Consider the following 99,977-nt stretch of genomic DNA (forward strand, 5'->3'; position numbering starts at 1 on the left):
GGTGCGTGAGATCGCCCAATACCTCGATGTCGACGCGGATCTCGTGCTCGAAGCGCTGGAGACCGCGAGCGCCTACATCACCGTGCCGCTGCAGACCACGGCCGACGACTCCGACCGCATGGGCAAGGCCTTCGACGACGCCGGGATCGAGCTGGTGGAGCAGCGCGAGACCTTGCGACCGTTGCTGGCCCGCCTGCCGGTGCGGGAACGCCGCATCCTGGAGCTGCGGTTCGGCAAGGGGCTGTCCCAGTCGCAGATCGCGGCCGAGGTGGGCGTCTCGCAGATGCACGTCTCCCGGCTGCTGACCAAGAGCCTCAACATCCTGCGCAGCGGGCTCACCCAGGAGTTGTGAGGCGCACCAGCCCGGCCCGGGACCGGACGTGACGCTGCGGCACGATGCGCGGCGTGTCGGCCCGGTGGCGCGGTACCCGGAGCGGACGGTGGCCCAGCGCGAGACGTCCCAGCACGACACCGGATCCGGTGACGGCCACGACCCCGTAGACCACTGACGCGTAGACGTCACCGGCCACGCCGTAGCCGAGGAAGAGCCCGCCCTCCAGTGCCTGGACCCACCAGGACCCGGCGGCAATCCCGGAGACATCCCTACTGGTCCAGGCTTTCACAATGGCCGGGATCACGAACCAGCCGATCGAGGCTCCCACGACCAGTTCGGCCACGTGCCGTTCCGTGGTCAGGTCGACCACAGCGGTGCCGAGCAGCACCGCGGACCACACGGTCGGCAGCCACATCCGTTCCCGCGCGGCCCCGGCCTTCCAGGCGGCGTACACGGTGATCGCCGCGAACGGCAGGCCGACGGCGGAGGAGGCGATCAGCCAGCCGTCCGGGATGCACAGCGCGTAGACGGTCCAGGCGAAGAAGCTGATCGCCGAGTTGAGCACCGCCGGCAGGCTGACGCCGGCCGCCGTGCCACCGCGGCGCAGATGCAGGTACTGCGGAACGCTGACGGCTACCGCCAGCACCACGGTGCCGACACCGAACGTGTGCACGGCCAGCGACGAGACAACCCATTCGAGCACCGAAACTCCCCCGGAACGGCCGCGCTCCCCACGCGAACGACCAGAGACTAAGGGCGACCGTCCGGCGCAGAACGTGCCCGGGACGGCGTGGCGGCTTCGGACCTTCCGGTAGTGCCTGAGCCAGAAAGGTTCTCGCCCCACAAACGAGGGACGCCGCCGGTCGGTCACCAGCGGCGTCCTTAGTTGTGAAGGCTTTACTCCGGCAGCAGGGAGTGGCGCACCACGGTCTGCTCACGGCTCGGCCCGACCCCGACAGCCGAGATGCGCTGGCCCGAGATCGCTTCCAGGGCATTGACATACACCTGGGCGGCCTTGGGCAGGTCGTCGAAGGTGCGCGCGGCGGAGATGTCTTCGGTCCAGCCGTCGAAGTATTCGTAGATCGGCTTCGCGTGGTGGAAACCGGTCTCCGTCATGGGCATTTCCTCGTGACGCTCACCGTCGACCTCGTAGGCCACGCAGACGGGGATGCGCTCGATGCCGGTGAGCACGTCGAGCTTGGTCAGCACGAAGTCGGTGACGCCGTTGATCCGGGCCGCGTAGCGCGAGATCGGGGCGTCGTACCAGCCACAGCGGCGCGGACGGCCGGTGGTGGTGCCGAACTCGCCGCCGACGTTACGCAGGCGGTCGCCCCACTCGTCGTGCAGCTCGGTCGGGAACGGGCCCTCACCGACGCGGGTGGCATAGGCCTTGGCCACGGCGATGACCCGGTCGATGCGGGTGGGCGGGACGCCGGAGCCGGTGCAGGCACCGCCGGAGGTGGCGTTGGACGACGTGACGAACGGGTAGTTGCCGTGGTCGACGTCGAGCAGGGTGGCCTGGCCGCCCTCGAAGAGCACCATCTCGCCACGGTCCAGCGCGTCGACCAGGGTCTTCCCGGTGTCGGTGACCATCGGACGCAGCCGGTCGGCGTACGCGATCAGTTCCTCGAACACCTCATCCACCGTGATGGCGCGGCGGTTGAACACCTTGACCAGCAGGTGGTTCTTGGCGTCGAGCGCACCCTCGATCTTCTGGCGCAGGATGTTCTCGTCGAAGAGGTCCTGCACCCGGATGCCGACGCGGCTCATCTTGTCGGCGTAGGTCGGGCCGATGCCGCGGCCCGTGGTGCCGATCTTGCGCTTGCCCAGGAACCGCTCGACCGTCTTGTCGAGCGTGCGGTTGTACGAGGGGATCAGGTGCGCGTTGGCCGAGATCAGCAGCTTGGAACAGTCGATGCCGCGGGCGGTGAGCCCGTCGATCTCCTCGAACAGCACGGCGAGGTCGATGACCACACCGTTGCCGATGACCGGCGTGCAACCAGGGGTGAGGATGCCCGAGGGCAACAGGTGAAGGGCGTACTTCTCGCCGTCGACGACCACGGTGTGCCCGGCATTGTTGCCGCCGTTGAACTTGACGACGTAGTCCGCCTCGGCACCGAGGGCATCGGTGGCCTTGCCCTTACCCTCGTCGCCCCACTGGGCGCCGACCAGAACGATCGCGGGCATTGAACCGGGCTCCTTACTCCACCCCTGGGTGTGGGGTCCGGTGATTGATGCTAGCGCGACAGCGGCTGTTCGCCTTGACGACCCCCACCGTCTGCGCCCGTCGGTGTCACCCCAGCTGCTTCAGCAGCTGCTCGGCCAGTCCGTTCCCCGACATCCAGGCCTGCTCGACCCGTGAACGGGGCCCCCAGGCATCGCCACAGACCCCGATCAGGGCCGGTTCCCCCGGTCCGAGCAGGCGGAACGGATCCAGATGGGTGCGCACCGGCGCCGCGAACGACCAGCGGTGGACGCGGGCCCACTCGGCCTGCGGGGTGGTGCCGGAACCGAGCAGACGGCCGAGTTCGGCGAGCATCGGCTCGATCCCCGAACTGTGGTCGCGCAGCCGGGTCCGGGCGAACGCGTCGGTGCTGTGGGCGACAAGCACCGGTACCCCGTCGGCGTGGCTGCGACCGCTGTCGGTGATCCAGGTGATCGTGTCGGAATTGTTGACGAACACCCCGTCGAACTCCGGCCACCAGCGCGCACTCCAGGCGGCCCAGAGCGTCAGCACGGGGTGCTGCCCGGAACCGGCCACGCCGAGTTCGGCCGCCGTTCCGGGCGGCAGCAGCCGCTCGGCCTGCGGGTCGGGCATGGCCAGCACGACGGCAGCGGCCGGCTCGCCGTCCACCAGCGGCCGTCCGTTCTCCACCGTCACCGATTCGACCAGGTGCGCCGTCTCGACTCTCAGCCCCTGCGCCAGGTTCTCGACCAGCCCTCGCAGGCCGCCGGTACCGGGCACGGTCGACCAGCGCTGCAGCCCGGGATTGCCCGGGCGCAGCCCTTCCTCGTCGAGCACGCTGAAGTGGTCGGTCCACGGCTGAGCCAGGCCGGCCTCCCGCCAGGCGCCCACCACGTGCGCGAAAAGCGCTTCGCGCACGGTGAAGTAGGGCGCCCCGATGTCAACGGAGTGTCCGACCGACAGCGACGAGACCGGGCCGACGTATTCAGTTTTCACGGCCATCCGGCCACCGATGCGACGGCCGCGCTCGTAGAGCCGTACCCGCACCCCGGCGTCGTGCAGGCGCCGCGCGCAGGCCACCCCGGCGATCCCGGCGCCCACGACGACCACCGGGGCAGTGCCGCGGTTCTGGTTCAGCGCTCGACCGCCCAGCTCAGCACGTTGAGCGCAGCGGCGGCCTCCGGGTCACAGTCGGCAACGAACGCGGCGATCCGGTCGCGCTCCTCGTCCTCACCGATGGCGGCGGCGGCACGGCCGAGAGCCGCGAGAGCGCGCAGGAAACCCTGGTTCGGGACGTGCGACCACGGCACCGGGCCGTGGCCCTTCCAGCCGCCGCGACGCAGAGCGTCGAGACCCCGGTGGTAGCCGGTGCGGGCGTAGGCGTACGCCTCGACGTCGTTACCGGCCTCGAGCGCGCGCTCGGCCAGGGCGGCCCAGGGGAGGCAGTGCGACGGGGTCGCCGCGGCCACGTTCTCCAGCGGGGCGCCGGCGGCGATCGCATCGCGGGACACCGCGTCGTCCGGGAGGAGGGTGGGCGGCGGTGAGTTGAGCAGGTTCTGATGCGTGGTCACGAGGTGATTCTGCCCCAGCGTGGCGATGAGACGCTCGTCCAGGCCCGTTCGTGCGGTTCTTCCCCTTCGCGGGTCAGAACCGCACGGACCCGGGCCCGGCTGCTTCAGGAAATCTTCGTACCGGCGCTGCGCAGTGCCTGGCAGGCCTCGACCACGCGGGCGGCAAGGCCACCCTCGGCGGCCTTGCCCCACACCCGGGGGTCGTACATCTTCTTGTTGCCGACCTCACCGTCGATCTTGAGCACGCCGTCGTAGTTACGGAACATGTGCTCGACCACGGGCCGGGTGAAGGCGTACTGCGTGTCGGTGTCGACGTTCATCTTGACCACGCCGTAGTCGACGGCGGCCGAGATCTCTTCGGGCAGCGAGCCCGAACCGCCGTGGAACACCAGGTCGAACGGCTTCTGGCGGTCGAAGCGGGCGCCGACCGCGTCCTGGATCTCCTTGAGGATCTCCGGGCGCAGCTTGACGTTGCCCGGCTTGTACACGCCGTGCACGTTGCCGAACGTGAGAGCCGTCAGGTAGCGGCCCTTCTCACCCAGACCGAGCGCGTCGACGGTGGCCAGCGCGTCGTCCACCGTGGTGTAGAGCTTGTCGTTGATCTCGTTGGCGATGCCGTCCTCCTCACCACCGACGACACCGATCTCGACCTCGAGGACGATCCGGGCGGCGGCCGTGAGATCGATCAGCTCGGAGGCGATCTTCAGGTTCTCGTCGAGCGGCACCGCGGAGCCGTCCCACATGTGCGACTGGAACAGCGGGTTCTCACCGCGGGCGACGCGCTCGGTGCTGATGGCCAGCAGCGGGCGGACGTAGCCGTCGAGCTTGTCCTTCGGGCAGTGGTCGGTGTGCAGCGCGATGTTGATGTCGTAGTTCTTCGCCACCTCGTGCGCGAACTGCGCCAGCGCCACCGCACCGGTGACCATGTTCTTCACCGTGGAACCCGAGGCGTATTCGGCCCCACCGGTGGAGATCTGCACGATGCCGTCGCTTCCCGCCTCGGCGAAGCCGCGCAGCGCGGCATTCAGCGTCTGGGACGAGGTGACATTGATGGCGGGATAGGCGAAGGACCCGGCCTTGGCGCGGTCGAGCATCTCCGCGTAGACCTCAGGGGTTGCAATCGGCATCAGAAAAGCTCCTGTGCGGTTCGTCGTGCGTTATCAGCGTGGTGGTCCCATCAGGGGGCCACCCACACCGGCGCACGGTCAGGAGAGGAGCCCTGCGGACCTTCATGTCGCTCTCGCTACGCCGATCCTTGCACGTGAATGGCCTCCGGGCGCGCGCTTACGTGAGGCCTTGAGCGTGCTTTCGAAGGCGCCAATCCGACTTGCACTGGCCCGTGTCAACGTTTGGCGCGTCCCGGAAAAAATTCTTCGCGGCGTGTGTCCAGCTTGTCCGGACAAGTACCGTGACCCACGAGATATTCGGGACTAAAGTGACACAAGTGGCCGCTTTGCGTGACGTGAGCCAGGCAACGAGTGATCCAGGCTACTCACCAGCTCTGCGGGGCCTGATCCCCCGGCGACACCACACCGGTCTCGTAAGCCACGACGACCGCCTGCACCCGGTTGCGGAGACCGAGTTTCGCCAGCACCGAACTCACGTGCGACTTCACCGTGGTCTCGCTGACCACCAGGTGACCGGCCAGGTCGGTGTTCGACAGCCCCCGGGCCATGCCCACCAGGATCTGCCGTTCGCGCTCACTCAGGGCGGCCAGTTTCGGGGCCCACAGCGTGCGGGCCGCCGCGGTGCCGGGAGTCGGGGGGGTCGGGGGTACGGACGTCGTGGGTACCGCCGGGGGCAGCGAGCGTTCCAGTTCGAGGCAGTGGGCGATGAGCGTGTTGGTCACCACCGGATCAACCAGGGAGTTGCCGCCGAACACCGTGCGCACCGCGGACACCAGAACGTCGGGACCCGCGTCCTTCAGCAGGAAACCGCTGGCCCCGGCCCGGATCGCGCCGAGCACGTACTCCTCGTCGTCGAACGTGGTGAGCACCAGCACGGCGGGCACGGGACCGTCGCCCGCGACGATGCGGCGGGTGGCCTCGATACCGTCCAGCACCGGCATCCGGATGTCCATCAGCACCACGTCGGGCCGCACGGCAGCGACCATCTCCAGCGCCCGGGCCCCGTCGCCGGCCTCACCGACCACGGTCAGGTCGGCCTCGTGGTCGAGGATCATCGTGAGACCGGCGCGGATCACGCCCTGGTCGTCCACGACGCCGACCCGGATGGGTCGGCTGGGCGCCGAGATGTGCGCAGTGGTCATGAGATCGCGGGTTCCCTGCTCGAACGGCATCGGTCCGGCGCACTCTCGCACGATGTCCGGGTCCGGTGCGAGACGGCCTTCGGCACGAGCTTCGGGACGGCCTTCGGGACGGCTCAGACCGCCGGTCGCAACGCAGCGTGCGGTTCCCCGCCGGTGTCGTTCTCCATCGAGATGCCCAGCCGGGCCCGCACCAGCCAGCCGCCCAGCGACGAGTGACCGGTCTCCAGCGTGCCTCCGCACGAGGCGGCCCGCTCGCGCATGCCGACCAGACCATGGCCGGAACCGAAGGTGGACGTGCGGCGAGTCTCCTGCGGGCCGTCCGCCACCGCGATCCCCCGGGGCGTGGTCACCGGCCGCCGCGACCAGCGGGCGACCGCGGACGCGTCGTCGGGTTTGGCGGCGGCCGGACCGCCGTCGTCGTGCACCTCGATGAGCAGGCTGTCGCCGGTCATTTGCAGCACCACCAGGGCCCGGCCGGCCCGGGCGTGCACCAGGGCGTTCGTCAGGGACTCCTGGATGATCCGCACCGCGGCGAGTTCGACCGCCGCGGGCAGGATCGGCTGCACCGGGGGCAGGCGCAGCTCCACCGGCATGCCCACGGCCTCCATCCGGCCGGCGATCTCCGGGATCTCGGCCAGGGTGGTCTGCGGGGCCAGCGGACCGGCCGAGTCGGTGGACCGCAGCACCTTCACCACCTGGCGCATGGCGGCCAGGGTCTGCTGACCGTCCAGGGCGATCCAGCGCACGGCCTCGCGCAGCTGCTCGGGACGGGCGTCGGCGACCCGGTCGGCGGCCTGCGCCCGCAGCACGACCGCGCTGATGTGATGGGCCACCACGTCGTGCAGCTCCCGCGCGATCCGGGTGCGCTCGGCGGCGACCAGCTGATCGGCCTGGATCTCGCGCAGCCGCTCGAGCTCTTCCTGGCGGTGGCGGAGCTCCTCGTTCGCCCGCCTCTGACGGTACGACGCCCGGCCGAGCAGAACGGTGGCGATCACGGCCGCAGAAAGAATGAAAATGCGCGGGACATTAATGAATCCGACGTTCGCCGGGTCGTCGAAGAGGGCCCGGACCGCCCACTCCTGCGGGTCCGGACCGTAGAACAGCGAGTCGCGCAGCACCCCGATCTCACAGACCAGCACCGTCCACACGGTGGCCAGGGCGCCCTGGGCCGCGACCGAGTAACCGGCCAGGACGAAGGGCAGCACGTGCAGGTCGGTGTCCAGCCAGCCGCCGTAGACCTGCGGGTAGAGCAGCACCAGCGCGAACAGGGTGGCCCGGGGGAACCGGTCCCGGGTGAGCAGCACGGCCGTCATGACCGCGGACAGCCAGAGGTAACTACCGGGATTCGCCGGGTCCCAGCCGTTGTGGATCAGCCAGGGCACCCCCGCGAAGGTCGCCACGAAGAGCACGGCGGCGATGATCGCGGCAGGCAGCGGGGGCAGAACCCGGTCGTGCAGGAAGCCCCGGACCGCACTCACCCTGGCACGTTGCGTGACGTCGGTGGGTGGCTGAATGGTCACCCTACGACGATAAAGGCAGGACGCGGCCGGGTTCCTCCTTCTGGAGGATGAACGAAAGGGTGACCCGCGGTCGTACTTCAGGAGGAGACAATCCCCCGAAAGCACCACGGGACCATACCGTGGCCTGATGTGGTGACCCGGCCACAGGAAGCACCCTCATACACATGCCTGGAACAGATGTCCGCTCCACCCGCTCCGGCACCGCGCTGTGGCCCGCGAAGCAGCCCGGGCTCACGGTGCGGCGGATCCCGGCCGCCGAGCACACCCGCTTCGCGCAGACCCACGCGGCGAGCATTCTGCAGACCCCGGCCTGGGGCGGCGTGAAGAAGGCGTGGCACAACGAGAGCATCGGCTGGATCGAGGACGGCGAGGTGGTCGGCGCCGCCCTCGTGCTGTACCGGCCGGTACCCGGTACCAACCGCAGCCTGGCTTACGTGCCCGAGGGCCCGACGCTCCCCTGGGACCGCGTGGTGGAGGCGCCGCGGCAGTGGCTGGACCCGTTCCAGGAGTACCTGAAGTCGCAGCACGCGTTCGCCCTGCGGATCGGCCCGACCCAGACCGTGCGCTCCTGGGGCACGGCGACCGCCAAGAACGGTCTGGCCGCCGAGGGTGTCACCCGTTTCTCCGGGCTGGAGCCCGACGAGGCCGACCCCACCGGCCTGTCGCTGATGCGGATCCTGCAGGCCACCGGCTGGGTCTCGCTGGAGAACGACTCCGGCGAGTTCACCTCCGGTCAGCCGCGCCTGGGCGTTCGGGTCGACATGCGCGACCGCACCCCCGAGCAGCTCCTGAAGAGCATGAACCAGCAGTGGCGCCGCAGCATCAAGAAGTCGGCCGCGGCCGGGGTCACGGTACGCCAGGGCGATGTGGTCGACCTGCCGATCTTCCACGAGCTGTACGTCGAGACGGGTGAGCGTGACGGTTTCACGCCGCGCCCGGCCGACTACTTCACCACCATGTGGAAGGCGCTGAACTCCGGCCCGGAGCCGATGCTGCGCCTGTGGATCAGCGAGTACCAGGGCGAGGCCCTGTCCGCGGCGCTGACCGTGGATGTGGATCGCACCTGCTGGTACACCTACGGCGCCTCGACCTCGCGGCACCGTGAGGTGCAGGCCCCGACCGCCATGCAGTGGACCTCCATGCAGGCCGCGCTGGCCCGCGGGAACTGGGTCTACGACTTCCGGGGCATCGCCGACACCCTGGACGAGAACGACCGTCTCGCCGGTCTGCTGCGGTTCAAGCTGGGCGCCGGCGGTCACGTGGTGGAGACCGCGGGCGAGTGGGAGTTCTCCCTCTCCCCGCTCTGGCACAAGGCTTTCCAGACCTACCAGAAAGTTCAGAGGGCGCGGGCATGACTTTCACGCTGACGATCGACGAACCCCGCTGGGAGGCCAGCGTCCGGGGGGCGGCCGAGCAGTTCCCGGCGGTGGTGCCCGTGATCAAGGGCAACGGCTACGGTTTCGGGCGCGAACGGCTGGCGGAGCTGTCCACGCGGCTCGGCGTGGACACGGTGGCGGTGGGCACGGAGGCCGAGATCGCCTCGGTCCGCAAGGCTTTTCACGGCAGCATCGCGGTGCTCGGCCCAATGACCATGGCCGAGGCACTGAAGTCCTCCCGGCCGGTGGGTTCGGTGATCCGCACGGTGGCCCACGCCGACGTGCTGCGCCACCTGGCCGATCAGGGCGACCCCGGCATCCAGGTGATCCTGGAGCTGGACTCACCGGTTCACCGGCACGGCGTGCAGCTGGCCGAACTGGCCGGGCTCACCGAACCACTGAGCCGGGTGCACCTGGCCGGTATCGCCATGCACCTGCCCAGCGGTGGTGACCGGCAGGAAGTCGTGCAGTCGGTGCACCGGGCCATCTACGAGCTGCGCACGGCCCGTGTCCCGGTCGACACGTTCTGGGTGTCGCACCTGACCGCGACCGAACTGGCCGCTCTCCGGGCCGCCGAGCCCGGCATCACCGTGCGCCCGCGCGTCGGCACCGGCCTGTGGCTGGCCGACCGCAGCACCTTCAAGGTCACCGGCACGGTGCTCGACGCCCGCACGGTACCGAACCGTGAGGCCGTGGGCTACCGGCAGCGCCGGATGCACGGCGGCACGCTGCTGGTGGTCTCGGGCGGCACCGCGCACGGCATCGGCCTGCAGGCCAGCTCCGGCCGGAGCGGCCTGAAGAACATCATGAAGAGCGTGGTGCAGGGCGCCGCGCACGGCGCCGGCTGGAGCCCCTCACCGTTCCGCTGGGCCGGGAAGAAGCTGCACTACGCCGACGTCGCGCACATGCAGGTCTCCATGCTCATCGTGCCGCCCGGGGTGAAGCCGCCCGCCGTCGGCGACCGCCTGGCCTGCGACGTCCGGATGACCGTCAGCACCTTCGACGAGGTCGAGATGAACCCGGCCCGGACCGGTGAGGCCGTCGGGCGGGGTGCCACGTTTCCCGCTGCCTCCTGAGGGAACCTAGGGCTCCCATGGGGAGCTGATTCTTCAGCCGTCCCGCGGGTGTGCCGAGTGACATTCACACGTCCCGTCGGGAGGGGCAGTGAAGAGGCACACCCGTAACGCCTGGATGGCCCTGGCCTCGGCCGGGGCCGTCATCGCGGTCGTCGTCCTGGTGTCGGCCGGGCATCAGCGTGGCCTGGCCGCCGCGCCGTCCGCCGACGCCTGCCCCACCGCGGCGTTCCCGGGTGAGACGGCCACCGTCGCACCCACCCCCTCGCCCGTCAGCAGCGACCAGATGACCCCGGCCCTGCCCCGCACCGTGGAGCCCGGCTGGAGCGGCGCCTGGAGCACGGCGGTCCAGGACATCGACGGCCCCGACCTGACCGGCCGCACCCTGCGCCAGGTGGTGCACCCCACCCTCGGCGGCAGCCGCTTCCAGCTCCGTCTGGCCAACACCTTCGGCCACGAACCGGTACGTCTGTCGGAGGTCACCGCCGGGCTCGCCCTGGACAACGGCCCGTCCGTGCAGGGTGACTCGGTACGCCAGGTGACGTTCGGCGGCGCCCGGGACGTCGAGATCCCGCCCGGAGGGCGGGTGATCAGTGATCCGGTCGAGCTCTCCCGGCCCTTCGGCCGGTCCCTGGCGATCGACATGGTGCCCCGGGGCCCGACGGTGGCCGGCACCGGGCACGCCCGGCCGGTCGCGACCTCCTACCTGGCCGAGGGCGATCACGCGGGCGCCGGCGCCGGTGACGTGTTCACCCACTCGGTGTCGTCCTGGTACTGGCTGGAGGGCATCGACGTGCCCGACCCGGCCGGCGACGGCACGATCAGCATGTTCGGCGACTCGATCACCGAGGGCGCCGGCTCCACCCCGGACGAGAACCGGCGCTGGCCCGACCTTCTCTCGGCCCGGATGCGCCGGCACACCGCCACGGCCGCCCTGGGCGTGATCAACGAGGGCATCGGCGGCAACCGGGTGGTGTCCGAGAACCAGTCCTGCGCCTCACCCAGTGCCTCCGGGCTGCGCCGGTTCGGGCACGACGTCCTGGAACGGCCGGACGTGCGGGTCGTGGTGATCGCGCTGGGCATCAACGACATCGGGTCGGGCACCCCGGCCACCACGGTGATCGACGGCCTGACTCAGCTGGCCGACCGTGCCCAGGAGCACGGCCTGCGGGTCGTCGGCGCCACGCTCACCCCTTTCACCTGCGCGACCGGCTGCCTGACACCGGAGAAGGAACGGCAGAGGACGCTGGTGAACGACTGGGTGCGCACGGCACCGGAGTTCGACGCGGTGGTCGACTTCGACGCGGCCGTGCGCGATCCGGCGGATCCGGAGCGGATGCTCCCGGTGAACGACTCGGGCGACCACCTGCACCCGAGCGACGCCGGGATGGCGGCACTGGCAGCCGCTTTCAACCTCGACGCACTGGTGGGCGAGTAGCCCGGGGAACATTTGCACGGATCACGACCAAGGTTTGCCGGTGATCAGGCGATCCCCCGGCCTCCGGCCGGGAGGTGCCCCCCAGTTCCCCAGCAGGTCGTCGCCGATCAGCCGCAGTACGGTTCGAGCCGGGGGCATACGACTCGAACAGGTAGGAGAAGCATGAACACGCGGGAGATCCGCTGCTGGCTGACCGATATGGACGGCGTCCTGGTCCACGAGGGCCTGGCACTGCCGGGTGCCGCCGAGTTCCTGCAGCGTCTGCAGGAGAAGGAACGCCCCTTCCTGGTGCTGACGAACAACTCGATCTACACCGCGCGTGACCTGCGGGCCCGCCTGCTCTCCTCCGGCCTCGACGTGCCGGAGTCCTCGATCTGGACGTCCGCCCTGGCCACGGCCCAGTTCCTGGCCGACCAGCTGCCCGGTGGCAAGGCCTACGTGATCGGCGAGGCCGGGCTGACCACGGCCCTGCACGAGGCCGGGTACGTGCTCACCGACACCGACCCGGACTTCGTCGTGCTGGGCGAGACGCGCACCTACTCGTTCGAGGCGATCACCAAGGCGATCCGGCTGATCGAGGGCGGCGCCCGGTTCATCGCGACCAACCCCGACCCGACCGGCCCCTCGGCCGAGGGGCCGCTGCCGGCCTGCGGTGCGGTGGCGGCGCTGATCAGCCGGGCGACCGGCCGGGACCCGTACATCGTCGGCAAGCCCAACCCGATGATGTTCCGCAGCGCCCTGAACAAGATCGACGCCCACTCCGAGTACACCGCGATGATCGGCGACCGGATGGACACCGACGTGGTGGCCGGGATGGAGGCGGGCCTGGAGACCTTCCTGGTCCTGACCGGCTCCACCACCCGGGAGGGTGTGCAGCGCTACCCGTTCCGCCCGTCCCACATCGTGCCCTCGATCGAGACCCTGATCGACCTGGTGTGAGACGTGGTCCGGGCGGCCCGGGGTCCTGCGCCCCGGGCCGCCCGGACGTCTCTACTGCCCGGGCCGGCGCACCACGGTGAGCCGGGAACGGGTGGTGGCGAAGGCGATCAGCATCGCCAGCAGCGGGATGCCGAGGCCGACGCCGAGCAGGTACCGCCAGGGCAGGACCAGCCGCCACAGCTCCTCGTCCGAGGCGAGGGAGCTCCAGTCGTGCTGCATCCGGATCAGTACCCAGCCGGCCAGGATCCCGCTCACCACCCCGAGCACCCCGCCCAGTCCGGAGATCACCCCGGCCTGGGCCGCGGCCAGCCGGCGGCGCACGCCCGGCCCGGCACCGACAGCAGCCAGCGTGGAGAGGTCGGCCCTCGACTCGGCCGCGGCCAGGCCGACCGCGGTGAAGGTGCCGACCAGGCTGACCACCGCAGCGGCCACCAGCAGCGCGAGCAGCCCCAGCGTGTACGAGCTGACGTAGCCGCGCTCCACCTCCATCTGCACACCGGCCTCGGTGTGCAGCAGGTCGTTGACCCGTTCCTCCTGGCCCTTGGACACCGATCGGGTGGTGTCGGCCAGGAAGCCACTCGTCTCCAGCTCGAGCCCGAGTTTCCCGGCGGCCACCGACGGGTACACCAGACCGGTGAGCTTCTGGTCCCCGGAGGGCCACGGCACGGCGTCCAGCGCGACGGTGGTCCGGGTGTCGTCCTGGCCGTCGTCCGACCAGCGCTCGACCGACAGGTGCACCTTGCCGTCCGGCCAGATCACCTCGGGGTCGGTGGTGACGACCCGGCCCGCCTTGAGCGCGGCCGCGGCCGCCGGGGCCGCCCCGTCGGTCAGGACCTGGAGCGCGGTGCCGTCGTCGAAGAGGTTGCCGTGCTCGAAATCGATGGTCCCGGGCTCGCTTCGGCCTGGGCAGGGGCCCAGGTCATCATCCGGGACGGAACTCGGGGAAACGCTGATCGAGACACCCCCCTGGAGGGTAGCCAGGGGTGGACACTCGAAGCCGGGCGGCAGCAAGGGGTTCAGGACGACGTCCACCCCGTCGTCCGCCGACTTCGGCGTCCGGAACGGCTGCAGCGTGCCGATCGGCAGCTCCTTCCGCAGCAACGCCTCGGCCCGGGGCAACGACGGCTCCGCGTCGTCGAACGAGTAGGTGATGGCGTCGACCGCGATCACCCCGGAGGCCGCGGCCGGCCGGTAGTTGCGGTGGTCGTAGTCCTCCTGGGCGGCCATGAAGACCAGCGCCGCACTGCCACCGGCGATCGCCGCGAGCACCGCGGCCACGGCCGGAGCGGTGCGGCTGCGCTGACGGGCAGCGTCCCGCAGGGCGAACCGGGCGCTGAAGGGCAGGTGCACGGCCAGCCGGGCCGCCAGCGCCACGATCGCCCCGGAGGCCGCGACCAGGCCGACCTCGGCCAGGCCGAGACCGAGCACGGTCACGAAGGGCAGGTCGGCTTTCGAAGTGAAGACCGCCAGTCCGGTACCGACGGCCACGAGCACCAGGCCGAGCACCGGCACCCGCAGCGCGGGCGGGGAGTAACCACGACGGCCGGTCAGGGCCGCGACGACGTCGAGCTTCGCGGCCTGCCGGGCCGGGATCAGTGACGCCCCGAGAGAGGTGAGCACGCCGACACCGACGAGCACGAGGAGGTCGACCGAGTGCACGTCGATCCGGACGATCGAGACGTCGTGGGCCCGCAGCACGGCAATGATCACCATGCCCAGCAGGGTTCCCAGCCCGGCCGCGACGGTGCAGCTGACCAGGCCGATCACCCCGTTCGTGGCGAGCACGACGGTGCGCAGATGACGCCGGTGCGCACCGGTCGCGGCCAGCAGGGCGAGGGTGTGCTGATTGCGGCGCGCACCGACGGCGATGGCGGGCCCGGCCAGCAGGGCGATCTGCAGCAGCACCATGCCGATGACCACGACCATGACACCCACTACCTCACTGGGCGTGTCCACCAGGTAGCGGTCGTTGTTGTAGGACACCTGCGAGGCGGGCGGTGGGTCGGCGACCACCTGCCGGCTCAGCACCACCGCGCCCCGCTCGTTGAGGTCGAGCACGTCGGACCAGGTGACCGGGTCCGGACCGACCACGATCAACCGGGATCGGGTGTATCCACCGTCGTAGGTACCGTCACCGGGCCTCAGCGCCTCCCGAACCGCAGCGGAGACGAAAGTGCCGGGCCTCCCGATGATCTCTTTGCCGTTCTCCAGAGTCAGGCCGTCCACGACGCCCACCACGGTCAGGCTCCGCTCCGGGTCGCCCGTCGGCCGATAGGTGAGCCGTTCGCCCACCTTCACCCCGGCGTCCGCGAGCCGGCGGCTAACCACCACCTCGCCGGCCTGTTCCGGGGCCCGGCCGGCCACCTGCTCGAGGAGACCACCGAGACCGCCGGCGGTGTAGTCGATCTCGCGCAGGGTCGCGCCGAGCAGACGATCTCCCCGGCGGAGGTTGCGGTTCGAGTCCACCGACCACTCGGACACCACCTGGTCGCGGGCGGGGATCAGCGGGGTGACCGCCTCCTCGAACTGGGCCATGGTCGCCGGGCCGGACTCCTCGTCGACGGGCGGGTCGTCGCGCGTGGTGTAGCCCCGGCCGTCTGTCGTCTGCACGAGCGCGACGCCGTAGGCGTAGGTGATCTCGGCCTGCGCCTGCACGCCCAGCCGCACCCGCACGTCGTCCTGGGGGTCACGTTCGTCCGAGTGCCACAGCACCGACACCGCCGCCAGGGCGAGCACCGGCAGGGCCACCATCAGGGCGACCAGGGCGCTGCGGCCCTTGTTGCGCCAGACGTCCCGGCGGGCCAGGCGCAGCGCGGCACGCCACACCACGATTCTCTCGAATATCACGAGATGCGGCTTCCGGCAGCGGATTCCACCATCTTGCCGTCGCGCAGGAACACCACGCGGTCGGCCCAGGCCGCGTGCTGGGCGTCGTGCGTGACCAGCAGTCCGGCCGCACCCTCGTCCACCCGGGCCCGCAGCACCTTCATGATGGCCTCGCCGGTCAGGGAGTCGAGGGCGCCGGTGGGCTCGTCGGCCAGCACCAGGCGACGCGGCCCGACGAGCGCGCGGGCGATCGCGACCCGCTGCTGCTGGCCCCCGGACATCTCTTCGGGAAACCGGTCGAACAGATCTTCCACGCCGACCTCGCGCAGGGCCTCGCGGGCCTCCAGCCGCGCCTGCCGGGTGCCGACACCGTCGAGTTCCCTCGGGAGCATGACGTTCTCGGCGGCGGTCAGGGCCGGTACCAGGTTCAGGTCCTGGAACACGTAGCCGACGCTGCGACGCCGCAGGGCCGCCCGGGCCTTCACCGAGAGCCCGGCGATGCTCACCCCGTCGACCACCACGTCACCCGAGGTGGGGGTGTCGAGCCCCCCGGCCAGGTGCAGCAGGGTGGACTTGCCCGAGCCGGAAGGGCCCATCACGGCGACCAGTTCACCGACGCGGACCTCCAGACTCACGCCGTTCAGGGCGCGCACCGGCACCGCGGTTCCCTCACCGTGCACCCGGGCCGCGTCGTTCAGGCTGAGCAGGACGGGGCGGCGGTCCGGCAGAGCCGCCGGTTCGGTGGACCGTGCTTCGACACTCATGGCATTGCCCCTCTCAGCGGGCACGCAGCCGCTGCTCGACCAGGTCGAGCCAGCGCGCCTCGGCCTCGGCCACAAAGATCAGATGATCGAGCACGAGCTGCCGGGCCAGGGCGTCACCCTGCACCGGATCCGGCAGCGAGCGCTTCTCCTTGGTGTACCCCTGCAGTACGCGCAGGGTTTCGGCCTTCTGGCGGTGAATCACCGCGAACGCGTCGACACCCGGCGCCGTGGCCGCGAGGGCCACCTTGATGGCCACCTCGTCGCGGTTCGGCGCCTGACGGTCGACGGGGGTGCCCCACCACCGCTCGACCTCCTCGCGGCCGGAGTAGGTGAGCCGGTAGTTCACCGAACCGTCCTCGCCCCGCTCCGCCTCCTCCACCAGCCCGTCCCGGACCAGGCGGTTCAGGGTCGTGTAGACCTGCCCGATGTTGATCGGCCAGGTCCGGCCGGTGCGCACCTCGAACTCGTGCCGGAGCTGGTACCCGTACTGCGACCCCTCCGAGAGGATCGCGAGCAGGCTCTGACGGACCGACATCCCCGGCACTCCCCTCCAGGATCAGCACTGCATACCCAGTATGGCGAGAAGAAAGCTATACCGGGTATGCATCGCCGGGCAAGGGGATTCTGGCCGTTATCAACCCGTGACCGAAGTCGTGTCGTTGTTCGGAGGGCTCCGGAACGTCTTAGTGATGTCTTCGCAAGCAGCGCCACGGCAATCGAGCTCCCGATGGGGGCCGCCGGGTGGGGGGGCGAACAACGCACCGAAACACCGCACCACGCAGCAAAAGACAGCGAGGGCAGTGGTTGCCGCCACTGCCCTCGCCCAGCACGCCATTCCCGCTCAGGACCAGCGCCAACCGATCACCGAAGGAAAATCATGTCTGTCAAGGGTATCTCACTCGCCGTCGCCGCCGCCGCACTCGCCGCAGGCACTCTCACCGCTTTCGGCCTGCCGGCCCACGCCGCGTCGCAGAACAACCAGCCGGGCAGCGGCCCGATCACGGCGGCCCAGGCCACCTACCCGGCCATCCCGGCCAAGGCCACCGACAAGCTCGGTTTCGCCCAGGACGGCCTGGAGTTCGGCTACATCACCAAGGCCCGCCTGAAGAACGGCAAGCTGAAGATCACCGTGCGCCAGGCCGAGTACTACGACGGCAAGGCCTCCAAGCTGCTCAACGGCGGCATCACCCCGCCCGACGACTACACGATCGCGGTGGACAAGACCCTCGACCCGTTCACCTACACGGTCTCGGGCAAGGCCAGCCTGATCGGCGTCAACGAGCTGCGCGGCTACCCCGACCCGGTCGGCCGCAAGAGCATCACCGCCGCACAGCTGGTGAGGAACTTCAACCGGCTCGACACGAAGAAGGTGGCGGTCTGGCTGCGGCACACCGACACCGAGACCAACAGCGGCGCCGTCACCGCGCTGGCCGAGCAGTTCATCCCGTGACGATCGGGTGACAGGACGTCGATGCCGGTAGCCCTGGGCCTGCGTCATCGCCCGGCCACACTGCCCCGAAGGGCGCAGTGTGGCCGGGCGGTTGCCGAATCACGCCCAGAAGCATCGGCACCCACTAGAGTTCCTGCCGTCTTTGCGGAGTTCGGCGGGAAACGGCGGTGCAGTGGCAGCGGACGTGGGAAGCGCGGCTCCCACCGGAAGAGGCGACTACGAGTCGCTCTTCCCGGAGCTGTGGCGCAAGGCGTACGTGGTGGCCTACCAGGTGCTCGGATCACAGGCCCAGGCCGAGGACGCCGCCCAGGAGGCGATGGCCAAGGCCTATTCGTGGTGGGGACGCATCAACAAGTCGCCTCACGGGTGGGTGGCGAAAACCGCCTACACACAAGCGATCGACATTGCCCGCCGGCAGGTTCGCCACCAGGAGGTACTGGGCGCGGACGACGAGGACCGGCCCGCCCGGGGCGATGCGCGCCTGGAAGACCGGATGGATCTCACCGCGGCGATCGAGCGGCTGCCGCGGCGCCAGCGCGAGGTGATCGTGCTGCGCTATCTGGCCGACCAGTCCGAGGCCGACACGGCCGCGACCCTGGGCATGCGGGTCACGACGGTGCGCAAGCACGCGCAGCGGGGGCTGGCCACGCTCGGTGGTCACCTGGCGTCCGAAGTGCGGGAGGTCTGACATGTTCGACGACCTGAGGCCGGACGAGATCCCGGCTCCTCCCCCGAACGCCCTGAACGCCGCCGTGCACCGGGGCACCAGCATCCGGCGGCGCCGCACGGCCTGGGTGGCCGGGGTCGCGACCGCCGTGGTGGTGGGAATCGCGGTGGTGCTGAGCAATCCGTTCAGCACCACCGGCTCCGCCCACGTGGTGCCGGCCACCGCCGCGCCGACCACGCCGCCGGACTACTCGGCCATCCCCGAGCACCCGATCGCGGAGAAGGACGGCGTGACCTTCGGCTACCTGCAGAAGATCACGACGAATGCGGACGGCACCCTGAGCCTGCTGATCCAGCCCGGCTGGTTCCTCTACGGCGAGGACGCCAAGAAGGCCAACGGTGGGGAGTGGCCCCTCGACGATCACCTGGACGGCAAGACGAAGGGCACGGAACCGACGGAGTTCCGGCTCGACCCCAAGGCCCGGATCGAGGGCGCCAGCGCCCTGCTCGACCAGACGGACGGCGCCACCGTGACCGAGGGGCAGCAGATCTCGATCGCGCAGATGAAACGTAACTGGGACGCCTACCAGGAGGCCAGCGGACCGGTCCAGATCGGGATCTGGATGCGGCTCACCGACGACAACACGATCACGTCGCTGTTCGAGCAGTTCACTTCCTGAGGGGCGTGCCCGCCCGACACGCCAGCAGCGAACCGGCAGCCAAGGCCCTCCCTCAGCACCGGTCGGCAACCACCCGGCACCGGCCACGCAGGAGGGGCTCACAGGTACCGGCCGCCCGTTGTTGACTCAGGCCCAGGCCCGGGCCCGGGGCGCAGGCGCCATCGCCGGTACGCCCGACACGCACCTCGCCCCTGCGGCTGACATGCCGCGTCATGGCTCGCGACCTGCACCGATCGCGAGAAATGACCTCGCACCGCCCAGTAGCGTGAGCGAACGCCAGCAGACCCACAGAGGAGACGGCGGTGACATGACGCCCACCGGTACACAGACCACGCAGACCACCCAGAACACGCAGCCCTTGAACCCGGTGGGCCGTCCGGCCGACTTCGCCACCCTCTTTCCCGAGCTCTACCGCTCGGCGTTCACGGCCGCGCACGCCGAGCTGGGCACCCGGGCCGGCGCGCAGGAGGTCACCCTGGCCACGCTGGCCCGGGCCTACGCGCGCTGGTCGGGCACCCCCGACTTCACCACCTCGGCCGTGGCCTGGGTCTCGATGGCCGCGCGCACCCAGGCCCTCGGCCTGCTCCAGCGTCAGCAGCCCGGCCGTGAGGTACTGCTCGACGACGAGACCGAACTGCGGGCCGGCGAGATCCCGGGCCCCGGCCCGGACGACCTCGCCACCGTCGTGCGGCGGGGCGCGTGGCTGCGCCGGCGCCGTCTGGCCGGGTGGGTGGTGGCCGGGATCAGCCTGGTCGCCGCGGCCCTGCTGGCGGTGTGGCTGGGGCACTCGATACCGCCGGCCCCGCGCGAGCCGACCACCGTGCCGGGCAACGTACGCACGCAGGCGACCGCGACGTCCTCAAGCACCCTGCTCTTCGGCCGGATCAGCGCCGGGCGCAGCGAGCAGGGATCGGTGCGGGTCACCTTCGAGCCGACACAGGGGGACGAGGTGACCGGCCCGGCGACCCAGCTGGTCATCGAGCCGGGGGCCACCCTGCTGATCGACGGCCGCAAGACCCCGGAGGAGCTGGTGCAGACGCTCAACCGCTCCCTGCCCGGCGGGGAGGCCTACGTGCGGGTGACGCTGGCCCCGAACGGACGGATCACGGCGCTGCGCCAGGAATGACCGCGTGCTGCCGCACCCAGGCATGCATGGCGACCGCGGCCGCGGCCCCGGCGTTGATCGAGCGGGTCGAGCCGAACTGGGTGATCGACAGCACCTGGGAGCAGGCGTCGAGCGTGGCCTGCGAGAGTCCGGGACCTTCCTGGCCGAACACCAGCACGCAGTCACGCGGCAGGGTGGCCGTCTCGATCGGCACCGAGCCCGGCACGTTGTCGATGCCGATCACGGTGAGCCCCTCGGCCTCGGCCCACCGGGTGAGGGCATTCGCGTCCTCGTGATGGTGAACATGCAGGTAGCGGTCGGTCACCATGGCCCCGCGCCGGTTCCAGCGACGACGCCCGACGATGTGCACCCCGGCCGCGTTGAAGGCGTTCGCGGTACGCACGACCGAACCGATGTTCAGGTCGTGGGCCCAGTTCTCGATGGCCACGTGGAACGCGTGCCGCCGGGTGTCGAGCTCGGCCACGATCGCCTCGACGGTCCAGTACCGGAACTCGTCGAGCACGTTACGCCGGTCGCCCTGCCCGAGCAGTTCCGGGTCGTACCGGGAGTCCTCCGGCCAGGGGCCGGGCCACGGTCCCACCCCTACCGGAACGGAACGGAACTCTTCGTCGTCCACCATTGACTGCTCGCTTGACTGCTCGCTCACCCGGGCGATCCTGCCCTAGAGGCGGGAACCAGGTGTGGGGTGGCCCACGTTGTACGCCCTCGTGGACCAAGCCCTCATGAGACGGACAGAAAGCGTTCAGCCTGACGCCGTAGGCTGGGCGCCGTGCTGACAAGCGTGCCCATGGCCCTCGGGCCGGAGTGGCTGAATCCTGACACCCTGCTCACCGACCTGGGTGGGGTCGCCCTCTGGGTCGGCGCGCTCATCATCTTCGCCGAATGCGGGCTGCTGCTGGGGTTCTTCCTGCCCGGCGACTCCCTGCTGTTCACCATCGGCCTGTTCATCGGCCGCGGCGACATCGACTTCCCGCTCTGGCTGGCCTGCCTGGTGCTCACCCTGGCCGCCTTCCTGGGCAACGTGGTCGGCTACGAGATAGGCCGGGCCGCGGGGCCCGCCATCTTCAAGAAGGAAAACTCGAAGCTGTTCAAGCGCGAGTACGTCGACAAGACGATGGAATTCTTCGACCACTACGGCCCGGTCGCGATCGTGCTGGCCCGGTTCACCCCGCTGGTGCGCACCTTCATCACCGTGACCGCGGGCGTCGGCAAGATGGACCGCCGCAAGTACCTCACCTACAGCGCCATCGGCGCCGTGCTCTGGGCCTCGGGCATCACGATCCTCGGCAAGCTGCTGGGCAACATCCCGCTGTTCCGTGACCACATCGAGGCCGGCCTGCTGCTGCTCGTCGTGGTCTCGGTGATCCCGATGGGCTTCGAGGCGTGGCGTCACCGGAGCAAGCCGGCCACCGTCTCGCCGGAGGCCACGGCCGCCGCCGCCCAGCACTCCGGCGAGGAGCCGTTCCTGCCGCCGGCCGAGAGCGACCCGTTCGCCAACAGCCACGACCAGTTCGGCCAGCCCTACGCGGCCGACGACGCGACGATCCCCAGCGGCATCCCGCAGCAGCACTACGACCCCAACCGCCCCGACCAGGGGTACGACGGCCGACGCTGATCCCGCGACCGGCGACGACCGATGGCGCACTGGTGGACGAGTCTCTCCGACGTCTCGTCGATGACCACGACGACGGTCTACCTCGTCGTGTTCGCCCTGGTCTTCGTCGAGTCCGGTCTGCTCGTCGGGTTCTTCCTGCCCGGTGACAGCGTGCTGTTCGCGGCCGGTCTGCTGGCCGCCGAGCCGGCCTCCGACCTGAACCTCGGCCTGCTGGCCGGGGGGACGGCAGTGGCCGCGGTGGCCGGCGACGCCGTGGGTTACTGGACCGGGCGGCGCTTCGGCCGGCCCTGGTTGTTACGCCGGGCGGGGAGGAACGCCGACCGGGTCCACCGGGCCGAGGCGTTCTACGAACGGTGGGGCCCGCTGGCGATCATCATCGCCCGGTTCATCCCCTGGGTGCGCACCTTCACGCCGATCATCGCCGGGATCGGCCGGATGCCGTACCCGAAGTTCCTGCTCGCGAACGTGCTCGGCGCCCTGATCTGGGGCAGCGGGATGATCCTGCTCGGCTACGCCGCCCACAACGTGCCGTGGGTGAAGTGGGCCGCCTACGTCGTCGCCGCGGTCGCGATCACAGCCACCGTGGTGACGCTGGTGGTGGACCGGCGCCGGTCCACCACCGTCAACGCCGGTCCGGAGTCCCGAAGCTGACGGTCCAGCGCGATGAGCACGGTCCAGCGGGTCAGGAAAGCCCGAGATCGGACAGGTCGTAGGCGTATCGGTACGGCAGACCGGCGGCCTCCACCTTCTCCCGGGCGCCGGTGCCCCGGTCGACGATCACGGCGACCCCGATCACCTCGGCACCGGCCTCGCGCAGCGCCTCGACCGCGGTCAGCACGGAACCACCGGTGGTGGAGGTGTCTTCGACGGCGAGCACGCGACGGCCCGGCACGTCGGCCCCCTCGATGCGGCGCTGCAGACCGTGGGCCTTGCCCTGCTTGCGCACGACGAAGGTGTCGAGCCGCTCACCGGCCGCCGCGGCGGCGTGCAGCATCGACGTGGCCACCGGGTCGGCACCCAGGGTCAGGCCGCCCGCGGCGTCGAACTCCCAGTCTTTCACCAGGTCCCGCATGACCCTCCCGACCAGTGGCGCGGCCTGGCCGTCGAGTGTGATGCGGCGCAGGTCGACGTAGTAGTCGGCCTCCTTGCCGCTGGACAGCGTGACCTTGCCGTGCACCACGGCGAGCTTGCGGATCAGCTCGCGCAGTTCGTCTTTCACGGCGCCGAGGGAGGGGCTGTCTGTGGGCTGCATTCGTCCAGGGTATCCAGGGTCCCGACCACCCGCGGGGCCGGTGGAAGGGTGACCGTTCCGGGCGGTCGGTGCCCGGCCGCCCAGGCCAGATCCCCCACGGCCACCGGCGCGTTGAAGTAGTAACCCTGGCCGAAACCGCAGCCCATCCGCTTCAGCTCGATCCGGGTGTGGGCGTCCGTGACCCCCTCGGCCACGACCTCCAGGCCCAGGTTGCGCCCGAGGTCGATGATCGACTGGACGACGGCCCGGCCGGTCCCGCCGGCCCGCAGCTCCTGCACCAGCGACTGGTGGATCTTGACCTGGCTCACCGGCAGCCGGCTCAGGAAGGTGAGCGAGGAGTATCCGGTGCCGAAGTCGTCCACCGACAGCCGCACCCCCAGGGCGCGCAGCCGGGTCAACGAGGCCAGCACTCCCTGATGGGTGTCCGGCTCGTCGATCACATCGGCCTCGGTCACCTCCAGGTAGAGCAGGTCGGGCGGGAGGTCGTGCACGGCGAGCGCGGTGGTGATCTGCTCGGGCAGGGTCGGGTCGGCCAGCCAGCCGGGGGCCAGGTTGACCGCGACCCGCACCTGCTGACCTTTCTCCAGCCAGTCGCGGGCCGCGGCCAGCGCCTGGTCGAGCACCCGGCGGGACAGCTCGGTGACCAGGCCGCTGCGCTCGGCGGCGGCGAAGAAGTCCTCCGGCGGCACCTCGCCCAGCTCCGGATGGTTCCACCGGGCCAGGGCCTCCAGCGCGTGGGCCCGGCCGGTGACCAGGTCGACCACGGGCAGCACGGCGATGCCGATGCTGTCCTGGAGCAGCGCCTCCTCCAGCGCGGTGGCCAGGGTCTGCAACTGCGAGGCGGGCAGGTCCATGGACCGGGTGAACATCCGGTACCCGCCGCCGGCCGACTTGGCCACGTACATCGCCACGTCGGCGCGGCGCAGCAGCTCGGCCCCGGTGGTGCCCTGGTCCGGGCCGACGGCCACGCCCAGGGAACCGCCGACGCGCAGTTCCTGACCCTCCAGCGTGACCGGCTCGTCGAAGGCCGTGAGCAGGCGCCGGGCCAGCGCCCGGGCGGCACCGTCGCCCAGGCCCGGGGCCAGCACCGCGAACTCGTCGCCGCCGAGCCGGGCGATCGTCGTGCCCCGGCCCGCGACCCGGCCGAGGCGGCCGGCGAGCTCCCGCAGCAACTGGTCGCCGGCCTGATGGCCGAGGGTGTCGTTGATGGCCTTGAAACCGTTGAGGTCGAGCAGCATCACCGCGCACGACCGGTCTCCCGACACCAGCTCGGGCACCCACGCGTCCAGCTGGGCCCGGAAGTCCAGGCGGTTGGGCAGGCCGGTGAGCTCGTCGTGCCGGGCCTCGAAGCGCAGCCGTTCCACCAGGTGCCCATTGCTCAGGGCGACGGCGGCCCGGGCCGCCACGGTCTGCAGCGTGGCCAGATCGGACGCGGCGAAACCGTGCTCCCCACCGCTGCGCTCACCGACCAGCAGGTGCCCGGCCACGGTGTCGTCGATGCGCAGCGGCACCAGCACGGCCTGGCCGAGACCACGGGCCCGCAGGAAATCACGCTCGGCCCGGTCACGGCCGCGCACCAGCTGCCCGGACTCGGGCGGCCACGGCAGCGGGAAGAGGTCGTCCGCGGGGGTGCGGGGGCCGATCACGTGTCCCGAGCGGTGGCTCCAGAGGCGCCGGCCGGAGGTGGAACGGCCCAGGTCGTCGTTGAGCACCAGCTCGGAGTAGCGGGCGCGCAGCAGATCGGCGGACTGTTCGAGCACCAGCGGGATGGCGCGGGCCGGGGCCGGCACGTGGGCCAGGGCCTCGGAGAGCTCGTACAGGCGGCTCAGGCGGGTGTGCCGTTCGGAGAGCGTCGCGAACGCGTGGAGGCCGAGCACCAGGCCGGGGCCGATCGCGGCCACGGTCAGCAGGGGCTCGCCGCGGCTGACCGAGATCACCGGGATCAGGCCGATCGCGGCACCCGTCACCCCGGCCACGACCGCGCGCATCAGCAGCCGCCGGACCTCGGCCCGCCACCCGCCGGCGTCGAGGTGCACGCGCAGCAACAGGGTGATCTCGACGAGCGCCGCAAGCACCACCACGACCAGCGTCATCAGGCGGCCGGAGTGGCTGAGCACGCCGTACGGCAGCACCAGGGTGCGGAACAGCAGCTCGGCCACCCCGGTGCCGGCGATCACCGCGAAGGCCCCGGTGATCAGGGTGACGAGGTTGTGACGGCGGTACCAGGCGGCGACGGCCACGGTGCCGAGCAGGCGGGCGAGCAGGAGCGGGCCCGGGTCGGACAGGTAGAGACCGGTGGTCAGCGGGATGACGCTGAGCGAGATCGGGTAGCAACGCCCCCGGACGTTCACGTTCAGGCCGCACACCTCGGTGACGGCGAACGCGATCGCGAACGCCCACCAGGGCAGGGTGCTGATACCCAGGAGCGGGAGGGGCCGGCCGAGCAGCACCGGGACCAGGCCGATCACGAGCACGCCGATCACCCCGGCGCCCGTGGCGAACCGGGCGGCGGGACTCTTCGTGGTCACCCAGAGATGTCCCATCGCTCCATCCAGTTGAAGTCCGCTTGAAGGACAGTGCATCGCAGTGTGTAGTCGGATGTCATTGGCTGGTGACTCTTTGCACTCAGACGGCCCGCAGCCGTCCGGGTGAGGTGTAACCGTCGCCCCTTCGGCAGATACCCTCGCGAGGTGCGGATCGCTACCTGGAACGTGAATTCGATGCGGGCGCGGGTCGACCGGGCCGTGGCCTGGCTGGAACGCAGCGATGTGGACGTGGTCGCCGTCCAGGAGACCAAGTGCAAGGACGAGCAGTTCCCCACCGCGCGGTTCGAGGAGATCGGCTACCAGGTCACCCACCTCGGCCACTCGCAGTGGAACGGCGTCGCGATCATCTCGCGGGTCGGGATCGACGACGTCGAACGTGGGTTCCCGGGCATGCCGAGCTGGGGCGACCCGCCGGCCGCCGAGGCCCGGGCCATCGGCGCCACCTGCAACGGCGTCCGTATCTGGAGCCTCTACGTACCCAACGGCCGCACGCTCGAAGATCCCCACCTGGTCTACAAGCTGGAGTGGCTGACCGCGCTGAAGACCGCCGGCCAGGACTGGCTCGCCGCCGACCCGCAGGCCCAGATCGCCCTGGTCGGTGACTGGAACGTAGCTCCGCTCGACGAAGACGTGTGGGACATGGCGGCCTTCGAGGGCAGCACCCATGTGTCGCAGCCCGAGCGCGACGCCTTCAACGGCGTGGTGGAGGCCGGTTTCGCCGAGGTCGTGCGCGCCCACACCCCCGGCGCGTACACCTACTGGGACTACACCCAGCTGCGCTTTCCCAAGCGCCAGGGCATGCGCATCGACTTCGCCCTGACCTCCCCGGCCCTGGCCGAGCGGGTCAAGACCGCGTCGATCGACCGCGAGGAGCGCAAGGGCAAGGGCGCTTCCGATCACGCTCCGGTGATCGTCGAGCTCGCTTAATTGAGGACGACGTGACTGGCGGCCGCTGACAGCACCGGATCGTGGGTGGCCACCAGAACGGCGGTGCCGTTGCGCGCCGTCTGCCCGAGCACCCCGGTGACCAGCTGGCGCTGCATTCCCGACCGGCAGCCGCGAGAGCGCGCGGCCGAGCACGGCATCAGCCGTGACCTGGGTGGACGCACCGATCAGGACCGGAATGAGCACGGCCCCGGCGAGCGCGATCAGCACCGCGGCCCGTCACCCCCGCACTGCTGCCAGCCGACCGGGCAACAACGACCCGGCCACCGGCCCCACACCCGGTAAAACTGGCGAACGCCCGAGTCCGCAGGGGACTCCGGTGACGTGACCGGGAACCGACACCGCACTTGTCTCAAAAGGAGGGAAAACGGGGTTCCCGACGCGGGACACGCCCAGGTGGTTCAGAAACCTCGATTTAAATCTCGGTCAAGCACGAAATAGGAGGTCCGGAAGGACTAGTCAATCGCTCACCGAAACGTATGAGGCTGATTACGGAATGCATGATTTCGGCCCCGGCGCCCGGTCACGGGTCCGTCATCCTGTCGGTGCGCCCCCGTAGAGTGCTGCGCGTGACGGATCCCCGCGCCCCCCACCGGGCCCTACCCCGCCGGAAAGCGTTGATCAGGACCGCGCTCGGGCTGTCCGCCGCGACGCTGGCTGTGGTCACGCTGACGCCGGTCGCCGACGCTCTGCCCGCCGCCCTGGGCGGCACCGATCCGGCTCCGCTGGTGGGTGCCGACAGCAAGAGCGCCATCGACGGCGAGTACCTGGTGATGCTGAAAGACCAGGCGGGCCTGAGCGCCGCCGGTGTCGACAGCGCCGGTGCGTCGGCCGGTTCGGTGGTGGCCGCGGCCGTGGAGCGCGGTGAAGACGCGGGTGCCCAGGTGCACGCCCGGTTCACCGAGGCGCTGCAGGGCTACTCGGCCACGCTGTCCGACGGCGAGCTCGCCGACATCCGCAAAGACCCGGCCGTCGACTACGTCGCGGTCAACCAGCGGTACACCTCCACCGCCACCTCGGGCACGCAGAAAGATGCCGAGTGGGGGCTCGACCGCATCGATCAGCACGCGAGCACGCTGAACGGCTCGTACTACTACTCGAACACCGGCAAGGGCGTCACCGCCTACGTGGTGGACACCGGGGTCCGCAGCACCCACCGCGACTTCACCACCACGCTGGCCGGTAAGCAGGGCACCAGCCGGGTCTCCGGCGGTAAGTCCACGCTGTCCGGCGACACCAGCACCGAAGACTGCGAGGGTCACGGCACCCACGTCGCCGGCACCATCGGCGGCACCAACTACGGCGTGGCCAAAGAGGTCTCGCTGGTGCCGGTCCGGGTGCTCGACTGCAAGGGCGGCAGCACCAGCTCGATCGTGGCGCAGGGGCTCGACTGGGTGGTCTCGCACCACAAGAGCGGTGTGCCGGCCGTCGCGAACCTCAGCCTGACCAACGAGGGCGGCGAAGACCCGGTGGTCGAGGCCGCGGTCAAGCGGGTCATCGCCGACGGGGTCACCGTGGTGATCGCCGCCGGTAACGGCGACGCGGCCGGTGAGGGCATCCCGGCCTGCGACGTCTCCCCGAGCGACGTGAAGGCCGCGATCGTGGTCGGCGCCTCCACCAAGACCGACAAGAAGGCGACGTTCTCCAACTACGGCGACTGCGTCGACCTGTACGCGCCGGGCCTGAACATCACTTCCGACTGGGCCACCGGCGACACCCGTATCGCCAAGCTCTCCGGCACGTCGATGGCCACGCCGCACGTCACCGGCGCGGTGGCGCTGTACCTGCAGAAGCACCCCAAGGCCACGCCGAAGCAGGTGCAGGCAGCCATCCTCGGCGCCTCCACCGAGAACGTCGTCACCAAGGTGAGCACGAAGTGGCCGCGGCGCCTGCTGTTCTCCCCGCAGAAGGTGGCGCTCCCGGTGGCCACCACCTCCAAGACGTCGCTCACCAGCGGTACCTCCCTGCACAACGGCTCGTCGATCTCCAGCCCGAACGGCCTGTACGTGCTGTCCCAGACCGGTAAAGACCTGACGCTGAGCAAGCCCGGCGACCGGGTGCTCTGGCACTCCGGCAAGGGCGCTGCCTACACGCGCATGACCACCACCGGGAACCTGGTGTCGTACAACGCCTACGGGCAGCGGGTCTGGTCGTCCGGCACCAGCGGCGGGGCCTCCACACTGAAGGTCACCAACGAGGGCCGGCTGACCATCGTCAACAGTTCCACCCAGAAGACGGCCTGGGCCAGCAACAAGATCCAGAAGGTGGCCCCCACCCAGAACGTCGCCGGCCGCGCCACCCTGAACACGGGTTCGGCGCTCTACCGCGGCGGCCGCACGCTGGTGTCGAAGAACGGGAAGTACCGCCTGGCCTTCCGCACCGACGGCAACCTCACGGTGACGGAGAAGGGCGCGGGCGTCATCTGGAACACCGGCAAGAAGAACGCTGACTGGCTCACCGTGACGAGCACCGGCAACCTGTCGCTGGTCAACTCCAACGGCACCACCGCCTGGACCTCCAAGACCGCGGGTCAGGGCGCCAACCGGCTGCGCCTGCTGAGCAGCGGCAAGCTCCAGCTGGTGAAGACGAGTGGCACCAAGGTGGTCTGGACCGCCCGCTGACCCCGACGTCCTCAAAGCACTGAAGCCCTCGCCGATCCCGGCGAGGGCTTCAGTGCTTTGTCAGAGCATCAGATCGTCGGACCCGACTCCAGCTCGATCAGGCCGCTGTCCGGATTCGCGTGGGACCGGACCACCGAGTCGACCTGCTCGCCGGGCTCGAGCCGGCGCACGATCAGACCGTCGGCAGCGGGCGCGGCGTCGACGAGAACTCCGTCGCCGTCGTGGATCTCACCCGCCAGCAGGGCCCGGGCGAGCTTGTCGCCGATCTCGCGCTGCACCAGGCGGCGTAGCGGCCGGGCCCCGTAGGCCGGGTCGTAGCCGGTGAGAGCCAGCCAGTCGCGAGCGGCCGCGGTGACCTGGAGCTCGAGCCGCCGATCGGCCAGACGCCGGGCCAGCAGCCCGATCTGGAGCTCCACGATGTGAGACAGCTCGTTCATGCCGAGCGGGTCGAACACCACCACGTCGTCCAGCCGGTTGAGGAACTCCGGCTTGAACGAAGAGCGCACCGAGCTGAGCACGGCATCCTTCTTGGCCTCGTCCGACAGCGTCGGGTCGACCAGGAACTGCGAGCCCAGGTTGGAGGTCAGCACCAGGATGGTCGAGCGGAAGTCGACCGTGCGGCCCTGACCGTCGGTGAGCCGGCCGTCGTCGAGCACCTGCAACAGCACGTCGAACACGTCCGGGTGGGCCTTCTCCACCTCGTCGAACAGAACGACGGAGTAAGGACGACGACGCACCGCCTCGGTCAGCTGGCCACCGGACTCGTACCCGACGTAGCCGGGCGGGGCACCGATCAGCCGGGCCTCGCTGTGCTTCTCGGCGTACTCGCTCATGTCGATACGGACCATGGCCCGCTCGTCGTCGAACAGGAAGTCGGCCAGGGCCTTGGCCAGCTCGGTCTTACCGACGCCGGTGGGGCCGAGGAACAGGAACGACCCGGTCGGACGGTCGGGATCGCTGATACCGGCCCGGGCCCGGCGCACCGCGTCGGACACCGCCCGCACGGCGTTCTTCTGCCCGATCAGCCGCCCGCCGATGACCTCTTCCATCTGCAGCAACTTGGCGCTCTCGCCCTCCAGCAGCCGCCCGGCGGGAATCCCGGTCCAGGCCGCCACCACGTCGGCGATGTCGTCGGGACCGACCTCGTCCTTCACCATCGGCTCGGCCCGGTCTTCCAGGACCTCCTCGGCGGCCTGGGCCTCGGCGATCTCCTTCTCGATGGTCGGGATCTCGCCGTACAGAAGCCGCGAGGCCGCGCCCAGATCGCCCGCGCGCTGCAGCTTCTCGGCCTGACTGCGGAGCTCGTCGACCCGCTTCATCAGGTCACCGACGCGGTTGAGACCGGCCTTCTCCTGCTCCCAGCGGGCCGTGAGACCGGCCAGTTGCTCAGAACGGTCGGCCAGGTCGGCCCGCAGCTTCTCCAGACGCATCTGGCTGCCCGGGTCGGCCTCGTTGGCCAGGGCCATCTCTTCCATCTTCATCCGGTCGACCTGCCGGCGCAGGGCGTCGATCTCTTCCGGCGAGGAGTCGATCTCCATGCGCAGCCGGCTGGCGGCCTCGTCGATCAGGTCGATCGCCTTGTCGGGCAGCTGACGGCCGGGGATGTAGCGGTGCGACAGACCGGCCGCGGCGACCAGGGCGGCATCGGTGATCGCGACCTTGTGGTGCGCCTCGTAGCGCTCCTTCAGGCCCCGCAGGATGGCCACCGTGTCTTCCACACTCGGCTCACCCACGTAGACCTGCTGGAAACGGCGCTCCAGCGCGGCGTCCTTCTCGATGTTCTCGCGGTACTCGTCCAGCGTGGTGGCACCGACCAGACGCAGCTCACCCCGGGCCAGCATCGGCTTGAGCATGTTGCCGGCGTCCATCGACCCGTCGCTGCTGCCGCCCGCACCGACCACGGTGTGCAGCTCGTCGATGAAGGTGACGACCTGGCCCTCGGAGGACTTGATCTCTTCGAGCACGGCCTTCAGCCGTTCCTCGAATTCACCGCGATACTTCGCACCCGCCACCATCGCGGCCAGGTCGAGGCTGATCAGCCGCTTGCCGCGCAGGGATTCGGGCACGTCACCGGCAACGATGCGCTGGGCCAGGCCCTCGACGACCGCGGTCTTGCCCACGCCCGGCTCACCGATCAGCACCGGGTTGTTCTTCGTGCGGCGGCTCAGAACCTGCACCACGCGGCGGATCTCAGCGTCGCGCCCGATCACCGGGTCGAGCCGGCCGTCGCGCGCGGCGGCGGTCAGGTCGACGCCGTACTTCTCCAGGGACTTGTAGGTGCCCTCCGGATCGGGGCTGGTGACCCGGACGTTGCCCCGCACCTGGGGCAGCGCGGCCAGCAGCTTGTCGCGGGTGATGCCCGCGTTCTTCAGGACACCGCTGTCGCCCGCGGCCAGACCGATCAGCAGGTGCTCGGTGGAGACGTACTCGTCACCGAGCTCCCGGGCGACGTCGCCGGCCGCCGACATCGACTGGTAGGAGGCGCGGCCCAGGCTGGGCGAGCTGACCGAACTGCCGCTGGCCCGGGGCAGACCCTCGACCAGGGCGGTGTTGGAACGGCGCAGGGCCTGCGGGTCAGCCCCGACCGCCTGCAGAAGGGCGGGCGCAACCCCGTCGGGCTGCTCGAGCAGGGCGCCCAGCAGGTGCGCCGGCTCTACCTGCGGCGCACCGTCAGTGGCGGCGCGCCGGACGGCGGAGGCCATGGCCTCCTGGCTGCGGGTGGTGAGCTTCAGGTCCATGGTGCTCAGTTACCTCCGAGTGCTGTTTGAACTACTGCCCATCGCAACGCTCACAGAGTTGAGTCTGTTCCACTCAAGTTAGCGCATGCCCGCGTTGTCGGCTTTCCAAGAATGAGAAAAGGCCGGGACCCCGAGTGGGGATCCCGGCCCTTATGGCCTCGGTGCGACGTCAGCCCAGCTGGACCTCGGTGGTCGTGGCGCGAACAGTCACGCCCTCCTTGCCCACCGTCACATCCTGGGCAGTGAACCCGAACGGCAGCTCGGGCAGGTGGTACGAACGGTTCAGCAGCGACTTCACCTGCGGGCGCAGCAGCGGGTCGATGTCGGCGAGGGAATCCTGCGTCAGCTGGAGCAGCAGGTCGCCGTCCTTGATCGTGACGCTGGCCTCGCCCTGCAGCTGGGTGCTGCCCAGCGGGCTCTCGTAAGTGCCGGTGATGGAGAGATTGCCGCTGTTGCCCTCGGTGAATTCCACCTTGAGGTTGTCGTCGGGCATGTTGTCCGCGACCACCCGGTCGATGGACGCGTACCCGACCGTCGCGTCGGCCACGGCGGAGTCGACCGGCACATCCCCCAGCCGGTGCTTCACCAGGTCGCCGAGGCTGGCGTGAATGCCGCGCATCTCCACGTCGAGCTCGTCGACGGTGACGCCGTCCTGCACGCTGAGATCGTCGACCTTGGCGTTGACCTGATCGTACTTACCCCCGAGAGCCTGCGTGAGCAGCGGGAAACCGTGCACCTCGACGTCTGGCCGCTCGGCCAGGCCGGCCTCGCTCTGGACTCTCTCGGCAACCACGCGGCGGGCTGCCCACCAGGTCACGCGGTCGACAACGACCAGCAGCACAAGCACCACGAGTACGACCCCGACGAGCCGACGGATGATCACGACCAAACCCTTCATGACGATCTGGGAGCAGGCTGAGCACTGACGGGTAACCGTGACATACCCGAACGGTCGAGCAACAATCGGGGCCGTTGGGGAATGAGATCGCGATTGGCGCATTCCGGCCACCCGGGAACCGCGGGTTGGGGGCGAGACCTGGGCAGCGCGCTCGGTGTCGCACCACCCAGGCCCCGCAGCCTGGGGGACTCATGCGGGCCAATGCCTCACGCAGAGTTTCCTAGTTGCAGTTCTGAGTATGTGGTGAGGTTCGTACGGGTTGTCACCAAGACTGGATCGACGCCGCCGAACCTTGCTGGAAAAACTTCTCAGATAGCGCAATCCGACGTCAAGGAGTAGCCGGGTCATATCGACGAAATCGCGGTTGATCGCTACTTTCCGTGATGTCATTCAAAGAACCGGACATGGAGCGCTGCCCTACGCAACAATGACCCGCACATATCGGACGCCTGTACAGAGAGAAGCGTGAACTGATGGTCTCCGACCTGAGGAGCATCGAGCGTTTCGCGGTGACCCAGAAAATCACCCTGCTGGTCAACCGTTACGAGATCCGGGAGCTGCGGCCCGACGGCAGCACCGGTGACCTGCTGGCCTTCGCCCAGCAGAAGCGCCTGGCGTTCAAGGAGGAGGTCACCTTCTACGCTGACGAGAACCGCACGGAGCCGGTGTTCAGCTTCAAGGCTCGTCAGCGCCTCGACCTCGGTGCCACCTACGACGTGCAGGACGCCGCCGGCCAGACCATCGGCTGGTTCCGCAAGGACTTCGGCAAATCACTCCTGCGCAGCTCGTGGCACATGGGCTTCGCCAACAGCCCGGTCGAGCTGTTCGGCACCGAGCGCAACAAGAACGTGGCCATCGCGCGCCGGCTGTGGGAGTTTCTGCCCATCGTCAGCGACCTGCCGTCCCCGTTCGTCTTCCACTTCGACTTCACCGACCCGGACGGCACGGTGCTCCTGAGCTCGCAGCGCAAGCGCTCCCTGCGCGACCGCTACGAGGTCGAGGTACCGGGCGCCCGTCTGGACGGCCGTCTGGCCGCCGCGATGGCCGTGGCGCTGGACGCCCTGCAGTCCCGGTAGCCCATCCCGGCCTCCCGTGTCCGGGTGATCGCATCGCCCGGACACGGGAACCGTGAGCGGCACGAAAACCGGCACGGTGAGCTGAACCTCGGTCACCGACCCGGGCAGGACCGGAAACCGCAGGCTGACGGCGATCCCGGCGGGCCCCACGCTCTTCGGCTCCCGGCCGCAGGTGCAGTCGGACCGGCCACCGTCGGCCCCCGTCCACTCGGCGCCCGGCAGCGCCGGCCGGGCGCCCGGGCAGTGGCTGAATCAGCGCAGCGCTGAACGGGATTGGCATCTCCGTGCTGAACGGTCGGCCGATCGGGAGATCTCGAGGACCGCGAGCGTCCGGTCGCGCGCTATCAGGCGCGGATCCCGGGCCCGGTGCGCCGCCCGGGCCGAGACCTCCTCGCGGGACCTCGTCCCACTGAGCGGGTCTGGCCACCAGCCGCGCACCACCTCGACGCAGGGCGGGATCTCCCCGAGTGCAGCGCCATCCGCTTCTCCCCTCCGAAGACGCGGACTCAGCTGTCCCCTGAACACTCGGGCATCTCCCTTCTTCCCTCCGGACGCCGTGAGCCGATCACACGGTGTACTCACGACGACGTGGACCATTTTAGGGGCGATTGAAGCCGAGACACACTCTCAGTGAATGAGATCACGTTATATGCGCAATATCTATAACACCGAGCTATCAAGTCCTGAGCAGAAATCAGAATTAGAACGAGTGACCGAAAGTAGTTAACTACGGAATGTCACTGAACCAGGCGGAGATGGCGCCCCGGTTCGATGCCCCATTCCTGCGCCCGGCCCGTCTCGGTCTCCAGGATCCAGCCGGAGCGCGGCCGTGGGAGCCCGACCCGCTGCGGCACCATCGGCACCACGGCCAGCACGGTTCCGTCGCGCCGCACGTAGACCACGTCGATCGCGAAGCGCATACCGATCGTGTGCACGCTCGACCCCGGCCTGAGCACCAGCCCGGTGGCGACCCCGTCCCGGCCGAGCAGCCCCCGCGACCGCTGCGCATAGCTCGTCGCCATCTCCACCTCGGCGACCTCGACACCGTCCACGAGCAACCCGGCCACACAATCCTCCCGAACGTCACCCTCACACCGATTCGCACCATGTAACCGTGTGGTGTGGCGCAGTGACCAGCACATGAGCCGGGTGGCCGGCTCTTCCGGCCGCGGGCGCGGTGGGCCGGCTCTTCCGGCCCGCGGGCGCGGTGGCCGGCTCTTCCGGCCGCAGGCGCGGTGAGCGGCCCCCGCCGGGCAGATGGTGAAGAGCTCCCTCGACACGGGATCGGCTCGGAAAATCGGCGCCCCGGCCCAGGGTGAGCGGCACGATCATCGACGGTGAGGTGACGGGTGCGTCGCGCGGGGGACAACACGCCCCAGGCCTTCCGGCTCGGCCCCGGCATGACCGTCGCCAACGTCAGCTACGACCGGCCAGGCCGGCCGGGGCAGCTCGCGGCCGAGACGGCGGGCGGGGCCGCGAGAGCGCGGCTTTCGTCGCCGTCTCCGGTCCCGGTCCGACAGCAGAGCTTGTGGACGTCGATGAGACTCCGGAGCCCGAGCCCTCCACCGGGTGCCTCTGCGTGCGCAGCGACCTGTGTACCCCCCCGGAACGCGGGTGGTCACCCGGTACGGCGCTCCTGACGGCGATCCCCGCAATCGCCGTCAGCGCCCGTAGTGAGGTCAGTTCTTACCGAGGTCGTCCAGGTACTGCTCCAGCCCGGCCACGACCATCCGGTGGTCTTCCACCTCGGGCAGACCGGAGACGGTGACCGTGCCGACCACTCCCACCCCGTGCACGTGCACCGGGAACGACCCGCCGTGCGCCGCGTACTCGTCGGGGTCGAGGCGGAAGCGCTCTTCGAAGGTGACACCGTCGGCGAACGCCTGACGGCCCACGAGGAGCGAGGACAGGCCGAAACGATCGACCACAGCGGCCTTCCGGCGGATCCAGGCATCGTTGTCGGCGCTGGTGCCGGGCAGGGCGTAGTGGAAGAGCTGCTGGCCGTTGCGGCGCAGGTCGACGGTCACCGGAGCACGGCGGGAGGCCGCGAGCTCGACCAGGATGATGCCGATCTGCCAGGCGTCGTCATTGTCGAAGCCAGGCAGCCGTAGACGGCGCTCCTGGTCTTCGATCTCCTCGATGAGGGAGGCAAGCTCGGAATCCATGGTCACCAGTCTTACCGGCCGGGCCGCCAGACGACCAGCGCCGTGGAGGTGACGGGCCGCCGCGGACGGCGACCGGGAGGCACCGCGACGATGTCGCCGCCGGGTTCGGCCGCGAAGACCCGCCCGGCGCTGCGCAGCTTGGCCTGCACCAGGCGCAGCTCGTCCATCAGCTGCTCGACCTGACCGCGCAGGGCCCGGTTCTCGTACTCCAGTTCGAGAATCCGCTTGATCCCGGCCAGGTTGACGCCCTCCTCCTGGGAAAGGCGCTGCACCTCGCGAAGGGACGCGACATCCCGGGCCGAGTAACGACGGCCGCGGCCGGCCGACCGGCCCGGGGTCACCAGGCCGAGTCGGTCGTACTGCCGCAACGTCTGCGGGTGCATCCCGGCGAGTTGTGCCGCTACCGAGATGACGAAGATGGGTGCGTCCGGATCGACGCTGAACTCGACGTTGATCTCGTCAGCCATGACATGCCTCAGGTCGGGCGGTTGTCGTCGAGACGGGAGAACAGGTCGGCGCGGGGGTTCTCCCCGGCCGTGTTCTCGGCGAACGTCTTCAGCGCCTCACGGGCCTTGCCGTCCACCCTCTGTGGAACGGCCACCTGGAGGGTGACCAGCAGATCGCCGGTGCGCTTGGCCGTCTTCACCCCACGGCCGCGGGCACGCAGCGTGCGCCCGGAGGGTGTGCCGGCCGGAACCTTCATCTTCACCCGCGCGCCGTCGGGTGTCGGTACCTCGACCTCAGTGCCGAAGACGGCCTCGGGAAAGGTGACCGGCACCGTGATGCGCACGTCGGCACCGTCGAGCGTGAAGATCGGGTGCGGCTCGACCGAGACGGTGACCCAGAGGTCGCCCGGCTCGCCGCCGACGTCCGACATCTTGCCCTTGCCCCGCAGCCGCACCTTCTGGCCGTCCCGGACCCCGGCCGGGATCCGGGCTGTGATGGTGCGCAGTCCGGCCTGCGGGTCGTCGACCCGCAGATTGAGCTGTGCACCCTCCATCGCCTGCCGGAAAGTGAGAGTGGCCGCGGCATTCAGGTCACCGCCGCGCATCGGGCCGCGCGGTGACCGATGGCCACCGGCACTCCCCGGCGGGAAGAGACCGTTGAGCATGTCCTCGAAGATGGGCGACTCGGCGCCACCCCGGCCGCCGGCACCGGTACCCGCACCGGCGCCTCCGCCCGTGGTGTAGCGCACCCGCTGCTGACCGGCGCCGGGCATACCGCCACCGCCCGGCATACCGCCGCCGAACAGGTTGCCCAGCAGGTCTTCGAAGCCCGCACCGTTACCCGCGGAAGGACCACCGCCACCGCCGGCCGTGAAACGCGCACCGCCCCGGGACATCGCCCGGATCGCGTCGTACTGCTGCCGCTGCTCGGAGTCGGAGAGCACCGCGTAGGCCTCGCCGACCTCCTTGAACCGCTTGTCGGCACCCTTGTCACCTGGGTTGGCATCCGGGTGGTGCAGGCGCGCGAGCTTGCGGTACGCCTTCTTGATGTCCGCAGCGCTGGCGTTCTGCGGCACCCCGAGTACCGAGTAGAAGTCCTTTTCGAACCAGTCCTGGCCCGCCATGTGTCTCTCCTTGAGCCGCCGGGAGGCCCGGAGCGGGAAACGGCTGCTGTCAGCCGTTTCCCGCTCCGGTCACGGGCGAGGTGTCAGTTTGGGTCGGCGACGGCGACCCGGGCTGCCCGCAGCACCCGGTCACCACTGCGATAGCCGGGCTGGAGCACCTGGACGACCGTGGTCGTCGTGGTGCCCTCGGCCAGTTCCGCCTCGGTGCGCATCAGCGCCTCGTGGACGGACGGGTCGAATTCCTCCCCGGCCTCGCCGTACCGGACCAGACCGAACCGTTCCAGCACCGCCTCGAGCTTCTCCGCGATCGCCGCGAACGGCCCGGACTCCAGGTCGCCGTGCTGCCGCGCGAGGTGCACGTCGTCGAGCACCGGAAGCAGGGCTTCCAGCACACCGGCGATCGCGGTGTCTTTCGACACATCACGGTCACGGTCCACCCGGCGCCGGTAGTTCACGAACTCCGCCTGCAATCTCTGCAGGTCCTGGAGCCGCTCGGCGGCCGAGGAACGTGCGGCGTCGAGATCGGCCAGTACACCGTTCAGGTCGCCACCCTCCTCTGCTTCTGCCTTGTCCTCAGCCTTGGTCTCGGCCTCGTCCGGGGCTTCCGCCGACTCGTCGCCGGAAGCCTCGGAAACCTCTGCCTCGTCGACCTTCTCCGGCTCGGCGTCGACCGGTGCGTCGGAGGCGTGAGCGGCCTTCTTGGCCGCCTTGCCACCGCTCTGACCGTCTTGCTGACCGTCCTGGCCGCTCGGGCCGTCCTGGCCTTCGGTCTCGGCCGAGTCCGCGGACTCGCGCACCTTCCCGGTCTCCGGGTCGAGCCGACGTCGGTCGCGGACGGTCGGACCCGAGCTCGCGCCGGACCCTTCCGACGGATCGGCCGTCTGCTCACCCATCACTTGTCCTCGTCGACGATCTCGGCGTCGACGACGTCGTCGTCCTTGGCCGAGTTGCTCGCACCGGCGCTGGCACCCGCAGTGCCCGCACCGGGAGCACCCGCCTCGGGGCCGGCCTCGGACTGCTGCGCGTAGAGCGCCGCGCCGAGTTCCTGGCTGGCCGTGGAGAGGGCCTCCTGCTTGGCCTTGATCGCATCGATGTCGGTGCCCTCGAGCGCCGTCTTCAGCTCGGCGATCGCGGTGTTGACCGTGGCCTTGCCCTCTTCGGGGAGCTTGTCCTCGCTGTCGCGCAGGAACTTCTCCGTCGAGTAGACGAGCTGCTCAGCGCCGTTGCGGACCTCGGCCTCCTCGCGACGCTTGCGGTCGTCGTCGGCGTGAGCCTCGGCCTCCTTGACCATCCGCTCGATCTCGTCCTTGCTCAGGGCGCTACCGCCGGTGATCCGCATCGCCTGCTCCTTGCCCGTGCCGCGGTCCTTGGCGGACACGTTCACGATGCCGTCGGCGTCGATGTCGAAGGTGACCTCGATCTGCGGCACGCCACGGGGGGCGGGAGCAATACCGGTGAGCTCGAAGTTGCCCAGCGGCTTGTTGTCGCGAGCCAGCTCACGCTCACCCTGGAAGACCTGGATGAGCACCTGCGGCTGGTTGTCGTCGGCCGTGGTGAAGACCTCGGACGCCTTGGTCGGGATCGCGGTGTTGCGGTGGATGAGCTTGGTCATCACGCCGCCCTTGGTCTCGATGCCCAGGCTCAGCGGGGTGACGTCGAGCAGCAGCACGTCTTTACGGTCGCCCAGGATGACACCGGCCTGCAGGGCGGCGCCGATGGCGACGACCTCGTCCGGGTTGACGCCCTTGTTGGGCTCCTTGCCACCGGTCAGTTCGCGCACCAGCTCGCTGACGGCCGGCATACGCGTGGAGCCACCGACGAGAACGATGTGGTCGATCTCGGAGACGGAGATACCGGCTTCCTTGATCACCGACAGGAACGGCGCCTTGGTGCGCTCGAGCAGGTCGGCCGTCATCTGCTGGAACTGAGCCCGGGTGAGCTTCTCGTCCAGGTGGACCGGACCGTTCTCGGTCATCGAGAGGTACTGCAGCGAGATCGTCGTGGACGTCGCGCTGGACAGCTCCTTCTTCGCCTGCTCGGCCGCCTCACGCAGACGCTGCATGGCGATCTTGTCCTTGGAGAGGTCGACACCGGTCGAGCTCTTCACGGTGTTGACCAGGTGGTCCATGACGCGCTGGTCCCAGTCGTCACCACCGAGGTGGTTGTCACCGGCGGTCGAGACGACCTGGATGGCGGTGCTGCCGCCCTCCTCCACGTCGACCTCGAGCAGGGAGACGTCGAACGTGCCGCCACCGAGGTCGAAGACCAGGATGCGCTCGTCGGCCTTGCCCTTCTCCAGACCGTAGGCCAGGGCCGCGGCGGTGGGCTCGTTGATGATGCGGCGCACGTTCAGGCCCGCGATCTCGCCGGCCTCCTTGGTGGCCTGACGCTGCGAGTCGTTGAAGTAGGCCGGGACCGTGATCACCGCGTCGGTGACGGTCTCGCCCAGGTACTCCTCGGCGTCGCGCTTGAGCTTCTGCAGCACCCGGGCCGAGATCTCCTGCGACGTGTACTTCTTGTCGTCGATCTCGATGTTCCAGTCCGTGCCCACGTGCCGCTTGACGGAGCGAATGGTCCGCTCGACGTTCGTGACGGCCTGGCGCTTGGCAACCTCACCGACCAACGGCTCACCCGACTTCGCGAACGCGACGACGGACGGCGTGGTGCGGCCACCCTCGGCGTTGGCGATGACGGTGGGCTCGCCGCCCTCGAGCACGGCCACGACCGAGTTGGTGGTTCCGAGGTCGATTCCGACCGCTCTTGCCATGATGTTTGGTTCCCTTCGGGTAAGAGCTGAGTGGCCCCCACTCAGGTTGGTGCAGTCTTCCGGCCTAGTCAATTCGGGACTGACCTAACTTGAGCCTGTCCCACTCAACTACCGGCACGCGGCCGGTGTTCCCGGATCCCCGGAAAACCCGATCGGCTTATCTGCCGACAGGGGCGGACCCCTCGCTGTCGGCCCCGTCCGCATCCCCCGGATCGCCGGACGGGGCCGTCCCACAACCGGATTCCCCCTCCGGCACGGTCGCTGCACCCGAGGCGGGTGCGCACGCCGCATCATCCGCGGGAAGCGCCGGGGTGACCGGGGCCGAGGACGTCCGCGAGCGCCCGGTCGACGGCGTGGTCGTGGCGCTACCGGGCGGCGGTGCGCCCGGCGCACCGGTTCCCCCGGCCGACGAAGCCGACGAGGTGGGCGAGGTCACCGGCGGGCTCGACGACGCGGTCGCGCCCCCGCCGGGAGGCGGTGCCGTCGCCGTGCGCGAGGACGTCGGCGGCCGGGCGGGTGAGGACGTGGCGGAAGGGGCCACCGGTTCAGCCGGAAGGTTCGGGGGCGACGAGATCTCCGTCACACCCGGATGGGGGTGCCGGGATTCGCTCCGGGCGGGGTTCTCCGGCGCCCGGACCGGAGCCTGCGGGTCGATCGAGGACTGCCGGAAGGTCGGCTCGCCGTCCTCACACACGGCCGTGACCAGTGCGGCCCGACGGGACTCGCGGGAGAAGACGATCTCGAGCCGGGCCGGCTCGGCGGAGCGGATCTGGGCCCGCCAGCCCCGGTCGGGCCGCGCGTAGCCACCGGCCAGACTCACGTCCGGCCCCGCACAACGAGCCTGGATCTGACCGCCCCGTGTGTTCACGACCCGGCTGACGGGCCGCCTCGCACCGGCCTGCGGAACCGGCGCCGGGCCGGTCGCCGGGACGCCGAAGAACGAGCCACTGTCAGTGACGAGCGTTGTATCGGCAGGGGCCGGAACTGCGATGGGTGATGAGTCGGAGACCGGCGCGGACGTCACCTGACGCCCCGCCGCGGTGATCGCGAAAGAGGCGATCGCGGCCACCACCGCGACGGCCACCAGCCAAGCGAACAGGGTGCCGACGAACCGGCGTTTCACCCAAATCACCTCCGTCGGCACCATAGCGTTGAGCCGGGTGGGTGTAGATCCGGACATTCAGAATGTCCGGAACCACTCATCAGCCGGTAGCGTCGCGCACGTGGCGGTCATTCTGATCATTGAGGACGACGCGGGGATCCGCGCGGCCCTCTCCAGAGCTCTGACCGATCGCGGTCACGCAGTGCAATGGCAACCGGGCGGTCTCCCCGGCCTGCAGTCGGTGATCGACGATCGGCCGGACGTGGTCCTGCTCGACCTCGGTCTACCCGACGTCGACGGCATCCAGGTGCTGACGATGCTGCGAGCCGTCAGCGAGGTCCCGGTGATCGTCGTGACGGCCCGGGACGAGGACACGGACGCCGTCAAGGCGCTGGACGCGGGCGCCGACGACTTCGTCACCAAGCCGTTCGGCGCCGATCACCTCGACGCCCGGATCCGCGCGGTGCTGCGCCGCGGTGGCCCGCAGAAGACCGAGGGCCCGCTCACGGTCGGTGGTCTGGCGCTGGACGCCCGCACCCGGGTGGCCACCCTGGACGGTGAGCCGCTGGAGCTGTCGCGCAAGGAGTTCGACCTGCTCCTGGCCCTGGCCCAGCGCGCCGGCGAGGTCGTCAGCAAGCGCGAGCTGCTGGCCGAGGTCTGGCAGCAACCGTACGGCGGCGGTGACCGCACCATCGACGTGCACCTGTCCTGGCTGCGCCGCAAGCTCGGGGAGTCGGCGGCCGAGCCGCGCTACCTGCACAGCACGCGCGGCGTGGGCATCCGTCTGGTCGCACCGGGCGCCGACTAGAACATGCGCTGGCGTCTGACCCTGCTGGTTGCCGCGACCACCTCGGCGGTGGTGCTGGCATTCCTGATCCCGCTCACGCTGCTGCTGCGGTCGCTGGCCGAGGAACGCACGCTGTCCACGGCCACGTCCGACGCGACGAACCTCGCCCAGATCGCCGCCGCGAACGGTGCGGGCGCGGCCGAGGAAGCGCTGAAGACCGCGGCGAAGGCCCCGAAGGGTCCGCTCGGCATCACCACGGTGTTCCTGCCGGACGGCGACACGCTGGGCGCCAAGGTCGGCGACGACTCGAAGAACGTCGACCGGGCCCGCAACGGGCTGGCGTTCACCAACCGCGCCGACGGTGAGGCCGTGGTCTACGCGCCGGTGCTGAGCACCGAGGGCGCCTACGTGGTGCGCACCGAGGTCAGCGGGGCCGAACTGCACGACGGTGTGGGTCAGGCCAGCTGGATCCTCGGCGCTCTGGGCGCGCTACTGCTCGCCCTGTCCGTCGGGGCCGCCGACACCCTGGCGCGAAGACTCAGCGACCCGATCAAAGACCTGGCCGCCGCGGCGGACTCGATCCGCGACGGGCGCCTCGACATCCGCAGTCCCGAGCACGGGCCACCCGAGGTGGTGGCCATGGCCGGGGCACTTAACCGGCTCTCGGCCCGCATCGAGCAGCTGCTGATCTCCGAACGGGAGTCGGTCGCCGACCTTTCGCACCGCCTGCGCACGCCGGTCACCGCGCTGCGCCTGGACGTCGAGGCCATCGCCGACCCGGAGATCGCCCAGCGCATCGAGGAGCACGTGGCCACGCTGGAGCGCACGGTCAACGCCGTGGTGCAGGACGCCCGGCGCCCGGTCCGGCCGAACGTGGCCTCGCGCTGCGACGTGGCCGCGCTGGTCGGCGAACGGGTCGCGTTCTGGTCGGCGCTGGCCGACGAGCAGGGACGATCCCTGCGCACCTGGCTACCGAGCCGCCCCACCTGGGCGCGGATCGACCCGGTGGAGCTCACCGACGTGGTGGACGTGCTGATCGACAACGTGTTCGCCCACACCGAGGAGGGCGTACCGCTCGAGGTCACGGTGAACACCAACGCCGCGCACGAGATCGTGCTGGCCGTGCAGGACGGCGGCAACGGGCTGCCGGGCGCCGACGTGGTGGCCCGGGGGCACAGCAACGCCGGCTCCTCCGGTCTGGGCCTGGACATCGTGCGCCGGGCGGCGATCGCCTCCGGCGGACGGCTGGAGCTGGGCCGTTCCCGTCTGGGCGGGGCCAAGGTGCAGGTGGTGCTGAGCCCCGCCGAGACCCGCACCCGCGAGCGCATGCGGCAGCGGCGCGGTTCGGCCGGTGGCGGCCTGGGCCAGAAGCTCCGCAAGCTCGTCGGGCAGTCCTGAGAAGAGCTGGCACGCAGGTGGAACCGAACGGTTCATCCCGTTAGCCGTCCGTGATCACCTGCGTACACCGACCTGCGGAGACTCCATTCGGTTGAGGTTTATTTGAGAATTGGATGACCGGCTCTTCACTGAGGTGACCCCACAGTGGGCGGGTGCGTTCTGTGAGCCCTGACGACCGAGACCGTGGCCTGAGGGTCGCGGGCACCCTGACCGGTGCGGTCACCGCGATCACCCTCGTCGCCGTCGGCGGTACCACCGCGCTGGCCGCCTCGCAGACCCGCGATCAGGACGAGGTGAAGAAGGCCGCCGCCCAGCAGGCCCAGCAGGTCCAGACCTCAGACCCGGCCGCGGCCGCGCAGCCGGCCGACGTCACCCCCACCGCCGAAGCCACGGGTGCTCCCCGCCGGAAGAAGCACACCACCACGAGCCAGCCGGGTTCCACCTCCGCGGCCGCCACCACGAAAACCCGGGCCACGCAGGGCGCCGGCACCGACGTCCCCAGTTCGGCCGCCACCACGAAGGCGACCACCAAGACCTCGACGGCCACCTCGAAACCCACCACGCCGGTGGAGAGCACGACCACCACCGCGGCCGAGGAAGAGCCCACGACGACCACCACCACGACCACCACCACGTCGCCGCCGGCGGTCCCCTCGAGCGGCTCCTGATGCCCTCCGCCCCCGAAAGCTCCGGCACCACAGCGACCATCAGCTACGGCACGGCCCGCTGGAACGCGCTCGGCAGCTACGCCGCGCTGGTCGTGGCCGATGTCGCGAAGCTGGACGCGGCGCGGGCCGCCTGCGAGCGCATCCTGGCCGACGTGGACCGGGCGGCCAGCCGGTTCCGCACCGACTCCGACCTGGCCCGGGTCAACCGGGCCGCCGGTGACTGGGTGGGCGTGACGCCGCTGCTGTGCCGGGCCGTGTCGGCCGCGGTGTGGGCGGCCGACCTGACCGACGGCCTGGTCGACCCGACCCTGGGGCGACAGCTACTCGCACTGGGTTACGACCGGGACATCGACGAACTGCGCCGGTCGATGGCGGCCGGGCAGGCCCTGGACTCCACGGTCACGCCGGGCCTGGTCTCCGGCGATCCGGCCCAGGCGTCCCACCCCGCCCGCACGAGCGCCTGGCGGGAGATCGAGATCGACCCGCAGGGTGCAGTGCGCGTTCCCCACGATGTGTCGCTCGACCTCGGGGCGACCGGTAAAGCCTTCGCCGCCGACCTGATCGCCGAGACCGTGCCCGCCGAAGTGGGCACCGACCTGGTGATCAGCCTGGGCGGTGACGTCGCGATCGGCCTGCTGCCGACCACCCCGCCGGGTACGCACCCGTGGCGGGTCTCGGTCACCGAGCTCCCCGAAGACGTGGCCAAGCCGGGCGCCGAGATCGTGGTGATCACCGAGGGCGGCCTGGCCACCTCGTCCGTCCTGGCCCGGCGCTGGTGGAACGACGGCGAGCTGCACCACCTGCTCGACCCGCGCACCGGCCGCCCGGTGGAGGCGGCCTTCCGCACGGTCACGGCCTGCGGGGTCTCGTGCGTGGAGGCGAACGCCATCAGCACCTCGTCGATCGTGCGCGGTCGCGACGCCGTGGACTGGCTGGAGCACGAGGACGTGGCCGCCCGGCTGGTCGACGCGGACGGCACGGTCCACCGGGTCGCGGGCTGGCCCGTGAGCGCATGAGTCTCGACTTCTTCACCGAGGCGTTCAAGGACGACCGGCTGACCTGGTTCCTGAACCGCGGTACGGGCGTGATCCTGCTCGTCCTGATGACGCTCTCCGTGGCGCTCGGCGTGCTCTCCACCGTGCGGGCGTCGTCGCGGCTCTGGCCGCGGTTCGTCACCCAGCACCTGCACCGCAACATCTCGCTGCTGGCAGTGGCCCTGCTGATCGCGCACGCGGCGCTGGCGGTGATCGACGAGTTCGTGAACATCCGCTGGTGGGACGTCTTCGTCCCGTTCCGGGGCGAGTACGAGCCGCTGTGGCTGGGTCTCGGCACGCTGGCCACCGACTTCATCATCGTCACCGTGCTCACCGGGCTCTCCCGCACCCGGTTCCGGTCGCGCACCTGGCGGGCCATCCACCTGACCTCGTACCTGGGCTGGGGCGCCGGGCTGGCGCACGGCTTCGGGATCGGGACCGACAGCCGCGAGACCTGGTCGGTCGCGGTCAGCGTGCTCTGCGTCGGCGTGGTGGTCTGGTCGGTGGTGGTGCGCCTGGGCACGTTCGGCACCGAGCGCCGCCTGGAACGTCATTCGCCGGCCGGTAGCCGCCGGCAGGCCCGGGACCGGGAGCGGGCCCGATGACGCACACCGAGGTCGAGGCCGGTTTTCACGGCGTGGTCTCCCTGCTGGACGGCCCTCTGCTGCTGCGCGGCGTGGGCCCGGACGGCGATGCGAGCCTGCGTCAGCATCGGCGGCTGTGGAACGAGCCGTCCCGCAAAACGGTGCCGCAGCTGATCGAGATGAGCTGGAAGATCGGCCTGACCGGGCGCGGCGGGGCGGAGTTCCCGTTCGCCCGCAAGCTCCAGGCCGCGGTGGAGTCGGGCAAGAAGCGCGAGCTGGTGGTCAACTGCTCCGAGGGCGAGCCGGCCAGCGCGAAAGACAGCAGCCTGATGCTGTCGGCGCCGCACCTGGTGCTCGACGGCGCCCAGCTCCTGGCCGATGCGCTCGACCTCCACCACGTGCACGTCGCGGTTCCGGGTGAACGGCCGAGCGTGGTCGCGGCGATCCGCGCCGCGATCGGCGAGCGGGACCGGGGACGCAAGGCCGTCGAGTACGAGATGCACACCACCAGCGGTGGATTCGTCGGCGGGCAGTCGGCGGCCGTGCTGGAGATGATCTCCGGTCGCGACAATCTGCCGGTCACCTCGCGCACCCCGTCGGCCTACTCCGGGCTGCGCGGGCGCCCCACTCTGCTCTCGAACGCCGAGACGCTGGCCCACCTGGCGGCCGTGAGCGACCTCGGTCCCGAGCGGTACGCCCGCTGGGGCACCTCGGCCGACCCCGGCACCCGGCTGCTGTCGATCTCGGCCGACGGCCCGGGCGGTCTGGTGCTGGAGGCCCCGCACGGGGTTCCGCTGGCCGAGATGCTCGAGTTCTGTGGCTACGACCCGGCCCGGCCGCTGCTGGTCGGTGGCTACCACGGCACCTGGCTGTCGGCCCAGCAGGTCACGAGTTGCACGCTCAGCCCCGCCGACCTGGCCCGTTTCGGCGCCCGGCTGGGGGCCGGCGTGCTGCTGCCGATGCTGCCCGGTGACTGTCCCCTCAGCTACACCGCGTCAATCGTCGACTATCTCGCCGGGCAGCGGGCCAAGCGGTGCGGCCCGTGCACCAACGGGCTGCCGGCGCTGGCCGACGCCTGCACGCGCCTGCCACGCGTGCGCTCGCACCGCGAGGCGGCGAGCCTGGCCGAGCGGATCGAGCAGCTCACCGGCCTGGTCACCGGCCGGGGGGCGTGCGCGCACCCGGACGGCACGGCCCGGCTGGTGAACTCCATGCTCGAGACCTTCAGCCCGGAGATCGGGAACCACGTGGACGGGTTCTGCACCTACGAGTAACCCCTAGGTGAGCACCAGATTCCAGGTGCCCGCCCAGATTCCCGCGGCCGTTGACACCACGGCCACCAGCACACCACCCAGCACCACCACCCCGTCGAACCAGGTGAACCGGCTGGGCCGCGCCCAGGTGCGGGGTGCGTCCACCCCGAATCCCCGGGCCTCCATCGTGGTCGCCAGCACCGTGCCCCGCCGGATCGCGATGACCAGCAGCGCGAACACCTGACCCAGCGTCTGCTTCAGCCCGTGGCCGAAACCCCGGGCCCGGCGCGCCATCGACAGTGTCTGCCACTCCTGGGCCAGCAGTCCGACCAGGCGCAGTGCGGCCAGCGCGGAGAGCACGAACCGGTGCGGCAGGTGCAGGTTCTGGGCCAGCGCGTCGGCCAGGTCGGTGGGGTCGGTGGTGGCCAGCAGCACCACCCCGGGCAGCCCGATCGCGAGGATCCGCAGGGTGATCGCGATTGCCGAGCTGAGCGAGCCCTCGGTGATCGTCACCGGGCCGAGCCCGATCAGGATGGCCCCGTCGTCCACCCCGAACACCAGCGTGAGCAGTCCGGCCGGGATCGCCCCGAGCAGGATGATCCAGCTGCTGCGGAACATTTTCCGGGGGCTCAGACCGCAGAAGGGCAGGGCCAGCAGCTCCAGGGCCAGGGCCACCCCCGCCGTGACCGGATCGACCGTGAGGATCAGGCCGATCGAGATCACCGAGGCCACGGCCAGTTTCGCGGCCGGATTGGCCCGGGCCAGGGGCGCCCGGGATGCCTCACGGATGTCCAGACCGTCCAGCAGGGCAGTCACAGTGCCACCACCTCTCCGTGCTCGGCCAGCGCCGTCACCAGGTCGAGATCGTGGGTGGCCGCGACCACCGCCCGGCCCTCGCCCAGCAGCTCCAGCAACAGGGCGGTGAGCTCGGTCCAGGTGCGCGCGTCCTGCCCGAAGGTCGGTTCGTCGAGCACCAGCACGCCGGGCGCGGTGGCCAGCACCGTCGCCACCGAGAGCCGCCGCTGCTCACCGCCGCTCAGGGTGTAGGGGTTGGCCCGCGCCAGGTGGTCCAGACGCAGGCGTTGCAGAATCTCTTCCGACCCGATGGAGGACGCGCGAACGCCAGGTTTGCGTTGCCACCAGCTTCTTCCCTGTGCCGCAACCCGTTCCGGCCCGACCGCGAGCTCCCCGGCCACGGTCGGCGCGACGAACTGGTGCTGCGGGTCCTGGAACACCGTGCCGATCCGGCTCACCAGCTGTCCCGCCTTCCAGGCGTGCGGGTGCGGACCGAGACCCTTCGCCAGCTCTTCCGAGGCTGTGAGATCACCGGCGGCCGGAGCGGTCAGACCCGCGAGAGCCAGCGCCAGGGTGGACTTCCCGGCCCCGTTCGGCCCGGTCACGGCGAGCGCCCGCCCGGACCGGACCGTCAGGTCGACGTCCCGCACCCCAGGCTCGGCCTGACCGGGCCGGCGAGCGGCGAGCTTCTCGGCGGTGAGCAGGGGCGTAGCCGCCACCCCCTCGCCGGTGCGGACGCGCGTCCCCCATTCCGGACGCCTGCCCGGCACCCACACACCCGCCGCAACCAGCGACGAAGCCTGTTCGGCGAAGACCTGCCCGGGCGGCCCGTCGGCGTACACCCCGCCACCGGGCTCGAGTACCACCACCCGATCGATGAGCGGCAGCCACGGCTGCACCCGGTGCTCGACCAGGATGCAGCCGGCGCCGGTCAGTTCCAGCACCGTGGCGATCGTGCTGCGCACCAGGTCGGCGCCCTCCGGATCGAGCATCGCGGTGGGCTCGTCGAGCAACAGCAACCCCGGCCCCAGGGCGAGCACCCCGGCCAGGGCCAGCCGCTGCCGTTCCCCACCCGAGAGCCGCCCGGTCGGATGTTCCAGGCCGTAGGGAAAACCCACACCTTCCATGGCCTTGCGCACCCGCGGCCAGATGTCCGGCACGGCGTGGTTCTCCAGCCCGAAGGCCACGTCGTCACCGCACCGGGCCAGCACTGTCTGGGCCTGCGGGTCCTGCAGCAACAGCCCGGTGAGGGCCTGCCCCTCCTGAACGGCCTCCTGCCGGGCCCCGCGGGCCTGCACCCCGTCGAGCAGCAGCACGCCCTCCTCGTCCCCGCCGGACTCCTCCGGGTCGAGCAGCCCGGCCAGGCCCGCGAGCAGCGTCGACTTTCCCGCACCGCTGGCCCCGAGCAGCAGAACCCGCTCGCCGGGCTCGATCCGCAGGTCGAGACCCCGCACCGCCCAGGCCTTCCGGGTGGAGTGCCGCCATCCCCAGCCCCGCGCCTCGATCAGCGGGGGGCGGGCCTCAGACACGTTCGGCGCTGCGTCCCGAGGCCAGCGGGGCCAGCGTTCCGGTGGCCGCCAGGGCCCGGGTGAGCAGCCACGACCCGAGCCCGGCGATCACCACGCCCGATCCCATCGCGATCAGCACGTAAGCCAGTTTTCCGGCGGCGCCCAGTGTTTCCGGGTAGTAGATGAGGCTGTCGAGCAGACCGACCGCGACACCCGCCCCGGCCCCGGCGAACAGCGCGGTGGGCAGCCCGTACCGCCGGTAGAGCACGAGGGCGAACACCACTTCGGCGCCCATCCCCTCGACCAGGCCGTACCAGACCGTGGAGAAGCCCCACTCGTTACCCACCAGGGCGGAGAGCGCCGCCGCGACCAGTTCGGTGTAGACCGCGGCACCCGGCTTGCGCACCACCAGGGCCCCGAGCACGGCCGGGAACAGCCACACCCCGACGATGATCGCCGAGGTGGGAGGCACCATCGCGTCCCGCAGCGGGGTGGAGGCCGCGTTCCAGACCGCGAACACCAGACCCCCCGCGACACCGAGCACGCTGGCGGTGACGATGTCCACGACCCGCCAGCGCCCGGCCCGCGCCGTGGCGGCGGTGATCGCGACCCCGGCCGTGCCCACGAACAACGCGATCGGCAGCGTCAGGTCGGCCAGCGTGGTGTCGAAGACCGAGATGCCCTCGGGTAGGCCGACCAGGTAGATCACCACCGCCAGCGCCACCGCGGCCACTGCCCCGTACAGCCGGGGCCCGATCCAAGGGGTGTTTCTCATGATATTGCTCCTCCGTCGTCGGAGGGGTGCCGTGGCCCGTCACCGCATGCCGAAGGCACGCGGCTCGGCCATGACCGAGAAACTCGACTCCCTTCGCCGGCATGACCCGGATCAGGTTCGAGGGTCTGCAGTTGCCTGCACTCTCAGCGCCCTGTTGGCGCTCCCCTGTCGCAGTTGTGACGGTACACCTACTGAGTGGTTTCTGTGAGGCCTAGGACTTCCCGCAGGACCCGTGCCACCCTGTGACGGTGATCCTCAGGATGCTGCGCAGCTCCACCACGTCGGGCAGTGGGCCGAGCCCGCTGGCCCGGCTGCTGGCACTGCTGGTCCTGCTGGGCATGCTCGGCATCAGCGCCCCGGTGCTCATCCCGGTGGTGCGCTGGGTGATCGACCTGCTCTGACGCGCCCCCTGGCAATGCCCGGGAGCGATCCCTAGGTCAGGATTGACCCGAGTACGGACATCTGGCGGTGCGATGAGGAGAACAGCATGAATTCGGTGATGTGGAAGATCCTGTCGGCCGCGTCGGCGATTGCGGCGGCGCAGGCCGCCAACCATTCGCTCAACATCATCTGGAAGGGCGCGACCGGTGGCCAGCCGCCGACCGTGCCCGAAGACCCGGAAACCACCTGGAAAGAGGCCATCGCCTGGGCCGCGCTGTCCGGCGCGATCATGGGTGTCGCCCGGATGTTCGCCACGCGGCAGGCTGCGGCCTACTACGTGAGGTCCACGGGCAAGATGCCCAAGGCCCTGGTGCGGGACTGATCTGTGATCGACCTGATGGACAGGCCCCTCGTCCTGGACGGGGGGCTGTCCACCGAGCTCGAGAGCCGGGGCCACGACATCTCCGGCTCGCTCTGGTCGGCCCAGCTCCTGCTGGACGCCCCCGACGCCGTCGTCGACGCGCACCGGGCCTTCCTCGACGCCGGTGCCGACATCGTCACCACCGCCAGCTATCAGGCCTCGGCCGAGGGTTTCTCCCGCGCCGGCATCTCTTTCGCCACGGGTCAGGAACTGATCCGGCGATCGGTCGAACTGGCCCGCCGGGCGATCGGGGAGTCCGGCCGCGACGCCCGGGTGGCCGGTTCGGTGGGGCCCTACGGCGCGATGCTCGCCAACGGCGCCGAATACACCGGTGACTACGGATCGGTGGGGGTCGCCGCACTCCGGGACTTCCACCGTCCCCGGCTCGAGCTCCTGGCCGAGACCGGTGTCGACGTCCTGGCCGTCGAGACCATTCCCTCGCTGGCCGAGGTGGAGGCCCTGCTCGCCGAGCTGGACCGTCTGGGACACCCGGCGTGGCTCAGCCTCACCACCGACGGCCTGCTCACCCGCCGCGGCGAACCGGCCGGGGAGGCATTCTCGATGGCCACGTCGGTGCCCTCGGTGATCGCCGTGGGCGTCAACTGCACCGACCCGTCGGGCGTAGGGCTCGCGGTCGACCTGGCCGTCGAGTTCGGCGGCAAACCCGGTGTGGTCTACCCCAACAGCGGTGAGGGCTGGGACGCGGTCCGCCGGGCCTGGTTGCCTGCGTCGCAGGGCCTTCTGCTCGGCGACGTGGACGGCTGGCTGCGCTCCGGCGCCCGCATCGTCGGGGGCTGCTGCCGGGTGACCCCCGACCAGATCCGCTCGATCGCCGAAGTGGTGCGCTCCTAGGCCATTTTCCGGCGGATCAGGAAGAGCGCCGGGGCGCACCGCCCCGGAGCACGATCAGGTGCCACGTCTGCGTCATCATCAGCGTGAGCCCCGATCCCACGGCCACCAGCGCCAGGGCGGCCGAAACCACTGACCGCAGAACGAACTTCTCCACGGGCGCGGCCGCGAACGGCGCAGCCGGCCCGAAGAGCACCAGGTTGACGCTGACCGCGTTGGAGATCCAGGTCCGGCTCCCGCCGAGCTCGATCTCGGCGGGTTCGATGAGCACCCCGGTCGAGCTGCGGAGAGCCGCCGCGGCGATCAGTGCCAGAACGTGACGGCCGCGACGGTCCCGGCCGGATGCCCATGAGTGCTTTTGGACGGGGTGGTCGCCGTGGTCACGCAGTCACCTGCGCGCCGAGCACGGAACGGGCGACATCCAGCCCGCCGGTGATCTCCAGGCTCGCGTCGTCGGGCCGGATGCGATGCCAGAGAGCCAGATAGAGTGCCTCGGCCGGCCCGGTGACCGTGGCGTCGACCGGCTCGTCCTTCGTGCCGTCACCGGAGAACACGAAGGTCCGCCCGGTCTCGGCCACCACCACGGCCAGCGAATGGGTCAGGGGCGGAATCCGTTCCAGCCGCACCTGCCGGGGGAAGAAGACGTACCGGGCCTCGTCCACCCCGTCGGCCGCGAGCGCGGGGTCGATGCTCTCCGGACGGCCGAGCGCCTGGTGGGCGTCCCACAGATGCATCGTGATCTCGTGCGCCTGCCGCCGCTGCCACCAGCCGGCCACCTGCGGCCCGGGGCCGAAGTGCCAGGCCGGGGCGTCAGCCGGCCTTTCCCGCAGGGCCCGCAGCAGACCGGCGGCCGACTCCCGATACCAGGTGACCAGCCCGTCGCGATCGCGCGGTGCGAGGGTGGGCCGCCCGTCCGCGTTCCCCTCGACGATCGCGTGGGTGGCCCACCGGTGCACCCCACCGACGTGATCGGCGAGATCGAGAACGGTCCAGCCCGGGCAGGACGGCACCGGCGTCCCCAGGTCGGCGGACTCCAGCACCTCGGCGAACTGCTCGGTGCCGTTCGCGACGATCCGCAGGAAGTCGATCGGGATGACCATGGGGAGCTCCAGTCTCACTGTCGTGGAAGGGCATCCTCACCCATGCGACGGTTCCGGGCCCAGAGCTTTTCCCAAAGCCGGAAACCCGGCCCCCTGTGAGGGGGACCGGGTTTCCGGTGGTGGTTCAGGTGGTGCTGCGCCTCCTACCCGATCAGAAAGCGGCGACCGTGTAGGTCGAGCTCTTCGAGATGGTGCTGTAGTCGGAGTCGTACTTGCTGGCGACCGCGTTCAGAAGCTGCACCGAGTAGGCGCCGGTGGTCAGGATCGGGGCCTGGCAGCTCAGGGAGGTGTCGGACTCCACCATGACGCTGGTGCAGGTCTTCAGCGAGGCGATCGTGGTCGTACCCGAGGTCAGCGTGGTGCCGGCCGGGAGGAAGACAACCGTGACACCCGCCGTGGTGTCGAACGTCCGGCCACTGAAGCCGCTGCCGGTAACGCTGACCACATTACCGGCGACACCACTGCCGCTGGTCGGCGCGACGGTGACGACCGGCACGAAGCTGACCGTGTCCGTGGTCGAGGCAGCGCCGTAGCCGTTGTCCACCTTGATCTTGTAGCCGGTGCCCGCGGCGTGCGCCGGGAGCTTGACCGAGAGCTTGGTGGCGCTGACGTAGGTGGCCGCAGCCTTGACCCCGTCGACGGTCGCGGTGGTCGTCTTGGAGAACTGGGTGCCGGTCACGGTGACCGTGGTGCCGCCGAGGGCGGACGCCTTGGCCACGTTGCTGGCGGCACCGGAGATCGTGGTGGCGGTCGCCGGAGCCGCGGTGACGAACTTGCCACCGCCCAGCAGAGTCTGGGTGTTGGTGGTGCCGTCGAAGATACAGAGCATGTAGCTACCGGCCGCCAGCGCCGGTGAGGTGACCCCGATCTTGGTCTTCGAGATCACGTTGAAGGATGTGGCGGCCGTGGCGGCAGTCGCGTCCACGCCACACGAAGTACCGGAGATGAACCTGACCGCCGCGGCGACCGACGCGCCGGTGGCGTCCTGGAAACCGGCACCCGTGACGGTGAGCTGGTTTCCACCCAACGTCGAACCGGTGGCCGCGGGGCCGATCTTGATGGTCGTGCTCGCGGCCTGGGCCATGTTGGCCACGGCAACCGTGCCCGCGATGGCCAGGGCGCCGGCGACAGTCATACTGACGGCCCGCTTGACCGTGATCTTGGGGGTACGCATGCGTGTCTCCTCCGTGAGAGAGCTTCGGGATCCTTCGTGAACCCCACCGGGATGCCTATCGACGCGGACCCGGGGGTTTTAACGACGGAGTCCACCGGTCACCCGAACAGCGCACCGGATCGGCATTTCGTCACTCAGATGCCAGCGATGAGCACTCAGAGTGACGGCATTACGCGCGAATCCGGTCAAGTCGAAGCGGTCCGCGAGAGCGATGCCGAGAACCTGCGTGCGGGGACTCAAGCCGCACGGTCACCGGGCCCGCCCGGACGGACCTCCGCTCCCGGACAAAATGCGGGCAGGCCGCCCGGAGGACGGCCTGCCCGGTGGTGCTGAGGGTGTCAGTACAGGGCGCTGATCGGCCCGGTGGCGTCGATGGCCACGCGGCGACGGTCAGGCCCCTGGATCAGGTTGGTCAGCTGGGCGACGGCACCGGCGGCCATGGCCGCACCGGAGCTGGCCCCGACCGGCAGCACCTCTTCGAGAGCCGGGCGGATGGCGGCCGGGTCGCCGGTGCTCAGGGCGCCGACGAAACGGATCAGCTGGGGTACCACGGCACCGGCGACGGCCGAGCGCAGCAGGGCGGCGGAGATGGCCGTCGTGCGGCCGTCGGCCCCCGCCACACCGTCGGCCAGCAGGCGGTGGGCCGTGGAACGCGGGGCCCAGGCGGCCAGCGCGGCCAGCGCGCCGACCAGAGCGTCGTCACCGGCGGGCGTGAGGCCCGGACCGGTACCGAGCAGCGCCTCGAAGGCCTTCTCGGTGTCACCGGAGCGCAGTAGGTCGAGGCCTTCGGCCAGCGGCTCCGCGGCGCCTTCCAGCAACTGGTCGAGCAGCGCCGTGGGCAGCAGCTCGGGAGCCGGCGGGGGCATGACCTGCTTGGGCACGGTCGGGTTCCACCAGCTCAGCACGGGCAGCCGGGTACCGGCCATCGAGACGGCGCCGTGGCCGAAGACGATCGGGCCGGGCGCCACCGGGTCGCCCTCGACGGAGACCGGCACCAGGTCGGCGACACCGGGCGGCAGCGTCAGACCGATCGGCAGCTGTACGGCTGCCGGGTCGAGCAGGGCCACCACGGCACCGGGGCGGTAACCCTCGGTCTCGTCCGTCACCGGATCGATCTCCAGATAGACGGCACCGGAGACGATCGCGCTCACCCGCGCCGGTCTCGCAGGACCGGCGAGCAGAGGGAACAGGGTCAGGCTCGCGGCCGTCATTTCTTAACCTCCGAACGTCCGCGAAGTGACCCCACGGACAACAGCACGTCTGAGGAACGGTGCTGAAACTACCGGACGTCGGCGACACATCAGACATCGAAACGTCCCGACGCGCTCGGCCGGCCCCTGGGGAGCACATCGCGCCACAGGGGGCGACCGGGCGACTACGCACGCGTACCGAGGGCGCGCCGCTGGTCGCCTCGTTTGTGAGGTTCGCGTAAACACCAGCCACCGATCAGTGACGAGGAGTCACCTCTCCTCTTACGCTTCGCCGCAGGCAACGACAGGGAGGGGCAACATGGCCATCGGATGGAAGTTGCACGGAGACGGCAAGACGCTGGCACCGGGCGAGGTGGTGGCACCGGACGAGAGGCTGAGCTGGGACCGCACGATCGGTCTCGGGGCCCAGCACGTGGTGGCCATGTTCGGCGCCACGTTCGTCTTCCCGGTGCTGATGGGGCTCAACCCGCAGCTCGCGATCATGATGAGCGGCATCGCGACGATCGTGTTCCTGCTGATCGTGCAGAACAAGGTTCCGTCGTACCTCGGCACCAGCGCCTCGTTCGTCGGCGGGGTGGCGGCGATCCGGGCCCAGGGCGGTGACTCCTCCGACGTCACCGGCGCGATCCTGGTCGCCGGTCTGGCGCTGGTCGCGGTCGGCCTGGTGATCCATTTCGCGGGCGCCCACATCGTCAACGAGATCCTGCCGCCGGCCGTCACGGGTGCGGTGGTGATGCTGATCGGCTTCAACCTGGCCCCGGTGGTCGCGGACACCTACTGGCCGCAGGACCAGTGGGTGGCCCTGCTGGTGATGATCTTCGTGATCGTGCTCAGCGTGGCCGTGGGCGGCTTCATCGGCCGGATCGCGATCTTCCTCGGCCTGGTGTTCGGCTATCTGGTCTCCTGGCTCTTCGACCAGGTGTTCGGGCAGATCACCGCCTTCAACGCGGGCACCGGCGAGGTGGACACGCACTGGCGGGTGGTCTGGGACAGCGTCGAGAGCGCCTCCTGGATCGGGTTCCCGGACAAGACCATGGTCGGCCCGGACGGCCTGGAGGTCGCCGGCTGGCACGCCCCGACCTTCTCGGCCGCGTTCATCCTGCTGGTGCTGCCCTCCGTGATCGCCCTGGTCGCGGAGAACGCCGGGCACGTGAAGGCGGTCAGCGAGATGACCGGGGCCGACCTGGACCCGGTGCTCGGCCGGGCGATCGCGGGCGACGGGGTGGGCACCGTGCTCGCCAGCGCCGTGGGTGGCTCCCCGACCACCACCTACGCCGAGAACATCGGCGTGATGGCCGCGACCCGCGTCTACTCCACGGCCGCGTACTTCGTGGCCGCGATCGTCGCGATCCTGTTCGGGCTCTGCCCCAAGTTCGGCGCTCTGGTGTCGTCCGTGCCCGGTGGTGTGCTCGGCGGCATCACCGTGGTGCTCTACGGCATGGTCGGCCTGCTCGGCGCCAAGATCTGGATCGAGAGCAAGGTCGACTTCGGTAACCCGATCAACCTGGTGCCCCTGGCCGCCGGGCTGATCGTGGCGATCGGCAACGTGAGCCTGAAGGTCACCGACGACTTCTCGCTCTCCGGTATCGCGCTGGGCACGATCATCGCGGTGGCGGGCTGGCACCTGGCCCGGGCGGTGGCTCCGGCACACCTCAAGGAGCAGTTGAAGGCCAGCCGAGTCTGATCGGGTTCGGGTGGTGGCCGGCAGCCCTGCCACCACCCGAGATCAGCACCCGAGCGCGGCGAGCCATCCAGCCGGGGCAAGGTGGCCGGGCGTCGGTGACGGTCCGGGCCCCAGCAGCACCCGGTAGACACCCAGGTTCCGCAGCACCTCCGGATCCCGCGGGGTGGGGTCGAGCAGCGTGGCGATCCGCACGACGATCAGCGGGATGCTCGCGGACCGAACACCCGGAACCGCAGCCCGGTACCGGGGGCGGCCTGCGCCGCCCGGTCGAGACTCCGGCGGGTCACCACGCCGATCACCGGATAGCCGCCGGTGACCGGGTGATCGTTGAGAAACAGCACGGGCAGTCCGTTCCCGGGCACCTGGAGGCTGCCCGTGGCCATGCCCTCGGACGGCAGTTCGCCCGGTCGGGCACGTTCCAGCGGGGAGCCTTCCAGTCGCAGTCCCACCCGGTTGCTGGTCGGGGAGACCTTCCAGAGCGTACGGACGAGGGTCACCAGGGCCGCTTCGGTGAACCAGTCCGCCCGGGGCCCGGCCGTCACGTCGAGCACCGGATCACGGAGAATGCCCGGCGGGGCGACGAAATCGACCGGCGGCACCTCACCCGGGGAACCGACCGGCAGCCCGGAACCCTCGGTCAGGACCGGGGGACCCAACCCGCTGAGAACGTCGGTGGAACGACTGCCGAGAACGACGTCCACCCTCAGCCCACCCGAAAAGGCGATGTACGAGCGCAACCCGGCCGTGACCGCACCGATCTCGAGCGTCTGCCCGGGGCCTACCCGGACCGCCGCGTCGAAGGCGGCGGGCCGGCCGTCGACCAGCACCGGCGCCGGGGCCCCGGTGACCGCGACCGTGACCGGAGCCGTCCCCTCCCATCGCAGCCGCGGGCCACGCATGGTGGTCTCCAGGACCGCCGCCCCGACCGGATTGCCGACCAGCCGGTTGGCCAGGCGGAACGAGAACCGGTCGAGCGCACCCGACGACGGCACGCCCAGGTGCGCGTGACCGGGGCGGCCGTCGTCCTGGATCGTGGTGAACAGACCCGGGTGAAGCACGTGGAACATCAGGCGACCGGCCGGAATCGAACGGTCGTGCCGGGACGGATCACGGCCGGTGGATCGGCCTTCTCGTCCCACAGACGGGCCGTGGTGCTCCCGATCAGCCGCCACCCGCCCGGGCTCTTGCGCGGATAGACGGCAGTGAATTGGTCGGCGAGCGCCACGGACCCTCCCCGTACGGCCGACCGGGGCTCGGGGCGCCGGGGCACCCGCAGCTGCTCGGGCACACCGGTGAGATAGACGAAGCCGGGTGCGAAACCACTGAGTGCGGCGTGGAAATCGGTTCCGGTGTGGATCTCGACGATCTGCCGCACACTGAGCCCGGTCAGCGAAGCCACCTCTTTCAGGTCGGGTCCGTCGTAGCGCACGTCGAGGGTGATGGTGCCGGTGTCGGCCGCGGCCTCGACCGGTTCCTGCTCGATCTCGGCCAGCAGCACCCGGAAGAGCTTGTCGGGCATGGGTTCCCCCAGCACGACGAGCACTGTGGACAATCCCGGCACGACGTCGATCAGCTGGATGCGCCGCCGCCCGGCAATGTTCCGCAGGCCCTGGGCGACCAGGGCGGGGTCGGCCTCGGGCACGTCGATGAGATAGCCGGACTCCCCCGCCGGCCAGGCGATCAGTGACGTGCCCACGAGCAGGTCTCCGGACGTTCGGCCAGAAGGTCCCACCCGGCGATCAGCCGATTCCGGGAGACTCCGGCTTCACCGGACGGGACGGTGCTGGGCGCAGCTGACATCGCAGGTTCCCCGATCTGAAGACGTGGCGCGACAGGAACTGATCACGGCGTCGGTGGAGGTGGTCAAGAATCGATGAAGGAACCTGGGTCTTAGCTGTGTGAACAGCAGATCAATTTTGTGCCCGTAACCCGATATTGCCCTTTAGTTCCTGGATCCTCACACAGCCAGTGGATAGCTTGCCCACATGAAGCCCCTCATCAAGCGGAGAGGCGGGCTCACCGCAGCAGTCGCCGCGAGCACCGTCGCAGCAGCCCTGTTCGCGCTGCCGTCCTCACCTGCCCAGGCCAGCGACGCGGCTGCGGCGAAGTCCAAGCCGAAGGCCGACAAGACCGTCGACCTGCAGATCCTCAGTTTCAACGATTATCACGGCAACCTCGAGCCGCCCACCGGCACTGACGGCACCGTGACCACCAAGGCAGGCTCGGTCCTGGCCGGTGGAGCTGAGTACCTGACCAACGAGCTCCGCACCCTGCGCAAGGGCCAGAAGAACACGCTGACCGTCGCCGCCGGTGACCTCATCGGTGCCTCACCCTCCATGTCCGGCCTGTTCAAGGACGAGCCGAGCATCGAGACCCTGAACAACATGGGCGTCGACGTGTCCAGCGTCGGCAACCACGAGTTCGACGAGGGCGTGACCGAGCTGCTGCGCATGCAGTACGGCGGTTGCCACCCGACCGAGGGCTGTTTCGACGACGACGGCTACAGCGGCGCCGACTTCCAGTACCTGGCGGCCAACGTCGAGTACAAGGACGGCGTCAAGGTCACCAAGCCGAAGAAGGCCAAGAACTACGGCAAGTGGTTCAAGGCCCGGACCGGCCGCACCGTGCTGCCCCCGACCTCGATCAAGAAGGTCGACGGCATCAAGGTCGGCTTCATCGGCATGACCCTCGAGGGCACGACCGAACTGGTCGCCCCGGCCGGCGTCAAGGACGTCCAGTTCAACGACGAGGTCGTCTCCGCCAACCTGGCCGCCAAGGACCTTCGCAAGAAGGGCGTCGAGGCGATCGTGGTGCTGCTGCACGAGGGCGGCATCCCGCCCACCGGCGCCACCTACGACTACGACTGCAACTCCGGTAGCGCTGCCGGTATCTCGGGCCCGATCGTGAACATCGCGAAGACCCTTGACTCGAGCATCGACCTGGTTGTCACCGGGCACACGCACAACTCGTACAACTGCAACATCCCGGACCCGAAGGGCAACCCGCGTCTGGTCACCAGCGACCTGTCCTACGGCCGCACGGTCACCGAGACCGACCTGAAGCTCAGCAAGAAGACGAAGGACGTCATCCGTACCCAGGTGACGTCGAAGAACGTCCTCGTCGACCGCGACCAGACGAAGGCCGCGGACCAGACCAAGGTCATCGCCAAGTGGAAGGCCCTGGCGGCCCCCATCTCCAACAAGGTGATCGGCGAGATCACCGCCGACATCAAGCGCAGCGTCAGCCGCGACGGTGAGTCCAGCCTCGGCGACCTGATCGCCGACGCCCAGCTCTCCGCCACCAAGGCCGCCGGCGACGGTGGCTCGCAGGTCGCGTTCATGAACCCCGGTGGCGTGCGCACCGACCTGACCTACGCCAACGGCCCCGCCAACGAGGGCGACGGCAAGGTCACCTACGGCGAGTCGTTCACCGTGCAGCCGTTCGGCAACCTGCTGGTCTCGATGGACGTGACCGGTGCGCAGATCGACACCATGCTCGAGCAGCAGTGGACGACGCAGACCGACGGCAGCATCAAGTTCCTGCACATGGGCGTCTCGGACGGCTTCACCTACAGCTACTCCAAGTCCGCCGCGGTCGGCAGCAAGGTGAACGCGTCGAGCATCAAGCTGAACGGCACGGTCATCAACCCGACCAGCACCTACCGGATCACGGTCAACTCGTTCCTGGCCGACGGTGGTGACGGCTTCCTCGTCCTCAAGGACGGCACCAACCGGATCGGTGGCGGCGTCGACCTGGACGCCTTCAACGCCTACCTCACCGCCAACTCCCCGGTGACCGGCCCGACCCCGAACCGCGTCACCGCGCTCGACTGATCCACCACTGAAAGCACAGCGCCCCCGGTGACCTGGATCACCGGGGGCGCTGTTTTCATGGAGGACGCGGGTCAGCTCGGCTCGGCGGGGCGTCCGGGAGACGCGCCCTCCCCCAGAGCACGCTGCATCCAGGCGACCGAGAGCCACTGGCCCTTCTTGAAACCGACGTCCTCGTAGAGACCGACCCGCCGGAAACCGAGGGCCTCGTGCAGCCCGACGCTCGGCTCGTTCGGCATCGAGATCACGGCCAGGGCCTGCCGGTACCCGCGCTTCTCGAGGCGGTTCAGCAGCTCCTCGTACAGCGCCCGGCCGCCGCCGCGGCGGTGCCGGTCCCGCGCCATGTAGATGCTGACCTCGCACGCCCATCGGTAGGCGGGGCGCACCCCGAGCTTGCTGGCGTAGGCGTAACCGGCCACCTCGCCGTCCACCTCCAGCACCAGCCAGGCGTGACGAGCCCTGGCGTCGGCGATTCTCCCGGCCATCTCGTCCGCGGTCGGCGGCATGGACTCGAAGCTGAGCGTCGTCTCGCGGACGTACGGCTCGTAGATCCCCGCGCAGGCGGATGCGTCCGCAAGTCGTGCGTCACGGATCACGTGGTCTGTGGTCACATAGGGGAAGATATTGCTCATGAGCATCTGGTGTCTCTGCTCGGTGACCAACCCGTCACCTGGCACCGCTCGGTAATCCCTTCCGTACCTGACCGGCTTGGGGGAAATATCCAGTGATGACCGATACGCACCAGCGGGCGCGGCTCCTCGTCCCCGCCACCGTTCTCGCTCTGGCCGCCATGAGCGGCTGTGCGAGCCCGACCAGTACCGCCGGTTCGGCGGTCGCCCCGAAAGTGGCGACGGCGGAGCCGGCGGCGCAGATCGCCGCGGCCACGCCGCTCACCGTGGCCGCGGCCATCTCGCAGCAGACCGGCAGCAGCCAGACCGTCCGGGGCTACGTGGTGGGTGAGCCCACCGCCACCAGCACGGTCAAGCGCAGTGGCTTCACCGGCGACACCGCCATCGCCCTGGCCGACTCGGCGAGTGAGACCGACACCGCCGACATGCTTTACGTGCAGGTGACGAGCGCTTACCGGAGCGCGTACGGGCTGAAGACCAACCCGGGTCTGCTCGGCACCCGGCTCGACGTCACCGGCTCGCTGAGCGCCTACTTCTCCCATGCCGGACTGAAGTCGCCCACGGCGATCAGCGCGTCCGGGGTCACCCCGACGACCACTCCCCCGACCGCCACCCCGACCACGACGTCCCCTCCCTCGTCCGGCATCGGCGACTACTACGACGACGCCGTCGGCAAGACCGGGAACAGCCTGCACACGGCCCTGCACCAGATCATCTCCACCGACGTGCAGAAGCTGTCGTACGACCAGGTCTGGGACGCACTGAAAGTCACCGACCAGGACCCGAAGAACTCCGGCAACGTGATCCTGCTGTACAGCGGCACGAGCCGGTCCAAGAGCCTGAACGGCGGCGACGCCGACGACTGGAACCGCGAGCACGTCTGGGCCAAGTCGCACGGAGACTTCGGCACCGCCACCGGCCCGGGCACCGACCTGCACCACCTGCGCCCGGAAGACGTCACGGTGAACTCCGACCGCAGCAACAAAGACTTCGACGACGGCGGCTCCGAATCCGCCGAGGCGCCGGGCAACTTCACCGACTCCGACTCGTGGGAACCGCGCGACGCGGTGAAGGGCGACGTGGCCCGGATGATCTTCTACATGGCTGTGCGGTACGACGGCGGGGACGGTTTCGCCGACCTGACGCTCGACGAGAAAACCTCCGGCGGAACGGCTCCCCGCTTCGGCAAGCTCTCGACCCTGCTGGAGTGGAACGCGCAAGACCCGCCGGACAGCTTCGAGCAGAACCGCAACAACGTCATCTACGAGCGGTACCAGCACAACCGCAACCCGTTCATCGACCACCCGGAATGGGTCGACGCGGTTTTCGGCTGACGGAAAAATCCTCGCCCCGGATTCCGGACCGACCCTAAGCTCGTCCCATGGCAACGGTTTTCACCACTTCCGGCGGCATCGACATCAGCTACACCAGTACCGGCTCCGGGCCGGTACTGGTGTTGCTGCACGGCATGGGCGAGGGCGGGGTGAGCTGGGAACCCCTGCTCCCGGCCTTCGAGGCGGCCCATCGCGTGATCAACGTGACGCTACGCGGCCACTCCCCGAGCGCCTGGCCCACCGAGTACAGCTACCGCACGATGTTCGACGACGTCGCCGAGTTGCTGGACTCGCTCGGCCTCCGGGGCAGCACCGTGCTCGGCCACTCGCTGGGCGGCATGGTCGCGTTCCGGCTCGCGGTCGAGCGGCCCGACCTGGTCGGCCGGCTGGTGGTGGAAGACGTGGCCCCGGGCCCGCCCTTCGCGCCGCGCCAGATCCCGGACCGGCCCGAAGGCGACCTGCCGTTCGACTGGGAGATGCTTCTGCAGATGCGCTCACAGATCACCGCCGGCGACCTCGAGCTCCGCGAGCGGCTGTCCTCGGTCAAGGCACCCACACTGATCATCGGCGGCGGCGAGACCAGCCACGTGTCCCAGGCACTGCTCACCGAGGCGGCGGCCCGCATCCCCGAGGCCGAGCTGATCACCCTCGGCGGTGGCCACGGCGTGCACGACAACCTTCCCGCGGAGTTCACCGAGACGGTGCTGACCTGGCTGGGTGACCACTGAAGAGCTTCTTTTGACAGGGTCAAAAGAAGGCGTACAGTGATGGTCATGACGGATCCGACAGTGCTCCTGCGGGGCGCAGGCCTTCGCAGCACCGCACCTCGCCGGGCCGTTCTGGAGGCGCTGCTCACCCGCCCGCACGCCACGGTCACCGACCTGTCGCAGGCGATGGACGGGCAGCTCTCCAACCAGACCATCTACAACGCCCTGGATGATCTGGCGACCTCCGGCCTGGTCCGTCGGATCGAACCGGCCGGATCGCCCACCCGCTACGAGACGCGCGTGGGCGACAACCATCACCACCTGGTCTGCCGCTCGTGCGGCACGGTCGTCGATGTCGACTGCCACACCGGTGAGGCGCCCTGCCTCAGGCCGGCCTCGCACCCGGGCTTCGCGCACGTCGACGAGGCCGAGTTGATCTGGTGGGGAATGTGCACCGCATGCGAAGAAAAGAGGTCCGTACCATGACCGAGACGCTGAACACCCGGAGCAACGGTTTCCACGCCTCCCACTTCCTGGCCGACAACCTCCAGCGGGTCCTGGTCGACCTGGTGGCCCTGCACCTCTACGGCAAGCAGGCCCACTGGAACATCGTGGGCAAGAACTTCCGCGACCTGCACCTGCAACTCGACGAGCTGGTCGACGTGGCGCGCGAGCACAGCGACACGATCGCCGAGCGCATGCGCGCCCTCGGCGTGCTGCCCGACGCCGGCCCGAAAACCGTTGCTTCGCAGTCCACACTGACCGACTTCGGCACCGGCGAGGTGGACACGGCCGACGCCGTCGACCGCATCACCGGGCTGATCGGCGAGGCCGCCACCACGGTGCGCGCCGTACACGACGACGTGGACAAGGAAGACCCGACCACGGCCGACCTGCTCCATGCGGTCCTGCACGACCTGGAGAAGCAGGCCTGGCTGATCAGGTCCGAGAACCGCTGATCCCGGCCGCCACACCCAGCTGACGGAAGGCCTCGGCCAGTTCCGGCAGCTGGGTGTGTGCGTTCAGCCCACTCGGGTTGGGCGCCACCCAGACCTCGGCGTCGTGCAGGTTCTCCGGCTGCCGACCGGTTTTCGCCTTCGGCGCCGCGAAAGCCGTTCGGTAGGCCGTGATCCCGAGGAACGCGACCACCTGGGGCCGGGCCCGCGCAATCAGATCGTCCAGCCGCCGGGCCCCCTCGAGAAGTTCCTCCGGCCGCAGCTCGTCGGCCCGCGCCGTGGTGCGGTGGGCCATGTTCGAGATGCCGAGGCCGCGATCGATCAGGTGCTGCCGGTCTTCCTCCGCATACCCCGCCGAGGCGTCGATCAGCCGGTCGGTGAGGCCGGAACGGTACAGCGCCGGGTAGAACCGGTTGCCGCGCCGGGCGAAGTGGGCCTGCACGGCGGCGGTCCACAGCCCCGGATTGATGCCGACGAACAGCAGCTTCAGACCCGGGCCGAGCAGATCGGGAACCGTGGTGTCGCGGTACGACTCCAACTGCTCACGCGAAAATGACACTTTGCCCGGATCTGCCGCCACACCTGCACTCTAGAAGCTGTTCGGGCCGAACCGCAGGATGGCCACGAACAGGGCCAGGAGACCGAGCACCAGTGCCGGCACCGACCCGGAGGTCTCGCCGCGACGCAGGTGCACGACCACGGCACCGGCCATGGTCAGGGCCAGTCCGGCGGCCGCGAGCGGCGTGAGCACCGGGGCGATGTCCAGGGCGGCGGGCAGGATCAGCCCGATCGCACCCAGCACCTCGACCGCGCCGATCAGCTTCACCTGGGTGCCGGTGAAGTCCTCGGCCCAGCCCATACCGCTCTCGATGAGCTTGGACTTCGGCTGAGCCACCTTCATCGCGCCGGCTGCGGCGAAGGCTGCCGCGAGCACTCCCGCGATCACCCACAGAACAACGTTCATCACTGCACTCCCCTGGTCGCCCAACTTGATTCTTCAAGTGACGCTAGTGGGCTGTGACTTGAAGGGTCAAGTAACAAAACTGTCCTAGGCTGGACTCATGAGCGACCCCGGCCCCGAGCCCCGCTGGCTCGACGACGAAGAGCGGGCCGCCTGGCGCGCCATGGCCGGCATCGTCTTCGGGCTCCCGGCCGCCCTGGACGCCCAGCTCCAGCGCGACGCCGGCGTCACCCATTTCGAGTACACGGTGATGGCGGCCCTGTCCGAGACGCCGGGGCGCACCCTGCGCATGAGTTACCTGGCGATCCTGGCCAACGGCTCGCTGTCCCGGCTGTCGCACGTGGTGAAGCGGCTGGAGCGGCAGGGCTGGGTCGAGCGGGCCCCCGACCCGAGCGACGGGCGGTACACCACGGCCACGCTGACCGAGGCGGGCTGGGAGAAGGTCGTCGCCACCGCGCCCGGGCACGTCGAGGCCGTGCGGCAGCTGGTGCTCGACCCGCTGTCGAAGACCCACGTGCGGCAGATGCGCGAGATCGGCACGCGGATCTCCCACGGCCTGAGCCCGGAAGGATCCTGCGCCGCCTGGCCCTCACCCACCAGCGACGAATGATCGCCTAGTCTGACCGCGATCGAACCGTCGGCATCGGATGAAAGGCCAGCATCCTTGGCGAAACGCACGCCCCGGGTGCTCGCCGCGATGGTGCTGCCCGCGCTGGTCGCCTGCCTGCTGGCCGCGCTGCGGCATCCCCGCGTCGTCTACACCTCGGACTCCACGGCGCAGCAGTCGATCGTGCGCACCTGGCTGGACGTGGGCCACGGCGTCACGCACCTGCCGGCCGACACCTGGCTGTTCAAGTTCCCGCTCTACCTGGTGATCGAGCAGTTCGACCTCGCCCCGACCACCAAACTGCTGATCGCGGTGCTGGTGCTGACCGCCGCGACGTTCGCGGTGCTCGGTGCCGGGGCAATGCTGCTCGCGCCGCGGGCCCGCTGGTACGAGCTGGCCGCGCCACTGCTCTTCCTGGCCGCGATGAACGGTGGCATCGGCTCCAACCGCAACCTCTCCAACTACCGCAACATCGAGCTCGGCCTGTGCTTCCTGCTGCTGGCCCTGGCGGCGCGGTACCTGGACGGCCACGGGTCCCTGCGGTGGTGGGTGCTGCCGATCACCGTCGGGCTGACCCTGTTCTGGTTCGACGACCCGTACTTCCAGGTGCTCATGGCCGCGCCGCTGACGGTGCTGGCCCTGGCCTGGTTCGTGCTGCGCACCCGCGACCGCCGCCTGCTCGTCCTGGCCGGCTGCCTGCTCGTCTCGTTCCTGCTGCTGCCGTTGCTGCAGTGGGGCATCGGGGTGTTCGGCCTGGAGATCGACCACACCCAGCAGCTCTCCCCCACCCTCGAGTCGGTCTCGTCCGGCCTCGGCCGGTTCGCTCACGACACGGCCACCCAGCTCGGGGTCGAGCGCTGGCGCGACGCCTCGGCCCTGCTGATCACCGCCGACGTGCTGACGGTGCTGGTCCTCGCCCTGCTGCTGGCCGGATCGGCGATCGGCGCGGTGTGGTTCTGGCGTTCCCGCGAGCTGATCCCGTTCGCCGTCGCGGTGAACTGGCCGCTGGCCTTCCTCGGCACTCTCGTGCAGGAAGGTCACCCCAGCCGCTACCTCATCCTGGCGCCCTACGGTCTCGTCGTCACCGCGGTGATCCTGCTGCCCCGCCTGCGTGAGCGGGCGCCCACCCGGGTGGGCCGCCCCCGGACGCTGGTGATCGTCCTCAGTTGTGCCGCCCTGGTGAGCACCGCCTGGGGCGCCACCTCCGCGCTCGAGGTGAGCCGGCGTCCCTCCGACGCCCTGGTCGCACAGAGCCAATTGATGGACGAGGTGACCGCCACCGGTGTTCTCAAGGGTTTCGCTCCCTACTGGTACGGCAACGTCACCAGCTACCTGACCGGGGGCAGACGCACCGTCTACGAGCTGGAGTGCACGCACGGCGAGATGAAGACCCGCTCGTGGGTGAGCGACACGGCGCGGCTGACCCGGCCCGCGCAGCGCACGTTCCTGATCTGGGTGCCGGGCTACTACGAACCGCACGGCTGCACGGAGGCGGCCTGGAACCAGGTGCTGGGCGAACCCGCCCAGGTGACCACCCTGGACGACGGCGTGCAGGTCCGGGTGTACGACTACGACATCGGCCGGCTCTGGGAGTCGGTACCGGACGGGCTCAGGCGCTCTTGAGCATCCCGGGGGCGGCGCTCTTGACCTCCGCCACCTTCTGCTCGGCCGCCTCGATGGCCCCTTCACCCAGCTCCTGGGCCGACCCGACGAACTCGCCGTCCACCGTGGGGGCGGCGTCCTCGTCCACCACGTCACCGATCACGCAGGTGACGTTGTCCGGGGCGCCGGCCTTGAGCGCGAGCGCGATCAGCCGGTCGATGGCCTTGCCCGCGTGCCTGGTGCTCGCCAGCGTCTTCTGGATGGCCTCACCGGCCACGTAGTCGCTGAGCCCGTCGCTGCACAGCAGGTAGCGGTCGCCGGGCACGGCCTCGTGCAGGGAGACCTCGGCCGTGCCGCCGTCGTCACCGCCGCGCAGCACCCGCAGCAGCACGCTGCGCTGGGGGTGCTGGGGGATCAGCTTGGGGTCGAGCCAGCCCTTGTCGGCGAGCATCTGCACGTAGGTGTCGTCGTGCGTCAGCTGGGTCATCTCCCGGTTGCGCATGACGTAGGCCCGGGAGTCGCCGATGTTGGTCAGGGCGATGGTGTCGTGGTGGATGAGCATCGCGGTGAGCGTGGTGCCCATCCCACCCAGGGCCGCGTTGTTCTCGATGGCCCGGGCGAGGCGCTGGTCGGCGAACTCGACCGCACCGACGATGTCACGCTCCGGCCCGAACAACGAGAGGTGGTCGTCGAGGTAGGCGACGGTACGGGCCACGATGGCGCTGGCGACCTCGCCGAAGTCATGGCCACCCATGCCGTCGGCAACGAGGAACAGTCGTCGGCCAATGAAGCCGGAGTCCTCGTTGTTCGTACGCCGCAACCCGGGATGCGTCTTGACGCACGCACGAATCCGCAGCGCCATGGCGCCTCCGCTCACTCTGCGATCTTGCCGGTGAAGATTACTGTTCAACTGCAGCTGGGGCTAGGGCCCAGATACAACCCAAACGGTAGGTACCGTTACAAGCCGAGGTGCTGTCCTTGGCGCATTCCCTCACGATCCTCCGCAGATGACACGTAATTCTGCACATGTCTTAGCAGAGGGCGACCCTCGCGGCACGTCGTGCCATGTCGTACCGGTCCCCCTGAGATTCTGTGAACCTCGGAAGACGGACCGGTCGTTCTGGCCCGAGGAATACCTCGGCGTCACCCGAGTTACCATCGATGTGTCGCCAGAAGCGACCGTCCTCCAGCACCGGGCGCTGACGCACGTGGCCGACCGGGCCTCACCGTGCGTCCATCGACATCTGGTCGCTGCTACGGCCCTGCCCCGGGACCGCGCGACCGTAGACGCATGAGAGAAGACTTTCCACAATGACACAGCTCCGGTCGGCCACCTCGACCAGCGGTCGCAACATGGCGGGAGCGCGGGCGCTCTGGCGCGCGACCGGCATGACCGACAACGACTTCGGCAAGCCGATCGTGGCCATAGCCAACTCGTTCACCGAGTTCGTGCCCGGCCACGTGCACCTTCGTAATGTGGGCCAGATCGTCGCGGAGTCGATCCAGGAGGCCGGGGCGGTCTCCAAGGAGTTCAACACCATCGCCGTGGACGACGGCATCGCGATGGGCCACGGCGGCATGCTCTACTCGCTGCCCAGCCGTGAGCTGATCGCCGACGCGGTCGAGTACATGGTGAACGCGCACTGCGCCGACGCCCTGGTCTGCATCTCCAACTGCGACAAGATCACCCCGGGCATGCTGCTCGCGGCGCTGCGGCTCAACATCCCCACCGTGTTCGTCTCCGGTGGCCCGATGGAGGCCGGCAAGACCACGGCCATCGAGGGCATCGTGCACTCCAAGCTCGACCTGGTCGACGCCATGGTCGCGGCCGCCGACCCGCGCATCAGCGACGACCAGCTCGACGTGATCGAGCGCTCGGCCTGCCCCACCTGCGGTTCCTGCTCGGGCATGTTCACCGCCAACTCGATGAACTGCCTGACCGAGGCGATGGGCCTGTCACTGCCCGGCAACGGTTCCACGCTGGCCACCCACGAGGCCCGGCGCCAGCTGTTCAAGGACGCCGGCACCGTGGTCGTCGACCTGGCCAGCCGTTACTACGGCAAGGACGACGAGTCGGTGCTGCCGCGCAATGTGGCCAGCCGCTCGTCCTTCGAGAACGCCGTGGCCCTGGACGTGGCGATGGGCGGCTCGACCAACACGGTGCTGCACCTGCTGGCCGCCGCCCGCGAGGCCGAGATGGACTTCACCGTCTCCGACATCGACGCGATCTCCCGCAAGGTGCCCTGCCTTTCCAAGGTGGCGCCGAACTCGCCGAAGTTCCACATGGAAGACGTGCACCGGGCCGGCGGCATCCCCGCCATCCTCGGTGAGCTGAACCGGGGCGGGCTGCTGCACACCGACGTGAGGCCGGTGCACAGCGCGGACATGAAGACCTGGCTCGACGAGTGGGACATCCGCGGCGGCTCGCCCTCGCAGCGGGCGCTGGAGCTGTTCAAGGCCGCGCCCGGTGGCGTGCGCACGGTCGAGCCGTTCTCCACCCAGAACGAGTGGGGCTCGCTCGACACCGACGCGGCCGAGGGCTGCATCCGCGACATCGAGCACGCCTACACGGTCGACGGCGGCCTGGCCATCCTCTTCGGCAACCTCGCCCCCGACGGCTGCGTGGTCAAGACCGCCGGTGTGCCCGAGGCGGTCTGGAAGTTCACCGGCAAGGCCATCGTCTTCGAGAGCCAGGAAGCCGCGGTCGACGGCATCCTCGGCAAGAAGGTCGTCGAGGGCGACGTGGTCGTCATCCGCTACGAGGGCCCCAAGGGCGGTCCGGGTATGCAAGAGATGCTTTACCCCACCTCGTTCCTGAAAGGCCGCGGCCTGGGCCAGAAATGCGCCCTGATCACCGACGGCCGGTTCTCCGGCGGCACGAGTGGCCTCTCCATCGGCCACGTCTCGCCCGAGGCGGCCGGTGGCGGCCTGATCGCCCTGGTCGAAGACGGTGACCAGATCTCCATCGACATCCCGAACCGCCAGATCTCGCTGGACGTCGACGAACTCGTGCTCGACCAGCGCCGCACGGCCCAGGAGAAGCGCGACAAGCCCTACTCGCCGACCGACCGCCAGCGTCCGGTCTCGGCGGCCCTGCGCGCCTACGCGTCCATGGCCACCGCGGCCTCGGACGGCGCGTACCGGCGGGTGCCGGAGTAGAGGCAACTGACAGGGTCGGGCCTTCCGGGTGTCCCCGGGAGGCCCGATGCCGTTTTGACACAGCCCAAGGGAGTAACCTGACAACGAACTTGCACTTAGCGATCCTAAGTGCAAACCTGTTGGGGCGGAGATACTCGTCGTAGTTGCCGGAGGTGGATCCGTGAGTTCTCAGGTCATCACCCAGATCGATGCCATCACCCCCAGCACGGCCACCCGCCAGGCAGCGGCAGAGGTGGTGCGGGCACTCGAGGCCCCCCAAACCCAGCCACCCACGATGCGTCTCGCTCTCGCAGGGGGGCGCTCCCTCTCGATTCCCGAGGAGTTGGTCGGTCTCATGCTCAGCGCGCTGCGTATCGCCGCCCAAGGCAACCCAGTCACGGTCGGCACGATGGACGAGGAGATGACCACCTCGGAAGCCGCAAATCTCATCGGCGTCTCCCGCCCGACCATGATCAAACTTCTGGACGAAGAGGGCATCGGCTTTCGAATGGTGGGCACTCATCGCCGCATCTCCCGCCGGGACGTCGAGTCCTACTGGCATCATCAGGTAGAGATCAGGCGTGAGCAGGCACTTCTTTTCATGGCAGAGACCGATGCGCTCGAACTAGACTCCTGATAATTCTGGGATTTCCCAAATCAACGAGATCAGCCTAGGCTCCAACAATGAGCCCGGCGGCCCTTTCGGTCTTCATCGATGCCAACATCCTCTGGTCGAAGTGCCTGGCTGACTGGGTAAATCTTTGTGCCATCCAGAAAAATCCGGTTTTCCACGTCACATGGTCAGAAGACGTGTTGGCTGAAGTGCGTTACGGATGGCGTCAGCGCAATCCAGGAGCCAGCGAACGGGCTCTCAGTATTCTCCTGGAACGCTTTCGCGCCTTTCATCCGAAGGGGCGGGTCACTGGGTACAACCCACGCGATTACCCCCGCCCAACAGCCGATGAACATGACTGGCACGTTCTGGCGGCGGCCGCACATGCCGGGGCAGACATCCTTCTGACCGACGACACCAGCGCCTTCACCCCCGAATGCGTGGAAGACCGGTTCATCGTTCACACCGCGGACAAGTTCTTGCTCATGCTTCTTTCCGAGAGCCCTTCCAGCGTGGGCCAAGCATTCGAATTTCAGCGACAGTACTTCGAACGCACCTACGGCTATCCACCCGAATACTTGCTGCAGCGACTCGAAAAGGCCGGGGCACTCAGTTTCGCCGAAAAGATCCCTCAGGTCTTCCCCCACTTCTTCGAGGCGGAGAACTGATGGGCGCCAAGCCCGAGTTCTTACTTGTCCCAGCGGTCGGGCTTCAGACAGAGGAACCGCTCGTCATTGGTCTTCAGCACGCCGAAATCTTCGGGGCACTGGTCTTTCGCCTCGACCAGGGAGCTGCCCACGAAGTCGTGGTTGAAGGCGCAGTCGGCCTCCACGACGGCCCCCGAGAGCAGGTATTGGCTGGCGTCCATGTTCCAGCACTGGCCGATGGCGGTGGCCGGATCGACGCCGGGGGTGGCGGACGGGTCCGGCCCGGCCGGGTTCAGGGCGGCGTCGACCACCGGGGTGACCAGCATCATGTAGAACCAGAAGCCCACGAGGAAGGCGAGGAACAGGCCGCACATCCCGGCGGCCCAGACCCCGTTGCTGACCGGCCTCCCGCCGGCGGTGAAGAATGCGTGGATGCTGCGGATCATCCACAGCGTGCCGAAGATGATCCCGCCGATCCAGACGATGCCACCGTCTTTACTGGTCAGCGCCACGACAAGGGTCACGGCACCGATCAGGGCCGCGGCGAAGGCCAGGCCGAAAGCGATAAGGGCCGCGCGGCGGCCGCTCCGGATCTCCTCCCGCATTCCCATGGCCCGGAACTCTTCCGACTCCGCCCGGGCCGGCCGAGGGGGCTCACCGTCCGACAGCGATTCCAGCCACGACGCCTCCGGGTTGTCCGGGAGCCACAACTGCCAGTCCTCCGGGGGCGGGGGCCAGGTCGGGTCGGGCCGCCAGCCGGCCGGGGGTGTCCAGTCGGTCGGCGGGGCCGGCCAGTTCGGGGGTGGGTTGTAGCGCACAGGGAATTCTCAGATTCTGCCTGCCACCCTGTCCACAGATCACCTCAATCGTGATGTAAACGATCAATACGACCCGGTGGTGCTCTCCCGGGCCACCAAGCGGTACCCCGCCTTCAGATCGACGCCAGGCACCGGTTCCTTGCTACCGATCCTCATCACCAGCCGTTCCACCGCCAGCCGGGCAATTTCGCGCTTGTCCGGGGAGATGGTGCTGATCGTGGGCCGGTTGTAGCGCCCGTCTTCGATGTCGTCGTACCCGATCACCGCGATGTCTTCCGGCACCCGCAACCCACGCGCCAGAGCGGTGTGGATCGCCCCCGACGCCACCAGGTCGCTGTAGCAGAACACCGAGTCCGGCGGGCTATCAAGCTCCAGAAGGGCTTTCATCGCCTCGGCGCCGTCCACCCGGTTGAAGCGCGGGGTACTGACGATCAGCGACTCGTCGACCTCCAGACCGGCCTCGGCGTGAGCGGCGCGAAAGCCCGCCGTGCGCCGCTGCGCCGCCTCGCCCGTCGGGTAGGGCTGGTCACCGATCGCGGCGATACGACGCCGGCCCAGTGAGACCAGGTGCCGCACCGCCTCGGTGGAGGCCGCCACGTCGTCAATACCGACGTGGTCAAAATTGGCCGCAGACGTGCGTTCTCCGATCACGACCAGGGGCAGCGCTGGATCGCGATTTGAAAGGTCTTGCTGGGAAAGACCTAACGGGCTGTAGATCATGCCGTCGAACAGGCTGCGGTGCGAATGCGGCCCGATCAGCTGGCCTTCGTGCTCACGGTCGCCGTCGGACTGGTCGATGAGAACGTTGTAGCCGGCCTGCCGGGCTACCGGGATGATGGCCTGCAACAGCTCGGCGAAGTACGGGGTGTCGATGTAGGGCACCACCACGACGATCTGCCCCGAGCGGCCGGTGGCCAGATGCCGGGCCAGCACGTTGGGCCGGTAGCCGAGCTGGGCGATGGCCTGCTCGACCTTCAGCCGGGTCGACTCGGTGACGCGGGCGTATCCGTTGACCACGTTCGACACCGTGCGCGGGGACACCCCGGCCACATCGGCTACATCACGCAGTGTTGCCTCTTTCATGGGCACCCTCTCACCTAGGCGGGGCCCACGCACCCGCACCGCCCATCGTATTTCCGCCAGATCAACCCTTGTCACCCCGATATGGCGCGGGCATACTCCTTTGCAGCGCTGCAATGGGACTTGGACCACATAGACACACGCAGCCCGGAAGCCTTCACCGGCCCGGGTCAGCTGCCCCATGCGTGACTTTACGTAGTCCCAGGCGGCACCACCCCATGTCATGACCAAAGGAGGCATCGACATGCGCTTCAGCAAACCCTCAGTCATCGTCACCGGCCTGATCGCCACCATCGGCCTGAGCGCGTGCGGCGGTGGAAGTGACGGCGGTTCGTCCGCCTCGGCCACCAAGTGCACGAACAAGATCGTTCACGCCGACGCCAAACAGGTCTCGGTCTGGGCCTGGTACCCGAACATGGCCAAGGTCGTGGACAACTTCAACAACCAGCACACCGATGTGCAGGTGTGCTGGTCGAACGCGGGCCAGGGCCAGGCCGAGTACGACAAGTTCCAGACCTCGATCTCGGCCAAGAAGGGCGCGCCCGACGTGGTGATGCTCGAGGCCGAGCAGCTCACCGGCTTCGAGATCCAGGACGCGCTGGTCGATCTGGCCCCGCTGGGTGCCGACAAGGTGAAGGGCGACTTCAGCGAGGGGGCCTGGAAAGACGTGTCGCAGGGCTCCGCGGTGTACGCGATCCCGGTCGACGGCGGCCCGATGGCCATGATCTACCGCAAGGACATCTTCAAGAAGTACGACATCGATCCGCCGAAGACTTGGGACGAGTACGCCGCCGCGGCCCAGAAGCTGAAGGCCGCGGGCGGGCCCGCCTTCGGGGACATGGGCAGCAACGTGCCGGCCCTGGTCACCTCGCTGATGATCCAGAAGGGTGCGCAGCCCTTCCAGTACGACCTCTCCGACAAGCTGAACATCGGTATCAAGCTCGACGACCAGGCGACCAAGGACGTCCTCAATTACTGGGGTGACCTGGCCAAGAAGGGCCTGATCGGCAAGGAGGACCAGTTCACCACCGACTACATCTCCGGTGTGGTCAGCGGTAAGTACGCCACCTACGTCTCGGCCGCCTGGGCCCCCGGTTACCTGACGGGCCAGGGTGTGGGCGAGGGCGACGACGCCGGCCAGTTCGGCGTGGCCGAACTGCCGCAGTGGGACGCGAGCAGCCCGGTCTCGGTGAACTGGGGCGGCTCCACCTTCGCCGTGACCACGCAGGCCAAGGACAAGGCCGCGGCGGCCGAGGTGGCGATGGGCCTGTACGCCGACGACGCGTCGCTGGAAGACGGCTGGAAGACCCAGACCATCTTCCCGCTGAACCAGACCGTGCTGAAGTCGGACGAGTTCGTGAATGCCAAGGTGAAGTTCTTCGACGGCCAGACGGCCAACAAGGACATCTACGTACCGGCCGAGAATGCCTATTCCGGGGCCACGTACAGCCCTTTCACGGTGTACTACTACGCTCAGCTACAGGCCCAGATGGTGAAGCTCCTCGCCGGGCAGACGACGGGCGACCAGGCCGCGGCCGATCTGCAGAAGCAGCTCGTGGAGTACGCCAAGGGTCAAGGCTTCACCGTGCGATGACCGTCATCACCGCAAAAGGCACCCCGGAGACCCGGGTGCCCACTTCGTCCCGTCGTAGACACTTTCGCCGCGACCAGATCGGCTGGCTGTTCGTCCTGCCCTTCCTGGTGGTCTTCCTGACCTTCCTGGTGGCACCTCTGCTCTACGCCGGCTACCTGAGCCTTTACACCAAGGGCCTGGCCACCGGGACCACCTTCGCCGGATTCGACAACTACACCAGGGCCTTCCACGACCCGGCGTTCCGCCACGGCCTCTGGCTGGTGGTCCGGTTCAGCCTGGTGGTGATCCCGCTGCAGATCGGGGTGGCGCTGGTCGCGGCCCTGCTGCTGGACGAGATCACCGGCCGGCTGGCCAGTTTCAGCCGATTGATGATCTTCCTGCCGTACGCCGTACCGGCCGTCATCGGGGCTCTGATGTGGGGCTTCCTCTACAGCCCGAGCTTCGGCCCGATGGAGCAGATCGCCTCGTTGTTCAACGTGCAGGCACCGTTCCTGCTCAGTCAGGGCAACATCTTCTACGGTCTGCTGAACATCGTCACCTGGCAGTGGTCCGGTTACTACATGATCATCATCTACGCGGCCCTGAAGAGCATCGACTCCTCGCTCTACGAGGCGGCGCGGCTCGACGGTGCCAACGCCCGGCAGATCGCGCTGCGGATCAAGGTTCCGCTGGTCACGTCGGCACTCGTGCTGATCCTGATCTTCTCGCTGATCGGCACCCTGCAGTTCTTCACCGAACCGCAGATCGTCAGCCCGATCGCGAACGGCTCGGTGACACCGGAGTTCACGCCGAACATCTACGCGTTCAACCTGGCCTTCCGGTACGCACAGTTCAACTACGCCTCGGCCATCTCGTTCTCGCTCGGGTTCGTGGTGTTCCTGGCAGTGGCGATCTTCACCTTTGCCACCCGTAAGCGAGGAGGGCTGTTCACATGAGCAAGCCTCGTCATGTCGGCGCGAAACTTATTCTGCTGGCGTTGGTCTGCTACTTCCTGCTGCCGGTCTGGTGGCTGCTGGTAGCCAGCACGAAGAATTCGCACGGCCTATTCTCCGGGTCCGGCGCGCTCTGGTTCGACGGGTTCCACCTGTTCGGCAACCTGGGCGACCTGTTCACCTACAACAACGGCGAGTACCTGCGCTGGCTGTGGAACTCGGTGCTCTACGCCGGGGTGGGCGGGATCGGGTGCACGATCGTCTCGGTGCTCGCCGGCTACGGCTTCGCGATGTACCGGTTCACCGGCCGCAACCTGGTTTTCGCGGCCGTGCTCGGGTCGGTCATGGTTCCCCTCACCGCCCTGGTGATCCCGACGTTCGTGATGATGTCGAACGCCGGGCTCACCGACACCATCTGGGCGGTGATCCTGCCGTCGCTGCTCAGCCCGTTCGCGGTGTACCTGATGCGGGTCTACACGGCCGGGTCGATCCCCGACGAGCTGGTCGACGCCGCGCGCATCGACGGGGCCGGTGAGTTGCGGATCTTCCTGCAGGTCGCGCTGCCCCTGATGCGCCCGGGGGTGGTCACCGTGATGCTGCTGAGTGTCGTCGCCACCTGGAACAACTACTTCCTGCCCCTGACCATGCTCTCCAGCTCCAAGCTGTACCCGCTGACCGTGGGCATCGGCCTGTGGGAGCAACTGGCCGCCTCCAACAACGGTGGTGGGCAGTCGCTCTGGAACCTCATCATCGTCGGCTCACTGGTCTCGGTCCTCCCGCTCGTCCTCGCCTTCCTGACCCTGCAGCGTTACTGGCAGGGCGGTCTGACCGTAGGAAGTCTCAAGTGACATCAACCTCTGGGGGAAAACCTTTGCTCTCCGCCTCCTTCCGGCTCGATCCAGCCTTCACTGTCGCGCCCGTCTCCCGCCGCACGTTCGGCTCGTTCGTCGAGCACATGGGCCGCTGCGTCTACACCGGTATCTACGAGCCGGGCCATCCGACGGCGGACGGTGACGGGTTCCGGGAAGACGTGCTGGCCCTCACGCGTGAACTCGGTGTCTCCCTGGTGCGCTACCCCGGAGGCAATTTCGTCTCCGGGTACCGCTGGGAAGACGGCATCGGCCCGGTCTCGGAGCGCCCGGTCCGAAGGGATCTCGCCTGGCACAGCCTGGAGACGAACGAGGTCGGCATCGACGAGTTCGTGAAGTGGGCGGACAAGGCCGGGGTGGAGGTGATGTACGCGCTGAACCTGGGCACCCGGGGGGTGCAGGAGGCTCTCGACGCCCATGAGTACATCAATCAGCCCGACCGCACCCACCTCGCCGAGCTGCGGCGGGCCAACGGTAGCGAGAAGCCGTACGGGATCCGGATGTTCTGCCTGGGCAACGAACTCGACGGCCCCTGGCAGACCGGGCACAAGACCGCGGCGGAGTACGGCCGGCTCGCGGCCGAGACCGCCCGGGCCCTGCGCTCGGCCGACGCGGACCTCGAGCTGGTCGCCGTGGGTAGTTCCAGCTCGTCCATGCCGACGTTCGCGGCCTGGGAGGCCGAGGTGCTGGAGCACACCTACGACGCCGTCGACTACATCTCGGCCCACGCGTACTACGAGCCGCTGAACGGGGACGTCGCGAGTTTCCTGGCCTCGGCCGTCGACATGGACCACTTCGTCGACAGCGTGGTCGCCACCGCGGACAGCGTGGGCGCCAGGCTGAAGAGCAAGAAGCGGATCATGGTGTCGTTCGACGAGTGGAACGTCTGGCGCCAAAGTGATTTCGAGGCAAGTCTGGGCAATCTGTCGTCGGAGTGGCGAATCGCCCCGCGGGTGATCGAAGACCGGTACGACGTGACCGACGCGGTGGTGGTGGGCAACCTGCTCATCTCCCTGCTGCGGCACAGCGACCGGGTCACGGCGGCCTGCCAGGCGCAGCTGGTCAACGTGATCGCACCGATCCGCAGTGAACCGGGCGGTCCGGCCTGGCGGCAGACGATCTTCCACCCGTTCGCGATCACCTCCCGGCTGGCCCGGGGCAAGGTGCTGCGGGTCGAGCCGCACGGGCCGGTGTACGAGACGGCCCGGTTCGGTGAGGTGCCGGTGGTGGACGCCGTGGCCACCCATGACGAGGAGGCCGGTGAGATCAGCGTGTTCGTGGTGAACCGGTCACAGGACGAGGCGGTCACCTTGTCGGTGCCGCTGGGGAGTTTCGAGAGCAGGACGTTCACGGTCGCCGAGGCGTGGACGCTCACCGATGACGATCTGTCGGCCTCCAACACGGCGGACGATCCGGATCGGGTGGTACCGGTGACGACCGAGGGCGTGGTGATCGAGGACGGCGAGCTCCGGCTCACCCTCCCCGCGGTGTCCTGGAGCGCGATCCGGATCACGCTGCAATAGTTCCTCCGGGCAATCATCTTTCGGTTCGCGGTGTGACCTGGGACGCCCCTGCGTGCTCCCCCGGAACCACCTGTGTACGGACAGCGTTGGGCCTTGCAATTGCCGCATCCTTTCCTGACCACACCGCGAACCGGAAGGCCCCTCGTCTCTATGGACGTCTCTACCTCGACCTGGCTCATCACCTCGGTGGTCCTCGTCGCCGTACTCGCCCTGGACGTGTTCGTCATCGGGCGGAACGTGCACGAGCCGTCCATGAAAGAGGCCGGGGCCTTCGTGGCCACGTTCGTCGCCCTGGCGATCGTCTTCGGTCTGGGCGTCTGGGCCACCGCCGGCTCGCGCTACGCCGGGGAGTTCTACGCCGGCTGGCTGACCGAGTACAGCCTGTCGATCGACAACCTGTTCATCTTCCTGATCATCATGGGCAAGCTCGCGGTGCCGCGGCACCTCCAGCAGTACGCCCTGACGATCGGCATCATCCTGGCCCTGATCTTCCGGGCGATCTTCATCGCCGTGGGCGCGGCCGCGATCAGCCGCTTCTCCTGGGTCTTCTTCATCTTCGGGGCATTCCTCATCTACACCGCGATCAACCTGGTGAAGGAGTACCGCAAGCACGACGAGGACGAGGAACCGGTCGACAACGCGCTCATGCGCCTGGTCAAGCGGCGTCTTCCGTCGGTGGACGAATACCAGGGCCGTTCGCTGACCGTCGTTCAGGGTGGCCGCCGACTGATCACCCCGATGTTCTTCGTGATCGTCGCGCTGGGCAGCACCGACCTGCTCTTCGCCCTCGACTCGATCCCCGCCATCTACGGCCTCACCGAAGAGCCCTACCTGGTCTTCACCGCCAACGTGTTCGCGCTGATGGGCCTGCGCCAGCTCTACTTCCTCATCGGCGGCCTGCTGCAGAAGCTCATCTACCTGTCGCTGGGCCTCTCGGTGATCCTGGCCTTCATCGGCGTGAAGCTCGTGCTGCACGCCATGCACACCTACCACTGGGCCGACTGGGCTCCCTTCGACGGTGAGATCCCGATCTGGCTCTCCCTCACCGTCATCATCGGCACCCTGGTCATCACCACCGTGGCCAGCCTGATCGTGTCGAGCCGCCGGGCCGACCCCGATCAGGACGCCGTCTCCGGGGCGGACCGCCGGGCCGTGTAAGACGTTCAGCAAACCGAGAAGCGCTCTCCCAGCCGCGGGCGGACGGCTGGGAGAGCGCTTCTTGTTGTGGCCGGACGATCAGGAGATCGGCATGACCCGGGCGATCTTGATGTAGTTCGTGGTGGCACCGGCAGCCGCGTAGGCCGCGCTGCCGTCCTTGAACTCCTTGAAGGACATGTAGTTGTGGTCCTTCACGTTGATCGTCAGCGTCGAGCCGATGGTGGCACCGGTCGAGCGGCTGAGAACCTTGGCCTTGGTCTTGGCGCCGGAGCCCCAGGTCAGCAGCATCTTGCTCTTGCTGTACCGCACCAGGTGCGGGTGCTGGGTCGCGACGCCGGGTTTCACGGTCTTGTTGGCCGCACCGGTGGTGAAGCGGGAGATCTTGACCGCGTTGCCCTGGCTCCAGGCCGTCCAGTACCCCGTGCCGGCCAGCACCAGGTCGCCGCCGAACAGCGTGCCGTCACACTTGCTCGCCGCGACTGTTCGATACGGATTCGGCTGGGCTATGCGGCAGTCGTTGTCCGTGGCACAGACCATCACGAACTTCTTCTTCGTCGGGTCGTAGATGATCCGTGAGGTCCACGCATGGCTGCAACCGACGTCCACACTCTTGCTCTTGACAATGTTGCCGGCGCTGTTGACCACCTGCATGCGGTCGCCCTCGTGGATGTCGACGCAGCTGCCGTTCTTCACGGTGATCGCGGTGCCGAAGTAGGCGGCGTAGTTCGTGCCGTCGTAGGCCAGGCGGCCGTGGTGCTGGTACCACCAGGCGAAGCGGGCGCCGCTGGTGTAACCCTTGCGCGCGCTGGTCAGGTTCGTGACCTGCTGGTCCCAGACCTGCTTGCCGCTGGTGTTGAACCGGATCATGTGGATGGTGTTACAGGGGCTGGACTCGCCGCCGCAGAGCGGGCCGGTGCCGCAGCTGCCCTTCTTGGTGATCAGCAGCACGCCACCCTTGGCGTCGGCCGAGACATCCTGCAGGTCGATGCCCGCGAAGCTGGTGGCCTTGCCGATGAGCTTGTCGGCGCAACTCAGCTGCTGCAGGTAGACCCGGTCGTTCGTGCTGACCCAGGCCAGCCAGGAGCGGCCGTTGGGCGCCGAGGCGATGGCCATCGGCAGCACCTCGGTGTCACCCTCGCCGCCGTAACCCTTCACCTTGTTCGGCAGCTTGATGTTGCTGATCCGGGTCTTCGCGGTTGCCGACGCCGTGCGCGTGCACGTGGTCGCCGCGGTGGTCACCGTGGTCTCAGCAGAGGACGACGTGGTCGCCTTGGCCGCGGTGGTGGTCGCGGCGGCGGTGGTCGCCTTGGTTGCGGTCGTCTTCTCGGCCGCCGCCTCAGCGGTGGCGGACGAGCTCGTCGTGCTCTTTGCGGTCGTTTCGGTCGTTGTGGCCGCAGCGGTGGGCTGCTCGGCATTGGCCGACTGGAGCGCAACGGTGGTGCCGGCAATGGCCAGAACCACAGCGCTGAGGCTCAGGACCGCGAGGCGCCAGGAGGGAATCCTCCGGCCACCGCCCGGGGTGGAGGTTTTCTGCATGGCGACATGCTCTTGGACCGTGCCTTAAGCCCAACTGGGGCCCCGCCTAAATTCGGGCATACGCCCGAATCTAGGCGAGGACTGCCAGTAGTGGGCCGATGACTCAGAGGATCTCGTAGGTCGGATCGCCCTTGTACACGGTCCACCGCAGCGGCGGGTCGAGGTCCAGGTTGCCCTCGTTCAGGAACTTGCGCTGCATGGTGTCGACGCGGCCGGTCTCGGAGTGCGCCTCCTCCGTCAGCATCGCGGCTTTGCGGGCATCGAGAAACGCATTGAGATAAGCGGTCTCGTCACCGCCCGCGGCCGGGGTCTTGGCCTTCTTCAGCGCGGTGGCCCGGATGCCGCCGAAGCTCACCGAGTCGTCACCCGGGCCGTGCATGACCATGGCGTCGTAGTAGGCGAACTGGCCGAGCGCCCGCAGGCCGTCCTTCTTGGCCTGCGCCACGGCCGGGTCGAAGTAGACCCGGTCGCGCTCACTGTTCTGGGCCTCCTGGAAGGCCACGACCTTGGCCTCCGCCTTCCAGGCCGCGACGAAGGCATTACCGAGACCGGTGTGCGAGTCGGTACCGTCCACCGAGCGCAGCGCCGGCAGGTACTTCGCCAGGCCGTTGCCCGGGTGGTCGGCGGTGTACTGCTCGACCAGCTCGAGCATGTCGTGCGTGCCCGAGGTGAACCCGATGATCCCGCCGGTGTAGCCGCGGCCGTCGTCGATGTCCTCGATGTACCCGTACTGCGCCTTCCAGTCCAGCGAGGAGTTCTCGGCGCTGGAGACCAGCTGCATCGCGATCTCCTTCTTCGCCGCCGAGTCCAGGTCCTGGGCCGCGGTGGTGGTCGCAGTGGTGGCCACTGCCGTGGCGCTGGCCACCGGCCGGGGCCGGTGCTTGCCCGCGGGTGTGGCCTGGGCGGGTGACACCACAGCGGTCGTGATGCCCGCGGCGAGCGCCGTGGCGGCGACACCACTGACCACCAGGACTCCGGCCTTTGCTCTCAGGGTGAGCATGCTTGGCCCTTCTCTTCGGATGGGGTCTGACGGGCAAGCACGCTAGGGGCGGCCGTCTTAAGCGCAACTGGAATTCGGGTCAAGCCCGGCCCATCCACCCGTTCCGGCCTCGGAATGAGTACGTGCGAGAAAGATATTCGGTTCACGCCGGTCTGGAACTGATCGTTCGGCGGAGAGTTTCGCCGTTCGCCCCGGGTGGGGGCGCGCCGGCCGATGGTTAAGCTCCTCAGGATGACGCGAAGATCGCTCGGTCTGCTCGCCATCGGGGGTGGAGTGGTGTTCCTGCTGCTGGGCGCCGTGGCCCAAGGGGCTGGGGCCGCCGGGCGCGTTCCGGCGGTGGCCGGGCTCTTTCTCGTCATTCTCGGCATCTTCGTGGCCTTCTGACCCGCCCCATTCTTCGTTCGTGATCATGCAATCCTTCCCCGGGAAGTGGGGGCACCTCCCGGCCGAAGGTTGGGGGACTGCATGATCACGAACGAGAAGACGGCGCCTTAAGGAACGAGGGTCACGCGGCCGAAGGAAGCCCGGCTCTCGATGTAGCGGTGGGCCTCAGCTGCCTCGGACAGCGCGAACGAGCGATCCAGAACGACTTTCAGCTCACCCGCGGCGATCCGGGTGATCAGGCGCTCGATCACGCCACGCACCCGCTCGGGCTCGAACGGCCTGGCCCCGCCCAGGAAAACACCGTTGAGCGTGGCGTTCTTGGCCATCAGGCCGTCCAGCCGGGGGCGTTCGGGGTCGCGGGCGACGTTGCCGATCCAGCTGATCCGACCGCGGAAGGCCAGGGAGGCGACGCTGGTCTCGAGGGTGCGGCCGCCGACCGGGTCCAGCACCAGGTCGACACCGCGACCGTCGGTGAGGCTCCTGATCTTCGCGACCACGTCGTCCGTACGGTAGTTGATGCCGTGATCGAGGCCGTACTCCTTCAGGCGCGCCAGCTTGTCGTCGCTGCCCGCCGTCCCGATGACCGTGGCCCCGGCCGCCTTGGCCAGCTGCACGGCGGCCAGGCCCACGCCGCCACCGGCGGCCTGGATCAGCACAGTCTCCCCGGCCTGCAGCCGGCCGACGCCGAAGAGGCAGTCGTCGGCGGTGGCGAACTCGACCGGGATGGCCGAGGCGACCTTCGGGTCCATGTCGTCGGGCACGACGAAGACATTGCCCGCCGACGTCGCGACCAGCTCGGCGTGGGAGCCGGAATTGACCATGGCGACGGCCTTCTGGCCTTCTTTCACGGTGGTCACCTCCGGGCCGACGGCGATGACGGTGCCCGCGGCCTGGTAGCCCCCGACGTGCGGGGTGGCCGGCAGCGGGCTCAGCTGCCGGTGCAGCAGGTCACCGCCCTGCACGCCCACGGCCTCGACGCGCAGCAGCACGCCGTCGGGGGCCGGTACGGGGTCGGGGACGTCCTCGTAACGCAGGACCTCGGGGCCCCCGTTCTCGTAGTACACAGCGGCTTTCATGGTGGTTCCTCTACGGTGGATCAGCTCTGGGCGAGGGTGGGGTAGTCGGTGTAGCCGTGCGCGCCGGGGGTGTAGAAGGTGCTCGGGTCCGGGGCGTTCTCCCCGGCGTCCTGGCTCCAGCGGGCGGCCAGGTCGGGGTTGGCGATCACGGCGCGGCCGACGGCGACGGCCTCGGCGAGCCCTTCCTCGATGTGGGAGATCGCTTCCTGGCGGGTGGTGTTGGCCGAGAACCCGGTGTTGACGATGACCGGCGTCTGCACCGTCTTGCGGAACTGCTGCACGAGCGTCCCGGCCGGGTCGATGTGCAGGATGTCGACGAAGGCGAGGCCCAGCGGCGCCAGACCCTCGGCCAGGGCGGTGTAGGTGGCGGAGAGGTCTTCGGGGTCGCTCTCCACGACACCCTGGATGTTGTGCTCCGGGGAGATGCGCAGACCGGTGCGCTCGGCGCCGACGGCAGCCGCGACCGCGGTGAGGATCTCGATGGCCAGCCGGGCGCGGTTCGCCGGGGAGCCGCCGTACTCGTCGGTGCGGAGGTTCGATGCCGCACCGAGGAACTGGTGCACGAGATAGCCGTTGGCGCTGTGGATCTCGACGCCGTCCAGGCCCGCCTCGACGGCGTTGCGGGCCGCGGTGACGAACGCGTCGACGACGCCCTGGATCTCGTCCCGGGTCAGGGCGGTCGGCACCGGCAGATCGGCCTTGGCCCCGCCGGTGATCCGGATCTCGCCCGGCGCGGCCACCGCGCTGGGCGCGACCGTGCGGCCGGTCCCGGTGATCGTGGGGTGCGAGATGCGCCCACCGTGCATAATCTGCATGACGATGGAGCCGCCGTCCGCATGCACGGCGTCGGCCACCCGGCGCCAGCCCGCGATCTGCTCGGCGGTCTCGATGCCGGGCTGCCCGAGCCAGGTGCGCCCCTCCACGATCGGGAAGGTTCCCTCGGTGACGATCAGGCCCAGGGACGCGCGCTGGCGGTAGTACTCGACGTGCAGGTCGGTCGGTACCCCGTCGGCCTGCGTACGGGTGCGCGTCAGGGGTGCCATCACCAGGCGGTTACGCAGTTCCAGCGCGCCCAGGGTCACCGGGGTGAACAGCTTCACGGGTTCCGACGTCACGGTCTCTTCCTTGCTCTGGCTTCTCGGCACGCGACCTCATCGGCACGTCGGTACGTGAGGGACTCTAACCCGAAGTGATACTGAGTACCAGACTGGCACCGGGTAAGCTGATGCAGGTGAGTGAGACGTCGGAAAAGCGCTCCCTGAGAGACCGGACCCGGCTGGCCATGCGCGACGAGGTCAGCACCATCGCCACCCGCCTGTTCGCCGAGCAGGGTTGCACCAACACCACGGTCGAGCAGATCGCCGCCGAGGCCGGCCTGTCCCGCACCACGTTCTTCCGCTACTTCGGTACCAAGGAAGACGTGGTGCTCACCTGGATCGAAGACCTCGGCCCCCAGCTGGTCGAGGCTTTCGTCGCCCGCCCCACCACCGAAACGCCATGGCACTCCCTGCGCCGTTCGTTCGACGTGCTCCTCCAGATCAACGCCGACGCCCCGCAGAAGGCCCTGGACTTCGAGAGAATGCTCGAGGCCAACCCGACGATGCGCGCGCGACGCCGCGAGAAGCAGCACGAGTGGGAAAAACTGCTGCGCCCCGTCGTCGCCACCCGCCTGACCGGAGACGTGCCGGCCGACCAGGACCCCCGCCCCCGTGTTCTCGTCGCCTCGGCCGTGGAGTGCTGGAACGCCGCCCTCGACACCTGGCGCCGGTGCGACGCCGCCGTGTCCCGCGAGGTCCTACTAGACCGCGCCATGGACACACTCAGCGCCTGAGCCTCTGCAGCGCCTCGGCCGGATCGCCCGCCGTCACGGTGGGCCCGGGCAGATCGGCCGGCCAGTCGCGCCCATGCGAGATCCACAGGGTGGAGACCCCCACCTCCGCAGCACCACGAATGTCCAGCCGCGGATCGTCCCCGACCATCCACACCTCCGGCCCCGCACTGACCTCCGCGGCGGTCAGGAGATCGATGAAGGACGCCGGGTCTGGCTTCCGCAGGCCGGTGTCACCAGAGATTCGGCACAGGTCGAACAGCTCAAGAATGCCTGCCTCCCGGAGCTTCCCGAGCTGGTTGTCGGCCTGCCCATTGCTCAGGACCGCGAGCCCCCAACCCTCCGCCTTCAGAGTCTGCAACCCCTCCACCACGCCAGGAAACCCCGGTGTGAGGCCCGGCATCGCCGATCGGTACTCAGCCCAGAGTCCGTCCGGATCGTCGTCCAGATGCAGAACCGCCACCAGCTCCGCGAAGAAGCGCCCACGTTCACGAATTCGCCGATCCAGCCTTGCAATATCCCGCCTGGCGGCAGCCCCGAGACCGCGCTTCACAACGAATCCGTCTACCCAAGAACTGAATCCAGTATCCCGATCAACCAGCGAGCCATCAAGATCGAAGATCGCCAGGCCAGAACGCATGGTCACGAGGCTGCCAGATCAGGCCCCCTGGAACAACTCTCGTTCATACCCGAAAGCCCAGGGCATCCAGTCGGCCCGGCCGGGCTCGGTGAACACGAGGACGAACTCGTCGAGCCGGCTCCAGACAATCTGTCCGGTCCGATCCTCGTTCGGCTAGCCCGCCACAGAGCCTCATGAGCGACAGGCCCCGCGGCGCCGCAACCGCTGACCGCCGCCAGCATGGCCACTGCGAGAGACGCCCTGTGCGTAGCGCGCATGGCCTCATCGTCCGCCGCCCAGAGACCCGATGCATCAACCAGACAGGGACCCATCCAAGACGCCCAACGAAAGCGGCCCCGATCAATGCGTTTCCGCAGATCAGGGCCGTTCTCGTCGCTGTCTCAACGAGTGCGCCCGAAGAGATTCGAACCCCTAACCTTCTGATCTAAATCCGGGGTTGTTGGTGACATCGGATGGTGACGGTTGGCTGCCGTTGCCCTGGTCAGGGGCGGTTTGGACCTGCTGACGTCTCGCGTCGTTGTGCGTTGCCTGGCATTGAATCATGTGAGTAAACGCTGAGCGCTGGCTCTCTGCGAGGCTGACCGGCTGTTACGCCAGGTCCAGTTCGAGCTGGATGAACACCGGCAGGGTGGGCGTCGGATCCGAGGCTTGGGGCGCTTCGGTGCCAGTGGCCAGTGGACTCGCGCGAACCGCCCGAGGGCATCTCGCAGCAGGAGCACGGGGAACCAGAAGCGCTTGGTGCCGTGGCGCCGTGTCATGTCCTTGACCTCCCGTGGTGGGCCTCGGTGGGGCCAGCTGTTCTTGCTGGCTCCGCCGTGGGAGGTAAGCACCGCGCCCTGGGAGGCTCGCAATCAACCCCGCCCCGCCCGCTCAGTCCGCACGCGCCTGCACGGAGTGCAGACCTGGACCACGCTGGGACCGCGGGGTTGATTGGGAGTCAGGGTGCGGTACCGGAAGGTGAGCCGAGGACCTGACCCGAGCAGATGTCTGCCAAAATTAACCGGGGCCGCTTCGTTGAGGACGTTAGAAGCGCGCAAGAGATGCTTCGCTTCCATCCGAATCAGACCGGTGACCTTGCGTCCAGAGATGTCCCAGGTAGGGCGCCTCCAGGCAAGATCGCCCAAGATGGCTTCATCCTGAGAGCCCCATACTCGATCGCGGGCAGGTTGGACTGCGCCAGCACCGCCGCTACTAGGACGAACCGCAGCAAAACCAGACCAAATTATGTGACCGCCGTCACATGGCAACCGGTGGGTTCGAGTTGATTTTCGAGTCCAGCTGGCCGACTATGTGGGTGGAGAGTGCTAAGGCTCGGTCCTCTTGGTATATCCAAGTGAACCGAGTGTACGTGCACGGTCAGCCATGACGGCCTGGAGTCACTCAAGCTCAGTAGGTGACTCGAATTAGGTCTCTGGCCCCTGCGGGGAAGCATGGCCGTGCATGGACTGGTGCTGGCGCTACTTCCACCGGCAGAAGGCCGGGGTCCACCAGCTGGTGGACCCCGGCCTCATTAACCGTGGAGTAGCACATGACAGCAGTGAACGAACCTCAGTCCGGCTCCGCCGCCGAGAAGGACCCCCTCGAAACGGCTCTCGAGGTCCTTGTTCAGGCCGTTGCTCAGTTGCGCGTCGAGAGTGGCGGGCAATCGCCCACCGCGAGTGAGGTCCACCTCAGAATTCGCTCACTGACCTATGGTGGATTCAAGGCAAAGAATCTCGGATTCAAGAGGTTTCGGGATTTTTTGGAGCACGCCAAATCAGAATCTTTGATCATCATTGATTATGCCCGAGTGGGCGATGTTTCGGTATCCTTGCCCGAAGATTACTCTCCGCCGCAGGCAGATTCCGATCTGGGAATTCGAAGCGACCTATGGCGTGCGGTAGTCGATTGGTCACCGGGCCTTTTAAGGCTATACGATCGGACCGCAGGGAAAGTCGCAGTGATCCCTGATTCGCCCGCTCCATTAGAGCCAGAGCGTATCTCAAGCGTCAGGAAGCGACATGCCGATGCCCCACAGGATTTCGTAGTAATCTTGCCTGTTGAGATTGGCCAGCAGATCCGTTGGATGCGCGATTTCGCGGAATCCTTGGTTGACGTCCCTCAACTACACAAATTATTGCTAGCGGCTCTGGATGGAGACAAACCAGCAAAATATTTTATTTTCGTACTTAAAGACGCACCGGACTACATGGAGAAATGGTACGGTCTTCTGCGTCAAAATGTGGCTTTGCATCTCAAAGAATGGGTTAAGGCCTCAGATCTCAAAGATGAGATCGACATCTATCAGAGGCCGAGAACCTCCCCACTTCCCGCAAGCAAGAATCTGCCTCGAAGGAACAACAATTCTCGGGATAAGTCTGCGGTGCCAGACTCGATTCAGACGCTGCTGAGGATCGCTTCCACCGTCACCTCGGACGAAACTGGCCACCTTAGGCCAAGGGAAGATCTTCGGCAAAAGCTTCATCAAGCTATTGACCGCATGCCGATCGACGAGTTGCGTCGCATTTCCATTCCCGTCGGATATCTGTTCGAGGACTGAACCTATCGATGCAGACGTTCGAGCAAATACGGGAACTCATAAGACCGACGCCTACTGGATTGGCTCAGAGGCCGGCGGACTTCCCTCGCGGGTACGTTGCGAAGACTAAATTGATGGTTCCTAGCCAAGGTAAGTTGTTGCTGCCGGTTGACGCCAGAGGCTTGGAGGGAGTCTACTCCGCAGACTCGTTCGTCGAAGAGACTAACTCCATGCTTTTGTGCCAGCCCACATTTGTGATGCCCTTGGCGGATCCAACATCCGAAGAACTTGAGGCTCTATCAATCGATCCAACTTCCTTTCGCCACGAGAGAGCACGCAGGTTGGGTCTAGCGGTCGCTTATGGTGCAGAGGAAAGCCCATCCTTCGGCGTGGGCAGCATTCTTGCGCTGGAAAACGGACTGCGCATGGGTAGTACTATTATTTCCAGATTCAGCGCTCAATGGACTGCTAACTTTTCCGATTTGCAACTGATGTTTGTAGATTTGATTATGGAAGCACATAGCTCCGTGACGCCAGAACCCGAGGCTAGCCAACGTCCTTGGAAGACGGTTGTTGCGCTCATGGGGGGCGGAACAGCTTCGGTAGTTCCCGGGGATTGGCAGCGTCTGCTTCGCATTGCGGCTGGCTTGCACGGGGTCAAGTTAGATATACGTCTGTCGCCTGACGCAGCAAAACGCCTAGTGGTTCGTCAACTTAGAGGTTCACCACCTGATGGCCTTTTGGTTTGGGCTAATGAAGTTCGTGATCCGAGCGCCTTCATTGAGCCTTACTTAACGGCGAGGCCGGGCAGCTACGCTGAGGTTCTGGGTATGAAGAACTCGGTTGAGCCGTTTCCCGACTATGTGGCGGAACTCCTTCTTCATGTTGAGAAGATCTCCGGCGTCGGGCGCGAAAGAGCCGCCCAGACTAAGATGACATGGGCATTGGCCGCAAAGCGCATTGAATCTCTCGAAGCTCCTCATTTTATTTTGACTCCGAGAGCCAAGAAGTCATTCCCTGGAAATCCTTATCCAGATGCTCGCCGAATGCTGGGCTTCATCGAGAAGCTGGAGCAGCTCGCTCAGCTGTACAGCACGTCCGAAGGAAACTTGGGACAACGTCTGGAAGATGCGGCCGCTTCACGTGCCCAGATTGAGATCTCGCTATTTGATTCGTCTCTGACGCCACCGACGATTGAATTAGACGGGAACACTTACTCGGCGGTGCCGCATGTAAAGGTCGATGATTTTAAATCTCCCGACAAATGCGGGCGGATCTATTTCGCGATTGACAGTTCGCGTAATCGCTTTATTGTGGATCACATTGGCCTCCATGATTATGGGTGAGTCTCGGTGCGCCTTGATGAGGTTCGCAAGATCCGGGCCGCTCTGCTGGCGGACGATAAGGCCGTGGGCCGGGACATCCCAACGCTGGTCGACTTCATGCTCGGAACCGGCCTGCGCGTCGGTGAAGCAGTCACCATCACCGAATCGGCCCTCGATCTCAAGGCGGCGACGGTCGAGGTCCGGTCAACCGTCGTCCGGGTCCGGGGCGTCGGCCTGGTGCTGCAGCCCAAGCCGAAGACGCACAGCGGCTGGCGTCAGCTTCACCTGCCCGCGTGGCTGGTCGCCGTGCTCAAGGCTCACGAGCCGGTCGAAAACGACTGGAGCCTGATCTTCCCGTCCCAGTACGGCAAGATCCGCGACCGCTCCAACACCAACGCGGACGTGCGGGAAGCCCTGGACAAGCTCAGCTTCGACTGGGTCACCACGCACACCTTCCGAAAGACGACGGCGACGCTACTCGATGACGGCGGCCTGACCGTCCGCGAGATCGCCGACCAGCTCGGCCACAAGCGGATCAGCATCACTCAGGACACGTGCTTCGGCCGGCACCAGGCAAGCCCGAAGGCAGCCGGAGCCCTGGGCGCGATCAACGAAGGCAAGGAGACGGACGTCAGCAAGTCTGGAGGGGTCGACTGAACGATCTCGCCCTCAGATGGGTTGCTGTCATGGGGATGCGCGTTCTGGTATCAGGCGCCTCGGAAGCCATCTCATCCCAGCGGTGCTGGAGCCTTTGCAGACTCTGGCCAAAGCATGAGACGCCACGTAAAGTACTCAAGTCGTCACGATGCGCCATGGCGCACTTAGGGGGTCGCGATGCTACTGAAGTACTGGGGATTTGGTGCGGCAATTGTGTTGGCTATTCTCTGGAGCCAATCTGTGGGTCCTGGAATTTTGATAGCTCTGTCGGCTGTCGTGACCCTGTATTTCATGTTTCAGGCCCCTCTATGGTGCGGAGCACCGACACGCGGATCGCAGATGTGCCGGAACAACGCCTACGGCATGCTTATGGGATGCCATCTACGCCAGCATCGATGGCAAAAACTTAAGATGGCTTTTGTTCCAGCTCTTTGGGGCAAGCTCAACAAAGGACTTTGGACGGATGCGAAGACAGGGTTGGCCTCAATCGGCGCAATCCTGGGGATCGTGTCGACTGGGGCGGGAATCGTGAAGCTTTTTGTGACCGCCTGAGGGAGGCAAAGTGACCAATTTTCCTGTCCAAGAAGAAGAGCACCCGATTGTGGCACAATTGCGCTCGGCGACACTGAAGACTTTAAGCACGATTGTCGTCCCTACCGGTGTTGTTCCTCCTCCAACGCTCCACATGTTTATGGAGGATATGGATCAACCCTACGCAGGCTATGTTTCGACGAGACCCTTCTACCGAGGCGAGGACGCCGCACGGGCTATCGCGAGGCTCGGGCAACTTCCTGCGACGATGATGGCGAGCCGTATCCTTCTAACGTGGGAAGCGGAAGATATGATGCTTGCTCTAAATTCCAAAACACGAGTCCCGAGCTCACTGGACACGGTCGAGGCGACATTCACGGGACATGTACTTCACCGGCATCCGCTGGATTATCAGTTTTTAGGAAATCAAGTCCGTAGTGTCCATTGGCGCCCTACCGAGCGTTTCGTGAACGCAAGCCTGCCAGAACCTATTGAGGCGGCCCTGGATTGGTGGCGCCAACTCGATACGTCTTCGAAGATAGAGGAAACAGTTCACCGCCTGGAGATGGACGGGTACGGCATTACCTTCGTTAAGCAGTAGAGTCAGCCGATATCCTCCAGTGACGAGCGACTCGCCACTGGAGGTAAAGCACCTGGCCACTCCAAGACAGAGACGCTCTTGATCTTCAGAGGCGCTTTAGCGTAGGACTCCGACCAGAAGTACTCTCGGCTGGTTCCTGCGTCCGATATTTTGCTCAGCACGTTCAGTCCTTCCATAATCTGGCCGAAATATGAGTAGCGATTCATTCCTGCGGAGCTGACGCTTGCTTCGTCTGAGAGCGACATGGACAGGAGCCCCGTCACTCGGTCGTCCGAGTCAATCAGCAAGCTGACGTTTCCTTCTCGCGAATCATAGACGGGATTGATAGCTTGAGACGTTGAAGAAATACGGAAGCCTATTTCTTTATTTAATGGCTCGCTGCCAAAACACTCAAGTATGCCATAACTGAGTCGATCACAGCGCCGGCCATCATAGAATCCGATGGCCACCAGTTCCTTCATGGTAAAGGCCGCGCAAGTCATCTCACCGAATGCTGGACGGAGCGTCAAGGTTCCACGGTTCGTAATAATTTGAAGATCAAATCCCCGGCTGCCGGGCCCGACAGAGAGCGTTTCTTGTGATCCTGCGCCGGAAGCCAGCCGGCGAATTTGACAGTCCTGAGTCATCACGTGGTTCCTGGGGGCCGCAGCAGCATCCGTAGCGGACACCAGAGGCAGGTCCCTCATAAATGAATACCCAAGAGCCGCGACGATGCAAGTGATCGCAACAGCGCCTGCTACGGCTCCTCCGGTCATGCGCCGGTAAGCGATCCTCCATGGCACGGCCACGATCGAAAACACCGTTATCAGCACTAAGCCCAGTAACAGGAACAGCGTAGACACGACTAGCCTGAGCACTGCTAGAAAGCGCGGAAGGTACGCACTTGATGCCGTCCAGCGCGTTTTCAGCACAGCGAGGTGGCGTGCGCTGGCCGAGCGTGGATCAATCCAATGGAACAGGCTGGCACACCAACCAACGGCCTCCCAGAAGTCTGGCCAGTAGGGCTTTCCCTCGTCCTCCATGCGGTCAGGCTCCGGAGCCTCCTGGCTGTTGCGGTCGGCCACGTTCACGTTGATGTGGACCTGGTTACCGTCGCCGTCGATAGAGACGCTGCTGTCCACGTAGAGATCTCCAACGCGGCGTTCCAACTGCCGCCGAAACTTGGCGTCCGCCTCAGCCATTTCTCGGATCTGCTGGGCGAGAGACTCTAGATCTGAACTGCGGCTCCGTCCGCTCTCGGCGCGGTCAAGCACAGAGGTGGCGGCTCGGTTCCTACCTAGAGCGCCGCGGAGCCATTCTCTAGCAGCCTCTACAGCTTGGCTGCCTGTGCCCTCCATGGCTCCTGTAAGAACGGCTCCGGCCAAGACACGGGCAGCGTCCATCAGGTCCACCAACACATGGTGCCATGCCGATGCCATCGCCCACGGCGTGATCAGCCGGTCTTGCCCGCGTCAGCATCTTCGGCCCAATCTTCGCGAGGGCCGCTCGCTGCGTCACAGCGAGTGATGCGGGGAGCAGGCGCTACGGAGCGATGGTCAGCTGAACTATGTGAGTTAAATGTGACTCGGTACGGTTCCGCGGCAGGTCACCGCCAAACGGAACCGGCCCCGATCAATGCGTTTCCGCAGATCAGGGCCGGTTCCGTCGCTGTCTCAACGAGTGCGCCCGAAGGGATTCGAACCCCTAACCTTCTGATCCGTAGTCAGATGCTCTATCCGTTGAGCTACGGGCGCTTGCTCCCTGGGGAGCGATGTCTACCTTAGCGGTTCTTCGGCTGAAGTACGAAATCGGTTAACGGCCTGGCCGCGCGACCACCTGATCCATCCCATTCGTCACCCTCCGTGGCCGCAGCTCAGCACGCCCAGCCGTCCCCGTTCGAGTCCAGGTGGTAGATGTCCTCACCCACCACGCGCGCCCGCCGGCTCAGGAAGGCCGGGCCGTCGCCGCCACTGCCCTTGCAGTCCACATCCATGGCGATGGGTACGCAGGCGCGGGCGTAGTTCGGGTCGCATTCCCGGTCGGTCTGGTCCGGCCTCGACTCGTCCTCGTCGCCTCGTCCGCTGCTCGTCCAGTCGGGGCGGTGGGTCAGGCCGGTGCCGGAGGAAGGCGTCCGGTCGCCCCGGCTCGCCCGGGGCTTCTGTGACGTGGCGGCGGCCGAAGGAGAGTTCTTGGTCGTGGCCTTCTTCCCGGGCTTCTGATCGGTCCGGGTCGCGCGGGGTGCGGTCGTCGCGCTCACCCCCGCCTTGAGCTTGCCCTCGCCGGTCTTGGAGGTGGTCCAGGTGTCGTCGGACATGCTCACCAGGCCGTGCGGGCCCTTCTGGCCGGTCAGCAGCGGTGGGTCGGCCAGCGTCACCTGCTCGTTCAGCGGGTTCACGGCCTCCAGCACACCGCGCCCCAGCCCGAGGCCACCCAGCCCGATCAGCACGACCACAGGCACCATCAGGGCCTTCCTGGTGTACCAGGGCAGCCTCGGGGAGCAGTGCGCACCCATGGCGGGCTCGCGGAAGCGGCCCGGGGCGTCGGCTACGTGGGCGGGACCGCGGTGGAACGAGCGGTCGGCCGGGTCCAGGTCGAGGTGCGGCGTGTCCTGGCCGGGAAAACCGTAGAAGCGGTCCAGCCAGTCCGACGGGTCACTGGGGCCCGAGGTCACAGAGGACGAGGCGGCCCAGGTCAGCGAGCCCAGGTCCTGCTCAGGCAGGTAGCCGTCCTGCGAGAAACCCGACGTCTGGACCTCGCGTAGCCACTCCGAGCGCTCGGCCCACCTCGAGGGGTCGACCGGGACGTCGAGCCCGACCGAGGCGTCCAGGTCGGATCGGGCCCACCCCCGTGGGACCCGAGCCGGTGCCACCTCGTCCGCACCGGACGCACCCCGGCCGGACCCACTCGAGCCGTGATGCTCGTCCCTCATGTGGTCGTCGACGAAGTACTGCCACCCGAACGGCGGGGTGGGCCACTGCGGATCCGGCTGCCACCGTCGCGGCGGAACCCAGCCGTCGGGTGGGGTCGGCCAGCCTGGCGGCGAGTTGAATTGGCGTCCCATACTCAGCACGGTACGAACCAGACAAGCTGGACGCTCTACCGCAAACCAAAGAGCAGCCCTTCACCCCGGGCTCAACTGGACCGTTTGGCCCATGTGCCCCACGAGTACCCAAAGAGGAGGGGCCGGGGAGGTTTGACTCCCCGGACCCTCGATACCGAAGACCTCAGACGGCGACCCGGTCAGGCCCGCCCTTGGCCGAAACATCCACGGTAGAAGCATTTTCGTCACCGTGAACCGACGGGGTGCCGTGGTCGTCCACGAGAGACTGCTCGTTGAAAGGATTTTCGCCGCGGAAGGTGCGCAGCGCGGTCTCCTTGTCGAACTCACCGACCCAGTGACCGATGATGACCGTGGCCACGGCGTTACCGGCGAAGTTGGTGACGGCGCGGGCCTCGGACATGAACCGGTCGATGCCCACGATGAGCCCGACCCCGTCGACCAGGTCGGGGCGGTGCGACTGAAGGCCACCGGCGAGCGTCGCGATGCCGGCGCCGGTGACGCCCGCAGCGCCCTTCGAGGCGATGATCATGAAGCCCAGCAGGGCGAACTGCTCACCGATGCTCAGCGGGTCACCCAGCGCCTCGGCGATGAACAGCGAGGCCATGGTCAGGTAGATGGCCGTGCCGTCGAGGTTGAACGAGTAACCGGTGGGAACGGTGATGCCGACGACCGGCTTCGAGACGCCCAGGTGCTCCATCTTGGCGATGAGCCGCGGCAGGGCCGACTCGGACGACGAGGTGGAGACGATCAGCAGGAACTCCCGGCCCAGGTACTTGAGCAGCGAGAAGATGTTGATACCGGTGGTGACCCGCAGCAGGGTGCCGAGGAATCCGAACACGAAGATCGCGCAGGTGATGTAGAAGGCGATCATGATGCGGGCCAGGCTGACCAGGGCATCGGTACCGGTCGCGCCGACCACCGCGGCAATGGCACCGAACGCACCGATGGGGGCCAGCCACATGATCATGCTGAGGATCCGGAAGACCAGCTTCTGCACCACGCTGACCGCGTTGAGCACCGACTGACCCGCCGAGCCCAGCTGCTGCACCGCGAAGCCGACCAGCAGGGCCACGAGCAGGGTCTGCAGCACCTCGCCCTCGGTCAGGGCCGAGACGATCGTGGTCGGGATGATGCCCAGGATGAAGTCAGTGGTGGTCTCACCGGCGCTGTCCCCGGCCGCCGCGGCGCCGGAACCCTCCAGACCGCTCAGGTCGAGGCCGGAACCCGGGTGCAGGAAGTTACCGACGACCAGGCCGACGAGCAGGGCGATGGTCGACATGGTCAGGAAGTAGGCGAGGGTCAGGCCACCGACCTTGCCGACCTTGGCCGCCTCCCGGATCGAGCCGACGCCCAGAACGATCGTGCAGAAGATGATCGGCGAGATCATCATCTTGATCAGCGCCACGAAGCCGGTGCCCAGCGGCTTGAGTTCCTTGCCGAAGTCCGGGAACACCAGGCCGACGATCGCACCGGCCACCACGGCCGCGATCACGGCGATGTAGAGGAAGTGCGTGCGGTCGCGCTTGACGGGCGGTGGTTGCTGCGCGGTGGGTGCATGGGTGTCGGACATGGCCGCCTCCTGCGTCGTCGAATGAGGTGTCGTGCGCCGGCGCATCTGTGAACTACGCCACTAACGGCAGGTTGCCCGCCCATCCGGCGCTGGTCGCGCTTTCGTTCATTGAGTAACCGGCCGGGATCGGCAGACTGTGCCCATGGACCCCCGGCACTGGAGTGTGGCCCGGCAGGCTTTCGGCCTTGTCGTGGCTGCCGTGGTGCTGCTGGCCGGCACCACGGTGGTGGCCGCCTACGTCCAGACCCGCGATCGCGTACGTGACGCCACCGCCCACGAGATGCTGGCCCTGGCCCGCACCATCGCCACCACCCCGAGCGTGATGACCGCGCTGAACAGCGACGATCCGTCCGCCGGGCTCCAGCCCTACACCGAGCGGCTCCGGCAGGCCACGAACACCGACTTCATCACGGTGATGACGCCCTCCGGCATCCGCTACACCCACACCAACCCGCAGCTGATCGGCAAGCCCTTCCTCGGCCACACCGAGCAGGCCCGTGCCGGGCAGGCCTTCACCGAGACCTACACCGGCACCCTCGGTCCCTCGGTGCGTGCGGTGGCACCGATCAAGAACCCCGGCGGCCAGGTGATCGCCCTGGTCGCGGTCGGCGTCACGATCGACAACGTCGGCGAGCTGACCCAGCAACAGCTGCCCCCGCTGTTCATCGTGGGCGGCCTGGTGCTGATCGCCGGGGCCGGCGCCGCCTACGGTCTCGGCTGGCGGCTCAAACAGCAGACCCTGGGCATGGGCCAGGCCGAACTGCGGCAGATGTTCGAGTTCTACGAGGGTGTGCTGCACGCCGTGCGCGAGGGCCTGCTCATCGTCGACACCGCCGGGCATCTCCAGCTCATGAACGACGAGGCCATGCGCCTGCTCCACCTCGACCAGACCGCGATCGGCCGGCGTCCGGCCGACCTCCCCCTGCCCGAGAGCCTGATCGAGACGATGAGCCGCGGCGACACCCAGGTCGACGATCTTCAGCTGACCCGCGAGGGCGTGCTCGTGGTCAGCCAGTCCCCCGCCCGGTGGAACGGCCGCATCCTCGGCAGCGTCGTCACCCTTCGCGACCACACCGACCTGGTGGCCCTGGCCGACGAACTCAGCCAGACCCGGAGCCTGACCGAGTCACTGCGCTCACAGGCCCACGAGTCGGCCAACCGCCTGCACTCGGTCATCACCATGATCGAGCTGGGCGAGACCGACCGGGCCCTCGAGTTCGCCACCTCCGAGCTGGCCGACGTGCAGGAACTCACCGACCGGGTGATCGGGCAGGCCCAGGAACCCGTGGTGGCCGCCCTCCTGCTGGGTAAGGCGGCCGAGGCCACCGAACGCGGCATCCGGCTGGAGTTCCCCACCGATCTGGAGGTGCCCGACGGCGTCCTGCCTTCCCGCGACCTTCTCACCGTTCTCGGCAATCTGATCGACAATGCTTTCGAGGCAACCCTTTCCGACCCGACCACCCCGGCCGGTGAGCGTCGGGTCGCGGTGTCCGCGAACGTCCACCATTCATCCAGAATTGAGGACGACGTGGGCACCTCCGAACTGCGGCTGCGGGTTTCCAACTCCGGGCCACCGGTGGCCGACCCGGAACGGATCTTCGAGCGCGGCTGGTCGACGAAGCCGGTGGCCGAGGCCGGCGCCCGGTTCGGCCTGAACGGCACCGAGGTCAAGACCGGGCGTGGCCTCGGACTCGCCCTGGTGCGCCAGGCGGTCGAACGGAACGCCGGGACGATCTCGCTGTACCGCGACGATGCGCTCAGTGAAACAGTTTTCGAGGTAAGGCTGCCCCTGACATGAGTGCCGCCCCGATCCGCACCCTGGTGGTGGAGGACGACGAACTCGCCGCCCGCGCCCACGCCGAGTACGTGCGCCGCCTGCCCCGGTTCTCCGTCGTCGGCGTGGCCCGCACCGGCGCCGCGGCCCTGCACGAGGTCACCCATCAAAGCGTCGATCTCGTGCTCCTGGACATGAATCTGCCCGACCTGCACGGCCTTGAGGTCCACCGGATCATGCGCGCCCGGGGCGTGGAGGCCGACGTCATCGCCGTCACCTCGGCCCGCGACCTGGCCGTCGTGCGCGGCGCCGTGGCGAACGGCGTGGCCCAGTACCTGCTGAAACCCTTCACCTTCGCCACCCTGCGCGACCGCCTGACCAGCTACGCCGACTTCCGCGCCCAGGTCACCTCGGTCGCGGGCGACGAGATCGACCAGCGCGAGGTGGATCGCATGCTGGGCGACCTGCGCGGCGGATCCTCGGAGCAGCAACTCCCGAAGGGCATGAGCACCGACTCCCTGGAACGCGTGATCGGCACCCTGCGCTCGAGCGACGGCGCGCTCACGGCCATGGGAGCGGCGGAAGCCGTGGGCATGTCCCGCGTCGGGGTCCGGAGATACCTCGAGTATCTGGTGGAAACCGGCCTGGCTCAACGGGGTTCACGCTACGGCGGGGCCGGGCGCCCGGAGATCGAGTACCGCTGGCGCGGCGCCCCCTGAGCTTGACGACCGTGGCGGTCAGCGCCGCCCGGGCTCGGGGCCTCCTCGACCACAGCCAGGGGGCTGAGATCAGGGCGGCCAGGCCGCACAGGGTGGTGAGGGGTGGCTTGACACTCGGGAAGCCGATCGGGCCCTGGTCGGCGAGCCGGACGAGGAAGAGCCAGACTCCGGTGCCACCCAGACCGCAGGCCACTTGCGCGGTCTGAGCAGTTCCGCACGCATGCGGTCGAGTGTCTCGTTCATTCTTGTCATTCCTTATCCACAGGTTTCTTCACAGGCTGGGGACAATGGCCATCTCGAAGAACACTTCCTCGAGACTTCGCTCCACCGGCGATATCTCGAGAACATCCACACCGTTTTCGACCAGGGCGCGCGCGACCTCGGGGCCGCTGGGATGCCTGTGCTCGACCGGGGTTCCCGAACTCCGGGAGACGACGTCCGGGTGCGGCAAAGTCTCGACGCCATTCGCTCGGCCGGCCAGGATTCCCCTCGACGCCCTGCGCCGGGAGCTGGCGGTGATGAGTTCGGGGCCCACCGCTCGCTCCCCCGGGCCGGGGCCGACCGACCTGCTGGTCCTGCTGGACCGGGTGCGCTCGGGTGCGCTCGGGTGCGCTCGGGTGCGCTCGGGTGCGCTCGGGTGCGCTCG

General features: G+C 68.4%; 96 protein-coding genes, 1 tRNA gene and 1 riboswitch. Of the genes, 50 read left to right on the plus strand and 47 right to left on the minus strand.

The annotated features are described in order from the left end of the window. Positions 1 to 352: sigma-70 family RNA polymerase sigma factor (locus LR393_RS29190; RefSeq protein WP_231488227.1), on the plus strand; the 352-nt coding region annotated here is incomplete at its 5' end. Here LR393_RS29190 and LR393_RS29195 read toward each other — a convergent pair. From LR393_RS29195 to LR393_RS29225, 7 genes are all read right to left on the minus strand, one after another. Next, a complete protein-coding gene (locus tag LR393_RS29195) occupies positions 336 to 1,037 on the minus strand; it encodes a hypothetical protein (protein WP_231488228.1) in 702 nt (233 codons plus the stop codon). The two genes, LR393_RS29190 and LR393_RS29195, sit on opposite strands and share 17 nt — an antisense overlap. A 194-nt stretch (positions 1,038 to 1,231) precedes the next feature. Continuing rightward, entirely contained in the window at positions 1,232 to 2,521 is a 1,290-nt protein-coding gene (locus LR393_RS29200) for an adenylosuccinate synthase (protein ID WP_231488229.1), read from the minus strand. Between the two features lie 106 nt (positions 2,522 to 2,627). After that, positions 2,628 to 3,629, minus strand: a complete 1,002-nt coding sequence (locus LR393_RS29205) for an NAD(P)/FAD-dependent oxidoreductase (RefSeq protein ID WP_231488231.1) — start codon at positions 3,627 to 3,629, stop codon at positions 2,628 to 2,630. Positions 3,630 to 3,652: 23 nt separating this feature from the next. Then, positions 3,653 to 4,090 carry a DUF3151 domain-containing protein gene (locus tag LR393_RS29210; protein ID WP_231488233.1) on the minus strand — a complete coding sequence of 146 codons (438 nt, stop codon included), beginning with the start codon at positions 4,088 to 4,090 and terminating at the stop codon, positions 3,653 to 3,655. Between the two features lie 104 nt (positions 4,091 to 4,194). Further along, positions 4,195 to 5,217 carry a class II fructose-bisphosphate aldolase gene (gene fbaA / locus LR393_RS29215; protein WP_231488234.1) on the minus strand — a complete coding sequence of 341 codons (1,023 nt, stop codon included), beginning with the start codon at positions 5,215 to 5,217 and terminating at the stop codon, positions 4,195 to 4,197. A gap of 365 nt (positions 5,218 to 5,582) precedes the next feature. Then, on the minus strand, positions 5,583 to 6,359 hold the full coding sequence (locus LR393_RS29220; RefSeq protein ID WP_231488235.1) for a response regulator transcription factor: 777 nt from the start codon (positions 6,357 to 6,359) through the stop codon (positions 5,583 to 5,585). Between the two features lie 113 nt (positions 6,360 to 6,472). After that, positions 6,473 to 7,879 carry a sensor histidine kinase gene (locus LR393_RS29225; RefSeq protein WP_231488236.1) on the minus strand — a complete coding sequence of 469 codons (1,407 nt, stop codon included), beginning with the start codon at positions 7,877 to 7,879 and terminating at the stop codon, positions 6,473 to 6,475. A gap of 164 nt (positions 7,880 to 8,043) precedes the next feature. On the opposite strand from LR393_RS29225, the gene LR393_RS29230 reads away from it, so the two are divergent. From LR393_RS29230 to LR393_RS29245, 4 genes are all read left to right on the plus strand, one after another. Continuing rightward, positions 8,044 to 9,234: a lipid II:glycine glycyltransferase FemX gene (locus tag LR393_RS29230; protein WP_231488237.1), complete on the plus strand. Its 1,191-nt coding sequence runs from the start codon at positions 8,044 to 8,046 to the stop codon at positions 9,232 to 9,234. Next, positions 9,231 to 10,331 (plus strand): alanine racemase, encoded by a 1,101-nt coding sequence (locus LR393_RS29235; protein ID WP_231488238.1) that lies wholly within the window; start codon positions 9,231 to 9,233, stop codon positions 10,329 to 10,331. The genes LR393_RS29230 and LR393_RS29235 overlap by 4 nt, the downstream gene beginning before the upstream one ends. A gap of 88 nt (positions 10,332 to 10,419) precedes the next feature. After that, the gene (locus LR393_RS36735; protein ID WP_231488239.1) at positions 10,420 to 11,766 is read left to right on the plus strand and encodes a GDSL-type esterase/lipase family protein; all 1,347 of its coding nucleotides are present in this window, start codon (positions 10,420 to 10,422) and stop codon (positions 11,764 to 11,766) included. A 162-nt stretch (positions 11,767 to 11,928) separates the two neighbouring features. Beyond that, on the plus strand, positions 11,929 to 12,705 hold the full coding sequence (locus LR393_RS29245; RefSeq protein ID WP_231488241.1) for an HAD-IIA family hydrolase: 777 nt from the start codon (positions 11,929 to 11,931) through the stop codon (positions 12,703 to 12,705). Positions 12,706 to 12,756: 51 nt separating this feature from the next. Here the strand turns inward: LR393_RS29245 and LR393_RS29250 are convergent, their stop codons facing one another. The 3 genes from LR393_RS29250 to LR393_RS29260 are packed head-to-tail and all read right to left on the minus strand — an operon-like array spanning position 12,757 to position 16,830. Then, positions 12,757 to 15,552, minus strand: coding sequence for an FtsX-like permease family protein (locus tag LR393_RS29250; RefSeq protein WP_231488242.1), 2,796 nt, complete (start codon positions 15,550 to 15,552; stop codon positions 12,757 to 12,759). Further along, on the minus strand, positions 15,549 to 16,295 hold the full coding sequence (locus LR393_RS29255) for an ABC transporter ATP-binding protein (RefSeq protein WP_231488243.1): 747 nt from the start codon (positions 16,293 to 16,295) through the stop codon (positions 15,549 to 15,551). The genes LR393_RS29250 and LR393_RS29255 overlap by 4 nt, the downstream gene beginning before the upstream one ends. 13 nt (positions 16,296 to 16,308) lie before the next feature. Then, positions 16,309 to 16,830 carry a PadR family transcriptional regulator gene (locus tag LR393_RS29260; RefSeq protein ID WP_231488244.1) on the minus strand — a complete coding sequence of 174 codons (522 nt, stop codon included), beginning with the start codon at positions 16,828 to 16,830 and terminating at the stop codon, positions 16,309 to 16,311. 342 nt (positions 16,831 to 17,172) lie between these two features. On the opposite strand from LR393_RS29260, the gene LR393_RS29265 reads away from it, so the two are divergent. From LR393_RS29265 to LR393_RS29280, 4 genes are all read left to right on the plus strand, one after another. Further along, positions 17,173 to 17,745: a hypothetical protein gene (locus tag LR393_RS29265; protein WP_231488245.1), complete on the plus strand. Its 573-nt coding sequence runs from the start codon at positions 17,173 to 17,175 to the stop codon at positions 17,743 to 17,745. Between the two features lie 172 nt (positions 17,746 to 17,917). Continuing rightward, complete coding sequence (locus LR393_RS29270; protein WP_231488246.1) at positions 17,918 to 18,433, plus strand: RNA polymerase sigma factor; 516 nt, start codon at positions 17,918 to 17,920, stop codon at positions 18,431 to 18,433. 1 nt (position 18,434) lies between these two features. Next, positions 18,435 to 19,091 (plus strand): hypothetical protein, encoded by a 657-nt coding sequence (locus LR393_RS29275; RefSeq protein WP_231488247.1) that lies wholly within the window; start codon positions 18,435 to 18,437, stop codon positions 19,089 to 19,091. A 307-nt stretch (positions 19,092 to 19,398) separates the two neighbouring features. Then, a complete protein-coding gene (locus LR393_RS29280) occupies positions 19,399 to 20,217 on the plus strand; it encodes a hypothetical protein (RefSeq protein ID WP_231488248.1) in 819 nt (272 codons plus the stop codon). Here LR393_RS29280 and LR393_RS29285 read toward each other — a convergent pair. After that, positions 20,195 to 20,836 (minus strand): TrmH family RNA methyltransferase, encoded by a 642-nt coding sequence (locus LR393_RS29285; protein ID WP_269328083.1) that lies wholly within the window; start codon positions 20,834 to 20,836, stop codon positions 20,195 to 20,197. The genes LR393_RS29280 and LR393_RS29285 overlap by 23 nt on opposite strands. 150 nt (positions 20,837 to 20,986) lie before the next feature. Here LR393_RS29285 and LR393_RS29290 point away from each other — a divergent pair, with 150 nt between their 5' ends. Both LR393_RS29290 and LR393_RS29295 read left to right on the plus strand, forming a co-directional pair. Then, a complete protein-coding gene (locus LR393_RS29290) occupies positions 20,987 to 21,832 on the plus strand; it encodes a DedA family protein (protein ID WP_231488250.1) in 846 nt (281 codons plus the stop codon). A 60-nt stretch (positions 21,833 to 21,892) separates the two neighbouring features. Beyond that, the gene (locus LR393_RS29295) at positions 21,893 to 22,483 is read left to right on the plus strand and encodes a DedA family protein (RefSeq protein ID WP_231488251.1); all 591 of its coding nucleotides are present in this window, start codon (positions 21,893 to 21,895) and stop codon (positions 22,481 to 22,483) included. 31 nt (positions 22,484 to 22,514) lie between these two features. Here the strand turns inward: LR393_RS29295 and pyrE are convergent, their stop codons facing one another. Together pyrE and LR393_RS29305 are read right to left on the minus strand one after the other, a co-directional pair. Next, entirely contained in the window at positions 22,515 to 23,084 is a 570-nt protein-coding gene (gene pyrE / locus LR393_RS29300) for an orotate phosphoribosyltransferase (protein WP_231488252.1), read from the minus strand. Further along, positions 23,048 to 25,612 carry a putative bifunctional diguanylate cyclase/phosphodiesterase gene (locus LR393_RS29305; RefSeq protein WP_231488253.1) on the minus strand — a complete coding sequence of 855 codons (2,565 nt, stop codon included), beginning with the start codon at positions 25,610 to 25,612 and terminating at the stop codon, positions 23,048 to 23,050. Before LR393_RS29305 ends, pyrE begins: the two co-directional genes overlap by 37 nt. 162 nt (positions 25,613 to 25,774) lie before the next feature. Between LR393_RS29305 and LR393_RS29310 the strand changes: the two genes are divergently transcribed. The 3 genes from LR393_RS29310 to LR393_RS29320 all read left to right on the plus strand — a co-directional run bounded on the left by LR393_RS29310 (position 25,775) and on the right by LR393_RS29320 (position 29,196). Beyond that, the gene (locus tag LR393_RS29310) at positions 25,775 to 26,557 is read left to right on the plus strand and encodes an exodeoxyribonuclease III (protein WP_231488254.1); all 783 of its coding nucleotides are present in this window, start codon (positions 25,775 to 25,777) and stop codon (positions 26,555 to 26,557) included. Between the two features lie 45 nt (positions 26,558 to 26,602). Next, a complete protein-coding gene (locus LR393_RS29315) occupies positions 26,603 to 26,860 on the plus strand; it encodes a hypothetical protein (protein WP_231488255.1) in 258 nt (85 codons plus the stop codon). 284 nt (positions 26,861 to 27,144) lie between these two features. Beyond that, positions 27,145 to 29,196, plus strand: a complete 2,052-nt coding sequence (locus LR393_RS29320) for a S8 family serine peptidase (protein WP_231488256.1) — start codon at positions 27,145 to 27,147, stop codon at positions 29,194 to 29,196. A 68-nt stretch (positions 29,197 to 29,264) separates the two neighbouring features. On the opposite strand, the gene clpB is transcribed toward LR393_RS29320, so the two are convergent. Together clpB and LR393_RS29330 are read right to left on the minus strand one after the other, a co-directional pair. Further along, on the minus strand, positions 29,265 to 31,934 hold the full coding sequence (gene clpB, locus LR393_RS29325; RefSeq protein WP_231488257.1) for an ATP-dependent chaperone ClpB: 2,670 nt from the start codon (positions 31,932 to 31,934) through the stop codon (positions 29,265 to 29,267). Positions 31,935 to 32,103: 169 nt separating this feature from the next. Further along, entirely contained in the window at positions 32,104 to 32,817 is a 714-nt protein-coding gene (locus LR393_RS29330) for an LmeA family phospholipid-binding protein (RefSeq protein WP_231488258.1), read from the minus strand. 488 nt (positions 32,818 to 33,305) lie between these two features. On the opposite strand from LR393_RS29330, the gene LR393_RS29335 reads away from it, so the two are divergent. After that, positions 33,306 to 33,908 (plus strand): LURP-one-related/scramblase family protein, encoded by a 603-nt coding sequence (locus LR393_RS29335; protein WP_231488259.1) that lies wholly within the window; start codon positions 33,306 to 33,308, stop codon positions 33,906 to 33,908. A gap of 737 nt (positions 33,909 to 34,645) precedes the next feature. Here LR393_RS29335 and LR393_RS29340 read toward each other — a convergent pair. From LR393_RS29340 to dnaK, 6 genes are all read right to left on the minus strand, one after another. Next, a complete protein-coding gene (locus tag LR393_RS29340; protein WP_231488260.1) occupies positions 34,646 to 34,975 on the minus strand; it encodes a DUF192 domain-containing protein in 330 nt (109 codons plus the stop codon). 612 nt (positions 34,976 to 35,587) lie between these two features. Then, on the minus strand, positions 35,588 to 36,073 hold the full coding sequence (locus LR393_RS29345; protein WP_231488261.1) for a heme-degrading domain-containing protein: 486 nt from the start codon (positions 36,071 to 36,073) through the stop codon (positions 35,588 to 35,590). A gap of 11 nt (positions 36,074 to 36,084) precedes the next feature. Next, positions 36,085 to 36,540, minus strand: coding sequence for a heat shock protein transcriptional repressor HspR (locus tag LR393_RS29350; protein WP_231488262.1), 456 nt, complete (start codon positions 36,538 to 36,540; stop codon positions 36,085 to 36,087). A gap of 8 nt (positions 36,541 to 36,548) precedes the next feature. Next, positions 36,549 to 37,643: a DnaJ C-terminal domain-containing protein gene (locus tag LR393_RS29355; protein WP_231488263.1), complete on the minus strand. Its 1,095-nt coding sequence runs from the start codon at positions 37,641 to 37,643 to the stop codon at positions 36,549 to 36,551. Between the two features lie 83 nt (positions 37,644 to 37,726). Beyond that, entirely contained in the window at positions 37,727 to 38,536 is an 810-nt protein-coding gene (gene grpE, locus LR393_RS29360; protein ID WP_231488264.1) for a nucleotide exchange factor GrpE, read from the minus strand. Beyond that, on the minus strand, positions 38,536 to 40,410 hold the full coding sequence (gene dnaK, locus LR393_RS29365) for a molecular chaperone DnaK (RefSeq protein WP_231488265.1): 1,875 nt from the start codon (positions 40,408 to 40,410) through the stop codon (positions 38,536 to 38,538). The genes grpE and dnaK overlap by 1 nt, the downstream gene beginning before the upstream one ends. Positions 40,411 to 40,721: 311 nt before the next feature. Here dnaK and LR393_RS29370 point away from each other — a divergent pair, with 311 nt between their 5' ends. The 7 genes from LR393_RS29370 (at position 40,722) to LR393_RS29400 (ending at position 47,257) form a co-directional block, all read left to right on the plus strand. After that, a complete protein-coding gene (locus LR393_RS29370) occupies positions 40,722 to 41,213 on the plus strand; it encodes a hypothetical protein (RefSeq protein ID WP_231488266.1) in 492 nt (163 codons plus the stop codon). A 420-nt stretch (positions 41,214 to 41,633) separates the two neighbouring features. Continuing rightward, entirely contained in the window at positions 41,634 to 42,320 is a 687-nt protein-coding gene (locus tag LR393_RS29375) for a response regulator transcription factor (RefSeq protein ID WP_231488267.1), read from the plus strand. 3 nt (positions 42,321 to 42,323) lie between these two features. Further along, a complete protein-coding gene (locus tag LR393_RS29380) occupies positions 42,324 to 43,697 on the plus strand; it encodes a sensor histidine kinase (protein WP_231488268.1) in 1,374 nt (457 codons plus the stop codon). A gap of 161 nt (positions 43,698 to 43,858) precedes the next feature. Beyond that, positions 43,859 to 44,365 (plus strand): hypothetical protein, encoded by a 507-nt coding sequence (locus LR393_RS29385; RefSeq protein WP_231488269.1) that lies wholly within the window; start codon positions 43,859 to 43,861, stop codon positions 44,363 to 44,365. Then, entirely contained in the window at positions 44,365 to 45,381 is a 1,017-nt protein-coding gene (locus LR393_RS29390) for an FAD:protein FMN transferase (RefSeq protein WP_231488270.1), read from the plus strand. The genes LR393_RS29385 and LR393_RS29390 overlap by 1 nt, the downstream gene beginning before the upstream one ends. Next, positions 45,378 to 46,004, plus strand: coding sequence for a ferric reductase-like transmembrane domain-containing protein (locus tag LR393_RS29395; RefSeq protein ID WP_231488271.1), 627 nt, complete (start codon positions 45,378 to 45,380; stop codon positions 46,002 to 46,004). Before LR393_RS29390 ends, LR393_RS29395 begins: the two co-directional genes overlap by 4 nt. Continuing rightward, entirely contained in the window at positions 46,001 to 47,257 is a 1,257-nt protein-coding gene (locus LR393_RS29400) for an NADH-ubiquinone oxidoreductase-F iron-sulfur binding region domain-containing protein (RefSeq protein ID WP_231488272.1), read from the plus strand. Before LR393_RS29395 ends, LR393_RS29400 begins: the two co-directional genes overlap by 4 nt. A 3-nt stretch (positions 47,258 to 47,260) precedes the next feature. Here LR393_RS29400 and LR393_RS29405 read toward each other — a convergent pair whose 3' ends face one another. The 3 genes from LR393_RS29405 to LR393_RS29415 are packed head-to-tail and all read right to left on the minus strand — an operon-like array spanning position 47,261 to position 50,314. Then, positions 47,261 to 48,052 carry an energy-coupling factor transporter transmembrane component T family protein gene (locus LR393_RS29405; RefSeq protein ID WP_231488273.1) on the minus strand — a complete coding sequence of 264 codons (792 nt, stop codon included), beginning with the start codon at positions 48,050 to 48,052 and terminating at the stop codon, positions 47,261 to 47,263. Next, positions 48,049 to 49,560 (minus strand): ATP-binding cassette domain-containing protein, encoded by a 1,512-nt coding sequence (locus LR393_RS29410; protein WP_231488274.1) that lies wholly within the window; start codon positions 49,558 to 49,560, stop codon positions 48,049 to 48,051. Before LR393_RS29410 ends, LR393_RS29405 begins: the two co-directional genes overlap by 4 nt. Then, positions 49,553 to 50,314 carry an ECF transporter S component gene (locus LR393_RS29415; RefSeq protein ID WP_231488275.1) on the minus strand — a complete coding sequence of 254 codons (762 nt, stop codon included), beginning with the start codon at positions 50,312 to 50,314 and terminating at the stop codon, positions 49,553 to 49,555. The genes LR393_RS29410 and LR393_RS29415 overlap by 8 nt, the downstream gene beginning before the upstream one ends. Before the next feature lie 71 nt (positions 50,315 to 50,385). Beyond that, a riboswitch (TPP riboswitch) is annotated at positions 50,386 to 50,491 on the minus strand. Positions 50,492 to 50,562: 71 nt separating this feature from the next. On the opposite strand from LR393_RS29415, the gene LR393_RS29420 reads away from it, so the two are divergent. The 3 genes from LR393_RS29420 to mmuM all read left to right on the plus strand — a co-directional run bounded on the left by LR393_RS29420 (position 50,563) and on the right by mmuM (position 51,968). Next, on the plus strand, positions 50,563 to 50,715 hold the full coding sequence (locus LR393_RS29420; RefSeq protein ID WP_231488276.1) for a hypothetical protein: 153 nt from the start codon (positions 50,563 to 50,565) through the stop codon (positions 50,713 to 50,715). An 86-nt stretch (positions 50,716 to 50,801) separates the two neighbouring features. Beyond that, on the plus strand, positions 50,802 to 51,077 hold the full coding sequence (locus LR393_RS29425) for a DUF4235 domain-containing protein (protein ID WP_231488277.1): 276 nt from the start codon (positions 50,802 to 50,804) through the stop codon (positions 51,075 to 51,077). Between the two features lie 15 nt (positions 51,078 to 51,092). Beyond that, positions 51,093 to 51,968 (plus strand): homocysteine S-methyltransferase, encoded by an 876-nt coding sequence (mmuM, locus tag LR393_RS29430; RefSeq protein WP_231488278.1) that lies wholly within the window; start codon positions 51,093 to 51,095, stop codon positions 51,966 to 51,968. Between the two features lie 16 nt (positions 51,969 to 51,984). On the opposite strand, the gene LR393_RS29435 is transcribed toward mmuM, so the two are convergent. The 4 genes from LR393_RS29435 to LR393_RS29450 form a co-directional block, all read right to left on the minus strand. Further along, complete coding sequence (locus LR393_RS29435) at positions 51,985 to 52,236, minus strand: hypothetical protein (RefSeq protein WP_231488279.1); 252 nt, start codon at positions 52,234 to 52,236, stop codon at positions 51,985 to 51,987. Between the two features lie 109 nt (positions 52,237 to 52,345). Continuing rightward, entirely contained in the window at positions 52,346 to 53,065 is a 720-nt protein-coding gene (locus LR393_RS29440; protein WP_231488280.1) for a maleylpyruvate isomerase family mycothiol-dependent enzyme, read from the minus strand. 151 nt (positions 53,066 to 53,216) lie between these two features. Further along, entirely contained in the window at positions 53,217 to 54,239 is a 1,023-nt protein-coding gene (locus LR393_RS29445) for an IPT/TIG domain-containing protein (protein ID WP_231488281.1), read from the minus strand. 338 nt (positions 54,240 to 54,577) lie between these two features. After that, complete coding sequence (locus tag LR393_RS29450) at positions 54,578 to 55,450, minus strand: oxamate carbamoyltransferase subunit AllH family protein (protein ID WP_231488282.1); 873 nt, start codon at positions 55,448 to 55,450, stop codon at positions 54,578 to 54,580. A 298-nt stretch (positions 55,451 to 55,748) separates the two neighbouring features. Between LR393_RS29450 and LR393_RS29455 the strand changes: the two genes are divergently transcribed. Next, positions 55,749 to 57,134, plus strand: a complete 1,386-nt coding sequence (locus LR393_RS29455; RefSeq protein ID WP_231488283.1) for a uracil-xanthine permease family protein — start codon at positions 55,749 to 55,751, stop codon at positions 57,132 to 57,134. Positions 57,135 to 57,176: 42 nt separating this feature from the next. On the opposite strand, the gene LR393_RS29460 is transcribed toward LR393_RS29455, so the two are convergent. From LR393_RS29460 to LR393_RS29470, 3 genes are read right to left on the minus strand one after another with little or no spacing between them, the layout of a single operon-like run. Further along, entirely contained in the window at positions 57,177 to 57,326 is a 150-nt protein-coding gene (locus LR393_RS29460; protein ID WP_231488284.1) for a hypothetical protein, read from the minus strand. 5 nt (positions 57,327 to 57,331) lie between these two features. Then, positions 57,332 to 58,201, minus strand: coding sequence for a 5-oxoprolinase subunit C family protein (locus LR393_RS29465; RefSeq protein WP_231488285.1), 870 nt, complete (start codon positions 58,199 to 58,201; stop codon positions 57,332 to 57,334). Then, the gene (locus LR393_RS29470) at positions 58,201 to 58,830 is read right to left on the minus strand and encodes a 5-oxoprolinase subunit B family protein (protein ID WP_231488286.1); all 630 of its coding nucleotides are present in this window, start codon (positions 58,828 to 58,830) and stop codon (positions 58,201 to 58,203) included. The genes LR393_RS29465 and LR393_RS29470 overlap by 1 nt, the downstream gene beginning before the upstream one ends. A gap of 289 nt (positions 58,831 to 59,119) precedes the next feature. Between LR393_RS29470 and LR393_RS29475 the strand changes: the two genes are divergently transcribed. Further along, positions 59,120 to 60,967: a bifunctional metallophosphatase/5'-nucleotidase gene (locus LR393_RS29475; protein ID WP_231488287.1), complete on the plus strand. Its 1,848-nt coding sequence runs from the start codon at positions 59,120 to 59,122 to the stop codon at positions 60,965 to 60,967. A gap of 71 nt (positions 60,968 to 61,038) precedes the next feature. On the opposite strand, the gene LR393_RS29480 is transcribed toward LR393_RS29475, so the two are convergent. Then, positions 61,039 to 61,575 carry a GNAT family N-acetyltransferase gene (locus tag LR393_RS29480; RefSeq protein ID WP_231488288.1) on the minus strand — a complete coding sequence of 179 codons (537 nt, stop codon included), beginning with the start codon at positions 61,573 to 61,575 and terminating at the stop codon, positions 61,039 to 61,041. A gap of 116 nt (positions 61,576 to 61,691) precedes the next feature. Here LR393_RS29480 and LR393_RS29485 point away from each other — a divergent pair, with 116 nt between their 5' ends. The 4 genes from LR393_RS29485 to LR393_RS29500 are packed head-to-tail and all read left to right on the plus strand — an operon-like array spanning position 61,692 to position 64,593. Then, the gene (locus tag LR393_RS29485) at positions 61,692 to 62,927 is read left to right on the plus strand and encodes an endonuclease (protein ID WP_231488289.1); all 1,236 of its coding nucleotides are present in this window, start codon (positions 61,692 to 61,694) and stop codon (positions 62,925 to 62,927) included. 47 nt (positions 62,928 to 62,974) lie between these two features. Then, positions 62,975 to 63,655 (plus strand): alpha/beta fold hydrolase, encoded by a 681-nt coding sequence (locus LR393_RS29490; protein ID WP_231488290.1) that lies wholly within the window; start codon positions 62,975 to 62,977, stop codon positions 63,653 to 63,655. Positions 63,656 to 63,694: 39 nt separating this feature from the next. Continuing rightward, on the plus strand, positions 63,695 to 64,120 hold the full coding sequence (locus tag LR393_RS29495; RefSeq protein ID WP_345718699.1) for a Fur family transcriptional regulator: 426 nt from the start codon (positions 63,695 to 63,697) through the stop codon (positions 64,118 to 64,120). Continuing rightward, positions 64,117 to 64,593: a Dps family protein gene (locus LR393_RS29500; protein ID WP_231488292.1), complete on the plus strand. Its 477-nt coding sequence runs from the start codon at positions 64,117 to 64,119 to the stop codon at positions 64,591 to 64,593. Before LR393_RS29495 ends, LR393_RS29500 begins: the two co-directional genes overlap by 4 nt. On the opposite strand, the gene LR393_RS29505 is transcribed toward LR393_RS29500, so the two are convergent. Both LR393_RS29505 and LR393_RS29510 read right to left on the minus strand, forming a co-directional pair. After that, on the minus strand, positions 64,574 to 65,149 hold the full coding sequence (locus LR393_RS29505) for a mismatch-specific DNA-glycosylase (protein WP_231488293.1): 576 nt from the start codon (positions 65,147 to 65,149) through the stop codon (positions 64,574 to 64,576). The genes LR393_RS29500 and LR393_RS29505 overlap by 20 nt on opposite strands. A 30-nt stretch (positions 65,150 to 65,179) precedes the next feature. Continuing rightward, positions 65,180 to 65,554 carry a DoxX family protein gene (locus LR393_RS29510; RefSeq protein ID WP_231488294.1) on the minus strand — a complete coding sequence of 125 codons (375 nt, stop codon included), beginning with the start codon at positions 65,552 to 65,554 and terminating at the stop codon, positions 65,180 to 65,182. Positions 65,555 to 65,651: 97 nt separating this feature from the next. Here LR393_RS29510 and LR393_RS29515 point away from each other — a divergent pair, with 97 nt between their 5' ends. Next, positions 65,652 to 66,161 carry a MarR family winged helix-turn-helix transcriptional regulator gene (locus LR393_RS29515; protein WP_231488295.1) on the plus strand — a complete coding sequence of 170 codons (510 nt, stop codon included), beginning with the start codon at positions 65,652 to 65,654 and terminating at the stop codon, positions 66,159 to 66,161. Between the two features lie 54 nt (positions 66,162 to 66,215). Next, positions 66,216 to 67,781, plus strand: coding sequence for a hypothetical protein (locus LR393_RS29520; RefSeq protein ID WP_231488296.1), 1,566 nt, complete (start codon positions 66,216 to 66,218; stop codon positions 67,779 to 67,781). Here LR393_RS29520 and LR393_RS29525 read toward each other — a convergent pair. Next, entirely contained in the window at positions 67,768 to 68,622 is an 855-nt protein-coding gene (locus tag LR393_RS29525; protein ID WP_231488297.1) for a PP2C family protein-serine/threonine phosphatase, read from the minus strand. The two genes, LR393_RS29520 and LR393_RS29525, sit on opposite strands and share 14 nt — an antisense overlap. Positions 68,623 to 69,071: 449 nt before the next feature. On the opposite strand from LR393_RS29525, the gene ilvD reads away from it, so the two are divergent. The 3 genes from ilvD to LR393_RS29540 all read left to right on the plus strand — a co-directional run bounded on the left by ilvD (position 69,072) and on the right by LR393_RS29540 (position 72,179). Next, positions 69,072 to 70,919, plus strand: coding sequence for a dihydroxy-acid dehydratase (gene ilvD / locus LR393_RS29530; protein ID WP_231488298.1), 1,848 nt, complete (start codon positions 69,072 to 69,074; stop codon positions 70,917 to 70,919). A gap of 160 nt (positions 70,920 to 71,079) precedes the next feature. Then, positions 71,080 to 71,535, plus strand: a complete 456-nt coding sequence (locus LR393_RS36740; protein WP_231488299.1) for a helix-turn-helix domain-containing protein — start codon at positions 71,080 to 71,082, stop codon at positions 71,533 to 71,535. 47 nt (positions 71,536 to 71,582) lie between these two features. Beyond that, a complete protein-coding gene (locus tag LR393_RS29540) occupies positions 71,583 to 72,179 on the plus strand; it encodes a PIN domain-containing protein (protein ID WP_231488300.1) in 597 nt (198 codons plus the stop codon). A 20-nt stretch (positions 72,180 to 72,199) separates the two neighbouring features. On the opposite strand, the gene LR393_RS29545 is transcribed toward LR393_RS29540, so the two are convergent. Both LR393_RS29545 and LR393_RS29550 read right to left on the minus strand, forming a co-directional pair. After that, positions 72,200 to 72,976: a hypothetical protein gene (locus LR393_RS29545; protein ID WP_231488301.1), complete on the minus strand. Its 777-nt coding sequence runs from the start codon at positions 72,974 to 72,976 to the stop codon at positions 72,200 to 72,202. Between the two features lie 63 nt (positions 72,977 to 73,039). Next, complete coding sequence (locus LR393_RS29550) at positions 73,040 to 74,059, minus strand: LacI family DNA-binding transcriptional regulator (RefSeq protein WP_231488302.1); 1,020 nt, start codon at positions 74,057 to 74,059, stop codon at positions 73,040 to 73,042. A gap of 241 nt (positions 74,060 to 74,300) precedes the next feature. On the opposite strand from LR393_RS29550, the gene LR393_RS29555 reads away from it, so the two are divergent. The 5 genes from LR393_RS29555 (at position 74,301) to LR393_RS29575 (ending at position 80,132) form a co-directional block, all read left to right on the plus strand. Next, positions 74,301 to 75,650 carry an extracellular solute-binding protein gene (locus LR393_RS29555; RefSeq protein WP_231488303.1) on the plus strand — a complete coding sequence of 450 codons (1,350 nt, stop codon included), beginning with the start codon at positions 74,301 to 74,303 and terminating at the stop codon, positions 75,648 to 75,650. Continuing rightward, on the plus strand, positions 75,647 to 76,585 hold the full coding sequence (locus LR393_RS29560) for a carbohydrate ABC transporter permease (RefSeq protein ID WP_231488304.1): 939 nt from the start codon (positions 75,647 to 75,649) through the stop codon (positions 76,583 to 76,585). Before LR393_RS29555 ends, LR393_RS29560 begins: the two co-directional genes overlap by 4 nt. Beyond that, positions 76,582 to 77,430 (plus strand): carbohydrate ABC transporter permease, encoded by an 849-nt coding sequence (locus LR393_RS29565; RefSeq protein ID WP_231488305.1) that lies wholly within the window; start codon positions 76,582 to 76,584, stop codon positions 77,428 to 77,430. The genes LR393_RS29560 and LR393_RS29565 overlap by 4 nt, the downstream gene beginning before the upstream one ends. A 23-nt stretch (positions 77,431 to 77,453) precedes the next feature. Then, a complete protein-coding gene (gene arfA / locus LR393_RS29570; protein WP_269328093.1) occupies positions 77,454 to 78,974 on the plus strand; it encodes an arabinosylfuranosidase ArfA in 1,521 nt (506 codons plus the stop codon). Positions 78,975 to 79,124: 150 nt separating this feature from the next. Then, the gene (locus LR393_RS29575; RefSeq protein ID WP_231488307.1) at positions 79,125 to 80,132 is read left to right on the plus strand and encodes a TerC family protein; all 1,008 of its coding nucleotides are present in this window, start codon (positions 79,125 to 79,127) and stop codon (positions 80,130 to 80,132) included. 78 nt (positions 80,133 to 80,210) lie between these two features. Here the strand turns inward: LR393_RS29575 and LR393_RS29580 are convergent, their stop codons facing one another. Both LR393_RS29580 and LR393_RS29585 read right to left on the minus strand, forming a co-directional pair. Beyond that, entirely contained in the window at positions 80,211 to 81,668 is a 1,458-nt protein-coding gene (locus LR393_RS29580; RefSeq protein ID WP_231488308.1) for a hypothetical protein, read from the minus strand. Positions 81,669 to 81,771: 103 nt separating this feature from the next. Beyond that, positions 81,772 to 82,668, minus strand: a complete 897-nt coding sequence (locus tag LR393_RS29585) for a chitosanase (RefSeq protein ID WP_269328077.1) — start codon at positions 82,666 to 82,668, stop codon at positions 81,772 to 81,774. Between the two features lie 231 nt (positions 82,669 to 82,899). Between LR393_RS29585 and LR393_RS29590 the strand changes: the two genes are divergently transcribed. After that, positions 82,900 to 83,052, plus strand: coding sequence for a hypothetical protein (locus LR393_RS29590; protein ID WP_231488309.1), 153 nt, complete (start codon positions 82,900 to 82,902; stop codon positions 83,050 to 83,052). A 107-nt stretch (positions 83,053 to 83,159) separates the two neighbouring features. Here LR393_RS29590 and LR393_RS29595 read toward each other — a convergent pair whose 3' ends face one another. Beyond that, positions 83,160 to 84,128 carry a quinone oxidoreductase family protein gene (locus tag LR393_RS29595; protein ID WP_231488310.1) on the minus strand — a complete coding sequence of 323 codons (969 nt, stop codon included), beginning with the start codon at positions 84,126 to 84,128 and terminating at the stop codon, positions 83,160 to 83,162. A gap of 20 nt (positions 84,129 to 84,148) precedes the next feature. Beyond that, positions 84,149 to 85,228, minus strand: a complete 1,080-nt coding sequence (locus LR393_RS29600; protein WP_345718700.1) for an alkene reductase — start codon at positions 85,226 to 85,228, stop codon at positions 84,149 to 84,151. Between the two features lie 131 nt (positions 85,229 to 85,359). On the opposite strand from LR393_RS29600, the gene LR393_RS29605 reads away from it, so the two are divergent. Beyond that, positions 85,360 to 85,959, plus strand: a complete 600-nt coding sequence (locus LR393_RS29605; protein WP_231488312.1) for a TetR/AcrR family transcriptional regulator — start codon at positions 85,360 to 85,362, stop codon at positions 85,957 to 85,959. Here LR393_RS29605 and LR393_RS29610 read toward each other — a convergent pair. Then, the gene (locus tag LR393_RS29610) at positions 85,949 to 86,596 is read right to left on the minus strand and encodes an HAD family hydrolase (RefSeq protein ID WP_231488313.1); all 648 of its coding nucleotides are present in this window, start codon (positions 86,594 to 86,596) and stop codon (positions 85,949 to 85,951) included. The two genes, LR393_RS29605 and LR393_RS29610, sit on opposite strands and share 11 nt — an antisense overlap. Before the next feature lie 1,528 nt (positions 86,597 to 88,124). Here LR393_RS29610 and LR393_RS29615 point away from each other — a divergent pair. The 5 genes from LR393_RS29615 (at position 88,125) to LR393_RS29635 (ending at position 92,228) form a co-directional block, all read left to right on the plus strand. Beyond that, a complete protein-coding gene (locus LR393_RS29615; RefSeq protein ID WP_231488315.1) occupies positions 88,125 to 89,135 on the plus strand; it encodes a UPF0158 family protein in 1,011 nt (336 codons plus the stop codon). Positions 89,136 to 89,503: 368 nt separating this feature from the next. Continuing rightward, positions 89,504 to 90,460, plus strand: coding sequence for a hypothetical protein (locus LR393_RS29620; protein ID WP_231488317.1), 957 nt, complete (start codon positions 89,504 to 89,506; stop codon positions 90,458 to 90,460). Between the two features lie 6 nt (positions 90,461 to 90,466). Then, entirely contained in the window at positions 90,467 to 91,096 is a 630-nt protein-coding gene (locus LR393_RS29625; RefSeq protein WP_231488318.1) for a tyrosine-type recombinase/integrase, read from the plus strand. Between the two features lie 177 nt (positions 91,097 to 91,273). Then, on the plus strand, positions 91,274 to 91,648 hold the full coding sequence (locus LR393_RS29630; protein ID WP_231488320.1) for a hypothetical protein: 375 nt from the start codon (positions 91,274 to 91,276) through the stop codon (positions 91,646 to 91,648). A gap of 10 nt (positions 91,649 to 91,658) precedes the next feature. Further along, positions 91,659 to 92,228, plus strand: a complete 570-nt coding sequence (locus LR393_RS29635; RefSeq protein WP_231488322.1) for a hypothetical protein — start codon at positions 91,659 to 91,661, stop codon at positions 92,226 to 92,228. Positions 92,229 to 92,230: 2 nt separating this feature from the next. Here the strand turns inward: LR393_RS29635 and LR393_RS29640 are convergent, their stop codons facing one another. The 4 genes from LR393_RS29640 to LR393_RS29655 all read right to left on the minus strand — a co-directional run bounded on the left by LR393_RS29640 (position 92,231) and on the right by LR393_RS29655 (position 96,838). Further along, positions 92,231 to 93,349, minus strand: coding sequence for a hypothetical protein (locus LR393_RS29640; protein WP_231488324.1), 1,119 nt, complete (start codon positions 93,347 to 93,349; stop codon positions 92,231 to 92,233). Between the two features lie 539 nt (positions 93,350 to 93,888). Next, positions 93,889 to 93,961: transfer RNA gene (locus tag LR393_RS29645), tRNA-Arg, on the minus strand. 119 nt (positions 93,962 to 94,080) lie between these two features. Then, the gene (locus LR393_RS29650; RefSeq protein WP_231488326.1) at positions 94,081 to 95,268 is read right to left on the minus strand and encodes a hypothetical protein; all 1,188 of its coding nucleotides are present in this window, start codon (positions 95,266 to 95,268) and stop codon (positions 94,081 to 94,083) included. 163 nt (positions 95,269 to 95,431) lie between these two features. After that, positions 95,432 to 96,838: a cation:dicarboxylate symporter family transporter gene (locus LR393_RS29655; protein ID WP_231488328.1), complete on the minus strand. Its 1,407-nt coding sequence runs from the start codon at positions 96,836 to 96,838 to the stop codon at positions 95,432 to 95,434. A gap of 142 nt (positions 96,839 to 96,980) precedes the next feature. Between LR393_RS29655 and LR393_RS29660 the strand changes: the two genes are divergently transcribed. Beyond that, positions 96,981 to 98,636, plus strand: coding sequence for a sensor histidine kinase (locus LR393_RS29660; RefSeq protein WP_231488330.1), 1,656 nt, complete (start codon positions 96,981 to 96,983; stop codon positions 98,634 to 98,636). After that, the gene (locus LR393_RS29665) at positions 98,633 to 99,331 is read left to right on the plus strand and encodes a response regulator (RefSeq protein ID WP_231488332.1); all 699 of its coding nucleotides are present in this window, start codon (positions 98,633 to 98,635) and stop codon (positions 99,329 to 99,331) included. Before LR393_RS29660 ends, LR393_RS29665 begins: the two co-directional genes overlap by 4 nt. Positions 99,332 to 99,602: 271 nt before the next feature. On the opposite strand, the gene LR393_RS29670 is transcribed toward LR393_RS29665, so the two are convergent. Continuing rightward, positions 99,603 to 99,866, minus strand: a complete 264-nt coding sequence (locus LR393_RS29670; RefSeq protein WP_231488334.1) for a hypothetical protein — start codon at positions 99,864 to 99,866, stop codon at positions 99,603 to 99,605. Positions 99,867 to 99,977: the final 111 nt, after the last annotated feature.

It is taken from the genome of Kineosporia mesophila (assembly GCF_021129235.1).
Lineage (GTDB): Bacteria > Actinomycetota > Actinomycetes > Actinomycetales > Kineosporiaceae > Kineosporia > Kineosporia mesophila.

What these genes read in the sequence shown, in the direction of transcription:
- LR393_RS29200 (WP_231488229.1), bottom strand. Translation starts at nt 2,521, where the DNA reads ATGCCCGCGATCGTTCTGGTCGGCGCCCAGTGGGGCGACGAGGGTAAG.
- fbaA (WP_231488234.1), bottom strand. Translation starts at nt 5,217, where the DNA reads ATGCCGATTGCAACCCCTGAGGTCTACGCGGAGATGCTCGACCGCGCC.
- LR393_RS29220 (WP_231488235.1), bottom strand. Translation starts at nt 6,359, where the DNA reads ATGACCACTGCGCACATCTCGGCGCCCAGCCGACCCATCCGGGTCGGC.
- LR393_RS29230 (WP_231488237.1), top strand. Translation starts at nt 8,044, where the DNA reads ATGCCTGGAACAGATGTCCGCTCCACCCGCTCCGGCACCGCGCTGTGG.
- LR393_RS29235 (WP_231488238.1), top strand. Translation starts at nt 9,231, where the DNA reads ATGACTTTCACGCTGACGATCGACGAACCCCGCTGGGAGGCCAGCGTC.
- LR393_RS29245 (WP_231488241.1), top strand. Translation starts at nt 11,929, where the DNA reads ATGAACACGCGGGAGATCCGCTGCTGGCTGACCGATATGGACGGCGTC.
- LR393_RS29255 (WP_231488243.1), bottom strand. Translation starts at nt 16,295, where the DNA reads ATGAGTGTCGAAGCACGGTCCACCGAACCGGCGGCTCTGCCGGACCGC.
- LR393_RS29260 (WP_231488244.1), bottom strand. Translation starts at nt 16,830, where the DNA reads ATGTCGGTCCGTCAGAGCCTGCTCGCGATCCTCTCGGAGGGGTCGCAG.
- LR393_RS29265 (WP_231488245.1), top strand. Translation starts at nt 17,173, where the DNA reads ATGTCTGTCAAGGGTATCTCACTCGCCGTCGCCGCCGCCGCACTCGCC.
- LR393_RS29275 (WP_231488247.1), top strand. Translation starts at nt 18,435, where the DNA reads ATGTTCGACGACCTGAGGCCGGACGAGATCCCGGCTCCTCCCCCGAAC.
- LR393_RS29280 (WP_231488248.1), top strand. Translation starts at nt 19,399, where the DNA reads ATGACGCCCACCGGTACACAGACCACGCAGACCACCCAGAACACGCAG.
- LR393_RS29285 (WP_269328083.1), bottom strand. Translation starts at nt 20,836, where the DNA reads ATGGTGGACGACGAAGAGTTCCGTTCCGTTCCGGTAGGGGTGGGACCG.
- LR393_RS29295 (WP_231488251.1), top strand. Translation starts at nt 21,893, where the DNA reads ATGACCACGACGACGGTCTACCTCGTCGTGTTCGCCCTGGTCTTCGTC.
- pyrE (WP_231488252.1), bottom strand. Translation starts at nt 23,084, where the DNA reads ATGCAGCCCACAGACAGCCCCTCCCTCGGCGCCGTGAAAGACGAACTG.
- clpB (WP_231488257.1), bottom strand. Translation starts at nt 31,934, where the DNA reads ATGGACCTGAAGCTCACCACCCGCAGCCAGGAGGCCATGGCCTCCGCC.
- LR393_RS29335 (WP_231488259.1), top strand. Translation starts at nt 33,306, where the DNA reads ATGGTCTCCGACCTGAGGAGCATCGAGCGTTTCGCGGTGACCCAGAAA.
- LR393_RS29345 (WP_231488261.1), bottom strand. Translation starts at nt 36,073, where the DNA reads ATGGATTCCGAGCTTGCCTCCCTCATCGAGGAGATCGAAGACCAGGAG.
- LR393_RS29350 (WP_231488262.1), bottom strand. Translation starts at nt 36,540, where the DNA reads ATGGCTGACGAGATCAACGTCGAGTTCAGCGTCGATCCGGACGCACCC.
- LR393_RS29355 (WP_231488263.1), bottom strand. Translation starts at nt 37,643, where the DNA reads ATGGCGGGCCAGGACTGGTTCGAAAAGGACTTCTACTCGGTACTCGGG.
- grpE (WP_231488264.1), bottom strand. Translation starts at nt 38,536, where the DNA reads ATGGGTGAGCAGACGGCCGATCCGTCGGAAGGGTCCGGCGCGAGCTCG.
- dnaK (WP_231488265.1), bottom strand. Translation starts at nt 40,410, where the DNA reads ATGGCAAGAGCGGTCGGAATCGACCTCGGAACCACCAACTCGGTCGTG.
- LR393_RS29380 (WP_231488268.1), top strand. Translation starts at nt 42,324, where the DNA reads ATGCGCTGGCGTCTGACCCTGCTGGTTGCCGCGACCACCTCGGCGGTG.
- LR393_RS29390 (WP_231488270.1), top strand. Translation starts at nt 44,365, where the DNA reads ATGCCCTCCGCCCCCGAAAGCTCCGGCACCACAGCGACCATCAGCTAC.
- LR393_RS29395 (WP_231488271.1), top strand. Translation starts at nt 45,378, where the DNA reads ATGAGTCTCGACTTCTTCACCGAGGCGTTCAAGGACGACCGGCTGACC.
- LR393_RS29400 (WP_231488272.1), top strand. Translation starts at nt 46,001, where the DNA reads ATGACGCACACCGAGGTCGAGGCCGGTTTTCACGGCGTGGTCTCCCTG.
- LR393_RS29415 (WP_231488275.1), bottom strand. Translation starts at nt 50,314, where the DNA reads ATGAGAAACACCCCTTGGATCGGGCCCCGGCTGTACGGGGCAGTGGCC.
- LR393_RS29425 (WP_231488277.1), top strand. Translation starts at nt 50,802, where the DNA reads ATGAATTCGGTGATGTGGAAGATCCTGTCGGCCGCGTCGGCGATTGCG.
- mmuM (WP_231488278.1), top strand. Translation starts at nt 51,093, where the DNA reads ATGGACAGGCCCCTCGTCCTGGACGGGGGGCTGTCCACCGAGCTCGAG.
- LR393_RS29440 (WP_231488280.1), bottom strand. Translation starts at nt 53,065, where the DNA reads ATGGTCATCCCGATCGACTTCCTGCGGATCGTCGCGAACGGCACCGAG.
- LR393_RS29445 (WP_231488281.1), bottom strand. Translation starts at nt 54,239, where the DNA reads ATGCGTACCCCCAAGATCACGGTCAAGCGGGCCGTCAGTATGACTGTC.
- LR393_RS29450 (WP_231488282.1), bottom strand. Translation starts at nt 55,450, where the DNA reads ATGACGGCCGCGAGCCTGACCCTGTTCCCTCTGCTCGCCGGTCCTGCG.
- LR393_RS29455 (WP_231488283.1), top strand. Translation starts at nt 55,749, where the DNA reads ATGGCCATCGGATGGAAGTTGCACGGAGACGGCAAGACGCTGGCACCG.
- LR393_RS29465 (WP_231488285.1), bottom strand. Translation starts at nt 58,201, where the DNA reads ATGTTCCACGTGCTTCACCCGGGTCTGTTCACCACGATCCAGGACGAC.
- LR393_RS29475 (WP_231488287.1), top strand. Translation starts at nt 59,120, where the DNA reads ATGAAGCCCCTCATCAAGCGGAGAGGCGGGCTCACCGCAGCAGTCGCC.
- LR393_RS29485 (WP_231488289.1), top strand. Translation starts at nt 61,692, where the DNA reads ATGACCGATACGCACCAGCGGGCGCGGCTCCTCGTCCCCGCCACCGTT.
- LR393_RS29490 (WP_231488290.1), top strand. Translation starts at nt 62,975, where the DNA reads ATGGCAACGGTTTTCACCACTTCCGGCGGCATCGACATCAGCTACACC.
- LR393_RS29495 (WP_345718699.1), top strand. Translation starts at nt 63,695, where the DNA reads ATGGTCATGACGGATCCGACAGTGCTCCTGCGGGGCGCAGGCCTTCGC.
- LR393_RS29500 (WP_231488292.1), top strand. Translation starts at nt 64,117, where the DNA reads ATGACCGAGACGCTGAACACCCGGAGCAACGGTTTCCACGCCTCCCAC.
- LR393_RS29510 (WP_231488294.1), bottom strand. Translation starts at nt 65,554, where the DNA reads ATGAACGTTGTTCTGTGGGTGATCGCGGGAGTGCTCGCGGCAGCCTTC.
- LR393_RS29515 (WP_231488295.1), top strand. Translation starts at nt 65,652, where the DNA reads ATGAGCGACCCCGGCCCCGAGCCCCGCTGGCTCGACGACGAAGAGCGG.
- LR393_RS29525 (WP_231488297.1), bottom strand. Translation starts at nt 68,622, where the DNA reads ATGGCGCTGCGGATTCGTGCGTGCGTCAAGACGCATCCCGGGTTGCGG.
- ilvD (WP_231488298.1), top strand. Translation starts at nt 69,072, where the DNA reads ATGACACAGCTCCGGTCGGCCACCTCGACCAGCGGTCGCAACATGGCG.
- LR393_RS29540 (WP_231488300.1), top strand. Translation starts at nt 71,583, where the DNA reads ATGAGCCCGGCGGCCCTTTCGGTCTTCATCGATGCCAACATCCTCTGG.
- LR393_RS29550 (WP_231488302.1), bottom strand. Translation starts at nt 74,059, where the DNA reads ATGAAAGAGGCAACACTGCGTGATGTAGCCGATGTGGCCGGGGTGTCC.
- LR393_RS29555 (WP_231488303.1), top strand. Translation starts at nt 74,301, where the DNA reads ATGCGCTTCAGCAAACCCTCAGTCATCGTCACCGGCCTGATCGCCACC.
- LR393_RS29560 (WP_231488304.1), top strand. Translation starts at nt 75,647, where the DNA reads ATGACCGTCATCACCGCAAAAGGCACCCCGGAGACCCGGGTGCCCACT.
- LR393_RS29565 (WP_231488305.1), top strand. Translation starts at nt 76,582, where the DNA reads ATGAGCAAGCCTCGTCATGTCGGCGCGAAACTTATTCTGCTGGCGTTG.
- LR393_RS29575 (WP_231488307.1), top strand. Translation starts at nt 79,125, where the DNA reads ATGGACGTCTCTACCTCGACCTGGCTCATCACCTCGGTGGTCCTCGTC.
- LR393_RS29580 (WP_231488308.1), bottom strand. Translation starts at nt 81,668, where the DNA reads ATGCAGAAAACCTCCACCCCGGGCGGTGGCCGGAGGATTCCCTCCTGG.
- LR393_RS29585 (WP_269328077.1), bottom strand. Translation starts at nt 82,668, where the DNA reads ATGCTCACCCTGAGAGCAAAGGCCGGAGTCCTGGTGGTCAGTGGTGTC.
- LR393_RS29590 (WP_231488309.1), top strand. Translation starts at nt 82,900, where the DNA reads ATGACGCGAAGATCGCTCGGTCTGCTCGCCATCGGGGGTGGAGTGGTG.
- LR393_RS29595 (WP_231488310.1), bottom strand. Translation starts at nt 84,128, where the DNA reads ATGAAAGCCGCTGTGTACTACGAGAACGGGGGCCCCGAGGTCCTGCGT.
- LR393_RS29610 (WP_231488313.1), bottom strand. Translation starts at nt 86,596, where the DNA reads ATGCGTTCTGGCCTGGCGATCTTCGATCTTGATGGCTCGCTGGTTGAT.
- LR393_RS29615 (WP_231488315.1), top strand. Translation starts at nt 88,125, where the DNA reads ATGACAGCAGTGAACGAACCTCAGTCCGGCTCCGCCGCCGAGAAGGAC.
- LR393_RS29630 (WP_231488320.1), top strand. Translation starts at nt 91,274, where the DNA reads ATGCTACTGAAGTACTGGGGATTTGGTGCGGCAATTGTGTTGGCTATT.
- LR393_RS29650 (WP_231488326.1), bottom strand. Translation starts at nt 95,268, where the DNA reads ATGGGACGCCAATTCAACTCGCCGCCAGGCTGGCCGACCCCACCCGAC.
- LR393_RS29655 (WP_231488328.1), bottom strand. Translation starts at nt 96,838, where the DNA reads ATGTCCGACACCCATGCACCCACCGCGCAGCAACCACCGCCCGTCAAG.
- LR393_RS29660 (WP_231488330.1), top strand. Translation starts at nt 96,981, where the DNA reads ATGGACCCCCGGCACTGGAGTGTGGCCCGGCAGGCTTTCGGCCTTGTC.
- LR393_RS29665 (WP_231488332.1), top strand. Translation starts at nt 98,633, where the DNA reads ATGAGTGCCGCCCCGATCCGCACCCTGGTGGTGGAGGACGACGAACTC.